The sequence below is a fragment of the Chryseobacterium sp. JAH genome (assembly GCF_001507335.1).
Lineage (GTDB): Bacteria > Bacteroidota > Bacteroidia > Flavobacteriales > Weeksellaceae > Chryseobacterium.
Map to the genome: position 1 here is coordinate 287,972 of NZ_LMAH01000003.1, position 115,343 is coordinate 403,314.

Below are 115,343 nucleotides of genomic sequence, written 5' to 3' on the forward strand. Positions count from 1 at the left end.
AATACCGTTAAGAATAATCATGACCGCCGCAAAAACCGTATCTCTAGCTAAAGTGAGTGCCTGGTCACCACCTGCAACCATTAATGAAACAATCAGTGCGACTTCTATAATCGTAATACAAAGCGCAAGAATAATGGTGCCATATGGTTCACCCACTTTATGAGCCACCACTTCTGCGTGATGTACAGCAGACAAGACACTTCCGGTCAGCAATATTCCTGCAATAACATCAAAAACAACTCCAGTTCCCATCAATCCGCTGAAATAATAAATCACAGCAAAGACAGGAAAAATATAGGTATAATGTAAAAATTCTTTTAGCTTCATAAGTGACTGTAAAATACAAAAAATCTATGGTTTTTTAATTACCGAAAGAAATTATTAATAATATTTTAATGGCACCACAGCACAAAATCCTGTAGATCGGTTAACATGTGAAAGAGCAGGCCGATGCCGATTATTCTTAAATTCCCCTTAAAAAACAATAGCAAAAAATACACCGCAATGGCATAATATGAATGTAACAAATGAAACCCAATACTCATTCTGCCCGGATCAAAAACAGGATTTGCCAAAAGATGATCAAGATCTACCAACATGGTTGCTAAAAGAATACAATAAACTTTTTTCCACTGATTACGATAGAAAACTAGAGCAATAACTGCAGGAAATGCCAGATGTAGGAAATAATGGGTGCACGTTTTTAATAAAGCGATCTCTGGTGGACACATGGTTGAGTCTATCTTAAAATTAAAGGATTTTTTTCTTTTTTGAATTTTATTTTCACATAATAATATTGAGACTGATTAACATAAAAAACGTATTCCAATTCAGAAAGAAATTTTCTTTGTAAAGAAGTTAAATTTTTAAGTCGGAAAAGCGAACTGTTTCTTAGAAAGATAAAGTTTTTATCCTCCTGTTTCGAACCCTTTAGTTTTTCTTTTGCCGAACTCACGGTAAATCCCGATTGATTTTTAACTATCACATTAGAATCAAGCGGAAGACCAACAAACATCTCTCGATCGTTAATCCATTTTTTACCTTTAAAAAAACTCCATGTTTTTTTTGGGTCGGCACTCTCTATTTTTGCATAATATACAGGCTGTAAAACATTCTGATAACTTCGTTTCTCGATTGCATTAAACTCGTCGTCATATTCGTAAGTGATGATTGTATCTTTAACTTCTTTTACATTTAAATCAATTTTTAAATGGTTAATAAATAAAGAATCATGATATTTTGTTTTGAACACCTGCAGACCATTCTTTATGTTTTGAGCATCTAATTCCGCACTTAAAAGTTGCTTGTTTTGACTGACTTCAGAAACCAATGTTTCAAAAACATTGATGCTTGAGGTGTTTTTAATGACAATATTATCATCATTGATGTCGATTTCAAAATTCTGTATTTTTTTTCCTGAAATAAAACTCAGACTTGCTAGACTTCCGTCGATGAAACGATTTGCTTTCTGAGGTTTTTCTGATGTTTCTTTTAAAAGAAAATTTGAGATGTATGTAAATTCACTATCAGAAGTTCCTACAATAGCATATTTTTTATTTACATACACTGCTAAATTGTCTTTAAGGTAACCTTTGCTTCCTTTATTTACAAATTGATTCTTCTTTAGAAAAACACAAAATTTCTGAAAATCTTCTACTTCTAAAACTGTGTAATAATTTGAAAATTTAGTATCCTTCAAATGAAAAACCTGTAGATAATCCGGAATTTTCAGTCCTAAATCTCTAAATTCTATCTTGTCTTGACCCGATTTTTTTTCCTTAAACCATTCATATGGATGCATAAAAAAACTTGAAATATACTGCCTGGTAAGGTTTTTTGTATCTACTACAATAACAACATCAGCACTCTCAGGAATAAATCTCAAGCTTTTATCTTTATGAAAAAACATAAAATAAACTCCAATAAAAAGCACAATTGTGGCAATGAAAGCAATGTATTTTTTCTTCATTATTTTTGTATAAATGATGACAAAGCCGAAAACATACAAGGAATTCTAAGTTAAGACTAAATCAATTGAGAAAGTGATTAAAGATGACTAACCTACTGTCATAAACGTTTTACATCTTACTAAACTATAGTAAGCTGCCATAATCAACTTACAGGGTCTGTGCTTTTTTATCAGCTTCTTTATTCTTGAAAATCTCATCAAACACATCAAAAAAGTACATCAGGCTGTTTTCTGAAGAGTTTTTTATCTGATATTCAATTTCGGTTTTAATGCTTTCGTTTTTCACTTCAGTTTTAAAATAAACTTCACCCACATTTTTTCTTAAGGTGTTTAATGTTTTTCTTTCAGAAACTGTTTTGAATTCCTGCTCCAAACCAACCAGCAATTTTTGAATATCTAATCTTCCAGACAAAGGATATTTTGCAGAATCTTTCATCCATTTTTCTGAAACTGAAGACTGGCTTTTTGAAGTCAGATTCTCTGTAGACGTCGTCACATATACAATTCTGTCTTTCACAGTGAAGAATAACTGATCTAGATATCCGTTGCTTTTTCCCTCTTTAAAAGAATACACATCCCCTTTTTTCGTGAATTTTTTAGCGAAATCTTTATTGGTGGTCAATACTTCAAAAATATGTTTCCAATATCCTTCATTCTCTGTTGCAAAAGCGAAAATGAAATCAGGAACCATCACATCTTTGGTCTCCTTCACCTCCTTTTCGTTGTAATCTTCATCGTAGTCATAATCTGTATACTCTACTTTTTTAGATTTTAATTCATTCAAAACAAAAATTCCGTTTCCTGGTGCTATTTTAGCAATTGCTTCTTCGTCAAGAACTATTTTCATGGTTTCAATGACTAACTTCACCTCTTTCTGATATTCTTTATCTCCAGCGTCCTGAAGCAGACTGTACATCATGTCAAAATACTTATATCCATTGACGTTCATCGCATAATAACCAATGCTCTTATCGTTGATCAATGCAGTCAGTTTTTTATTTTTCTTCCCCTGATAAACAGATGATATGTTTTTTTGTGTTTCTGTATCCTTATGCTGATAATTATTAACCAACCTCACTTTATCTTTATCGAAATACAGATTGTAAGCCGAGTTTGAATTGTACATTTTGCTCAGAACACTGCCAAAATTATATTTGCTGTACATTCTCTCATATAATCCTTTGCTAATCAGTTTTTCGTAATTAGCGTAAACAAAAACATCAGAATTACCGTCTCTGAAATTCAACATTTCTTTTGACGCTTCAACTTCAAGATTTGTACTAAAATATTTGTCAAAATTACCTTCTACGATTCCTTTGGTGATTTTAAATTTTTCCGCCTGCATAGAATCCATTTCCTTCTGATATTCAGAATCTTCGGGATATGCTTCCATTTCTATATAATCGTCTTGAGATGCAGGTGGAGGCGTTGCTTCAGCAGTATCCTCCGGATATATAGAATCTGTTGTCGTTTCCGTTTGCTTTTTTACTTCAGGATATTTGTGATGCTTTTCAAGATACTTAATGTCTTTCTGATATTTAGCAATTTCGGTATTGCTCGACTTGATGTTGTCTTTCAGATATTTGATTTCATCTTTTAAATATTGAATTTCCTCTTTATAGTCGAAAGGTTTTTCTTCTTCATATGCAGTGGCCGCACTGTCTATAGCTATCATTGCACTATCGGTAACAACCGTCACTGTACTGTCAACAGCATAGCTATCGTTGTCCCAAATATCTTTTGAACGCTTGTTGTAATTAACCATAGTAATTACGGCACGCTGATCGTTCCAGGCTACAAAAAGATCATCATCAAGATCAATATATGAGTAATTGTTTTTCTTCGAAGGTTCCAGTCCTTTTTTCTTGGTTGAGTTGATGAACTCAAGAAATTTCACTTTGTTATCCAATACAAAATGTGCTGTGTAAGACTTCACCGAATCTGAAATCTGCGCATAATGATATTGTGTTGCATCATATTTTATTCCCGTTTTTGAATAATCATTCCAAGAGGGTTTTCCTTTTTCTTTCTTGTCGATTTCCTGTAAAAAAGGATTAAACTTTTCCCAGTTTATTTTTTTATTGAGTTCTCTCCCGTTGATCTCCATATAAAATACGGCATCTGAAGGAACCTTCATACTGTTTTGTGCAAAAGCTAACGCAAAGCCAAAAAGTAAAAAAGTGATTTTTTGTGTTTTTAGTAAAAGTGATTTCATATTAATTGGGAATTATTGAAATAGGATCGTATTTTGAGTTTGTTTTTTCTGAAGTATAAAATCTAAAATATTTCCCTCAAGTTTCATCGCTTTTCTGTTGGGTGAAAGAAGATAAGCATTGTTGGATTGTGATTTGACGGTATTTTCAAACTGTAAAACCGAAGTGTATTTGGCATTGTTAAAAACCTCTTTGTCAGAAGAGCTTAGTTTGTCATAATCACTTTTGAAGGTGTTGATTTTATTTCTCACAAAAGTTTTCTTAGCAGGATTATGCATATAAATATTGGTAGGAATCATTTTCCCTAAAATATTTCTCGCTTTCAGCTGTTCTAAACCAGAGTTGACATTTTCAATTTTTTTGAAATTACAGCTCAGTTTAATGATGTAATTATCAAAATCCATCGAAGTTTTTACGTTTGAAATTCCCGGAACGGTTTTAAAAATCCTTGCAGCCTCGTTGATTTTGGCTTCGATTTCGGTTCTTTTTGGAACTTTTTTTCCATTAATGGTTTCCATTTTTGAGATAGACGCCAATCTTGTTTTGCTCTTGCTTGCATTGAGAATAAGCGAATACTCGCCGCTGCCGTCAGCTTTTACATTCACTTTATCTAAGATATCAAAACAGCTTGTGAGAAATAATATGGGAAGCAGCAACCAAAGGCGCTTTAAGAAAATGTTCATGATTTAGGTTTAGGAAACAAATTTACTCAAATTTAGTTTTAAATATCACATTAGCAAGACAAATACTGAACTAGATTCTTCCCTTGAGATAGTCTTGCCTCATCTCTTCATTCAGCCTTTCAATGGCGTAGCGAAGGCATGTTCTTGGCATTATTTTATAATGCCCGTTAAGATAAGAGATCAATTCCGCTTCGTTCTTTTTTCCCATTTCACGCAAGAGCCAGCCATTTGCTTTGTGCATTAAATCGTGTGGATGATCTAAATTTCGACTAACAAATTCTTTAGTCAGCTCAAAATGTCCTTTTTTGATATAATACATCGTTCCTACCACCGCTACTCTTTTATACCACATCTGATCAGAATCCGCAAGATCTCTTAATAAGATTTCCTTTTGATTTTCAAAAGCATACCGGCCTAAAATCTTATAACAGCTTGTGTCAACCAGATCCCAATTGTTGACATATTGGAGGTGATTTAGATAGAACTCAATAATCTCATTTTGTCCACTTAGATCTTTTGTTTTTTCAAATTTTGAAATCAGCATCAGAAGAGCTGTGAGTCGATGCTCGTGATAAGGTGAAGAAAGTAATTCGCTTAATTCTTTTAAACTTATTTTTGAATAAAATTCTTTGGCAACAGACCGTTGATCCGGAACCGTTACACCCAAAAACAAATCACCTTCACCATATTCTCCTTTTCCGGTTTTGAAAAATTTCGGAAGAAAAGCTGCTTTTTCCGGAATGGATAAATCGTTCAGTGCTTCAAAAATTTGCTTGCAAATAGTCATCATTAAAAATTTAAACACCCAATGCATTTAACAAATAAGCTGGTACTACCGTTAGAATATTCTGTCAGCATACAGCTATCATCTGTTTTTAAATCTTTTTGTTTAAAGGCCCTACCCATCATCATTACAGGTTTTGCAAAGCTGATCATGTCTCCCGCTGTAATTACACAGATCGGCGAACTTTCTGTTTTCCCTGTTCCGCTTTCGTCTATCGTTTTAATAATTCTGTTATTCTGTAATTTACAGATCTCCACCTTTGCTTTTTCTCCAATCGCATTATAAATATTTACCATAGAAGTCAATATTTCTAGATTAAGTGGGGCTTTATGATATGCATCTTCTGCTTTAATGCGTATTTTCTGAGCTTTACTTTTTGACAATCCTTTTCTGGAAGCAATTTTCCAAATTTCATCATAATCTCGGTTGAATAAAGACATACCGTATCCTGTATCAACGAATCGACTTCCATAATAAAGCTGGTTCATCTCATCCTGTGACAGATTTGAAGGATTTGTTTTAAATGTTTTTAAATAGTCATCGTAATATTTTTGAGGATTTTCGGTGACGTTTTTTTTGATTTCCTCAACATTAATTTGGCAAAAACTGAATCCAAAAATTATTAAGAGTAAAAAAGAAAGCGACTTTTTCATTTCTGATATTTTAAAAACCTAAATTACAATCTATTAATGACTCTCTTCTAAAGCAATACTTTCCAACTCTTTCTCTTCATCAGCAATCCTTTTTGGATTGGCAACTTTCGCAATGGTAAGTCCCTGAACAATAATAGAAAACACAACCACACAATAAGTAATACTTAAAATAGCATTGCTGTATTCATTTTTTGGAATTGACATCGCCAAAGCAATGGAAACACCACCTCGAATTCCACCCCAAAATAAAACCTTTATCGTCTGGGGACTAAACCTCGTTCTGAAAGACATAAATTTCGTAGGTCCCCAAATGGAAATAAATCTCGCTACCAAAACTACTACAATTGCCAATAATCCAGGAATTACATAATGGTTCAAATCTTTGATCATCAACAATTCAAACCCGATGAAAAGAAATAAAACAGCATTTAAAATTTCATCAATCAGTTCCCAGAATTTAATCAGATAATCCTGAGTGACTGATTTCATTTTAAATTTAACATTAAAATTACCCATGAATAAACCTGCTGCAACCATCGTCAAAGGACCGGAAACATGCATCTGTCTTGCAACTAGATAACCTCCCATCACCACAGCCAGTGTCACCAAAACTGAAATAATATAATCATCAACTTCACGCATTAATCTTGAAGTTATCCAACCCAAAAGAACACCTAAGAGCAAACCGCCACCAGCTTCTTTCATTAATAAAATCGTGATGTTTTCTACACCTAAATCTACTTCGCTCCCAATTGCAAGCTGTAAGACCACTGTAAAAACCACAACCGCCATACCATCATTAAATAATGATTCACCGGCAATTTTTGTTTCTAATGATTTTGAAATATTAGCCTGTTTTAAAACACTTAAAACTGCAACGGGATCTGTAGGAGAAATCAATGCTCCAAAGACCAAACAGTAAATAAAAGGAATCTTTAACCCAACCAAAGGCAGCAAATAGAACATCCCAAATCCTACGATAAAGGTTGAAATGATGACACCTGCCGTTGAAAATATGAGGACGGGACGAAACTGTTCCTTGAGATCATTGATATTAATGTGAATCCCTCCTGCAAAGAGCAGGAAATTCAGCATTGCTCCCATCAAAACTTCGGTAAAGTCGATACTGTTCATCAAATCATTCAGATGCCCAAATGTTTTTGGAAGAAAATTTTCACCAAATAAAACCAAAATGATAGATACCACGATGGCAATCACCATAATTCCTATGGTGCTCGGAAGTTTTAAAAAACGGTAGTTGATATATGCAAAAATAGATGCTAATACGATAAGCGCTGAAAATGAATAATATAATTCCAATAAATTGTTTTTTTTAAAAAAATTAGTCTAAATAAAGTACTTTGATATAAATTTTGTTGTCACCTTTTTCCCAAACGTCAATCACCCCATCCTTCAGAGGTCTCGAACCTCTTGTATAATCCTGTCCGATATTCATTACATTGAGAAAAATGTATTCGTCACCAACGTTATTTACCTTGAAAGCTGTTTTCTCAGATTTCCCGTCACCGGAATTTTTGATTGCATCAGTGAGAAGTCTCAATTGCGAAATATGATGCGAAAAATTGCTTACATCTTTGGTCTGATCATACGCACGAAGCAGAATAAGAATGACATCGAGATTTGTAGGATCTTTATTGTAAAGAATTTTCCCTAATCTTATACAGTCTGCAAAATTATTGTTTTTAAAAGCGTCAGCCAGACTTTTGAACTCATCGCTGGTCTGGGAGACTTTATCTTTTATGAAATTTCTTCCGTAGTACAAATGCTGTGCTTCTACACTATCAAGAGACTTTGGAAGACCTTTAAATTTAAAAATCAGTTTTTCATAATTGTAAGGCGAACTGGAATTCGTGAGGTTTTTCTCAATATTTTTCAGATCTACTTTAGTCTTTTGGCCAAAGGCAAAAAACGGAATAACAAGAAGAAAAACGAGTATTCTGTAATTCATTAATCTTCTTTTTCAGATGTTTCATCTTCGTCGTTATCGAAATACTCGAAAAGAAAATCATTGTATGGAAATCTCGAGATATGAATTTTCATAACCTCATCATAGATTAGTCTTTTCATTTCAGGGAAATTTTCTTTCGTCAAAGCAGAAATGAAAACTGCAGGATGTTTAGATTTATTCATCCAGGTTCTCTTCCATTCTTCAAGAGATACATTTTTACTTGAACCCGGCGTAAGGTCATCTTCGTCTTTCTTCTCGTAGCTGAAATCGTCAATTTTGTTGAAAACCATGATCATTGGTTTCTGATGTGCGTTGATTTCCATTAAAATCTGATTCACAGATTCGATGTGGTCTTCAAAACTTTCGTGAGAAATATCGACTACGTGAATCAGAAGATCTGCTTCTCTTACCTCATCCAGTGTAGATTTAAAAGATTCTACCAATTGGGTAGGAAGTTTTCTGATAAAACCAACGGTATCGGTTAAAAGGAAAGGTAAATTACCTATTACTACTTTTCGTACCGTAGTATCAAGTGTTGCAAACAATTTGTTTTCAGCAAAAACATCAGATTTAGAAATAGCGTTCATCAGCGTAGACTTTCCTACGTTGGTATAACCTACCAAGGCTGCACGAACAACTTTCCCTCTGTTGTTACGCTGGGTCGCCATTTGCTTGTCAATCACTTTCAGTTTATCTTTTAACAAAGATATTCTGTCACGGATGATCCTTCTATCGGTTTCAATTTCCGTTTCCCCGGGACCACGCATTCCAATTCCTCCTTTTTGCTTATCTAAGTGGGACCACATTTTGCTTAATCTAGGCAGCAAATATTGATATTGTGCCAATTCAACTTGCGTTCTGGCGTAAGAAGTCTGTGCCCTTTGCGCAAAAATATCCAGAATAAGATTGGTTCTGTCTAGGATTTTTACTTCTATTTCTTTTTCAAGATTTTTAAGCTGAGAAGGTGATAATTCATCATCAAAAATGATGGTTCCAATCTCGTTTTCTTTTACATATTCTTTTATTTCCTGAGCTTTTCCACTTCCTACAAAAGTTTTAGAATCAGGTTGAGTTAGATTCTGAGTAAAGCGTCTGTCGACCGTAGCGCCTGCAGTTAAAGCTAAAAACTCTAACTCGTCCATATATTCTTGTAACTTATCAGCATCTTGGTTTTGAGTGACAACACCCACCAAAACTGCTCTTTCGTAATTATGTGTTTTCTTTTCTAACATTAAATTCTGTATAATTTATAAGATTTACAAGATAACATTTTTAATTAATAAATGCAACTTAAGACTTAAAATACCGTTGTTTTCCCTTTTATAATCTAGTTCTTTTCCTCTGTTTTACCACCTCTACCTCCACTTACCTTTACATCGTAAAAATCTCAACAACAGACGATAACCTCAAAACTTATAAACCAGAAATCACTTTACTATGAAAAGAATTTTTATCTACGGCTTCTTTTTGATTTTTTGCTCGATCTCAGAAGTCAATGCGCAAAAAGCAGTGCTCACCACAGGATCAAATACAACGGGAAGCAACGGCTCTGTTTCTTACAGTGTAGGACAGATTGATTTCATCTCCAAAGGAGGCAATAATCAGGTAATGGAAGGCGTACAGCAAGCCTATGAAATCATCACACTTTCTACTACAGAAACTTCCGGCTCAGACAAGAAAGACATTTTATTGTACCCAAATCCATTTAAAGATTTTTTATTCCTGGATTTTACTACAAACGACCACCGCAATTCTGAATTTCAATTATTTGATTCTTCCGGAAAACTTTTGCGAGAAGACAAAATCACTCAGGCAAAAACAGAATTCAACTTTTCATCACTTCCTTCGGCGATGTACATCATAAGAATCAATCAAAAAGGAAAAAACATTAAAACTTACAAAATCATTAAAAAATAATCATCATGAAAAAAATTCTACTAACCGCAGGAATAATTCTTGGCTGTCATTTCGTATCAGCTCAAGTTCCCGAAAAAATGAGTTATCAGGCCGTAATGAGAAATACAACCGGCCAACTGCTTGCCAATCAGAACATCGGAGTGAAAGTAAGCATCCTCCAGGGCTCTCCGGCAGGAGCAGTAGTATATTCTGAAAGACTTACCGGTACAACCAATATCAACGGGCTCATCAGCCTAGAAATAGGAACCGGAACAGTGCTTTCCGGAACTTACGCAACCATCAACTGGCCTTCAGGAAATTATTATTTAAAAACAGAAACAGATCCCACTGGTGGAACTTCGTATACAATTGCGGGTACAAGTCAGCTACTGAGTGTGCCTTATGCAATGTATGCCAAATCTTCAGGCAGTTCGAGCGGAGGCTTTACTTTACCCTATACAGCAACAGTTAATAATCCCTCAAATCTTTTTACGATAACAAATGACGGAGACGGAACTTCTCTGGAAGGAATCAACACCACCACAACTTCAAGTGTTGCAGCGGTAAAAGGTACAGTCACTAACCTTTCACCGGGCGGATTTTCATCTGGTGTTCACGGAATCAACAACGGAACTGGAGGTTTAGGCATTGGAGTTTGGGGCTCTCAAGCCGGAAGTGGATGGGGAGTTTATGGTGTAACACCAACAGGATTGGGAGTATACGGAAATTCTTCAGGATCAGGATATGGTGTTTATGCCAACAGTAATACAGGAACGGGATTAAGTGCAACAAGTACCAATGGCTCCGCTGCCAACATTTCAATTTTAAATAATGCAAATACAAGTACGGTTCTTACCGCAAATACCGTTGGAAACGGAACCGTCATCAATGTCTCATCTTCTGGTTCAGGAGCAGGCGTTATGAGTAGCACAGGAACCGGCTTCGCTATTCATGGTATTACGAGTGCGCAAACTTCTGCCGGAGTTATCGCCGATAACAATGGTGCAGGTGAAGCTGTAGTCGGAAGAAACACGAGTGATATTGCAGGAGCTGTAGTCGGAAGAAATGACGGCGGAGGTTACGGAGTACATGGTTTTGTATCAACAAACACCACAGGAACAGGAATCGGAGTATACGGGCGAGTTGGTCTCAACAACAGCAAAGGCCGGGCAGGAAGATTTCAGAATTTCCTCGCAACAAACGACAGAAACACTTTCGAAGTAGAATCTAACAGCACCGGAAATATCCCAGACAATACTCAGGGTAATGTATCCTCTTTTCTTGCCAGTAACACAAACAGTGTAAGTGCAGCAGTAAGGGGTGAGGTAAAAACCATTTTCGGAAACTTTGGAGCAGCAGGTATTTTTGGCGTATCATCAGGAACAGGTGGATTCGGAGGACTTTTCCATGCTTCAAATATCAACGGAAACGGAGCCGCTATGATAGCAATAACTGACGGAAACGGAAATGCTATTACAGCAAATGCCGGAAAAAACGGAAATGCAATAGAAGCTAATGTAGATGGAACCGGAAATGCTCTTTATGCCTGGGTACCTACTTTTTCGGAAGGACGCGCCGGGAGATTTGAAATTTTTAATGACGAAAATGAAAGTGATGTTATCTCTGTAAAAACAGTTGGTAATGGTACCGCCGGTAACTTTAAAGTAGACAGAATAACCGGAACATCACCTGCTGTAAAAGGTGAAGTAACATCTCAATTCGCCAATTTTGGTACAGCTGGGGTTTATGGTCTATCTTCAGGAACAGGTGGTTTTGCAGGGCTATTTTATCAAAGCAACATCAACGGAAACGGCCCGGCCTTACTTGCTTTAACCGACGGTAACGGAAATGGAATCACAGCAAATGCCGGAAAAAATGGTGACGGCGTAGAAGCCACAGCGGATGGTACCGGTTCAGCGATTTATGGCTGGATTCCTAATTTTGGAACAGGTAAAGCCGGATATTTCAGAAATTTCAATAACGCTAATAGCCAGCCGGTAGTTCATGTAACAACTACAGGGACTGGCTCAACATTACTAATCAACCATCAAGGTCCGTCAGGAAATATTGCCACCTACCAAAACAATTCAACCAATGTAGCCCGTATTGATAAAACCGGAAAAGGATTTTTCAACGGCGGAACCCAAAACAGCGGTGCCGATTTAGCAGAAGCATTTGATGTAGAGGGAAATACTTCAGAATATGAGCCGGGAGATATTCTTATCATTTCTACAGATACCGACAGAACCGTAGAAAAATCTTCAAAAGCCTATTCAACTTTGGTCGCCGGTGTTTATGCTACAAAGCCAGGCGTTCTTCTAACAGAGGAAAATATTGATTCCGAATTGATCGGTAAAGTTCCGATGGGTGTTGTAGGGGTAATTCCTACTAAAGTTTGCCTTGAAGGAGGAAAAATAAAAAGAGGCGATCTTTTGGTAACCTCATCAAAATCTGGAGTTGCTATGAAAGCCAATCCTAAAAAGGTGCAAATAGGTCAAGTTATCGGAAAAGCTCTTCAGGATTATGACCAAAACTCAATCGGAAAAATAAAAGTATTAGTTAACATTAAATAAAAACCACCATGAAATCATTATATACCATTCCATTTTTACTATTAAGTGTAACATTTTACACACAGGAAAAAAAACATGCAGAAACTCAGGATCAGGAAAAAGTTTTGAAAGAAGCAAAAGCATTCGAACAAAAAATGCAGAAAGAAAGCGAAATCACTTCTGCTAAAAAAGACAAGCAGACAGCTTTAGCTTCTGAACAGGGACTTGAAGTAAAAATGCAGGAGGAAAAAATTCCTAGCCAAAGCAATATACAAGGTAAGCTATTGCCCCACACAGCAAGTTTTGAAGAGATTTTAGCATCAATCCCAAACAGACAAAATACACGTAAAGCTAAGGTCCCGATCAATCAATCTGTCAAAGTTCAGGGTTTACCAAATACTGCAACCTTGGAAGAAATAAAAAAAACGATTCCTAAAAACTAAGCTAATAACCATTTTCATTCTTAAGTAAGTCCGCAAAAATTGCGGACTTACTGTTTTTTAGCGAGACAAAAAATTAATCCCAATCGGCAGCAATGAATTTCATCTCATCCCCACTTCCGTCGGAAAGTGTAAGGCGATGTCCTTCTATAGAATAATTCGTCATGCTTCCGAATTTTTTCATAAAAGCATTCTCCAGTTCCATGTTTCTGCATGCCATTTCTGTGTTTCCTATTCCTGAGATACTGATTTTTCCGTTATTTTTTAACTCAGCTACAAAAAAGATACTGTTACATCCCATTTTAGCGGTACCTTTTACGGTATTGCCTGTTCTTTCACCAGTCAGATTAATCTGGGCTTTACTTTCAACCAATTGCTGCTTTGTAAATTGATCAAATGAAATCATCATCCATTCCCTCTGATAATGCTGGTTATTGACCTTTGCAGAAGAGCAATTTAAAACCAACGTTAAAATGAAAGCAGCAAAAAGACTTAAAATAATGTTTTTCATACCACTCTGCCACCCATTTTCATACCAATTACGGATGGATTATCGTAAAAATTAGTAAATTAGCCCCACAATAATTATTTAAAAAATGAAAAGAATATTTTTACTATTCACTTTCTTGTTAGGTTTTGCCCAAATGAGGGCAGATGAAGGGATGTGGCTATTGATGCTCATCAAAAGACTTAACGGTGTTGACATGCAAAAAGAAGGTCTGCACCTTACTCCTGAGGAGATTTATTCTGTAAACAATTCTAGCCTTAAAGATGCGATTGTAAGCTTCGGCGGGTTTTGTACAGGAGAAATCGTATCAGACAAAGGTTTGATTTTCACCAATCACCACTGTGGTTATGGCGCTGTTGCGGCGGCATCTACCCCATCAAAAGATTACCTGAAAAACGGGTTTTGGGCAACGAAAGAAAAAGATGAGTTTAATGCAAAAGATCTTTACGTAAGATTTTTAGTAAGAATGGATGATGCTACGCAGAGAATCAATTCTAAATTAAACAACAACATGACTGCAGCTGAAAGAAAAGCTGTGATTGATGCTGAGACTAAAGCAATTCAGACAGAAAATTCCGAAAACGGAAAATACACTGTTGTTGTAAGAGATTTCTTCAACGGAAATGAGTTCTATTTTTTCGTTTATCAGGATTATAAAGATATCAGATTGGTAGGCGCACCACCATCAGCTTTAGGTAAATATGGTGGAGATACAGACAACTGGGAATGGCCAAGACATACTGCAGACTTTACGGTTTTCAGAGTGTATGCTGACGCAGCAGGAAACCCTGCAGAGTTTGCTCCTACAAACGTTCCTTTGAAGCCTAAGCATTTCTTACCGGTTTCTCTTAAAGGAATTAAGCCTGGTGATTTCTCAATGATCTTAGGTTACCCAGGAAGAACCAACCGTTACCTTACTTCTTACGGTATCAACCAAATGGTTTCAAAAGATTATCCGGCTTGGGTAGAAACTTCTAAACTGGCAATGGATGTAATGAAGAAGTACATGGATAAAGATAAAACCACTCAGCTGGCTTATGCTTCTCAGTATGCTTCTGTAGCCAACTACTGGAAAAACAGACAGGGAACAATTGACGCTGTCATCAAAAACGGAACGATTTCTGACAAACAGAATATTGAAAAAACATACAGACAATGGTCTGCACAGCCTGGTAACGAAATGTACGACGGAGTGCTAGAGCAGATTGCCACTTATTACAAGCAGGTTTCTGACAGAAATGTTGAAAGAAATTACGCTTCTTTATTGACAAGAAATGCCAAATACATCGCTTTGGCTTACCAATTGGCTCCAGCTCTTGATGCTTACGCAAAACAGGATATGGCTGGAAGATTGGCGATGAAACCTAAAGTGGAAGCAGCTATCAAAGATGCTTATGACAACATCAACCCTGAATTGGAAGGCGAAATGCTGAATTCTTTGGTAAACCTTTACAAAACAAGAGTAAAAGCAGACGTTGCTTCACCAACGATCATGGCTTTGGATGCTAACAATTTGTCAACTGTTGCATTCTCTTCACTGTTTGCAAATAAAACATCTGTAACCAACTTTGTTTTAAACCCTGACCGTTTGAAACTGGATGCAGATCCGCTATTGAAAATCTCAAAAGGTATCGCAGATGATCAGAGAGCATCTGGCGAAAGATTCGTGAAAATTGACGATAATTTTTCTAAAAACAACCGTCTTTTCTTAGCTGGTTTAATGAAAGCAATGCCTGAGAAAAAATTCTATCCTGATGCAAACTCTACAATGAGATTAACGTACGGACAGATTGACACTCTGCCTGTAAGAACAGACAGAAACTATTTTGGCGTAACAGAAAACTATTACACTACAATGGAAGGTTTAGTAGGAAAATACAAAGCTGGTGACGAAGAATTTGATCTTCCACAAAGGGTAATTGCATTACAAAATGCTAAAGATTACGGGCAGTATGCTGATAAAGCTGGTTACCTTCCGGTGAACTTCCTTTCAAACAATGATATCACAGGAGGAAACTCTGGTTCTCCGGTAATAGACGGTGACGGAAACCTAATCGGTATCGCTTTTGACGGAAACAGTGAAGCGTTAAGCGGTGACATCGTTTTCGAAAATCAGTGGCAGAAAACCATCAGTGTAGATATCCGTTTCGTTCTTTGGACAATCGATAAATATGCTGGTGCAAGAAGATTAGTTGACGAATTGAAATTAGTAAGAGACGAAAATACTCCGGCTGATACAGGCGCATCTAAAATTAAAACTGCAGCTCCTGCAAAAAAGAAAAAGAAATAATTTTTCTAAATCATATTTAAAACCGTGGAATTTATTTCACGGTTTTTTTATGCTTAATTTTAATCTGGGTTCGGAAACATTAATTTCACAATTATGAAGAAGTATTTACTGCTGACGCCAAAAACAACACTTTTCAAATTAAATCTAATCACATTGTATTAAATCATAATACAACGATTGAAGAGTTTCAAAAATTATTCACGAAATTAAAAAAGGAAATCACCGTTCAAAAAAACGTCTTTCGATTCAGAATTTCTTTACAAAAAGATGGTGACGATGCCTTTCTCTTTTATTTTAAAAGCGGAAAATTTGATGAGTTCCTATTATGGTGCTGTTATGCTAATTTTAAACATTCCAGAATTCCCGATCCAGGCTTCTGTATTGTATGGCCTCAGAAATATGATGTGACAGAATGTTTTCAGATTCTTCCAGATCAGCAATTGTTCTGGCAACTTTTAGAATTCTGTCATAGGCTCTCGCAGAAAGATTCAATTTTTCCATGGCCATTTTGATGAGATTAAATGAAGCATCATCCAATTCACAAAACTTTTCCAGTTCACGGGAACCTATTTGAGCATTATAACTGATTGATAAATCTTTATACCGCTCATTCTGTATCTCACGGGCAATCAAAACACGCTTTCTGATTTCCTCACTTTTTTCACCTTTTCGTTTTTCAGCCAATTGCTCAAACTCTACCTTCTGCACCTCAACATGAATGTCAATTCGGTCTAAAAGCGGTCCGGAAAGCTTATTCATATACCGCTGCATTTCAAAAACAGAAGATGTATTATTGGGGTCATCGGGAAAATATCCGCTTGGGCTCGGATTCATCGAAGCCACCAACATAAAACTTGACGGATAATTGATCGTAAATTTTGCTCTGGAAATCGTCACCTCACGGTCTTCTAAAGGCTGACGCATGACTTCCAAAACAGTACGTTTAAATTCGGGCATTTCATCCAAAAACAAAACACCATTGTGAGCGAGTGAAATTTCTCCCGGCTGAGGATAACTTCCGCCGCCAACTAAGGCTACGTCTGAAATTGTATGATGAGGTGATCTGAAAGGTCGAACCGTCATCAAAGACGTTTCGGTTCCCATCTTTCCGGCTACAGAATGAATCTTTGTAGTTTCTAATGCTTCTTTTAAGGTAAGTGGCGGCAGAATACTTGGAACTCTTTTCGCCAGCATGGTCTTTCCACTTCCCGGAGGACCGATGAGAATAATATTATGACCGCCGGCGGCAGCAACTTCCATTGCTCTTTTCGCGGTTTCCTGACCTTTCACTTCAGAAAAATCAAACGGAAAATTGTTTATTTTATCCTGAAATTCTTTTCGGGTGTCTAAAATTACTTTCTCTAAAGGCTTTCCTTCATTAAAAAAGTCAATGACTTCTTTGATATTTTCAACTCCATAAACATCCAGATTATTGACAATAGCTGCTTCTCTGGTATTTTGTTTGGGCAGAATAATTCCTTTAAAACCTTCTTCACGAGCCTGGATGGCAATCGGTAAAACTCCTTTTATGGGTTGCAGACTTCCGTCGAGTGAAAGTTCACCCATAATGATGTAATCCTGTACATTTTCACCAAGAATCTGATCTGAGGCAATTAAAATCCCAACTGCAATACTCAGGTCGTAGGCAGCTCCCTCCTTGCGCAAATCTGCGGGAGCCATATTAATCGTAATTTTTTTTCCCGGAATTTTGTAGCCAACGTTTTTCAGAGCGGCAGAGATCCTATAACTGCTTTCTTTGATAGCATTATCGGGCAAACCAACGAGGTGATAGCCTACTCCACCTGTATCGATGTTTACTTCTATTGTGATTGTTTGTGCAGAGACTCCAAAAATGGAGCTTCCATAAATTTTGATCAGCATTATTTTGTGTTTTAAGTAAAATTAATAATTTTTTTTTCATCAAACAATAAAAAATCGGCACAAAATAATCTGTACCGATTCCACATAAAAAGCATGAAAAAACTAATTATGATGATCTAATCATCTATTTCTTAATCAATTTATTTTTATAAATTCTACCATCCGCAGTTTTAGAAACAATCATATATGTTGCCGGAACCAACACACTCACATCGATAGCTCTACCTGCCTGATGATCTCTTTTTTGAAGAACCAGTTTTCCAGACATGTCAATTATTGAAATCTCGCTGTACTTTTTATCAGACTCTTTTCCGATGTATAAAAGCTGCGTAGTCGGATTTGGATAAACACTCAAACTATTTTCTCTCGGTTTTGTTTCATCAGTTCCAAGGCTACAGAAGCTGTAATTTCCAAAATTTAATTTTATGAAAGCAAAAGACGCTAGCATTTCGCACTGATCTGGACAATACTCGGTACAAGCATAAAAGCCATATTCACCAGTCGTAGTTGCAATGTAAGTATCACCCGTTGCTCCGGGTATCGTACAAGGTTCATTGGGTGACGGTGGATTACTTCCAGGAAGACATCTGAACCAAGTATGATTGCCATATACACCTGGAAATCCATTATCTAGCTGTACAGATGCACCTGCACAGACATTGTACTCTCCCGGATTGGTTTCTTCATAAGTTCCCGGTGTAAAATTGGCCATCAAATACGGAAGACCATAAGCGTACCCGTCGGCAAGAATCGGCGTGCTCTCGGCGGTACAGCCATTCTGAGAAACCACAACTTTAAAGTAATGAAGCATATCTGCACTTCCATTGATTGTTAATGTCTGAGATGTCGCTCCGGGTATAGCCACCCAAGGATTGGTGTTGGGAGTCTGCCAATTCCACTCCTGTCTGTACCATTGGTAAGTCTGAAAGGTCTGGTTGACGGATAAAGTTTCCGTTTCGGAGTTACAGAATACGACACTGCCCTGAAACATTGCGTCTAATCTTGGGCTGGTAACGGTAGGGTTGCATTGTGCTTTTAGATTAAAAAAACTTAAAAGTAAAAATGCCAAAAAAGTGATTTTTGTTTTCATAAAAAATTGATTTATTTTGTGATTTGGTATTTAGTCTAGTGACCACCTTAATCCGAATTTCAGATTAAAATTCAGTGGCTTTTCTTTGTAAATAGTGTTTAAAGCACTGTTATCATTGAAGTGATAAGCCACTCCCGGCTCTGCATAAACGCCCAACCTATTAGTGATATTTAGCTGTACTCCGGCCGCCGCATTGACCGAAATTTGTGTGGGTTTGGAACTTAATTTTTCTTCGGTCTCATCCTTAAGGGTATTTTCTACCACATATTTTGTTCTTAAACCTCCCGAAACCGCCTTTTCTATTAAAGTTCCCCCGGTAAGATAGCCTGTAAAACCAGTTTTCTTAATAACATTGTAGTTCACCTGCACCGGAACTCCTACATAGTGGATGGTCTGATCACTTTGTATATAGTTCGAATCGCTACCGGAATGCAAATCCGCGGACAGTTTGGTGTACGTTATTCCCGTACCAATTCCCCATCTTTTCCCGAGGTTGTAGAAAACAGAAGCACCTACGGTCACAGGCATTTTGTGATTTATTTTGGCTTCAACTTCTTGATCTTGATTAGCTAAAAGCACCTGAGTAAGAGGATCAAGCTCTGTACTTGAACTGTGAAAAACGTCACTGATACTCATGTTGCTTCCATTGAAAGTTGCGTATCCAGGAACTTGGCCTGCAGAACCCGAAGAGGCATTTCCTGTAAGAACACTTACCATCCAGGATTTATTTGTTTTAATTTTGGGTAAATCTGGTTTCTGATCTAGCTCGTTGATTGCAAAAAGATCTTCATTTTCTCTAAATTCGTTATCGTGACTTTTTGTTTTGTTTTCTTGTTGAACAACTGTATTTTGAGAATTTAAATTTGAAATTTCAACTGACTCTTGAGGACTAAAGATTGATATTTTATCTCCTTTCAACAAGTCTTTGATGGTTTCAGAAGAGAAATTTCCAACCAATTTATCTGCGAAAATGCCTTCTAAATAATCATTTTTAAAAATATGATCCTGATTATAATTGCTGTTATAAATTTCCTCAGAAGAAGATTGAGCAATCACCTTTTCTGTTTTGGAACCTGACCTCACATTGTTCTCTACACTTTTCTTTTCATTCGAATTTTCATAAATATGATTGATTCCAAAAAACAAAAATGCAAGTACCGCAGCTACACTTACTGCTTTGTAAGCAATAGTACTAAGTTTGGGATAAGTATTACTTTTAATCTGACCTTTAACGTCAGTAGGAACTGCACCTAGACTACGCTCATCTTCATCGAACAGTTCAGATCGAATATCATCCCACAATCCTTCCGGAACATCTTCTGTATGATCTTCCATTTTTCCGCGCAGATTATTTAGCCAATCTTTACTCATAATGCGCCTTTTTTTATCATTTTATGTTCATTCACTTTCTGCATAAGCATCGCTTTCGCTCTATGAAATTGTGAAGCTGAAGAGTTTTCTGCTATTCCTAGAATTGAAGCAATTTCTTTATGGCTTTTTTCTTCAAACACATAAAGATTAAAAACGGTTCTGTAGCCATTTGGAAGCGTTCTGATCATTTCCATCAGGCTTTCTTTTGAAACACTTTCAAGATCTGGTTCATCATCATTAGAAAAATCTGGAATTGTATCGAGATCTGTATCCGTTTTCAGACTTAGATTCTGTTTTAAATGCCTTAAAGATTCGTTGATAACGATACGTGTTATCCATGCTCTAAGAGATCCATTTCCACGATACTGAAAAGAATCTATGGAACGAAACATCTTGATAAAGCTGTTTTGCAGTACATCATGCACATCATCTTTTTCAATAATGTAACGTGAGCAGACATAGGAAAGATTTCCGGAATAAGCTGCAAAAAGCTCTTTCCAGGCAGCTTCTTCTTTTGCAAGAAGGCGTTTTACCAAAATCTGTTCCTTAGTTTCTTCCATTAACTGCTTCAGTTACATTGATTTTTTAATAATTTAATCAAATTTGAATGCAAAAATAGATTGCCCTTTACAAAAGCGCAATCTATTTGATTCTATTTTTAGTACTTCAAACCATACGGAAAATCATATTTTACAATTTCGTACGGGTTTACATCTGTGCCATCAACGGTAATTTTTTCAGCAATAATACCAAATCTTAATGATTGGTCTTGACCTACAAAAAAACCTTTTTGCGGTGCGGCAATTTTCACAATCGCATTTTTTGTAACTCCGTCCACCGGAACCTGCAACACTAAAGCTTTTGGAGTAAAGCTCAATTCAATTACGTTATTGACAGTATTTAATGTTGAAGTATAATTAAGTTGATACTTTACCTTTCCAATTGCCGTCAGAGCGGCTTCAGCTTTCACTGGATCAGTCACGATCGTTTTTACAATTTCTTTTACAGGAAAGTCAGTGAAAACCACAGTATCTTTTTTTACAGTGAGATCAATTGTTTTTTCATCTTTAATATTTCCCTGTGTTATAAAAAGTCTGGTCTTATATTTCCCATTCGCATCTTCTAATTTTACAGGAATTGGCTCATAATCATCCATGCAAGACAGTAAAGAAAACGCTAAAAGTGCAAAAAAACCAACGGCAAGTGCCTTAAAGGCAATTAAATTCTTCATTTATTTAAAATTTATCGTTAAACATCTATTTTTGAGCACTCAATACTATAAACCTAACATTTCAAAAATCTTGCATCATTTTTTGCGGAATTTCCATAACTACCTGATTATTAAATAAAAAAAATAAAATTTAAACTAATCTGAGATTTGATACATTTGCAGTAAGCTTAATTCGCTCTACATTATCTAAATATTGAATTTTGAGATTAAAAATTTCTGCAATGAATGTAAAACCTGAAATATCCTGGGAAGACTTTGAAAAATTAGACATCCGCTGTGGAACCATTATTTCCGTCGATGATTTTGAGAAAGCCACAAATCCTTCTTATCAGCTTGAAATTGATTTTGGAGATTTAGGAATTAGAAAATCAGCCGCACAGATCACAAAGCTTTACAGAAAAGAAGACTTAGTGGGAAAACAGATTTTAGCCGTTGTGAATTTTCCTAAAAAACAAATCGCAAATTTCTTCAGTGAATGTTTGGTTTTAGGAGTTTATGGTGAAGACAAAAAAGAAGTGACGCTGGTTACAACGTCACTTTCTACCAAAAATGGTATGTCTTTAGGTTAATTATTGATGTAGAGTTTTAGTTCCCAGATTATTGATCTGCCCAAATACGACACTTACATTATTCGCATTCTCATCGATGTATCCAGTTGTGTTTTCAGCATCATAAGATACAGTATAGCTTCCTTGTGGAAGTCCTCTGAATATAAAGAATCCGTCTGGATTGGGAATTGCAGTTGCAACCGTGTCATTAACAGCGATTACATGAACGATTGGTTTGGATACTAATGGTAATACATATCCTTTGATTTGACCATCAGTAAGTTCAGAAAATGCACGAATAACAGGCTTAAGAATATATGCCCCATTTCCGGTTTTAACAATAGATTTTCCGGCATCAAAATCAATCCAGACATTATAAGCTCCATTGGGAGCAAGGGTCTGATTCCAGTTGAACTTCAAACCACTCTGCTGTGCAGAGGGAGTCTGCAGGGGATAACTTATCCCATCCACAATAATGCTGTTGTTAGTTCCTAAAATCATTCTCATTTGTGAAACATTACCTATCGGAAACACCACTTGTCCTAGTGCTACATCGGCACCATTCTTAAAATCAAGAAGATTGAAAATTCCGGGATTATGAAAAACGATTGGCACCCAGTTGCCATTGGCATTGATTTCGATTCGTTGAACATCAATTTTAACGGCATCATACATCGCTGGACCGTCTGTTAGTTTCACATTCACGATAGCTGTTTTGCCTTCTTCCATTGTATCATCACTGCAGGAAATAATGGCAAAAAATGAGGCAAACAAACCTAATAAAAATAACTTTTCATCATCTTATATTTTAAATTAGTTTTAAAATAATATGCATGGTTATTTGGTTAGTTTTCGTTAAATTTCATTAATGAAAATTTAGATATCAAAAAAATGATCCAAACATTGCCTCTTGAAAGAATTCTGTTTCTCGACATTGAAACAGTTCCCAACTCAGCTTCATGGGAACAGTTATCTGAAACTGAACAGAAATTATGGGATAAAAAAACAAGATTTCAGCGTAAAGATGAATTTTCAGCAGAAGAGTTTTACGAAAGAGCCGGAATCATGGCCGAATTTGGAAAGATCATCTGCATCTCCATCGGAATGCTTGAAAAAAATGAAACTTTAAGAATAAAAAGTTTCGCCAATGATGATGAAAAAAAACTGTTGCAGGAATTTGGTGAGCTGTTCAACAGTCCGAGGCTTCGGGATGTCATCTTGTGTGCCCATAACGGAAAAGAATTCGACTTTCCGTGGATTGCCAGGCGTTTTCTGATTAACGGAATGCAGCCGCCATCTCCCTTCCAAATGTTTGGGAAAAAACCATGGGAAATACCACATCTCGACACGATGGAATTATGGAAATTTGGTGATTATAAAAGCTTTATTTCGTTAGAGCTTTTAGCTCACGTTTTTGGAATTCCAACTCCGAAAGATGACATTGATGGCTCAATGGTTTCATCAATTTACTACATAGAAAAAGACTTGCAGCGAATAGTTGACTATTGTGAAAAAGATGTCTTAACTTTGGCAAACATTTTCCGACGTATGCGTCAGGAAGATTTATTGCAAAGAAATATCAATTTAGATTAAGAAATGAACTTTACAGACGATCAGATTGCCGACATCGGTGAAGAAATTATAAGAGTACTAAAAACAGTTTACGACCCAGAAATTCCGGTGGATATTTACGAATTGGGATTAATTTATGACGTTCAGATTTCGGAAGAAGCTGATGTGAAAATCATCATGACTTTAACGAGCCCTAACTGTCCCGTTGCAGAAAGTCTTCCGCAAGAGGTAAAAGATAAAGTGAAAGAAGTAGAAAATGTGAACGAAGTTGAGTTGGAACTTACTTTTGAACCAACCTGGAACAAAGATATGATGAGTGAAGAGGCAAAATTTGAGCTGGGAATGCTTTAATAATAGAAGATGGATGCGGGAAGCAGAAAGCTTTCTAAATTCTAAAGACAAAACCGTATTTCGAACATAAGAATAACGTAAAACCCGGAAAATTTCCGGGTTTTTGTATTTAGTTTAAGCTTCTTATTAAGAGACAAAGAACTTACAGATTATATGACTGCTCATAACTTCAATCTTCCACTCTCCCAGCTTCAAACTTTGATTCTGTAGCGATCTCTTTTCCTTCTCTTCTGCTCCATTCGCTCCATGAACCTACATATAAATTCGGAATCTCAAAACCTGCATAATAAAGAGCCAAAATCGTATGACAGGCAGTAACTGCGGATCCACAGTGAATGATTAATTTTTCAGTTTTATTATCCAGTAACTTTAAGTATTTGTCTCTTAAAATTTCTGGTTTCAGGAAAAATCCACTTTCATCTAAATTTTCTGAAAAAGGAATATTGCTTGCTCCGGGAATATGACCCGCAATTAAATCAATCGGCTCAGACTCTCCTTTATATCGATAAGAATCTCTTACATCAATTACTGTTGCAAAATTGTTTGTTAATTCGTTTTCTACATCTTCCAAGGTTGAAACTGGCAGAAGCCAATCTTTCCTGTTCGTGATTTCAGTTTTTTCAAAAATCTCTTCGCCTGATGAAAATTCCAAACCTTCTTTCTCTGCATCTTGAAATCCTCCATCTAAAACCTGCACATTTTTTAAACCAAAAGCTTTTAACATCCACCAAGCTCTGGCTGCGGCATTGGATCCATTTTTATCATCATAAAGTACAACATGAGAATCTTCAGAAATTCCTAAACGAGAAATTGTTTCTGCAAATTTTTCAATGGTTGGAAGCGGATGTCTTCCACCAAATGCGGCATCTTTGGAAATTTCAGCTAAATCTTTATCCAAATCGATGAACCTTGCTCCTTGAATGTGTCTATTGACATAGCTTTGATAAGCATCTTTGCCGACTCGTGCATCAAGAATAATTAAATTTTCAGAAAAGAGGTTTTTGAATTCGGAAGTTGAAATTATTGGTGACATTTTGGAGAATTTAGTTGATAACTTTAATACTTTGAAAATTTAGATAAATTATAAAAAAAAGAAAACCGCAGAAATCTCTGCGGCTATATTATTGGTAAATGAAAATCATGGTCTGTACTAGTTCCGGATGCAGGCTTCTGGCTACCGGACAGTTATGTGCAGTCTCTTCAATAAACGCCTTCTCTTTATCTGAAAAGGAATCCGGAAAAACAAAATTACAAACGATTTCGCCGATTCTTCTTGGCTCGGTTTTCATAATTTTCTGGAGTGTACAATACGCTCCGTCGATATTGATCTTTTTGTCTTTTCCTAAAATAGCAATGGTTGTCAAAGCACATTCTGCTAAAGAAGTTGCGCAAAGATCGGTTGGTGAAAACTTTTCTCCTTTTCCGTGGTTGTCGGTTGGCGCGTCACTTTCGATAACGGTTCCTGACTGTAAATGTTCTGCTGAACATCTTAGCCCGCCGATGTATGTTATTTTTGATGTCATAATATTTTGAATAAAATAAAAGAGACAATGTCTCAGAAATGAAAGATATCCTTCGCTCTGTTATAAGAACTTTCGAAATTCAGTAAATTCAATTTGTGTTCCGCTTTTTCTACGCTCATAAAATTGATGACCTGTTCCGTCGGCATATTTCCCACCAAATCATCTTTTGCCATCGGGCAGCCACCAATTCCTTTTATGGCAGAATCAAATCTTCTGCAGCCTTTATCATAAGCTACTTTCAGTTTTGAATAAGAATCTTCATAACGGTTATGAAAATGCGCTCCGAAATCAATATTTGGATATTTTGATGGAATCTTATCGAATAAAACAGAGATCGTTTCCGTCGTTGCAACTCCTGTAGTATCAGAGAGTAAGATGTTATTAATTCCAATTTCAGAAAAACGGTTAGCCCAGAAATCTACATCTTCCCATTTCCACATTTCTCCGTAAGGATTTCCAAATGCCATTGAGAAATATAAGTTCAGTTCTTTGCCTTCACTTTTTGTTAGCTCGAGCATTTTAACAACCTCATCAAAAGCTTCTTCCTGATTTTTATTGGTATTTCTGTGCTGAAAAGTTTCAGAAATAGAAAACGGAAAACCTAAAATATCCACCGACTGATGCGCTAATGCTTTTTCTGCACCTCGGTAATTTCCGATGATGGCAGAAACCTTAGTGTTGGATAAAGATTTATTTATATTTTCGGCAACCTCAGCAGAATCAGCCATTTGCGGAATTGCTTTTGGAGATACAAAACTCAGACAATCCAAAACATCAAAACCCACTTCCATCAGTGAGTTGATATAATCGATTTTTTTGGCAGTCGGGATAAATTCTCCCCAACCCTGCATGGCATCTCTAGGACATTCTGTAAGAAACATTTTCACTTTTGATTTTCTCAAATATAATAAAACTAAAACAATTAGTTCTTTGTACAAAACAAGGCTAAGATTCTTTTGATAACCAATAATTTATATCTGATTTATAATTTCAATACCTCATATTCAAATACAAAAAACATGTTCTCAGCATCAAATTTGCTAACTTTACCGAAATTTTAGACATCTAATGAGTACAATCGAATTCAACGAAATGTGGAGAGAAAAATTACTGAACCGTTTTCTCAGCTATGTAAAAATATATTCAACCAGCGACGCAGAAAGCGAAGCTACACCTTCTACAGAACGCCAGTGGGATATTGCCAACTACATCGTAGAAGAATTGAAAACCATCGGTTTGGAAGATGTCTCTATTGACGAGCACGGTTATATTATGGCATATGTTCCTTCCAATTTGGAAAATGACAATCAGCCAACCATCGGATTTATCTCTCATTACGATACTTCACCGGATTTCAGCGGTGAAAATGTAAAACCTCAGGTTTGGCAAAATTATCAGGGAGAAGATCTGATTTTAAATAAAGAAAGCAACTTTACGCTTTCTCCTACAAAGTTTGAAAGCTTAAAAAAACACATCGGCCAGACTTTAATTACCACTGACGGAAACACGCTTCTAGGAGCTGATGACAAAGCGGGTTGCGCAGAAATTGTAACAGCTGCAGAATATTTAATTGCTCATCCTGAAATCAAACACGGAAGAATGGCGCTTGGTTTTACTCCAGACGAAGAAATCGGAAGAGGTGCACACAAATTTGATGTGGCTAAATTCGGAGCAGAGTTTGCTTACACAATGGACGGAAGTGAAGTTGGCGAACTGGAATATGAAAATTTCAACGCAGCCGGAGCAGTGGTGAAAATCCATGGATTGAGCGTACATCCTGGTTATGCTTTCGGAAAAATGGTCAATGCGGCTCTTTTAGCGGCTGAATTCATTCAATTACTTCCGGCAAATGAAACTCCGGCAACAACGAAAGGCTTTGACGGATTTTATCATTTAATGGATATAACTGCTGATATTTCTGAAGCTAAACTTCAGTACATCATCCGTGATCATGATGAGGAAAAATATGAAGCGAGAAAGAAATTCATAGAAGAAAAAGTTGCAGAATTCAATCAAAAGTATGGTCAAGGTACAGCTGAGGTTGAAATCAAAGAACAGTACCGAAACATGAAGCAGCAGTTTGAAGGAAAAATGCACATCATTGATCTTGCTGCAAAAGCCATGAAAGAAGCAGGAATTGAACCTAAAATCAAAGCCATCAGAGGTGGAACAGACGGAGCGCAATTATCGTATATGGGATTGCCTTGCCCGAATATTTTTGCAGGCGGAATGAACTTCCACGGACCTTATGAGTATGTCGCGCTGGAAAGCATGGAGAAAGCGCTGGAGGTGATTGTAAACATTGTGAAAGCTTAATAATTTTTCATATAAAATTGAAAACCAGCTCATTTTTGAGCTGGTTTTCAATTTATTTGCTTATCAATTTTTTGTAGCAATTTTCTCCTTCATGATAGCCAAAACAGAGGCTCAGGTTTCCGTCAATTTCTTCAAAAAATGTACTAAAAGTCATATCAACATCTTTAACATCATCTGGAAAAGCAACTAAATTTTTATCTAGATTAAAATAGAAACTTTCAAATTTAATCGAATTAGCATCTAAACTATATGTAGATTCATAATCTAATAGTTTTCTTTTCATCTTATCGTAAACTACTCTTCTGTATTTCCCATCTTTTTTAATGATTATTGTATCAAAAGTATTATTATATGATACAGGATAATATTTTCCATAAACTTCATCTTCATCAATCCCTTTACACGAAATAAAAAGTAAGAAAGAGAATAAACTATTAATTTCATCCAACAAATTTTCATTTGCAAATTAATTATTTAAAACAAAAAACCACTACAAAAATGCAGTGGCTTCACAATATTTAAATTAAATTTTAATCATTTTGTTGATTTCCTAAAAAAGCATCCCAACCTTGCGCCGTTAAAGCTACCAATTGGTTAGAACCTCTTGCCACCATAAAGTTTCCTTCTTCCTTTTCGACGGCATGACCAATGATTGTGAAATCAGGGTGGTTTTTCATTTTATCAAAATCATTCGGCGAAATAGTGAAGAGTAATTCGTAATCTTCACCTCCGCTTAATGCCGTCATCACTGGATTTAAGTTCAAATCATCGGCCGTAGTAATCGTCAGATTATCCATCGGGATTTTCTCTTCATACAATCTGAAACCAACTTTCGACTGGTCTGAAAGATGCAGAATTTCCGAAGCCAAACCGTCTGAAATATCAATCATAGATGTTGGCTTGATATCCAATTGTTCTAAAATTCCTTTAACATCAGTTCTTGCTTCCGGCTTCAATTGTCTTTCCAAAATATAATCGAAACCTTCCATTTCAGGCTGCATATTTGGGTCGGCTAAGAAAACGGCGTGTTCTCTTTCCAAAATCTGAAGTCCCATATAAGCTCCACCCAAATCTCCTGAAACAACTAGCAAATCGTTTGGCTTTGCGCCGCTCCTTTTGACAATATTTTCTTCGTCTTCAATTCCAACTGCAGTAATGCTCATCACCAAACCAGCATTTGAACTTGTTGTATCTCCGCCAATCAAATCTACTTTATATCTTCCGCAAGCTGCCTGAATTCCAGCATATAATTCCTCTAAAGCTTCCACCGGAAAACGGTTGGAAACAGCCAGAGAAACCAAGATCTGAGTAGGCGTTGCATTCATCGCAGCAATATCGCTAAGATTTACTACAACGGCTTTGTACCCCAAATGCTTCAAGGGAACATATCCTAAATTGAAATGAACTCCTTCCGCCAAAACATCGGTCGTTAAAACAACTTTTTTGTTTCCGGGGTTTATCACAGCCGCATCATCTCCTACGCCAACCTCCGACGACTCATTGGACAGAGGAAAAAATTCCGTTAAGTGTTTTATAAGGCCAAATTCTCCTAATTTGGAGATGGGTGTTAATTCTTGTTCTTTATCTTCAAACATATCTTTTTTATAGTTGATTGTTGAGTATTGATAAATGACGACCAAAAGCAATCATCATTTATCTCTTAACATTTATTTATTAAAAATCGCCGGATCAATGTTTTCCGGGCGGAAAGGAAGTTTTTTGAAATCTTCCCTCGTCATCAAAATGGTTTCAGCAGTTTTGTATTTATTCATTGCTTCAACAACATCATCCGGTGGTGAAGTCATTTTTCTCAGCATAGTATCAATCCAAACACCTGTTGCTTCTGAAGTTGCACAATGTGAACCGTCCGGAAGATAAAACTTATGCACAAAACGGTAGATGGCTGCATCTTCTGCACATCCGTCGATTTCAAGACTTACAATGACTTTTTGGTCAGCAAAAATCTCTTTAAAGAAAGAAAATCTTTCGTGCATAATCACTGGACCAATTCCCCATCGGCTCATTTGGGTAACCCCCATTTTTTCTTTTTTCATAAAAGCCATTCTCGTCTGCGCGCAGTACTGCACATAAGAAGAGTTAGCAAGATGTTTGTTGGCGTCAAGGTCGCTCCAGCGAACTTCAAAAGTATGATAGAAAGTCATGTAATTTGTTTAAAAGTGAACTATTTAATATTGACCATCCAAAGAATCTCCTATGTTTGTCGTCCTGTAGGAATCTAAACAAGTCTACTTAAGTCAGCTGATATTCCTTCAGAATGACAACCGGAAGATAAGTGAGAAATACTTTAGTAGTTAATAATTTCGTTTAAAAATTCAAAAATTATAATCCTCAAAATTACTCAAATAAGATGGTTTATAAAAATTGTAGTTTTGCAAAAATAATCTTCAGCATAAGATTAAATAATTATGAAGCAAATTATCATTATCGGAGGCGGTGCAGCAGGATTTTTCTGCGCAGCAAATCTTGACGAAAAGAAATATAAAATTACCATTCTCGAACAAAATTCAGACGTTCTTCAGAAAGTAAAAATTTCCGGAGGCGGAAGATGCAATGTTACGCACGCATGTTTTGATCCAAAAGAATTGGTTCAGTTTTACCCTCGTGGAAATAAAGAATTATTAAGTGTTTTCACCAAATTTCAACCTGGCGACACGATGGATTGGTTCGAAAAACGAAAAGTTTCGTTGAAGATTGAAAATGATAATAGAGTTTTCCCTGAAAGCAATTCTTCGCAGACGATTATCAATACTTTTCAGAATGAAATTCAGCAGAAAAATGTTGAAGTGAAAACGAAATGTTCGGTAAAAGAAATTATAAAAAAAGACGATCAATACTTAGTTTCTACAAGTTTGGGCGATTTCCTTGCTGATTATGTCATCTACACTACAGGAAGTTCGCCGAAATCTTTAAAGATGATTGAAAATTTAGGACACAAAATCATTGATTTGGTTCCTTCGCTTTTTACATTTAATATAAAAGATGACTTGCTGAAAGATCTTTTGGGAACAAGTTTTGAAATGGCCGAAACATCCATTCCAAAACTAAAAACAGAAGAAAGCGGACCTTTATTGATTACCCATTGGGGACTTTCAGGACCTGCGATTTTGAAAATTTCGGCTTGGGAAGCAATTAATCTGGCAAAAGTAAAATACAATTTTGAAATTCAGGTAAATTTTATATCGAAGGATATGGAAGATGCTGAAGAATTATTTCAGAATTTTAAAGTTTCCAATCCGAAAAAATTAATTGGATCATCGAAAATTTTTGACGTAACGAATCGTTTTTGGCAAAGAATTTTAGCAGTTTCAAAGGTTGATTCAAATAAACAAATTGCGAATATTTCAGGAAAGGAAATGCAGACGATTTTGGAAAACCTTTGTAAAAAGAAATTTCAGGTAACAGGAAAGTCGACTTATAAAGATGAATTTGTAACCGCAGGAGGTGTAGATTTAAAGGAAATTAATTTTAAAAATATATCTTCGAAAATTTTACCTAACTTTTACGTGGCCGGAGAAGTTTTAAATATTGATGCGGTAACTGGTGGATTTAATTTTCAGGCTTGCTGGAGTGAGGCCTGGCTGATTGCACAGGATTTGAATAATTTAAAATAAAATAATGAAAAAAGCTATTCAACTATTCTTTATTTTTATCGGTTCACTTGCATTTTCGCAAGACCACGAAGAGATAAAATCTACAATAATCTCTAATGACAGTATTTACACCCAAGCAGATATTCCAGGAGAATACCCTGGAGGAATTAACGCTTTCAGAACTGCATTTACTAAAGTTTTCAATTTCAATCCTAATTCAAAAGGGAAAGTAAGCTCCGTTGTTTCTTTTGTGGTTTCTGATCAAGGACAAATAGAGGATATTGTAGCCACAGGCGAAAACAAGAAAATGAATAAAGAAATGGAAAAAGCCATCAAAAAACTTAGTAATGTTTTGTGGAAACCCGCTGAAATTAACGGAAAACCTGTCAAATTTAGATTTAGATTACCAATTTCAATGGAATTCCACAATTAGAAATAAAAATGCTTTCAATTAAAAGAAATATCCTGAACATTCTAAAAATTCTTCTCATCATAGGATTCGCATATTTCTTTTGGCTGATGCTGAAAATCACTTTAGAATATATTCCTTTAGATACCAATGTCAGTTTTTTAATGATTAAACAGACTGAAGTGGTGGAAAGACCGGAATATCTTTACTTTTTTTACACTCATGTGTACACGAGTATTTTTGTTTTATTGGCGGGATTTTTAGCCATTCTAAGAAAGGATTTTGGCATTAAACACTTTCATAAAAATGCAGGAAAGATCTATATTTTTCTAATTCTTTTTCTTGCGGCACCATCCGGAATTTACATGGGAATTTTCGCCAATGGCGGTTTTTTATCTAAAATTTCTTTCGTTATTTTAGGCTGCCTTTGGTGGTTTTCAACCTTTAAAGCTTATCAATTAGCGCGACAGAAAAAATTCACAGAACACAAACAGTGGATGTGGCGAAGTTTTGCATTCACAATTTCTGCCATCACTTTGAGAATGTGGAAGGTTTTTATTGTATATTTATTTCACCCAAATCCGATGGATGTTTATCAAATCATTGCATGGCTGGGTTGGGTTCAGAATATTATTTTAATAGAATATTTAATCACAAAAAAGCACATTTAATCAATATGAAAATTTTAAAATTTACATTAATCACATTGTTTGCAATCGGTTTGACAGGCTGCAAAAAAGAGGCAACGACCGAAGAAAAATCTAAAGACAACTTAACTGCAAAAATAGATTCTGTTGTGGTTCCTGAAGTTCATAAAGAATATTACGGAATTTACACCGGAGAATTTGCAGGCAAAGGCGAGGTTTACGACAATGAAACGAAAGAATATTACGAAGGAACAGATTATAAAAGATTATCCTTAAAAATAAACAGGATTACCCAGGATTCTGTGTACGGACAGAGCATTGTGAATGGAACTCAGCGACCTTTCAGAGGCGTTTTTAATGAAAGCTCCCAATCTTTTATTCTGGATGAACCTGGAACTGATAAAACCGACGGAAGATTTGAAGTGAAATTAAGCAACGACAGCATCACCGGAAAATGGACTGCCTTCAATAAGTCCGCAGTAAAAGCTCCAATGAAGAAGTTAAAGCTGATCAAAAAAGAGTTTGTCTACAATCCGAATTTTATGCTGGATGAAAATTCTGACCTGATTGATTGGGAAAATCCGAGAGATTTTAAAGAGAAATATACCGATGAAGAAACCGGTAAGACAGAAACGTTCACCTCATCAAAAAACAGAATTGCTTCTGATGCGGTTTTTAAAATCAATGCGTCTAAACAGAAACTGAGCGAAAAAGACCTGAAAAATCTAAGAAAATTGGATATGGAAATCATTAAAAATGCCGTTTTCGCCAGACATGGTTATTCATTCAAAAAGCAGACTTACAGAAACTTTTTTGAGCAGACAGATTGGTATATCCCGGTTTCGGGTAACGTTGACAGCGAACTTTCGCCGATGGAAAAGGAAAATGTGGCTTTACTGAATCGCTTTATTAAGTATGCCGAAGATAAATATGATTCTTTTGGAAGATAATTTTCATTTTGATTAAACGGATCAAGAGGATTTTTTTTGAGCTGATTTTATTTTAAATATAATATAAAGCATCAAACATCCCGCTCCGTAGCACAAAATATCAATCCATGAAAAAGAATTTCCGATTATAATATACATTAGGCTTCCTCGTTGGAAGCCTAATTTTTCGGCAATATTGAGACATTGCGCAAACTCTACCAGACAGGAAAAAGCAAAAATTCCGATGATAAGCTTTGTATCATCTACGATGAAAAAACTTTTCACAAGTGTGTACAACAGCATGACAACGATGACATCTCCAAGATATGCTCTTATAAAAAACTGATCTTTCAAAACAGTTGCAATTAAGACTTCAACAAGGAAAATAAGTATCGTTATCAGTAAATATTTCAGGGTAAATTTAAATTTCATCTTACTATTTTGTTTTTATTCTTTAAAAAAGAAGCGGACCAAAGTCCGCTCCGCTGAATGTCGAATACAGGAATTACCCCTACTTTTTCACTTTAATTGTACAGCCTATAGCCACTGTTTTTGTTGTTTTTATGTCATTTCCTTTAATCAGTGCATCAACTGCATCTTTTACATAATGTTCAGTTGCTTCACTTGCATTTTCGTAATTATTGTCGATCGCACCAATATATCTAACCACGTTTATGTCTCCTTCTCTCTTTAACACAAAAACATGAGGCGTTTTTGTGGCACCATACTGAGGATAAACTTTCTGTCCCTCATCTACCAAATAAGGAAAAGTAAAACTCTTTTCTTTTGCTCTGGCAATCATTTCCTTATACCCGTCCTGAGGTTGTACTTTAGGATCATTCGGGTTGATTGCAATCACAGGATAACCATACTGTTTGTATGTTTTATCTAATTCTGTAATCCTTTCTTCATAGCTTTTAGCATACGGGCAGTGATTGCAAGTAAACACAACAATAAATCCTTTGGCATCATTAAAATCTTTTAAAGAAACCATTTTGCCGTCAATGTTTTTAAGCTTAAAATCAGCAGCTCTATCGCCAACCTCATATCCCTTTTTTTCAGTGCTTTCTTTCGGAGCGTCCGAAGTGTTTTTTGCGGTTTGCCCAAAACTCAGTATTGTAAAGGCGACTGCAAAAACCGTCAGTATTGTTTTTAATTTTTTCATATTATTTATAAATTTTTATTAATTTCTTTTTCCAATTCCTCTTTGTTCATTTCCCCATCGTTGAAATACATTTTTTCTCCATTTTTATAGAATATTGTAACCGGAATATTTCCTTCCCAATTTTTATCAAATCTTGGAATCCAGGTATTCATTCTTTTAATATCATCCAGCAAAACAACTTCTGCCGAGAGATTTTTTTTACTGATAAACTGGATTACTTTTTCTTTGTCTTTTATACGGTCTAAAGAAACGAGGAGCATTTTAAATTTCGGATTATTTTTAAACTTTTCGTTTACTTTGATAAAATCTGGAAGCTCTTTCACACAGGGACCGCAGGTTGTTGACCAAAAATTCACAACCAGCATTTTGTCATTCTCTTTCTTTATGCGTTGCTCCACTTCCTCATAATTCATCACCTGTACATTTCTCTGTAACTGAGCATCATAAAGTGACAAGCCTATCATCAAAAGCAGAAAACACAAAAAATTCTTCATTCTCAAATTTAGCAAAAGCAATATCAAGTTGATGATACGCAATCTGTTAAAATTTGTTAATAATTTTTCACGTCCAATTCATGATAGTAATTTGCGGTATCTTATTTGCTGAATTTTGAAAATCAAACCGTGCATGTGAGATTCTTTCAAAATAAGAATTAATAAAACTAAATTTAATGAAGAAAGCGATTTTTTTGTTTGGATTACTCTTCGCAGCATGCTTTTATGCTCAAAATTCAGGAACAGCAGCTCCTGAAAAAAAAACCACATCTACCATTCCTGATTATGCTGTTTTACAAAAGAAAATGAGCTTAAAAGATGTCGTTACCACTGCTGACACTGTGCCTGAATTTCCGGGCGGTTTAAAAGTTTTTAAAAGAAAATATTTTGAAAGCATCGAGACTTTAGATGTGAAAATCAATGAAAAAGTTGACACACGCCTTTATTTCATCGTTGAAAAAAATGGTTATGTACGAAACGTTACCGCAGTCGGAACCAACAAAAAGCATGTAGAAGCAGCAGAATTGGGTTTAAGAAGAATTTTCGCCCGTTGGAAACCTGCTACCGTCAACGGTGCACCAGTACGTTACCTAATGTATTTTCCTTTGACGAGTAAAGAATTTTAAATCTTAAAGCTATCTTCGTGAAAATTTTAATGGTGAAAAAAATACTAATCATCTTTTACTTACTTTTCTTCTATTTTTCGTTTGGACAAGATTCAACAAATACCTACGGTCAACTTAATGAATTGGTATTAACTGAAAAAAATGGGAAAATTGAAATCGAAATGGAAAAAAAGCCTGAATTTTATACAGGCAACTCAAGCTTCCAAAATATGATTCAAAAAAAATTTAAGATGAGAAAAGTTTTAAATACCGGAAAAAAGGAGAGCTGTGAAGTTACATTTGTTGTTGAAAGAGATGGATCTGTATCTGGTGTAGAAGCTTTCGGTACAAACGAAGAGCTCAATAATGAAGCTGTAAGATCTGTCTTAAAAATTAAAGGAAACTGGATTCCCGGCGAAGTAAATGGGATGAAAGTTCGCGGGAGAATGAAATTTCCCATTTCCATTGATTTCACTCAAAACAACAATTAAGCTATTTCCCAATCATTTTTTTAATCGAATTTAGCTTCATTAAAGCTTCAATCGGCGTCAATGTATTAATATCAATTTTCGTCAGTTCCTCTCTGATATTTTCTAATACCGGATCATCTAGTTGAAAAAAAGAAAGCTGCATATTTTCTTCTGTGACTCTTTTTATCGAGTCTGAACTTCCGCTCTGCGAACGGCTGGCCTCCAATGTTTTCAGAATATCATTCGCTCTGTTGACAACCTTTGATGGCATTCCCGCTAATTTTGCCACATGAATACCGAAACTGTGCTCGCTTCCGCCCGGAATTAGTTTTCTTAAAAAAATGATATTTCCTTTATTCTCCTGAATCGAAACGTGGAAATTTTTTACTCGCTCAAAATTCACAGTCATTTCGTTTAGCTCATGATAGTGCGTGGCAAATAAAGTCTTTGCCTGCGTCGGATGCTGATGAAGATACTCGGCAATTGCCCAGGCAATAGAAACCCCATCATACGTTGAAGTTCCACGACCAATTTCGTCTAATAAAATCAAACTCCTGTCTGAAATATTATTTAAAATATAAGCCGCCTCATTCATTTCCACCATAAAAGTTGATTCGCCTGCAGAAATATTGTCTGAGGCTCCAACTCTTGTGAAAATTTTATCTAAAACTCCTATCTCTGCATATTTTGCAGGAACAAAACTTCCAATCTGTGCCATCAAACAGACAATAGCCGTCTGACGGAGAATCGCAGATTTACCGGCCATGTTGGGTCCCGTCACCATGATAATCTGCTGAGAATCTTTATCTAAAAATATATCATTCGGAATATATTTTTCGCCTAAAGGAAGAGCATTTTCAATAATCGGATGTCTAGCTTCTTTTAAATCGATAGAGAAACCATCATTCAGGACAGGTTTGGTATAACTTTCAGAAACCGCAAGTTCAGACAGTCCAACTGCAACGTCGAGCTGTGCGATGATATTTGAATTTTCCTGAATTCTATCCATATAAATCATCGTATCTGAACAGACTTTTCGGTACAGTTGATTTTCAAGCACACTGATTTTTTCTTCAGCGCCCAGAATCTGACTTTCATATTCTTTCAGTTCTTCGGTGATGTATCTTTCAGCATTCACCAATGTTTGCTTTCTGATCCAGTCGCTTGGAACTTTATCTTTATGGGTGTTTCGAACTTCAATAAAATATCCAAAAACATTATTAAAATCAATCTTCAGGCTGGTAATTCCTGTGCGTTCTACTTCTCGTTGGCACATTTCGTCAAGGAAACCACGGCCTTTATTTTGTAAACCTCTCAAATGATCGAGCTCTTCAGAAATATTCTGCTTGATAACATTTCCTTTCGCAAGATTAACGGGAAGCTCTTCATTCAAATGATTTTCAAGTAATTGAATTAAGTCATCTAATGAATTTAAAGGCTCCAACCATGCTAAAACATCAGCATGAGAATGAAGTAGTCCTTTAATTTTCTGAATATTAATCAAACTTTGACGGAGATAGCCAAATTCTTTAGGTGAAATTTTTTCCGCTGCGAGTTTCCCCATTAAGCGGTCTAAATCTGAAATCGCCCTTAGTAATTCAGAAATTTCATATTTCAGCTGATCATTTTCGTTTAAAAAATCGATTAATGAAAGTCGGCGACCAATTTCCTCAACAGACTTTAAAGGCAGAATAATTCTTCTCCTCAATAATCTTCCACCCATTGGAGTTGAAGTTTTATCGATGATATCTAAAAGAGATTTTCCTTTCGGATGACTTGGATACACGATTTCGAGATTTCTCAACGTAAAATGATCCATCATCAGATAATCTTCCTGCGGAATAATCTGAATTTTGGTAATGTGCGCCAGTAATTTGTGATGGGTATCTTCAACCAAATAAGCGAAAATGGCTCCTGCAGCGGTAATTGCCAAAGGTAACCCTTCAACGCCAAAACCTTTTAATGAATTGGTTTTAAACTGATTCGTCAGTTTTTCGTAGGCAAAATTATATTGATAGGCCCAGTCCTCTAATTTAAAAACATTTCTGTTTTTCAGCTGATCGGGAATTTGTACACTTCGTTGATAAATAATTTCACTAGGGTCAAACGTGTTGATGATGTGTAAAATTTTATCCAGATTTCCTTCGCTCACCAAAAATTCTCCGGTTGAAACATCGACTAAAGCGATTCCGTATTTTTCTTTTTCCTTGTGAAGCGAAAGCAGGAAATTGTTCTTTTTTGAAGTCAGAACCTGATCGTTGAATGTCACTCCGGGCGTCACCAATTCAGTCACACCTCGTTTTACAATTCCTTTGACGGTTTTCGGATCTTCCAATTGGTCGCAAATCGCAACACGGATTCCTGCTCTTACCAATTTAGGTAAATAAGAATCCACAGAATGGTGTGGAAACCCTGCCAGTTCAATGTGACCGTCCCCATTGGCTCTTTTCGTTAAAACAATCCCTAAAATCTGGGAAGTTCTCACGGCATCCTGACCAAAAGTTTCATAGAAATCTCCCACTCTGAAAAGCAAAAGCGCATCAGGATATTTCGCCTTGATGGTGTTGTACTGAGTCATTAACGGGGTCTCTTTCTTCGTCGCCTTTGCCATTGAAATCGTTCTTAAAATTGGGTTGGTAAAAGTATGAAATAAAAAAGAAGGAGTAAAGCAGTTCGTTATCTTTTGAGTCTATCTATCTGCGTTTTTTCGATGTTTTAAAATGCTTTTGTAAAAATTTCAATAATGTTCCGACGTATATCGGTCTGAATCCTCTCGTTGGTTTAAACATTTCTTGTGGAAGACCCCAGGCTTCAACTTCACTAATAGAGGTTTGAACATCAAAATCTTCTGCTGGATCGTATTTTATTTTCGATTTTTTAAAATTTTGTAATTTGAATCTTTGAATTATTTTCTCCAGCAAGTATAAAATATCTTTATCATAGTCATCGATACTATCTTTACCAAGATAGTAGTCTGGGCTACTTCTCCAGAAAATCATTAAAGCCGTTCCTTTATCGCAACCAGCAGAATCGACAATCCAATTTAAAACTTCTGTGCTATCATCCCAATTAAAGATCTCAACGAGATAATGCATTTCGGCAGAATCCAAATCTTTGAATTTATCAAAATCTGGTCTTTTTTCTTCAAAGAAGAGCTCAAAGAAATTCTTTTTAATGTATTCTTCTCTGCTTGGGAAAACGATCATGATATAATATTGTTTAATTATTCAATCTAAAGCATTCTTTCTTTGGTTTTACTTTGATATCTTTCAAGTGCTTCAGTCGCCTTCTCATACGCCCATTTCTGTTTATAATCAACCCATTCAGATTTAAATAATTTCCGTAAAATTTTGTCAGTGTAACGCATAATGAAAACATGATACAGCATATTCGCAAAAACTTTCGGCTTATTTGGTAAAGCTCTTAACGACATTGAAAAACCCGGTTCCAAATATCTGTTGAAATGCCAGAATGCTCCGGGAATAAAAAGCGCATCGCCGTGTTCCATAAAAATTTCAATGCCTTTTGCATATTTTAAAGCGGGAAATTTTTCGTAATCAGGATTTTCATAATCAATATCGTAAACCGTATGAACCGACAATGGAACTTTGTATAAAAACTTCGACTGTTTCTGGTCAAATAGTAAAATCCTCTTCTTCCCTTCAAAATGAAAGTGCATGAAATCTCCCAGATCAACATCATAATGCATCAAAACATGCGCTTCACTTCCTCCAAAAAATAAAGTCGGAAGCCGCTTGAAAAACTTAATTCCCAAATCGGGATACGTAAAGTTTTTCAGCAATTCCGGAAGTCGGTCGGTAATGATGTAAAAGAAAATACGAAGATCAGAAGGTTTAGATTTTATCGTGTCGATGTAATCCTTCATTTTCATCTTGGTCACGGGAGCATCAGAACTTTTTTTGGAATCTGCAGGTTTGTTATCGTAAAGCGGTACCTCCTGTTCTCCTGCTTTTTCTTTAATAAAATCAAAATTCCATTTATCAAAAGCATCCCACCGGCTTGCATAATTTTTGATCAGAAGAGGTTTTTTCTTCTTGAAATAATTTTCCTGAAAATCTTCCTTACTTATATCATTGACAACATCTACGTTTTCGAGAATCATGGGTTTGTAAATTTTACGCGAAATAAAAGTAGTGTTTTTTTGAAATCTATAAAAATTTTGAGAAAATTAGTTCCCACAGATTTCTATCTGATTTTATAATGTTTATTTAAGTATAAGCCGTAAAACATTTAACTAAAATTTAGATTTCCACAAAAAACAATAATTCGAATATTTTATCTTTGCAAAAAGCACATCAGCCATGAGAGTTTACAACACCAAAAATTTCCTGAAAATACTGGTCAGCTTACATAAAAGCGACACCATGAAAATCCTGTTTCCGACAATGGTTTTGATGGCTATTTACTCTTACGGAATTCAGTATTTGGAAGTTGAATATCTTCATCTGACAACAAAATCCAAAATCAGTAATGTAGGGCTGATTCACTCATTACTGGGATTTGTCTTGTCCTTGTTATTGGTCTTCAGAACAAATACGGCTTATGACAGATGGTGGGAAGGAAGAAAACTCTGGGGAAAACTAGTGAACGACACGAGAAATTTTGCCATAAAAATCAATATCATTCTCGCGGAAGACAGAAACTCAGCTGATCAAATTGCTCGATATTTAAAGTATTTCCCTCATTTTTTAGCTAAGCATCTCTCTCAGGAATCGACGAGGCTGGCTCTGGATGAAGATTATTCTGAAATTGAAAAATCTTTAAAACATCACGGGCCGACAGATTTGGTTGTTCTTTTGACACACAAATTATATCAATTAAAAAAAGAAGGAAAAATTTCTGATACAGAAATGCTTTATTTAGACACTCAGATCTCGGGTTTTCTAGATGTTTGCGGGGGTTGTGAGAGAATTAAAAACACACCAATTCCGTATTCATACTCTTCATTTATAAAGAAATTCATCATTCTTTATGTTGTAGCGCTTCCGATTGCTTACGTGATTAACTTAGGATTATTCATGATACCGCTGACTGTTTTTGTATATTACGTGTTGATGAGTCTGGAATTGATTGCTGAAGAAATTGAAGACCCTTTTAATAATGATGAAAATGATATTCCGATGGAAACCATTGCGCAGAATATCGAGAAAAATGTGCATCAGATTATGGGTGAGAAAAATTAGAAAAACAAAATATAAAGTTTAAAACGGAGTAATTATGGGAATGGACTATTATATTGAGCCCAAAAGTGAAACCGAATATGAGGAGTATTTAGATTTTCCAGATACACTTTCATATTTTTTTGAACAACTTGGAGGTTATGATGAAAAAAGTATCGTTTCACAGATAGAAAAAATCTTAGATATTGATTTAAGGATTTTTCAAATAACTTATAATCCTGAAATGGAGTTTGAGTTTGAAGAACCTGAGAAGGATTCAGTAGATGACAAAGATTCAGAGCACGATGATTTTTGGATAAATACAGATGATCTAATTAAAAAGCTTGACGAGTTTCTGGAAAAGATTAAAAGCAATAATAATTACTTTTCACAAATTATTTTTAATCCAGATAATGATGATTCAAAAACGTCAGGTATGGATATTGAAGATATAATTCGCTATCAAAAAGAAAATCCTCTAAGTTTATATCCTGTCAATAATGGAATTATCACTGATCAGGATTTAAATTCTTCGATTTCCGAATTGATGAAAATATTAGAAAACTTAAAAAGTCAGAAGATTGAGCAAATAAGGTTAATTTACATGTAAATTGAACTAAACAACTGATTAACAGCCAATCCAAACGACTTTAATATTCGTAAATTGTAATAAGAAATAAATATATTTTGGTAAATAAATTAAAACTGGAAGAACTCAATAGAATTGATGTAGAAACATTTAAGAAGGTGGAGAAAATTCCGTTGGTGGTTGTTTTAGACAACATCAGAAGCATGCACAATGTAGGGGCAACTTTCAGAACGGCAGATGCTTTTTTGATTCAGAAAATTATTTTATGTGGAATTACTCCGCAACCGCCTCACCGTGAAATTCATAAAGCGGCCTTGGGTGCAACAGAGAGTGTAGACTGGTCGCATGAAAAGGATATTAATGTAACGATCAATGATTTAAAAAGTCAAGGCTTTGAAGTAGTGGGAATCGAACAAACGACCAACAGCACGATGATCACTGATTTTAAAATTGACAATTCAAAAAAATATGCTGTTATTTTAGGGAATGAAGTGGAAGGAATCAGCGATGAAGCTCTGCACAATATTGATTCTTATATTGAAATTCCGCAACTCGGAACCAAGCATTCTTTAAATGTAAGCGTATGCGGTGGAATTGTAATGTGGGAGTTTGCAAAAGCCCTAAAATAAAAAAACTGCATATGCCTAAAAGACAGTGCAGTTTGAAATAAATCTAATAAAAAGTAAAAATGAAAGGCGACAAAGATACTTTTTAATATTTTACGAACAAAATTTTTTTTCGCATTTTTTACTTTTATGAAAAAAAGCTGCAATAAAGCAGGACAATTTCGTTTAAAATTTTATAAATTAGCACAATGTTTATCAAGGACTATATCTCAAAAGATTTTCCGTGTTTTCATCTGACTGACTCTATTGAATCAGCTAGAGAAACCCTAGAGGCATTTGGATATACGCATGTTTTCATCAAAAAATCACACCACTTTTACGGAGCCATCGCCAAAGACTTTCTTTATGAAGAAGAAGGAACTTTGAAAAACCTTGAACATCAGATCGAGCGCTTCGCCATTTTGGAAGACAATAATATTATGGACAGCATCAGGTTATTTTATACATTCAATGCCAACGTGATTCCTGTGATTAATAAAAATGAAAAATACCTGGGATACATCTGTTGTGATGACGTTTTTCAAACATTTTCAAAATACCCTCTGTTTTCGGAAACCGGTGCTACTCTAACCATAGAAACTCCGGCGAGAAAATATTCTATGACCGAAATTGCCAATATTGTTGAAAGCAACAATTCTAAATTCTACGGCGGATTTATCAGTTTCATGTCAGACGAGTTTATTCACATCACCATTAAAATCAGCAACGAAAATTTAGCTTCCATCGACGCTACTTTTGACCGTTATGATTACAGGATTGTTGAAAAATATTATTCTGATGAGAGAACAGACCTCTTCAAAGACCGTTTAGGTTTTTTACAAAAATTTATCGAAATATAATATGAAGGCAGCCATATATTCTCAGAAAAAAGATCTTGATACTTTTTTATATTTAAGCAAATTTATTTCTGAACTGGAAAGCAGAGATGTAAAATCTGTTTTATTTGACGAAATGGCTGAAGCGCTTCAATTTTCAAAAATATTTGAGACCTTTGGCAATAAACAGGATCTTATTGACAAAGAAGTTGATCTCTTCTTCACTTTCGGCGGAGACGGAACTATTGTTAATTCATTGACTTTCATTGAAGATCTCGAAATTCCTGTTGTGGGCGTCAACACCGGAAGACTTGGTTTTTTGGCAAGTTTCACCAAAGAAGAAGCATTTAAAGAGCTGGACTCTATTTTAAAAGGGGATGTAAAAACCAGTCGAAGATCTGTCATTGAAGTTGTTTCTCCAAAATCTGACGATTTTTTTCCGTATGCTTTAAATGATGTGACTATTTCTAGAAAAGAAACTACATCAATGGTGACTGTAGACTCTTATATCAACAATGAATTTCTCAATGTTTTCTGGGGCGACGGCGTGATTGTTTCTACACCAACCGGTTCTACAGCTTACTCGCTAAGCTGCGGCGGCCCTATTATTTCTCCTAATAACGAAAACTTTGTCATTACTCCTATTGCTCCGCATAATTTAAATGTAAGACCTTTGGTGGTCAACGATAAAGTGGAAATTAAATTCAAAGTGGAGAGTAGAGTTCCCCAATATTCTCTTTCATTGGATTCACGATTAATTCATATTGAAACAGATAAGGAAATTATCATTAAAAGGGCAAGTTTCCAGCTCTTATTGGTGCAGCCTAATAATTTAAGTTTCTACGAAACCATCCGTCAGAAGCTACTTTGGGGACGAGATAAAAGAAATTAGTAATTTCTCAAAATTGATTATCTTTACAAGAATTTTCAAAAAAAAATCCTAATATAATAATAAAGTAAACATGAGCAGAATTTTCCCGGCAGGAGTTGCCACAGGTCAGTTAGTTACAGATATTTTTCAGTATGCTAAAGAAAACAAATTTGCATTGCCTGCAGTGAACGTAATCGGTTCTAGCAACGTCAACGCAGTAATGGAAACTGCAGCAAAATTAAATTCACCTGTAATCATTCAGTTTTCTAACGGTGGAGCATCTTTCAACGCAGGAAAAGGACTAAGCAACGATGCTCAGAAATCAGCTATTTTAGGCGGTATCGCTGGAGCAAAACACATTCATACCCTTGCTGAAGCTTACGGAGCAACAGTAATTTTACATACCGATCACGCAGCAAAAAAATTATTGCCTTGGATCGACGGTTTGATGGAAGCTAACGAAGAATTTTTCAAGCAAACAGGAAAATCGCTTTACTCTTCTCACATGCTTGATCTTTCTGAAGAATCTTTGGAAGAAAACCTTGAAATTTCTGCCGAATATTTCGAAAGAATGGCAAAAATGCAGATGACTTTGGAAGTTGAAATCGGAGTAACAGGAGGTGAAGAAGATGGTGTTGACAATTCTGACATTGATAATTCTAAATTATATACTCAGCCTGAAGATGTGGCTTACACTTACGAAAAACTGAAAGCAATTTCTGACAATTTCACTATCGCAGCAGCTTTCGGAAATGTACACGGAGTTTACAAATCAGGAAATGTAGTTCTGACTCCAAAAATCTTAGATAATTCTCAGAAATTTGTTCAGGAAAAATTCGGAACAGCTGATAAGCCAATTAATTTCGTATTCCATGGTGGTTCAGGTTCTACTTTAGAAGAAATCAGAGAAGCGATTGATTACGGGGTTATTAAGATGAATATCGACACAGATCTTCAGTTCGCTTACACAGAAGGAATTAGAGATTACATGATAGATAATGTAGAATATCTGAAAACTCAAATCGGAAATCCTGAAGGAGAAGAAAAACCTAACAAAAAATTCTATGACCCAAGAGTTTGGGTAAGAAAAGGTGAAGAATCTTTCTCTAAGAGATTGGTTAGAGCATTTGAAGATTTAAATAACGTAAATACGCTTAAATAAATTATAAATTTTGAATTATAGATTAATTTTTAATCTATAATTCAAAATCTAAAATCTAAAATTTCATAAATGGCATTCGACTGGTTTAAAAGAAAAGCACAAAATATTACTACTTCTACAGATGACAAAAAGGATGTTCCGAAAGGACTTTGGCATCAGACTCCGTCAGGAAAAGTAGTAGAACACGATGAGTTGAAGAGAAATAATTATGTTTCTCCTGAAGATGGATTTCACGTAAGAATCGGAAGTGCCGAATTTTTCAGCATTCTTTTTGACGAAGGAAAATTTACTGAGCTGGACGCAAATGTTGAAAGTATTGACATCCTCAGCTTTAAAGATACAAAATCATACACTGACCGTCTGAAAGAAGTGAAAGCTAAAACAAAACTCACTGACTCTATCAGAAATGCAGTAGGAACCGTAAACGGAACTGAAATGGTGGTTTCTTGTATGGATTTTGCGTTCATCGGCGGATCTTTGGGTTCTGTGATGGGAGAAAAAATCAGAAGAGCTATTGATTACTGTATCGAAAAAAGACTTCCATACATGATTATTTGCCAGTCTGGAGGAGCGAGAATGCAGGAAGCAACATATTCTTTGATGCAGTTAGCAAAAGTTCAGGCAAAACTAGCTCAGCTTTCAGAAGCCGGACTTTTATACATCGCCTACCTTTGTGACCCTACATTTGGCGGAATTACCGCTTCTTTCGCAATGACTGCAGACATTATTATGGCTGAACCAAAAGCGTTGATCGGATTTGCCGGACCAAGAGTAATTCGTGAAACTATCGGTAGAGATTTACCAGAAGGTTTCCAAACCTCAGAATTCTTGCAGGAAAAAGGTTTTGTAGACTTTATCGTTAAAAGAACCGAAATCAAAGAAGTGGTTTCAAAAACAGTGAATTTATTAGCCGTAAAAGCTTAAAATTTAAACTTAAAATCATACAATCTCTCTCTATTCGGGAGAGATTTTTGTTTAAATAAAGAGCTTATTTATTTTTGCTTGATTTCAAAGCCAAAAGCAATAAGCCAATTGCCAACAGACAAATTATGAGGACGTTCAAAGTAATTTTCAATACAATCAGAAGCATGAGTTTTACGAAAATACTTAAGCTCTTATCTGCTGTTTTACCTCATCCTCTATTTTCGATTTTGAGTTTTTATGCAACCGTAAAAGCTTTTTCTATTGCACAGAATTTATATCCCAAAACGGCATCTAAAAATGGCGAAGGAAATGCTTTCAGACATTCGTTATGGTGCTGCTTTATTCTGATGTATTGCAGCAAAATTTCGTCGCCCGAAAAAGCATTGAATTTCTGCAAAAAAATAACTGATCTTCATGAAGAATTGTTCCCAAATGAACCGTTAGAAACAAAAATGGATCTCCACAACAATAAAACAGGTATGGATTATTTCATGGAACTTTTGCCGGGAATTCACCGTCAGTTTTTTGAGAAAAGTTTTTTTATCGAAGAATTGCAGAAGAAAACTGCCAATGCAAAGATTTTGAAAAATCTGAATGATGATTTTGCAGGGGAACTGGTTTATTTGGATGAAAAGTAACCTGTATTTAATGTCCGCAAAGTTTGTCAATCATCAGGAATTTCAACAATTCGGTTGGGATTGCTATTGAAGGATAAGACCTCTGATAATTTATGCAACTCATCAAATACTCTTTTTGCGACTTAAAGTTTTTTTAACTAAGTTTAAACAATTAATTTAATCAAATGGTTCTCAGCAGAATTTGGTCGGCCTTCATCATCATCGCCATTGCCATTGCCAGTATAAAATACATTTCGTCAAGCCACTACAAAACTATTTTCAACGATATGGTGGTAGGAAAAGGTGGCGACACTGTACAGGTGGCAACCCAAAATATCAGTACGCTTTCTCCAATCGTGAGAGACAGCCTGATGAAGAAAAACGATTTTGCAGACAGCAGAATTCATTACAGAACCGATTCTCTGAAACAAAATGTTCAGGTCTACCGTGTACAGGAAGCAGATGGTGTCATCGGAACTTCTGAAACAGCAGTCAAAATCTGTATCGGTTTGATTGGAATCATGACCCTTTTTATGGGATTTATGAGCATTGCTGAGAAAGCAGGCGGAATTAATTTGTTGAGTAGATTTATTCAGCCTTTTTTCTCAAGACTTTTCCCTGAAATCCCCAAAAACCATCCGGCGTTTGGACACATGCTGATGAATTTCAGCGCCAATCTTTTAGGCTTAGATAATGCTGCGACACCTTTCGGACTGAAAGCGATGGAAAGTTTACAGACTCTAAATCCGAATAAAGATACAGCGAGCAACTCACAGATTATGTTTCTCTGCCTTCATGCTGGAGGAATGACCTTAATACCCGTTTCGATTATTGCAATCAGGGCTTCGATGGGTTCAAAAACACCAACTGACATTTTCCTTCCCTGCATGATTGCAACTTTTGCAGCAACAATGGCGGCAATGATTATCGTATCATTATACCAAAAAATAAATCTTTTAAAACCCATCGTCCTTGCCTATGTTGGCGGAATTTCGGCGTTGATCGGTCTTTTGGTTGTTTATCTGGTTCAGCTGAGCAAAGATGAACTTGATGATTTCAGTAAAGTTTTGAGCAATGGATTAATACTTTTCATTTTTTTAGCTATTGTTCTTGGAGCTGTTTACAAAAAGATCAACGTTTTCGACGCCTTTATTGAGGGTGCTAAAGAAGGTTTTTACACTTGTGTAAAGATTATTCCTTATCTAGTCGGAATGTTGATAGCAATCTCTCTTTTGAGAACTTCAGGCGTTTTTGATGTTATTATCGACGGCATGAAATGGGTTGCTTACGCTTCAAATCTTGACCCACGCTTTGTTGACGGACTTCCGACAGCTTTAATCAAACCTCTATCGGGTTCAGGAGCCCGTGGAATGATGGTGGATACGATGGCAACTTTCGGAGCGGACAGTTTCCAAGGGAAATTGGCAGCGGTTCTACAAGGAAGCTCAGACACCACGTTTTACGTGATTGCAGTTTATTTTGGAGCTGTAGCCGTGAAGAATACGAGATACACGGTAATTGCGATGCTTTTGGCTGATTTAGTGGGTGTGATTACTGCGATTGGATTGGCGTATTTGTTTTTTGCTTAAAGAGAGATACATCTTATGATTTAAAATGATATGAAGATCAAATTTGGCTTAGTCTTATTTTTAATTCTTTCTCTTAATTCTATTTTATCTGCGCAGGGCGGATGGGATATCGGTTATTTGAAAATTCAAAATATTACAGCAGACCAAGTTGGAAAAACATTCAGAATAGATTTTAAATCCAATAAAGTGAAAGAAAAAGAACCTTCAATAAGATCCTATTTTCAGACAAAAGACTCCAATTTTATTTTAATTGATGGCACTAAAATAGAATTTGTTGAAGTAAGAAAAATCAATGTTGATGCAGGATATTATGAAGAACAGTTTCTACTTTGTAAAAGATGTAAATCACCTCTGAGGATTTCAGACATGCTCTTGTCAGAAATAAAAGAAGAAGCATTAATTTTTATTGCTGATTTTGAAATGGAAATTAATGATAAATCTGATAAAATAAACTTCAAAAAAGAAATTGAAGTTCACAGAAATGAATTGGAAGGATTAATCTTTTTAAATTCAAAATTTTAAATTCAAAGAAAAATTATGATCACAGATAAAGAATTCACCCTAAGACTCATCCGTCAGCTATCTCAAGCTTTGGAAAAACTGATTTTGGACAAACCCGAAGAAAGTTTAATGCAGAAAGAACTCGATTTCGATTCTTTAATGAAAGATATTTTTAAATTTGATTTTAAAGAACTCGCGGCAAAACCAAAAGAACAAGTAATTGAAATTGTAAAAGAGAGACAGGAGAGAGATCACAAAGATTACTATGAAATGCTCGGAAATCTTTTCTACTACAACGGGAAAGTTTTAAACAACAATGACTTTTTAGACAAAGCAAAAACCTTCTACGAGCTGTATCTTCAGACCAGCGGAATTTTTGCACTTCCCATTATTAACAGAATTAATGAAATCGCGAAAAGATAAGCATCTGTAATTCTAATAAAAATTACTGATGATTTTTACTACAAATAATAAAAAAAGCACCTGAATCAGGTGCTTTTGTATTTAGAAAGTAATGCTGTAGCTTCCGGTGGATGAAACACTGGCCTTTTCAGCCTTTACATATTTTTTAACCCAGGCTACTGATGTAGAAACCACACACGGATCTGAGATTCCGCCTGATCTTCTTGCCGAGGAGATATTCCCTGCTTTATCTACAACATAGGCTATTGTAATTGATCCACTTGCTGAGCAGCTGTGATTTGGTTGCGCTCCACCTCTCCCCATCGTCCCTGGAATATATCCCACCAATCGACGATCAATGCCAACTTTGCTATCACCATTTCCATCACCACCTAGAGGATCGCCATTATTACCAATTCCGTCGCCCGTACCCTGACTTCCTGCTTTCGTTCCACGACCTTTGATTAAATTTCCGATTGCGGCAGTACCTTTCCCGTCACCGCTTCCGGTTTTTGAATTGGCAGTTGTGGCAGAACTTTTAGCTTTCGTTTTTGTCGTAGAAGTAGCAGTGGATTTTTTATTTGTTTTTGAATCTTCTTTTTTCGGGGCAGTAACTTTAGAATTATTTCCAGTAATGATTTTATCTTTCACCTCTGTTTTTTTGGACTCAGGTTTTGAACTAATAACCGTTTTCGGTTCAGAAACTATGTTTTCTGCAGGTTCTGGTTCATTTTCTTCTGCTTTTGCAGCCAAGCTTCCTTCCTGATTGGCAGGCTCATCAATACCTGCTCCATTTCTGTTATCTCCAAAATTCACAAGCATCGTAGTGATGACTTCTGTTTCCTTAGGACGCTCCGTAGGTTTCATTTTATAGATGAACACGAATAATAAAATAGCAGACCAGATTAAGACAGAAAGCGCAGCGCTTTTTACCTTATCTTTATTTTCTTCGTCTCTATTTATTGTGTAACCTCTCATTTTGATCTTATTCTTTTACCGTTGCAATGGCTATGTTTAATTTATGCTTTTCTGCAATTTCCATCAAGAAAACCACATCTTTATGCATCGTGCTTTCGTCTGCTCTGATGGTAAATGATTTTGCTGATTTGCTGTTAAGGTCATTAACAATCGCCTGCTCCACCGACTCTCTTGCCACCGGTTTATCGTCCACAAAATATGACCCGTCCGGTTTTACACTTACTGTCATCGGATTCGGAATATTATCTTCCACACTTCCTGTCTGAGGAAGTTTCACATCAATCGCACTTTGATTAGCTGCCGAAGAGGTGATCATAAAAAAGATCAACATCAGCAAAATAACATCTGTCATTGCTGCTAAGCTAAATTCCGGATGTGCTTTATTTCTTCTCTGAATTTTCATCTGTTAGAAATTACAAAGGTTTATTAATTAGATCTAAAAATTCTCCCGAAACATTTTGCGTTCTCAAAACAAACTTATCAATTCTTGTCAACAAAATATTATAGAAAAAGTTCGCCGGAATTGCCACTGCCAAACCAACAGCTGTCTGTCCTAAAGCTGTATAAATACCTTCAGACAATGTTTTCGGAGAGAAAGCGCCTTCTGCGTGTGATAAATCAAAGAAAGCAATGATCATCCCAATTACTGTTCCCAAAAGTCCTAACATCGGAGCGATACTTGGTACGACCGCCAAAAGATTAAGGTTCTTTTCCATATTGGCAACTTCAATCTGAGCCTGAGATTCCATCGCACTTACGATATCTGAAACCGGTCTTCCCAACCTTGAAATTCCTTTTTCCAAAATTCTGGACTCCGGAGAGTTTTGCGTTTTACAGTAATCTGCAGCAGCATCAATTTTCCCGTCTCTGATGAAATCTTCAATATTATTCATGAAGTTTGAATCGGTCTTTGTGGTCATTCTTCTGATGTAGAAAAATCTTTCGAAGAAAAGATACACTGAGAAAACTCCTAGAGTCAAAACAGTAACCATTACTATCTTAGCAAAAGCACCTCCATGAAAAAGGATATCCCAAAATGAAAATTCAAGTTTTTCAGCGACCACAGTGGGTGCAGCAACTTGTGCAAATAAAATCTGAGTAAGTTCCGTTAACAGCATCAATTAGTTTATTTATAATGGATTTAAACGACAAAAATAAAGGAATATTATCAATTCATATCTTAAAATAAGCTTAAAATATTATTTCAAACTAAACATTCCGCCTAGAAACAGCAAATTTCTTTCCAAACATATATTTGAAAAGAAATTTATAGGTAGTATATAATGACAATTAGTCTTCGTCTACAATAATTTCGTCGGGTGTAAACTCGCATTTCAGTCTAAAAGGTAGCGGATTATCTGATCCTGTATAGAAATCATCGATATTCCCTTTCCATATTACCTGAAGCTCGTCATCTTCGTTTTTCTCAAAACAAAGTTCATTATCATACAGAAAAGCATCTTCGTCATCAAACAAATTGACTTCTGTATACACTTCATCATCAGAATCATTGATTTCAAATGTTTTTCCCTCAATCTCAGAAGATTCTATAGGAAACTCAATGATCTCCAGAGATAGCTGGGGAAAATTGTACTGTAATGAATCATCATCCACATGATCTAATCCGTCATCCGTAATGATTTCTACTTCTAGAAAATGTTTTTGATTACTATAAACAGCCTTGCAGTAAGTGCTTTTTATATTGTACTTCAATGTTTCGTCCGGATGGTAAATTTTTAAAATCCCTTTCATTATTTCTTAAAAAAGAACTGTAATAGTATGATAGTTAAATGCTTTAGGCAAAGATAAAAAATTGTATGAATGTTTAAAATATTTTCAAAATTATTTTTTAGCAAATAGTGATTCTTCAAAACCATTATGTTCTAATATTCTCTATTTTTGTGTTTTAAAGATTTTAAAATGAAAAACATCATATCAAAAGCCATATTGGGATTAGGGCTGTTATTAAGCATAGCTTCATGCAGAAAAACAGATTCTCCTTTAACGAAAGTGACCCCAACCAATCTGGATTCTATTGCTGCTAACTATTATGAGCAGTATTTGAAACTTTATCCTTTGGAAGCAACCTCACAGGGAGATCTGAGATACAATGACCAATTGCCCATTAATATTGACAAAGATTTTATTTCGGGCGAAATTGCATTTTATCATTCTATACAAACTCAGCTGGATAATGTTGATTATGAAAACCTTTCGGATGATGACAAAGTAGTTTATGATGTTTTGGATTACAGTTTAAAAGACAAGATAGAAGCGTACGCTTACCATCCTGAGTATATTCCCTTCACACAATTTGGTGGACTTCCGCTGAATTTCCCATTGTATGGAAGCGGAGAAGGAAGCCAGCCTTTCAATACCGTAAAAGATTATGAAGACTGGTTAAAAAGAATGGAAAAATTCGCCGAATGGATGAACGCTGCTACAGAAAACTTCCGCGAAGGAATCACGAATAAAATAGTTCTTCCAAGGAAATTGGTTTTAAAAATGATTCCACAAATGAAGGCGCAAGAGATCATTACGTCAGATTTTGAAGAAAATATTTTCTCAGGTCCTGTAAAAAAATTCCCAAAAAACTTCACAGCCGAACAAAAAGAAAAATACACTAAGCTCTACAAAGATGCAATCGCTAACAATATTATTCCGGCATACACGAAGATGGGCGAGTTTTTAGAGAAAGAATACTTACCTAAATCTAGAGAAACAGACGGTTACAACAGTCTTCCTAAAGGAGAAAATATCTACAAATATTATGTGAAAAGCTGGACAACCACCAACAAAACTCCGGAGGACATTAACAAAATCGGACAGCAGCAAGTAGCTATGCTTCGTGCAGAAATGGAAAAAGTGAAACAACAGGTTGGTTTTACAGGAACGCTCGAAGAATTTATAACTTCAGTGAAAACAGACCCAAAAGCGATGCCTTACAAAACTCCAAAAGAAGTTTTGAATGGTTTTAATGGAATTTTAGCGAAAATAACACCGAAGCTAAAAACGATGTTCAGCGTTACTCCGAAAACAAAATTTGAAATCAGACAGACCGAAAAATTCAGAGAAGCAAGTGCAAGTGCAGAATACATCCAGGGCACTCCGGACGGAAAAAGACCGGGAATTTTCTACATGCCACTTCCAGATCCTTCAAAATTCAACGTCACTTCAGGAATGGAATCTCTTTTCTTACACGAAGCAATTCCGGGACATCATTATCAGGTTTCTCTTCAGCAGGAAAACGAAAAGCTTCCCAAATTCATGAGATTCGGGTGGTTCGGAGCGTACGGTGAAGGTTGGGCGCATTATTGCGAAACTCTGGGACCAGAATTTGGTTTGTATACAGACCCTTATCAAAAAATGGGATATTTAAGTGATCAAATGTTGAGAGCCGTTCGTTTGGTTGTGGACACGGGTATACACACCGGACAAATGACGCGTGAAGAAGCAATCACTTATTTCCTGAGCAACATTGCTTATGACGAAGCCGGAGCAACTGCAGAAGTAGAAAGATACATGGCCATGCCGGGACAGGCTTTGGGCTACAAAATCGGCTCATTGAGAATCCGTGAATTGAGAGAGCAATATCAAACGCGGTTAGGAAATAAATTTAGTTTAGCAAAATTTCATGATGAAGTTTTGAATCAAGGCTGTCTGCCGCTGGATGTTTTAAACAGAAAGATGGAGCTTTGGGCGAAGAAGCAAAAGTAATTTTTTAAAATTAAAAATATAAGTCACGAAATAATTTTTCGTGACTTTTTTTCGGAAATGGGATTTTAGTTAAGGTATCTGGAGATTATTTTTTAATTAAAGATATTGATCCCAAAGCTTTACATGGCGAAATAAAATTTATGAAAACTAAACCAGTTCATCAAAAATTAATTTTAAATACATATAGTTTTCAGGAAAACGACACCATTTATGGTTTTATAAATTACAATACAAAAGTTGAAGGTTTTACAAAAGATTTCAGAGGATATTTTAAAGCAATTGTTAAATAAAAACATCGAAATTAAAATTTTCAAAAATTATTACAGAAAGTATAAAATCCCTATTCACAAGAGATTTAAATAAATTAAAAACAGAAATCGAATCTTACCAAATAGAAGAATCTCTATGGAAAATTGATAAAAATATTTCAAATTCCGGAGGAAATCTTTGCCTTCATTTGGTGGGAAATCTTAATCATTTTTTCGGAGCGATTTTGGGAAATTCAGGTTATGTAAGAAACAGAGAACTTGAATTTTCATTAAAAAATATCCCAAGAACTGAACTTGCTCAACAAATTGAAGCAACTTTAAACATTGTTATTTCAACCCTTGATCAGCTTTCTGAAGATGATTTGGCAAAAGAATATCCTATTGAGCCACTAGGTTACAAAATGACGACAGAATATTTCCTGATTCATTTGTTTGGACATTTGGGTTATCATCTGGGGCAGATTAATTTTCACAGAAGATTGTTGGATGTGGAGTAGTTTTTTTATCGATTGCTTCTTTAACCACCCCGTCTAAATTTTCTTTGAAAATTTATCCACCCTCCAAAGGAGGGTAATTGTGTGGCTGCTAAAATTTTTTATTTCTCAAACAGCATTTTCGTTAAGAAATCTTTCTCCCCTTTTCCTCTTGCGGGAGAATATTCTCTCCCATAGAAAATAATCTGAAGGTGAAGCTTATTCCATACCTCTTCTTTCCAGATGTTTTTGGCGTCCCTTTCCGTTTCTATGACGTTCTTCCCTGAAGTCAGCTTCCATTGTGCCATCAGTCTGTGAATGTGTGTATCAACAGGAAAAGCAGGAAATCCGAAGGCCTGGCTCATCACAACAGAAGCCGTTTTGTGACCCACTCCTGGTAAAGCTTCTAGTTCTTCATAGGTGTGTGGCACTACTCCATCGTGTCTTTCCAGTAAAAGCTCGGCCATTCTTTTCAGATTCTTAGCTTTTGTATTCGAAAGTCCAATTTCTTTAATGAGTTCTTTAATTTGATACTCCTCCAGCTTGGCCATTCTTTGCGGTGTTCCTGCAACTGCAAAAAGCTCCGGTGTCACCTGATTCACTTTTTTATCGGTAGTCTGGGCAGAAAGTGCCACCGCAACCATTAAAGTGTAAGGATCAGTATGATCTAAAGGAATCGGAACTTCAGGATATAACTTTTCTAATTCAGACTGAACGAGTGCTGCTCTTTGCTTTTTTGTCATGTAACCACTAAATTTGAACAAAAATAAATCATTATGCTGAAAGTAGGAGACAAATTACCACAATTCGAAGGAATCAATCAAGATGGAGAAACCGTAAATTCGGAAAAATTACTTGGACAGAAATTGGTTGTTTTCTTTTATCCGCAAGCCAACACGCCAACATGTACAGTAGAAGCATGTAACCTCAGCGATAATTATTCTCAGCTGGAAAAAGCTGGATTTCAACTTCTAGGAATCAGCGGAGATTCGGTAAAAAAGCAAAAGAACTTTCATAACAAATTTGCCTTTCCTTATGATCTTATTGCAGATGAAAACCGTGATATCATTGAGAAATTAGGGGTTTGGCAAGAGAAAAAGACGTTCGGAAAAACCTATATGGGAATTGTAAGAACCACTTTTATTTTTGACGAACAAGGAATATGCACAAGAGTGATTGAAAAAGTAACATCGAAGACTGCCGCTGAGCAGATTTTAGAAGGATAATTTTAAACACCAACTGCGCAAATGTTTTCACTAATGTCACAAATTCTTACTGTCTTTTCGTGAAAACATTTGTGATTCTTGCGTTTAGTTATTCCGTTTCATAATACATCAATTCTTCAGTTTCATTGGGAAGTGTAACGTACTTTTGAAATTTTAGGCCTAATCTTTCGATTAATTTTTGAGAAGAGAAATTGTCTTTTGTAGTAATCGCCGAGATTTTATTTAAACCAAAATCATCCATCCCAATTGACTTTACTTTTTGTGCAGCTTCAAACATATATCCCTTGCCTTCAAACCTTTCCAAAACAGAAAAACCTATATCTACGATATCTAGACCTTCTCTTTCAAAGATCCCTACTCCCCCGATTTTTACACTTCCCTCTTTTAAAGCGATGAGATAATTTCCGAATCCTACTTTTTCAAACTGCGGAAGAAATTTAGCCTTGATATAATTTTCAGCATCCTCAAGAGAATTGATGTTTCGGTTGCCAATGAACTTGATAAAATTAGGCATGTTGTAAAGTTCCAGAATAAGATCTGCATCCTCCAAAGACATTGGACGAATGATTAATCTTTCGGTTTCGTAGAATTTATCTTCGTTTTTTGGCAGGCTTTTTCTTAGGTTCATCTTTAGGCTCCTCTTTCTTTTCTATTTTCAGAAGTCTCGGGTTGTTGGCACACTTCTTTGTGTACAATTCGATATAAGTTCCGTTTTCCTTCACCTGAGAAATCTGCGCAGTTGCTTTATTCATCATAAGGGTAAAATGTCTTTTTTCGTAAGGACATTCTTTTGAAGTGACTTTCCCCAAATCAAGATAATAATAAGTACCATCTTCATAGTAATTTCCAGCAACGTCGGCGAACTGCTCATCGATGACATACCCCTCCAAAACCTGAGTAAGCGCAGCTTCTTCCACGTTATCTACTCTACCTATAAAATCTTTAAGACCGTTAATCTCTGTGATATAATTGATCTTTCCTCCTTTCGAGTAGACGATGTAATAAAAACTGTCTTCCGTAGGAGTTATATTAAAACCTGAAGACTGAGGCAGATAATCTTTTTTGGTGCCAGCAATTTTCAGTTCTTCGTTTTTGCCGTAATTATTCTGAACCAAAACCCAAAAATCAATTTTGTCATTCGGGATGATTCTCGTCAAGACATTCTGAGTGCTGAAATTCTTTTTCTTTTCCTGAGAAAATATAAAGATCCCCAACAACAAAAAAAACATACTGAGTCGCGCTTTATTTACCATAATTCAGAATGCGGCAGATATGGTGCCAATATTTTACATGAATTTATCGCCTTTTTTTAAACTTTTCAAATCTAAAACGTATTCTTTAATTAGCTGATCGTGTTCGCGTGGGCAAATTAAAAGAATTTTTTCAGTGTCTACCACAATGTAATCTTTCAAACCATCAATGACGATTGCTTTATTATTATTCTTCACATGAATAATATTTCCTTCAGCCTGATAGGTCAAAGAATATTTTGTATTGATTGAATTCTGGGATTCATCTTTGTCACTGTTTTCAAAAACGGAAGTCCATGTTCCAAGATCACTCCAGCCCAAATCTGCTGGGATAACATAGACGTTCTTTGCTTTTTCTAAAATTCCGTTATCAATAGAAATCTTCTGAACTTTAGGATATATAAGCTCTATACAGCTTTTTTCGCTGTCTGCATTGTATTCACAAGCAGTAAAGTGTTGCGTCATTTCAGGAAGATACATCTCAAATGCATTGCTAATTGATTTTACACTCCAGATAAAAATTCCTGCATTCCATAAGAAATCTCCGCTTTCAAGAAAGCTTTTTGCCAATTCAAGAATTGGTTTTTCTGTAAAAGTTTTTACTTTGTAATAATCTGAATCCTTTTTTTCTACAAACTGAATATATCCGTAGCCTGTATCAGGACGTGTGGGAGTAATTCCTAAAGTCACAAGATAATCATGCGTTGAAGCCTGCTCAAATGCTAATTCTAGTTTCTCTAAAAAGACATCTTCTTTCAGAATCAAATGATCCGCCGGCAAAACGACCATCGTTGCGTCAGGATTAATCTCTGCAATTTTATTGGCCATGTAGAGATTACATGCAGCCGTATTTTTCATTAAAGGTTCTCCCACAATGTTATCTTCCGGAATTTCCGGTAACTGCAGGTGAGAAAGGCTTACATATTCTTTGTTGGTAATTACAAATATATTTTCATCAGGAATCATTTTACTTATTCTGTCATAAGTCTGCTGAATCATTGTTCTGCCTGTCCCTAATATATCCTGAAACTGCTTCGGGAATTTCTGTGTGCTTAAAGGCCAGAATCTGCTACCGATTCCTCCCGCCATAATCACACAGTATTTATCTGATTTTGACATATTTAACTGCATTTTTTCACTCTCGCCAAAGGTTTGAAAGAGTACTTCCTTCCTGTGGCCAAATTCAGACAAAGATAGTTTTTTTTAATCAGACCTTCCAACAAATACTTTTCGGTTCTGTAGATGAAATAATCGCCCTTTACAAGTTGTTCAACAAAAATTTCATCATTGTCATGATTTTCAATGTGAAAATACTTGACTAAATCTGGGGTGGCCATAAAATTGGCTTTCGGAGACTTCGAGAATTTAATGATGATTGGTTTTAAATCATCTTCATAAACATCAATACTTTCCAGCAGCATAAGTCTGAATGTATGCTTCCATTCATTTCCGTGGGGAGAAATTCTCCGCCCGTACTTTTCGAAAGCAATTAGGTGAGCCAATTCGTGAGTCAGCACAAAGAAAAAAAGCTGTGGCTGTAATGTAGAATTAATTGTGATCTCATGTGAAAGATCACGAAGTTTCCGATAATCTCCAAGCTTAGAATTTCGATTTCTTGTAATTTTAATATGAATCGAATAATCTGAAAACCAATTCCTTAAATGAGAAAGCGTATTTTGTGGTAAATATTTTTCTAAAGACAGAATAGACATTTTACAAACTTAATGGAATTCCTGCATAGAAATTCAATAATTTAAGACTGAAAAGATAATTATATTTTGCCTGCTCTACTGAACCCTGAGCGTTGGCGTAGTTATTACGCGCAATATTCAGATCGTAAATTGTTCCTCTTCCTGCAACGTAGCTTTTATCTGCAAATTCCATTGCCAGTTTGGTGCTTTTCTCAGCCTCCACAGCAGCTAAATATACTTCGTAGTTGGCATCCACATCAAACTGAGCCTTCTGTACATTTTGTTTTACCGTTTGTTTTTGTTGGTCTAAAGAATTTTTGGCGATACTTTCATTGATCTTAGACTGCTCTACCTGAAGTTTTGTAATGCCTTTGTTGAAAATTGGGATATTCACCGAAACCCCTCCCTGTTGACCAAAATTGTCTTTATATTGATTGAAAAAACCTCCCTCTTTCACATAAAAAGTAGGACTTCCTACATTATCCGTATTCAGTAAATTATTATAAAAACTTCCGATTCCTACACTTGCGGTAACAGTTGGCCAGAAAGCCGTTCTGGTTACTTCTGTCTGCGCCAATGCAGATTTTATTCTGCTTTCCGCCGCCTTAATTTGTGGCTGACTTTCGTAAGCTGTATTTAAAACGTCTTCTACAGATATCAGCTGAGGACTCAATTGATCGCCAATTTCTACATTTTCAACATCAAAACTTCTGTAATCCTGCAATTGTAAAAGCTGAGCCAAAGCAAATAAACTTCTTCCTACATTGATTTCAGCCGTTTTAAGATTTTGTTTTTCTCTCGCCCATGCTGCTTCTGCTTCTGCTACAATAGTTTGAGCCGTTGTCCCTACTTGTGTGGTAATTTTAGCTCTGTCATATTGTTTTTTAGCGTTTTCAGTAGCACTTTGAGAAATTTTTACGATTTCTTTGTTTAATAAAGTCGTCAGATACTGTTGAGCAATTTGAAGCGAAATATCATTTTTAATCGTTTCAATATCGTACTGACTAGCCTCTACATCAAACTGCGTTTTTCTAATGGTTTTCTCCAATCTTCCGTTGTTGTAAACCAAAACATCTGCAGCAATATTGGCATTATTTCTGAAAACATCATTCCTGATACTTCCTGTTCCCAAAGAAGCCTGCCCAAAACTCACATTATTACCCACATTGGCAGAAACCGACGGAAGATAATTATTCTGAGCAATTTTAAGATTGACATCCTGAATTTGTTTTGAATATTGATTTTGAATGACCTGAAGATTATGCTCTACCGCATAGTCTACACATTCTCTCAAAGACCACTTCTTCTGAGCATTCAACCCAAGAACAGATAATCCTAAAACAATTGTCAAAACTTTTTTCATTGTAGCTTTTTCTCCATTAGACGTAAAGATTGTAAAAAAGTTACAATTTTAAAAAATTATTGTTTCATTTTAGTGAAAGTTTTGGGAATTTTGCATCATGACAAACCAAGAATATCAGGAAGCCGTTGAATGGCTTTTCGTTCAGGCTCCGAATTATCAGATTGATGGTGAGAAAGCTTACAAACCAGGTCTTGACAATATTACAAAACTCTGCAACTTTTTTGACAATCCGCAGGATAAGATAAAATGCATCCACATTGGTGGCACCAACGGAAAGGGTTCTACGAGCAATATGCTGGCGTCTGTTCTTCAGGAATCGGGTTACAACATTGGTTTGTACAACTCGCCCCATCTGATTGATTTCACCGAAAGAATTAAAATCAATGGTGAAAATTGTGATAAAGAATTTGTTTTTCAGTTTATTCAAAAATTAAAAACCTTACCCCAAGATATTTTACCTTCTTTTTTTGAATTTACAACCATCATGGCCTTTGAATATTTTTTTCAGAAAAAAGTAGATTTTGCCATTATAGAAGTTGGTTTGGGCGGAAGACTAGATTCTACGAATATCATTAAACCCTTAGTTTCTGCGATTACCAATGTACAGCTTGACCACCAAAATATTTTAGGTAACACCATCGAAGAAATAGCTTTCGAAAAAGCAGGTATTATTAAACCAAATATCCCTGTCGTTTCGGGAGATGAGAATGAAGTGGTTAAAAATATCATTAAGTCTAAAGCTGAACAAGAGAAAACTACTTTCATTGATGCAACGAAAATAAAATCAAACTTAAAATCAGATTTAAAAGGAAACTACCAAGAAAAGAACATTCGGGTCGTTTTGGCTTTAGTTGCGGAACTGAAAAAATTAGACTTAAAAATTTCTGCTGAAGATTTAGAAAAAGGATTATTAAAGGTTCATAAGAACACAGGCTTTATTGGCCGTTGGTTCGAATTTTCACAAAACCCTTTGACAATTTGTGATACAGCCCATAATCAGGATGGTTTGGAACATGTTTTTTCTCAGCTTAATTCTATTCCGAAACACAAACACATCATCCTAGGTTTTGTGCATGACAAAAAAATTGATGAAGTAATGGCCCTACTTCCTGAAAATTCTGAGTTTTATTTTGCGAAACCTGCCATCAATAGAGGTCGTCATCCTCAAGAATATGAAGATTTGTTGCTTGAAGCAAAAATAATTTATAAAATTTTTGATTCTATAGAAGACGCCTATCTTTCTGCTAAACAACAAGCTACAGCAAATGAAATGATTTTTATTGGCGGAAGCAACTTTGTAGTTGGAGAATTTTTAGAAAAAAACTTGACTGATAAAGAATAAGTATGTATATTTGCACCACTCAAAACGAGAAATCGTATAGGGCTCTTAGCTCAGTTGGTTCAGAGCATCTGGTTTACACCCAGAGGGTCGGGGGTTCGAATCCCTCAGGGCCCACAAAGGTTTACTGAAACCTTTCAAAAAAATTCAGGGCTCTTAGCTCAGTTGGTTCAGAGCATCTGGTTTACACCCAGAGGGTCGGGGGTTCGAATCCCTCAGGGCCCACAAAAACTCTCAGATTATTCTGAGAGTTTTTTATTTTATGCCTATTCATGGGAATTAACAGAGGTTCTGAAATTTTGTTTGAATTGTTGAAAAAGGTGCTTTTTAGTTCTTTTTGGGGATTTGGAGGTGTGCTTTTAGGTGACCTATTTTTCTTCAAGGTGTCCCTTTTAGTTTCTAACTTAAAAATCCACCTCCAAAATCATAATTTCAGTTCTTCAAATTTAACAATCTGCTTTACTTTTTAGTAAAGATTCAGGTGTCCCTTCAGGTGTACCAAAAAAACTCTGGTGTACCATTTCAAACCCTTATTAATACTACAAAATGAAAATCCTATTCTATATAAGAAAATCTAAAATGAATGCAAATAACCTCTGTCCTTTAACCTGTAGAATTACCAATGAATTAGAAAGAAAAGAGTTTTCAACTGGTATATTTATCAATCCAGATTATTGGAATGCTTCAAAACAGAAAGCACATCCTTCTAACAAAGGAAACAACCAAGTCAATACCCAACTAAGCCTGATTAAACAAGAAATTAATCAGGCTTTTTTGTTCCTGCAAGTTCAGGATAAAGAGTTTAGTGTAGATGATATCTATAGCCAATTTAAAGGTGAGAATGTAAAACTTGATAAATCCATTAAACAAATGTTTCAATTACATATTACAAAGCAAGAAAAACTTATAGGAATATCAACAACAAAGGTATCTGTTGCTAAATTCCACCAGACTCTAGCTCATACACTATCTTTTATAAAAAAGAAATATAACAGCTCAGATTACCTGCTTAAGGACATGACAATGGCATTTATTACTGAGTTTGAATTTTACCTAAAAACTGAAAAGAAGTTTATGCAGAATACAATCTATAAGACTTTACAAAGGTTTAGGCAGATTATAAAGCAATCTGTAGCATTAGATTTCTTACCCAAAGACCCTTTCCTACTGTACAAAGGTAAAAAGCCTAAAAAAGAGATAGTGTTTCTGTCTAAAGATGAACTGAAGAATCTGGAACAACATCAATTTGCATCTGAAAGACTACAACAAGTAGCTGACATGTTTATTTTCTGCTGTTATACAGGTTTAGCTTACACAGAAATGGCAACTCTAAAGGAAAGTAATATTCAGACTGGATTTGATGACAATAAATGGCTTTATATTAAAAGACAGAAAACTAAGAAGAGTTATGAAGTCCCTTTATTAACAAGGGCTTCTGACATCTTAGATAAGTACAAAAATGAAGACCATTTATTACCTGTGGTTTCAAATCAAAGATTCAACTCTTATCTGAAGGAGATAGCAGAGATTGTAGGAATAGATAAAATCCTAACACACCACATAGCAAGAAAAACCTTTGCATCAACTATTCTACTCTTTAATAATGTTCCAATGGAGATAGTATCTGAATTACTTGGTCATTCTGAGATTGGGATTACTCAACAGCATTATGCTAAAATTGTGAAGGAAAAGGTTAGTGAGGAGATGAGTAAACTAAATTTCCTTTTAAAATAAAAGAGAGGTGGTTAACCCCACCTCTCTAATTTTAATTTAGGAGAAACCCCAATGTTCTTTTTGAAAACTTTTGTGAGAATATCTTCTACAAAAGATGTATGTTCCTCTGTTGATGCAATAGAATCATGAATTGTAAATAATGGTATCTCAGGTTTCAATCTATTTATTATTTTACAAGTTTTTTCTAAAACTAATTCTGCTTCAAGTCTTTGCAACATAATTGCAAATGAAGGATGATTTCCTTTACCTTTTTTTATTAACTGAAAAATTTCATAAACACTTGGAAAAGTCTTTCTGAAAACCTGAATACCTTTACTGTAAGCTATTGAGGTATTTGGGCTAAAGATAGATTCAAAAGTAATTTCTTTTACTTTTTTTCTAATGCTTTGAATATCACCTTCCTCTAGTAACCCTTCCTTCTGAAGGATAGCACCAAATTTCTCATAGAAATCACCACTGACCACACATTCTATAAAAATTTCAACATCATCTTGAGTGCCTATATTTCTTATGGTATTCAATAATTGATTTGACATATCAGAATCTTGGTAATAAAGAGGACTAATAATCTTAGATGAAATATCATTTTTCTTAAATTTCATATAGTCAAAAAGAGGCAGAGTTAAGAATGGTTGTGAATTGACAATATCAATGGAAACAAGATTTTTCCCATCATAGCTAACATGTTTTCTTAATTCTTTTTTGAGTCTAGTCAGAGGTGTATGAAGCCTAAAGCCTGTAGTATCTACTCCAAAAGACTTATATTCAGAGATTAAATCTAATAATGGAACTAATCTAGAATTAAGCCTCTCTTGTATATTACAAAGACCTTCTATTTTTTCTGCTTCAGCAATTCTTTCTAATTCATCTTTACCTGCTTGCAAGTCAATTTTTAGCTTACCATCTTCAAACCATTTCTTAAGAAACAATAAATCTGCTGTTTTCTTTACATCTTTACTTTGGTTTAAGTCTAAAATACTTTTTATAAGGGTATTCTTTGTGATCTCAACAGGTACAAGGTTTGATTTATATTCATCTGTAAACTTTATACCTCCTGACTTTTTGTCAACTTTATAAAATCCATCTAATCTAATTACACCAACATCTGCCAAATAGTCAATATAATTTTTATAATTATGAATTCTTCTCTGTAATAATGCTCTATTAACAGGTGTAAATCCATTATTTTCATTCAGAATATTACTATTTTTTGAAGGTATATAGCTTAGTAAATGTAAAACATATACAAACTTATCCCTATGAAATCTAAATTCTGGTGGCTTTTCTACCAAAATTTTATCAATATCAACTTTCATTGGAACATACAAATTCAATGAACTTCTTCTCTTATAGCCTATGCTATTAAGCTCCTTATCCTGAGCTTGGCTACTGTTATTTGCATTGTTGGAATTATTAGATAAGTCTCCAACTGTATAGTGACTTCTCACTACAATTTATGCAATAAATGCAAATTTGAGTTATTCAAACTCAAGTGCTCAAATCAGAACAGATACAAACAAATAACTTTTTAAAAACCACAAAAATCATGCAATTAAAAAAGTCACAAAGAAAACAAGCCAAAATTAAAATGGCTTTACAAGGAAGTACTGGTTCAGGGAAAACATACTCTTCTCTATTATTATAGCTTTAAAACCTCCCTTTACACCACAACAATATGTTGATGCAATTAATATGTGTGAAAAAGCAGGTATTGAAGTAATTATTCTAGATTCTATTTCTCACTGTTGGGATTACCTACTAGATTACCACAGCTCATTAGCTGGAAATAGCTTTACTAATTGGGCAAAAATTAAACCATTGGAAAAGCTGTTTATGGATAAAATACTTCAATGTAATGCACATATCATTACTACAATGAGAACTAAGCAAGACTATGTTCTAAATCAAAAGGATGGGAAATTTATTCCAGAAAAAGTAGGACTAAAATCTGTTCAAAGAGATGGATTAGACTATGAATTTACCTTGGTATTTGATGTAGATATAAAACATCATGTTGTTTCTAGTAAAGACAGAACTGGCTTATTTATGGGAAAGCCTGAATTTATCATCTCAGAAAGCACTGGTAGCAAAATTTTAAGCTGGTGTAGTCAGGGTACTTCTACTCATCTCCAAAGTACCAGTCAAAATACAAAAATAATTCTATCTGAAAGAGAGGTATTTGAACACATTCAAATGTGTTCTTCTATTACTGAATTACTAGATCTTTATAAATCTTATCCCCATTATCACAACAGTTTAAGACCAGATTTTGAAGCTAGAAAAACAAATTTAATAAATATCAATAACCCAAATAATATTAACAAAAATGGACACACCAAATTTCAATAATTCTACTAACATAATAGAGAATTATATCTCTGATGATTGTAATGAAATGATTTTATATAATGTTAATGAATATAAATCCATCAATAATATCTTTATTGAAAATAAAGGTTTTGAAGATGAAGAGGTATTTTATTCTGTAAGGATGAATCAAGATATAAATTCAAGGTCTCAAACCACAAAGGAAGTTCAGTCTTTTATATCTGATAAAAATAATATATCAAAAAAAAAAACTGATAATGATAATAATGTTCTTTCTTTAGAGTCCAGTCCTTTTATATTAGCTAACACACAACATGTAAATTTTGATCATTTAGATAATGACTGTATTATCCCAGTATTCAGTAAAGATAATGAGAAGACAATAGCTCATCAGGAGTTTATTGAGGCAGTTATTAGTGCTATTAGCATAGCTTTCCCTCATCAAAACATGAGTAATCCTGAAATTAGAGTTTCTCATCAGATTAAAGGGAGGATTCCTTCTGCAATCCATAAAACTGTTAAAGAACTGGAAGACCATGAAAAAACCATCTACTATGAGAGGATGGCATTTATTATTAGAATCCCTTCAATCAAAGATGTAATAAATGGAAATGAAGTCTCACTTACTATTGGTGGGGTGAGAAGCTACAATCAAGAAAACCTATATTCTAAAAAGACATTAGAAAAGTTTAAATTCTTTATTGGATTTCAAAATAAAGTATGTTGTAATTTATGTGTATCAACAGATGGTTTTTTAGATAATCTTAGAGTTTCTAGTCCCCAAGAATTACAATCAAAGATATTAGATACTGTTCACAGATATGATGCAGAACTGCATTTAATGGAAATGAAGGAACTTACCAAAGACTATTTATCTGAACATCAGTTTGCACAACTAATAGGTAAATCTAGATTATATCAGTATTTACCTAAACAAGAAAAACAGAACATACCTTTTCTAAATTTTAATGACAATCACATCAGCACAATGGTTAAAGATTATTATGAAGATCAGAATTTCTGCAGAATGGAGGATGGCAAAATTAACCTGTGGGATGTTTACAATTTATTTACACAAGCCAACAAATCTTCTTATATAGATACTTTCCTAAACAGGAATTTGAATGCCTTTGAATTTTCTAAAGGACTTCAAAAAACTCTCAATGGTAAAGAAAATTATCATTGGTTTTTGAGTTAACATATGACCCTAGCTAAATGCTGGGGTCATATAATTTTAAAACATTCTTTTATCTAAAACTGAACTATTTTTTGCTAATTTTGAATAAATTGTATTTATGCATACCACCACAGTTCAAGATCTTTTATCCTATAAAGCCTTAAATTTTGAAGAAGCCTATAATTATTTTAAAGCCTATAAAAACTGGGGTTTTTTTGAGCATGTGATACAGGATTCTTTATTTCCTAGAAAAGAAGAAAAAATCAAAATAAATCCAGTTTTACCTTCAACAGAAAACCTACAGGGAGAATTTGCTTTTATTATTTTTCTTATAATTAAAAATAATAAAGCAATAAACAATTTCTTAGAACAAGAGTATAATTTTCAACAAAATTTATTACTTGAAAATTATCAAGAATGTCTAAATATTATTAAGTATGTTGAAAATAATATTTGTAAATCACTGTGGGGAATTGAGAGCAAATTTAATATCCTTCAAAAAATTGGAGGTATTGAAGAAAATTGGAAATACAATAATGAACTTTGCAAAAAGACAGAGAATGATCTTATTACATTACTTGCAAATTTTTATAGTAAAAAAGCTGAAGATGAAGTATCTGTTTTAAGTTATTTTAATGAAGTTAATTTACTGACAAGAAATCTACAAAAGAAGGAAAGAGAATATGTAAGTTTTATTTTAGGTGAAAAGTCTCATAATTATGAAGAATTTACTTTCATCATAAACAGCCATAGTAACTCTTCAATAATTGATTTATACTACTTTACACTCTCAATAATCAATCATTTAAGTTCTAACAAGCAAAATTATAAGTTTCTAAATAAAACTATTAACATCTTAAGTAGTGACATTAAAGATGAAAGAATTAAAAGGATAAAAGAAATTAATAGCTTTTCTACAGAAAAGATTGAAATTATTGTTGATTTAAACATTTTAATATTAAATGAATATTCTAAAGGCAATTATACTAAAGCATTGGAAATTTGTAAAAAACAACTAGGCAAAAGACCAGAAATTTTGTATCTATATGAAATATATGTCAAATGTCTGCTACAGTTAAAATTAGATTTTGTCAAAACTAACATTAACAGTACAATTGACAATATATTAGAAGATTTGTATGCAATTTTTAGTAAATCTAATAATTATTATCTATCTAAGGATAATCTACTGAAAATATCATTATCTAATTCAAGAGTAAATTTATATATTCAAATTTATTCATTTATTTCAGGTTACACAGGTAGTTCTTCTGCTAAAGCTTTATATAATGAATATTTTATTTATTGTGATATTAGTAATCCACAATCCATCCATTTAAACTATCACAATGAAAAAAAAACTTTCAAAGGTGATATAAAAAAGAATTTAAGCCTTTATATTAATTATCTTATTTTTAAAAACAATTATAAAGAAATAAGTAATCTGAACATACCAGAGAAAAAAAAGGAACTATATATTGCCAGAGTTGATTTTTCTAAGAATAGGTATACTGAAAATTCAGAGAAGCTATTAGAAAAACTCTATAAATTGGAATATGATAACTATTCTAAGGAAGAGATTCTTAATTATTTTATAGGATTTTTAGTTAATCAAAACAACTTATCAAGAATATTTGATATAGTTGTTGATTCTTATTTTGAAAATAAATTTTTGATAGAAAGATTTAATCTTGAAATACTTATTAAACTTTTAATAAACAACAATTACAATCTGAGTTATGTTAATATTAACTTACCTATATTTTTCTATCTAGGTAATGTAGACTCATATTATCAATATGTTAGTTTGGAAATGTTTTTGGGGAATGAGAGTATTGGCAAAGCCTCAGAACTAATTTCACAAAATTTTAATGAGCAAAAGTTACTAATTGTACTTGAAAAAATTGCAACAATAGAAACACTAAATAATTTTTATCTAGAGTTCAATAATGAGGATGAAATTGTGAATGAAAGAATTAAAATTCTTAACATTTTAAAATCAATCTCACCAACTAATTTAAGTTATGATGAGGAAATAAATTTGCTAAAGCAAAAAGCCTCTTTGAAAAAATTGCTGACAAACATAAATAATGGAAGAATTTATTTCAATTTCCAAAAAACAATAGAGAACAATAGAAGCAATTATCTTGTTTCATTTAATAGAGCAAAACACATCATGAGCTATTCAAAAACAAATGATTTAGATTTTTTGGATACAAATGAGCTGTTCAAAATTGACACAAATATTTTAATTCAAAAATACCTTTCTCAACTTTCTCAAGATTCTACTTTAATTAATAAAGCAGAATATATTTCTTTTAAAACTCTATATATTGAGATTCTTGAAAATTATTTATTTAGTAATGAGTATGGCTTAAATGGGATTTTAAGTACCAGATTTAGGCATGGAGAGATAGAGAATAAAATCAGAAATATCTTTTCATCAAACAATTTAATTTCTACTAAGGATGTTAATTCTGAGTACACTGAAATTCCTTACTGGAATATGTATGAATTCTTGGGTGCTGAAATAAAATTGCCAGAAATACAGGGAAAAATTAAATTGTTTTCTGAAAAAATTGATGATTTAATTGGTTATGTAGTATATAAAAAAGTGCAAATTAACTCTAACAGAAATTTTAATAATGATGCAGCTTTGTTTCAATTTATAAATACTGAAAGCTTTATATGGTTATTATTTAAGGATTTTGAAAACAATGATTTTACATTTGAGCAATTTATAGATTATTTAGGGAGCTCAATAAGACTACAAACTGAACAACTATTAAAAAATACTATAAACTTTTTTAATAATGATTTGAAAAATAGATTTTTAGAAATAATCAATACATTTCAAAATGAAGTTAATACAGTGATTAATACTAAAGATATTTTATTTGATTTTAATCAGAAAGTTAATTTCATTAAAACATCTGTTGAAAAAGAATTATTTGAGATATCTAAATGGTTTAAAATTAACAACACTATTGATTCAACAAGTTTAGATTTCAAAACAATTATTGATTTAGCAATGGATAGTTTTAATCTTGAAATTAGTTATAAAGTAAATGACTACTCTCAGTCTTTCTTTGATGGTGCATATTACTATTTGGACATCTTAAGAATATTGGTTGATAATGCTATTAAATACTCACAATTACCCTATCAGGAATTGAATATAATTTTTGAAATTACTAGAGAGGATGTAACTTATAAAACTTCTACAGACAATATTATCAGACAGAATATTACAATTACAATACAAAATAATTTTAGTGATAGATTAGATAATGAAAAGTTAAATGAATGCTTTGAAAGTATAACTTCTAATTGGAATAATGATCTAACCCATGTTGATGAAGAAGGAGGAACAGGATTTAAAAAAATTGGCAAAATGCTTAAATATGATATAAAATCTATCAACTCAACACTAAAATTTAATATTCAGAACAATACAATTTCAATTATATTAAACTATGAAATTTAACAACATTTTATTTATTGAAGACAACAAAACTAAATTTGAGAATATTTCAGAGTTCATACTAAAAGAGTTTGATTATGTAAATATTGTACAAAGAGATTCATTTTCCTCTGGATTAAGAGAAATCATATCAAATAAATATGACCTACTTCTTTTAGATATGAGTTTACCTGTAAGGGATGAAATACATTCTGCAAATAACTATATGCAACTGGGTGGACATAAAATATTAAATGAATTAAAAAGAAAAAAGATTCACATAACAACAATATTAATAACAATGTATTCAGAGTTCTCAACAGGCATTGATGTGGTTGGAATAGAGGAAATAGATATGATATTAAAACAACAATTTAAAGAAATTTACATTGACTATGTATATTATTCTTCTCATAGAGAAGATTGGAAAAACAAGTTAATAAACCTGTTGAAAGTAAGCATATGAAAGTTTTAATTGTAGATGACAGCTTTGATAAAATAAATGTTCTTTCAGATTATATTAATAAACACTCACCTGGTTCTTTTATTGATACAGCAGAGAGTATTTCTAATGCAATACAAGTAATAAGAGATAAACCTATTATTTACAATTTGATAATAATAGATCAATATTTACCTCTAAGAAATAATGAAAATCCTATTCCAGATGGAGGTAAAAAATTATTGGCAGATATTTATAGAAATTTAAAAACTAAGATTCCAAACTATATTATTGGATTTTCTCAATATGAAAATGAAGATTTTGAGTTCTCAAAGATTTGGAAGGTTATAAAATTTTCATCTTCATCTGATGATTGGAAACTTCCTATGTCAGAGCTATTAAATCATATCAAAAATAATAATTTTAACAATGATAAAGAAATTATTAATGCAACAGTCTTTGTAGAAGGTTTGACTGATAAATTTTACCTTGATCAAACAATTAATTACTATTTCCCACATTTAGTAGATAAGATCACCATCAAAACTCAATCCAGTGCTGGGTCAAATTGGGTTGTTCATCAAATTGCAGCATGGTCACATAGCATGTTTAAAGATCAATCAGGTAGATATATCAAATGTGTTGGCATACTGGATAATGATGAGTCTGGGAGAAAAGCAAAAAATGATTTAGACTCCAAGGTGTTTTCTGAAAATCAAAAACTTACATTTAAATGTCTATTATTAAATCAAAAATATAATCCAAATATTTTAGAATTTTATAAAAGAAAATGTAAGATTGAGATTGATATTGAATCTTTATTTAATTTAGAAATTATTAAAGATGCTGATGAAAAAAATTTTTTAGAACATAGAAAAAATATATTTATAGAAAATCCTAGTGATTGGGATCCATATGAAAATAGTATTAAAGATTATATTGCTGAAAAAAAATTTGATCAAGATAGTTTAAAATACTTAAAAAAAGTGAAATCATTTAATAAAACTGATTTTTTACAACTCATTTCAAAAGGAGAAATAAAAAACAATTTGGTAAATTTTAAATTACTCCTTGAGGACATTATAAGAGAATTAGATCTAGATTAATTTAAATCTGGTTCTTTTAATGCTTTAAGAAACTTGTTAATCTTATTATAATTATTCCTATCTAAACTAATTTGCAGTGCTTCATCAGCAATATTTGCTTTTTCTAACATAGGTATGATATATGATAAATAATGATTAAAATAAGAACTAATATCTTCCTCATTTACAGCTATTTTATACCCACTTTTCCCTGATTTTGAAATTATTAAAATTCCCTGATATCTTAAATCTCTTATAAGTAATCTAATTTTTTCCAAGCTCACTTCTTGACTTAATACTCTTTTGATCTCTTCTCTTAGTTCATATGTTTCAATCAGCTTACTGGGAAATATTCTTGATATATAAACCAGATGATTGACAATTGTATTTTTAACTTTGTCTCTGTTGTTTTCTTTAAATCTTTCAATAGTATCTAATACACTACTGTAAATATTATTAGAGACTGTAAAGTTCTCCTCATCTTCATCTTGATTAAGAACAGAATTATATGGGAAGACAATGGGTTTTAAAAGCTTTGGTTCTAAGATTTCATAAAGTTCTTTCCAATTTATATTTTTTTTTGACCCTGAATATATCTGTAGCATTGAATTAGCAATTAAATCTGCAAACTGAATCAACTCTTCCTCTTCATCACTTTTTAGATGATAACTGTTGTCTTGATTAAATAGATTTGCTTGAAATCTTGGTATGTATTTAAGTAAATAATGTTTTAGATCTAATTGGAAATTATCATCTCCTGTAGAATCCATAAACACCTGAAATGATGCTACTTTTCCTGACAAATCATTAAGAAGCAATTTCTGAAAGAATTTAATAAAAACTTGTTTTATATCAAGTCCTCTGCCTGCTAAAGCTTCCTTATCAATTATTAGTGAGTGTATCTTAAAATTTAGATTGTCACATAGATAATTTAATATTTGAATTCTCTTTTTAAAATTTCCTCTGATAGCTTTATTACCTGCCTTGATAATATTTCCCTGAAGAAAATTCTTGCTGATATGTGCTCTAACATTCCTAGCTTTAACCAGATCTGATTCTTTTATTAATATACAGGCATAAATGAAATGATTTATATTATCCTTTTTTGAAGGAGTTCCTGATTCATCACAAAATACATAGTACTTCTCCATATTAAATTATCTAAGTTTTTACAAATTGATATTAGTTAGCCAAATATACATCAACTATGTATATTTGCTACATGGAAGAGCATAATTCTGAAGAAAGAAAAATTACAATAGAGTACATACTGAAGGGCATTAATTTAACATTCAATGTCTCAGATACTTTACATCCTAAAACTCCAATATTTGATGATATGGCTGAATTTCTAGGTTTTGAACACTCTTTATTTGAAGATTTGGATGAATATTCTACTCTAGATAAGCTTGACACATTGGTAAAAAAAGCAAAATATTATTACCTTCAATATTATCAAACCAAAATTTAATTTTTTAAAAAATTTTCAAAGACCAATTATTTACAAATCCCCTAGGATAAAAGGTATGCCCTTTTTTTAATTTCTAAAGTCCCCCACCCATAAACTCTATCCACAGTTATTTCCCACCATAAAATAAAATTACTTTCAATTTAAAACATCTGTAGAGTCACCTCATCATCTACTTCTTAACCTTCCTTTACTCACCTAGCCTCTTTTTCATCTCTAACCAAATTTGAGTATTAACTCAAAAACATTATTCATTATGAAAAAGCATTTTAAAGGATTTGTAGCAAAGGTAGAAGTCCTACAATCAGAAAGAGCTACAGAAGATAAAAATGGCTTAAAGCCAGTTATCTTGATTGGTATAGCAGGTGAAATTCCTAGTAGAACTGTAATTAGTGGTACAGTTGCACAAAGAATGGGAATTTGTGAAGGAGCTGTATATCTCTTTCAGGCAGATGAACTTGAAGAGGATCCTATGTATGGTAGACAATTCACTTTCATGGCTATTTCAAAACAATTATCTGCTATTGAAACATTACAAGCAAGTGACTTTGTTGGAAAATTGAAATTAATTAATGTTGATGCATTAGAATCTTCAGATCTATTTATTCCAGATGTCACATTAGAGCTTGATAAAGCTTAAAAATCTCATCCCTATTATTTTTGTAGTAGGGATGATTTCTTTTATTATCTGCTGAGGCAGATTCTATCATTCATATAATAACATTACAAAATTTGACTCAAAATTAAATTTATGGCAAATACAATAAATGAAATTATTATTATTTATTCTAGAGAATTTATTAGTGATAGAAGTTTTGTTAAAAATTCAAGTGATGCTTACAGATATTTCTTCAAATCATGGAACAAAGAAACTATTGAATTATTTGAAGAATTTAAAATAATATTGCTAAACAATGCTTCTGAAATATTAGGAATATATACTGTTTCAAAAGGTGGTGTAAGTTCCACTGTGGTAGAGATTAAGCACATTATGTTTATAGCATTAAAAACAAATTCTTCATCAATAATTTTAGCACACAATCATCCATCAGGTAATTTAAAACCAAGTTCTGCAGATCTTAAATTAACAGAAAGAATAAATGATGCATGTAAAATTATGGATATAAATTTAACAGATCACATTATTCTTGGTAGAGAAAGTTATTGTAGTTTTAAAGATGATGGCTACTTATAAAGAATCAAGGATTGGAGGAAAATGGGTAAGATCCATGTAATCAAAAAATAAGATAATATTATAATTATAGCCCTTTTGACTAATTACATTCAATATTAAGAATTTCCTTTGCTGGCACATCCAAAGCTTCTGCTATTCTAAAAATAGTGTAAACTGTTGGATTGGTTCTCCCTGATTCAATTCTTGAAATATTAGTTGGATCTATTTCCCCTGACATTCTACCAACTAAATCCACCTGAGAGAGTCCTTTAGATTCTCTCATTTCTTTAATTCTTTTACCTACTGATTTAAGAATATCAGATTTTTCCAACTTGACTTATTTGACAAGTCAAAGAAACTAGATATATTTGTTTAACTAAATGCCATAAATGACAACATGAATAATCTTAAAACTACAGTCATAACAGTGATACTTTATTTTTTATGTAATATATTTGTTATCTTTCTTATAAGATATATTGATAATATTTACTACTATTTAATTCAAAACTCATTTTTAAACTACTTTGATTTTATTTTTGAAAACCTACAAGAAGTCATACATATCTTCAGTGGAAGTTTAATTATAAGTTTTTTAATTAGAGCACCTAGACTTTATGCAATTTACCATAATGTAATTGATTCTAAAATACTGAAATATAGTATTATATTTCTAATATTGTCATTAGCAACAACAACCATTATTAAATTAGATTTTTCAAATAATTTTGGATATTTTCTTAATAGCTTTTATAAAAACCTACCTATATTTTTAATGTATTTTTTTAGTTATTTGTCCTTTTATACAGATAGCTATAACTTTTATAGAAGATAAAATTTATACTAATAAATATGTTAAGAAAAGAACAGCCTTGAACATAGATATATTTGTACTATGTAGATCCTTGGTTCTTAGGATATCATGTTTATTTATAAAGATTTTATAATACTCTATTATGTTAGGAGTTATTATAAGAAGGCATCCTTTTAGGCATACCCAAAATTAAGAAAGCTTTGAAAATACTATGAATAAAGAGAAAATGAAGTTTGTGGAGAATCCCTCAGGGCCCACAAAAACTCTCAGATTATTCTGAGAGTTTTTTATTTTATGCCTATTCATGGGAATTAACAGAGGTTCTGAAATTTTGTTTGAATTGTTGAAAAGGATTCGTATTAGTTCTTTTGGTGATTTGGAGGCACACTTTTAGGTCGCCACACTCTTTTTCATCTGCCGAATAAGCAACCCGAGCTTATAAAAATCAAGATTTCGAAGGTTGGGACAATCTGAAAGAAGATTTTTTTTAATCCTTTTCTCACAAAAACCAAATAGATAAAGAAATAATGATTCAAAATGTGTTTTGTGTAAAAAATTATAGGCCTTCACTAATTTTATCTCAGAAATTTTCCATTTTAAAGAATCCATTTTAAGCATCTTAGAAATACTTTCTACAGACTCCGCCACTTTTCTCAGATACACCTCATTACTCTCCAAATCATTGTTGAAAATAGGATTATCTATATGATGAATTTTAATGTTCTCAAATTTCAAATCCATTGCAAAAAGCAAATCTTCATAGCCATAGTTTTCAAATTCTGAATTAAATTGGAATCTTTTCAAAATTTCTTTTTTGATCACAAAATTATTGGTCTGAAAAGAAAGATACGGCTTCGCAATACGACTAAACACGGGAAGATTTTCCCGCTCTACAGCAAATGTCCATCTCAGGATGGAATTTTTATCCGGAGGGTTGTTCAACACCGCTCTTCCCCCATAAAGGACATTAATATTGGTATTTTGCTGAAGCTTTTCAATGTAATTTTGAACAAATTTAGAATCGATAATTCTACCGTCACAATCTAAAAAAAACAGATAATCACCTTCTGTGTATTGCAAAAAAAGATTTCGAATTTTCGACCTCCCAATATTTTTTTCTAAGAAAATAAAGTTCTGTACTATGCTTTGAACTTCACTATTAATCCTTTTAAACTGACTATCGGAAGCATCATCGATTAAGATTATTTCTGCATCGATTTCCTTTTTATTTATTTCTTCGTTAAGGTCGTAAACAAGTTCCCGAACATCAAAGTTATAAACCGGAATACACACAGAAAGTTTCATTCCTTTTATATTTTATCAATGATTTTCTGAACGTTGATTTCCTCTAGACAAGCCCAGTCACCGCGATAACACTCTTTGTCACCAAAGACAGAGCAAGGCCTGCAGGTAAGATCTGTTATCTGAACAACATCATTTTCACTTTGCCCGAATCCTAAAAATCCTGCATATGGATGGGTAGCGCCCCAAATGGAGACACATCTTGTTCCTACAATACTTGCAAGATGCATATTAGCAGAATCCATGGAAATCATGACCTCAAGCTGAGCAATTTTATCTAGTTCTTGCGAAAGGTTGAGTTTTCCTGCTAAACTTTTTGTATTCGGAATCTGGCTTTCCCAACTTTCCAAAGTTTCAGTTTCGCTTTTACCTCCTCCGAAAAAGTATATGGTATATTTTTGTGCTAAAATTTTTACCAGTTCAAACGACTTTTCCAATGGGAGCATCTTTCCTTTATGCTGTGCAAATGGAGCAAAACCAATTCCAGATTTCTCCTTATAAATTGGTCTTAGTTGATGCGAAAGCTCAACTTTGAAACCCATCTCTCTAAAAACATCTGCGTAACGCTCTACCGTTTTTTTCAGTTGCCTTTTATCCAAATTCCAAACATCTGTAAGCTCCTCCTTTTCTTCTTTCCCCTTGTTGATTTTAAAAACCTTCAGACCTTTCCTTACATAAATTTTATCTAAAATCTTCGATCTTATAACATCATGTAAATCAGCCACATAATCCGGACAATATTCTTTCAACAGCTCTTTTCCCAAACGTCTTATTCCGAGAAAACCTTTATAGTCATCAAGGTTGATTCCGTGAAATATAACATTCGGAATATCAGCAAATAAGCTCTCAAAATTCTTCCTTGAAACCATCACGATTTCAACATTCGGATTTTGTTCTAAAAATTCTCGGAAAACAGGCATTGTCATAGCGACATCACCAAAAGCGGAAAAACGGTATGCTAAAATTCTGATCACGCTTATGATTTCAATTGATACGCAACTGCATAAAATTTGATCTGTTTGGTCATAGCCATCAATCCGTTTGCTCTGGAAGGTGATAAGAATTCTTGTAATCCTATTTCAGAAATAAATTCAAAATCAGAATCCAAAATTTCTTGGGTAGAATGACCGCTGTAGATGCTTACAAGTAAAGAAACGATTCCTTTGGGAAGAATTCCGTCAGAATCGGCGTTGAAAAACAGTTTCCCATCTTTAAATTCAGCATCAATCCACACTTTGCTTTGGCAACCTTTGATCAGATTATCATCCGTTTTCTTGTCATCCGGAAGACCCTTGAGTTCTTTACCCAAATCGATGATGTACTCATATTTCTGCTCCCAGTCTTCAAGAAATGCAAATTCGTCGATTATTTCCTGCTGATTTTCTTTAATGGTCATTTCTATACTTTCTTTATGCAAAGATAACCAATTTTAAAAAGATAATTTAAAACAGATTGAATATGAAAATCTATTTTTAAAATGATTGAATTTTTATTTGTAAACGCAAGGTTAGACAAAGATTTTCTGAATGGTTTTAAATATTTAAGATAAACAATGCCGCTTTGCATATTTCGAAATACAATCTAATTTTAAAGTAACGCTCTTTTTAATTCTTATCCTCTAATTTCCTGAAATGGTTTAAATCAGTTCGATGCTCTTTCAAAAACTTCAAGCAATTTCAATTCTTCATTTTCCCAGCAAAGAATTTCGGCAGCTTTCTCCAATTCAGATTTATAGTTTTTCCTTCCTTTATTTAAAATTAAATTTAAAGCCTTAGCAATGTTTTCAGGTTGATGATTTTCAATGATTTCACCAACATCAAATTGATTCTTAATATTAATCATTTCAGGAAGTGAAGATAAAATCAAAGGAACTCTTGCCTGAATGCAGTCTAAGACTTTATTGGGAAGAGAAAATTCATAACTTTCTCCGCCGTTTTCTTCAATACTCATTCCTACATCAGCCGTTAAAGTGATTTTTCTTAAATCGTCTGGAAGTAATTTGCCTAAAAACTGAACTCTATCCTGAAGATTTTCTCTTGTCACTAAATCTTCATACTCCCTTTTTCTCGGACCATCTCCGGCTATTTTAAAAACAACATTTTCGAGGTGACGCATTGCCAAAATGGCTTTATCAATTCCTCGGAAAGGATTGAGCGCGCCTTGATACAGAAAAATTTTCGGATTATTAGTAGGAATTTCAATTGAAAAATCAATTTTTCGGGGCGCATTTTGAACGATAATTGGTTTTATTCCGTATTTATTCTCAAACCACTTTCCATAACTTCCACTTGCGGTAATCATGAATTTAAGATTCGGAACAATTTTATTCTGCAGATAACGCCAAAGTTTTTGAGACATTTTGCCCTGAACGGCGGGCATTTCCGAGAAAATTTCGTGACTGTCAAATACCAAAGGAATATTTAATTTTTTTGATAAGAGATAATTTGGCAGCAAAGCATCAAGATCATTGGCATGAAGAATGGTATTTTCGTCAGCTTTTTCCTTCAGCTTGTGATACAGTTTCCAATTAAATTCAAAATAAGCAGTTTTTAAAGTCTTCGAAATAATATGTATCCTCGAAAAAGGATACGGTCGAGACATGTCGTATTCGCCACCCCAATTATTTCCAATCAATTCAACATCATAACCGTTTTCATGTAAAGTTCGACAGACTTTTTCAATTCGTTGGTCAGTATGAAGATTGCTGAACGCAGAAGTCAACACTTTTTTTCGAGTCATTATTTTTTCTTTGCGGTCAGTAAATGGTAAACCTGTACAAAGCAGATAATTCCATTGGGAATAATTACCGGCCAAAGCATTCCGCTAAAAACTCCGTAAATGACAAAGCAGATACAGCCTACCAAATTGACAATTCTGATTTTGGTTAAATCTTTAAGAATAAAACTTAAAATGATGAAAACGGAAGCGGCATAGCCGATGTAATTTGTAATTTCGGAACTCATGAGAGAAATTTGAGGATAACAAACTTAGTCATTTTCAGTAAGATAAAAAACTTTTATCTGCCATAAAGTCATTAATTGTTTTTTGGTAAAATATTTGTAATTTAGATATAGAATAAACGATAAATGTTATCGCTATTCCAATTTGAGATACAAAATTATGGATTATAAGTTTTCACAAGGTTTGAGCCAAGTGTTCAAACAAAGCAAAAATGAAGCTAAGCGTCTGAAAAGTGAATTTCTTAATACAGAACATCTACTTCTAGGTATTATAAAAACAGAAAACTCTGCAAAAGAAATCCTTCAAGGGCTTAATGCCGATTTAACACAAATCAGAAGAAAAATTGAAACTTTAAATACAGCAAGTCTAAATCCTATTTCTGAGGAGGTTACCAATATTTCTTTCACTAAAATGGCAGACCATTCCATTAAACGTGCGGAATTAGAATGCAGACAATATAAGAGCAATGAGATTAATACCGTTCACTTGCTTTTAGGCATTTTATACAAATATGAGGATCCTACTTCAAGCATTTTGGGAGCTTACGACATTGACTATGAAGGAGTTTCAAGAGAATACCAAACTATGCTTAAAAATTCTGGTCAGACCCCTCAAAACTCGGCTTATGACGATGATGATGACAGAGAAGAATTTGAGCAGATGAGAAAGCCTACAGGAAATTTAGGTTCTGCAAAAAGTAAAACTCCAACTTTGGATAACTTTGGTAGAGACTTGACTTCTCTGGCCAGAGACGGAAAATTAGACCCTGTAATAGGTCGTGAGAAAGAAATTGAGAGAGTTTCGCAAATTTTATCAAGAAGAAAGAAAAACAATCCGTTGTTGATTGGTGAGCCTGGTGTGGGTAAATCTGCAATCGCTGAAGGTTTGGCTTTAAGAATTCAACAGAAGAAAGTTTCTAGAGTTCTTTTTGGTAAAAGAGTAATCACTTTGGATTTGGCGAGTTTGGTTGCCGGCACAAAATACCGTGGTCAGTTTGAAGAAAGAATGAAAGCCATCATGACGGAGCTAGAGAAAAACCGTGATGTCATTTTATTCATCGATGAGTTGCACACGATTGTTGGCGCAGGAAGTTCTACTGGTAGTCTAGATGCTTCCAATATGTTCAAACCGGCTTTAGCAAGAGGAGAAATTCAATGTATTGGTGCTACAACTCTTGATGAGTACCGTCAGTACATCGAGAAAGATGGTGCTTTAGAACGAAGATTCCAGAAAGTAATGGTAGAGCCTACCAATATTGAGGAAACGATTCAGATTCTGAATCAGATTAAAGACAAATATGAAGAGCATCACAATGTAGTGTATACTGAGGAAGCAATTCTTGCCTGTGTCAATTTGACATCAAGATATATTACAGACCGATTTTTACCGGACAAAGCAATTGATGCGATGGACGAAGCAGGATCTCGTGTTTATATCAAAAACATGAAAGTTCCCACTGAAATCATCGATTTTGAAAAGAAAATCGAAGACATCAAAGAACTGAAGCAGAAAGCTGTAAAAGCTCAGGATTATTTGGAAGCAAGAAAGCTGAAAGATGAGGAAGAGCGTTTGCAGATGGAATTGAATTCTGCTCAGGATCAATGGGATAAAGACGTTAAGGAGAAAAAAGAAACGGTTTCCGAAGAAAGTGTTGCTGAAGTAGTATCAATGATGAGCGGAGTACCTGTAACGAAAGTCGGTAAAAATGAGTTGGATAAACTGGCCGGAATGGATAATAACCTGAACGGAAAAGTGATCGGTCAGGAAGACGCTGTGAAAAAGGTAGTAAAAGCTATCCAAAGAAACAGAGCCGGATTGAAAGATCCGAACAGACCAATCGGAACATTTATTTTCTTAGGAACAACAGGTGTTGGTAAAACTGAATTGGCTAAAGTAATGGCAAGAGAACTCTTTGATTCTGACGAAGCTTTGATCAGAATTGATATGAGTGAATACATGGAGAAATTTGCTGTTTCTAGATTGGTTGGTGCGCCTCCTGGATACGTTGGATACGAAGAAGGTGGGCAATTAACAGAAGCTGTTAGAAGAAAGCCTTATGCAGTCGTACTTTTAGATGAGATTGAAAAAGCGCATCCAGATGTATTTAATATCTTATTGCAAATCTTAGATGAAGGCCACGTAACAGACAGTTTAGGAAGAAAAATTGATTTTAGAAATACCATTATCATTCTTACTTCAAACATCGGAACCAGAGATATCAAAGACTTCGGTGATGGTGTAGGATTCGGTACCAATGCTAAGAAAACCAATTCAGATTCCAGAACCAGAAGCACTATTGAAAATGCACTTAAAAAAGCGTTTGCTCCGGAATTCCTAAATAGAATTGATGATATTGTAATCTTCAACTCACTTGAAAGAAACGATATTTCAAGGATTATCGATATCGAATTAGGTAAACTGTATTCTAGACTTGAAAAATTAGGTTACAAAGTAGATTTAACTACTGAAGCTAAGGATTTCATTTCTGAAAAAGGATGGGATAAAGATTTCGGTGCAAGACCATTGAAGAGAGCCATCCAGAAGTATATTGAAGATTTATTGGCAGAAATGTTGGTAAACAAGCAATTAACTGAAGGAGAGACCGTAACTTTAGATGTAAATGAAGCTAAAGACGGATTAGAAGGAAAAACTCAGAAAACGAAAAAATCGGCAACTGAAAAGTCCTAATAATCAACTTTTAAATAAATAATGAAAGCATCAGGGGAATCCTGATGCTTTTTTGTTTTTATCTCGCCGACAGATTTTCACAAACCATATTTGAATATAATGAGTATTCATCTGGGAAAATTGATGCAAAATAGTGGGAAACTTTTAAAGTCCAACCACAAAACCCAAGCTCGGAATCAATCCTCCCGAAAACATACTGCTATTTTCTTTATACAAAACATTATACATCAACCCAATCTGCATAAAAGAATTGTTTCCGATCTGCTGCATATAGCCGCCTCCTAAATACAATGCGGTTTCCTGTTGGTTTCCTTTAAAATCATAAAATTTGTCTTCATAATTGGCAAAATAATGCTGTAGATTTCCGCTTACAAAGAAAGTTCTTGCAAAATAGTAATTCATAAATGGTCCGAAACCAAACATTGTAGATTTATAAAAATCTGAAGTCTGCCAGGAAACACTTCCCATCAAACCAGCTTCCAAATCATTGGTTAAACGGTATCCTACTCTAGGCGCAACCTGAAGATTAAAATAAGAATTGCTTCCGAAACCAACTCCCAAACCACCACCGAAAGTCCATCTATTAGTTTCAGAATTTGGAATCCCTGCTGCAATTTGAGAAAATGATAATCCTGAAATAAGGATAAGTAAAGAAATAAATAGTTTTTTCATATTAAATATTTTTGTTTGGTAAAAAATCAAATTACAATTTTGCGATACAATCGTTTTTATCAATGCATAAAATTATCATTTTTTTTGTGAAAAGGATTATCGTAATTTTGCGGCTCAACTAAGAACTCCCGTTAAGAGTTTCGTAAAATTGAATAAATGAAAGTAGTAGTAGGCCTCTCAGGAGGTGTAGATTCAAGTGTGACAGCGTATTTGCTGCAACAACAAGGTCACGAAGTTGTGGCTTTATTTATGAGAAACTGGAACGATGCATCTGTCACTTTGGAAGACGAATGCCCATGGATTGAAGACAGCAATGATGCCTTAATGGTAGCCCAGAAATTGGGAATTCCTTTTCAGGTAATCGATATGAGCGATCTCTACAAGGAAAGAATCGTTGATTATATGTTTGATGAATATCAGAAAGGAAGAACACCGAATCCTGATGTTTTGTGCAACAGAGAAGTAAAATTTGACGTTTTTATGAAGACCGCAATGTCTTTAGGTGCAGACAAAGTGGCAACCGGACATTACGCAAGAGTAGATTCTACTTTTGATGAAAACGGAAAGGAAATCTTTCACCTTTTGGCAGGAAAAGACAACAATAAAGACCAGTCTTACTTTTTATGTCAGCTGAATCAGGATCAATTGTCTAAAGCTTTATTTCCGATTGGTGAACTGACGAAGCCTGAAGTAAGAGAAATTGCCAAAGAAATTGGCTTAGTTACTGCTGATAAAAAAGATTCTCAGGGATTATGTTTTATCGGAAAAGTAAGTTTGCCTCAGTTTTTACAACAGCAATTGATTGCGAAAGAAGGTGAAATTGTAGAGATTTTTAAAGATTCTCCTTTGTTTTCTGAAGAAATTCCAACATTTTCGTCTAAAGAAGAAGAGCTTGAATTTTTAAGCAAAAAAATCAATTATAAAAAAGATGACGGAAAAGTCATTGGCAAACATCAGGGCGCTCAATTTTTCACAATCGGACAAAGTAAAGGACTAGGAATCGGCGGACACAAAGAAAGCTGTTTTATCGTGTCGAGAGATATGGAGAACAACATTATTTTTGTGGGTGAAGGTCACAGTTTCCCTGGTTTACATAAAAAAGCTTTGAAAATTGACAATTCAGAACTTCATTGGGTTCGAGAAGATTTAAGATTAAAAAACGGAGAATCAATGGAGGTTCTCGGAAGATTCCGTTACAGACAGGAACTTCAGAAAGCGACAATTCATCAGTTTGAAAATGCATTCTATATGGAATTTGAAAATCCTCAATCAGCTATTGCAGAAGGACAATTTGCATCCTGGTATTTGGAAGATGAATTGATTGGAAGTGGAGTAATTTCGTAAACATATAAAAGACCTTTTCTAAAGGTCTTTTTTCTTTTTGAATCTCTTGAGATTATTCTGCGGTTACTGTTTCCTGTGATTCAGCATTTCTTTGCGTTTCAGAAGCGTTTCCAATAATTTCTCTCCTGTGTGCAATTCCCCATTCTGTAAGATGATTGATAATTGTTTTCAGCGATTTACCATGTGATGTCAGTTCATACTGAACAGTTATCGGCTGAGTATCTAAAACAGTTCTCTTTATTAATTTATTGATTTCCAAGTCTTTTAATTCTTTACTCAACATCTTGTTTGAAATACCCACCACATCGTTCAAGATATCCGAGAATCTTCTTTTGTTATAAAAACACACTGACGAAATAATGGCTATTTTCCATTTTCCGCTCAATACATCCATTGAGTCCTGAACGGCCATCATTTCTTTCTTATGTTCTTCTTTTATAAGCGGTTTACAATTCATACCAGTTACTTTTATGTTACTGCGTTACTCCGTGGTTACGGTTACTTTTCGTTACAAAGTTACCAAAATAAATCTCAATGTGATAATTTTGCTCAAGTTTTTAAAACAAATAAAATAATGAGTAAATTAAAAAATAAAGTAGCTGTCATTACAGGAGCTTCAAAAGGAATAGGAGCTTCCATTGCAAAACATTTTGCAGCAGAAGGCGCAAAAGTTGTCGTTAACTATGCATCAAGTAAAGACGATGCTGATAAGGTTGTTGATGAGATTATCAAAAATGGCGGAAAAGCAATAGCTGTACAAGGAGATGTTTCTAATGAAGCAGATGTCATCAGGATTTTTGAAGAAACAAAAAAAGCTTTCAGCACCTTGGATATTTTGGTAAACAACGCCGGAATTTACAACTACGAACCTATCGAACAGGTGTCGCCAGAAACTTTCCACCAGCAATTTAACATCAATGTTTTGGGGTCTATTTTTACGATTCAGTCGGCTCTGAAATTATTTGGTGAAAAAGGAGGAAACATTATCAATATCAGTTCAGGAGTGAGCAGATCACCTTTGGCAACAGGTTCTGTATATTCTGCAACAAAAACGGCATTGGACGCTTTCACCATCGCTCTATCTAAAGAGTTTTCGGGCAGAAATATTCGCATCAATTCTATTTTACCGGGTGTTGTAGAAACAGAGGGTTCTCGCAACGCAGGTTTTATCGGCAGTGAATTTGAAACAAAATTGATTTCTACTACTCCACTGGGACGAAGCGGACAACCTGAAGATATTGCAAAAGTCGCTGTGTTTCTTGCCTCCGACGATGCTGGATGGATTACAGGTGAGCAAATTGCGGTTTCGGGTGGAATTTATGGATTATAAAATTTAATTAAAATGAACAGATTAAACAACAAAGTAGCGGTAATTACTGGTGGAAACAGCGGAATAGGTTTTGGAATCGCTGAAGCTTTTAAAAATGAAGGTGCAGTCGGTACCATCACAGGGAGAAATGAGAAAACATTAAGTCATTCTGTAGATGCTTTGGGTGCACAATTTATCGGCATTTCAGGAGATGTTACCAATTTTGATAGTTTAGAAAATACTTTTAAGCAGACGGCTGAGAAATTTGGAAAAATTGATATTCTGGTAGTAAACGCAGGTGGTGTGGTTGACGGTGTTGCGATGGGTACTATTGACGAAGTTACTGAAGAAAGCTACGACGGATACATGGAATTAAATTTAAAAAGTTCTTATTTTACCGTGCAAAAAGCACTTCCTTACCTCAACGACGGAGCTTCAGTGATCCTAATCGGATCGAGTGCAGCCCATCGTGCAGCTCCGGGAATGGCAATCTATTCTGCAGCAAAAGCAGCGATTATTTCGTTGGCCAAAGGCTTGTCTCTCGATTTATTACCCCGAAAAATTAGAGTCAATACACTTTCGCCAGGCTCTATTGACACGCCCGTCTTTGGAAAAATGGTGCCTCAAGAACATTTGGATCAGGTAAAACAGTTGTGGATTGATATCACACCCGTCGGGCGACAAGGACTTCCTTCTGACATTGGAAATGCCGCTGTATTTCTGGCTTCGGATGAATCTTCTTTTATCGTTGGCACAGAAATACTTTCAGACGGCGGTTTAACTAATATCAGTTTGATGAAATAATTTGTGCCAGATATTTAATTACGAACATTAAGTCTGGAAATAATCTTTCCGGACTTTTTTGTGTAACATCTTTGAACTTGTTATACTTACTATGTAAATAACAATCAAATATATTATTATGAAAACTTTTTTAAAAAACCAGTATTCGTACACAAACAACCTATTGATCTTAATTGTTTCCGCAGTGTTCGGATACAACCTTTATCAAGCGATAGTACATCCGGAAAAATCTCATTTAACATTAAGTCTTATTCTGGTCATTATAACATATTATACGGTAAGAAAATATGGCGCTAAGTCATCCTAATAATCATTAGATCTGTAAAAAAATAATCCGAAGCATCTTTTGTTTCGGATTTTTTGTTTGAAAAATTTTAAATTAAATTATTTGAATTTTTGATTGAAGTAAGTGAACCTATAAAACAGAATAACAACACTTTCAATGATTAAAATAATTAGTAAATATCCAATCGGTTTTCCTAAATACAATCCTCTCATTAATTTTACAATTCCTAAAATGAAAATAGTCATCAAAAAATAAAAAGTGGTTTTTGAAAGGGCTTTATTTAAAAATTTCAGGGCATAAACCGAGAGATAAAATCCTGTCAAAAGAAGCATATAAAACTTTAAAAAATCAGGACCTTTTAACGCAATCACATTGCAAGTATTATTGTAACTGATGAGCCAAATCATACTCACAGCTACCGGAACTAAATGAAATATTATGCTTTTCATTCCGATCATCTTTTAACTTCCACATCCGCCACAACCTCCGCCACCGCAGCCGCTTCCGCAACTCGAGCCACCACTGCAGCTTGAACTTCCTCCACGACAACTACTTCCACTTTCACCATTGTTATTGCTTACATTATTTTCTTTGTTTTTAGATATTCCTTCCTCAAAAACTCTTCCAATAATGTAAATCAGGAGAAAGGAGGTAAAGATTACCACAAAGATGGTGATCAAAACATTTGAAACATGATCAGAACACGAACCTAACACAAGTAAAATTGAAGCGACAGGAAACAATCTTAAACTCCGAAACCAGAAATTTTTAGATTTTCGATTTTGATTTTTCCAGATTTCTTCAGGCGCTTTGTAAGAAAATACTTCACGGTAGTTTTCTAAAGTTTCTGTAAACCAGCTTTTGTGTTTGCTCACCTCTGCTGTTCCGCCGTTTGATGGATGATGATGAAGATTTCTTTTAAGTATGTTCGGACAAAAATCTTCCCAGTAGTTTTGAGTGTAAATAAGATGCAGATGCCAAACTTTGTCCACAATTTCACTTGGTGATGCGCCATTTGGTGAGATGCAGCAGAGATATACAAATTTTTTGTACTCTTCAATTGCTTTCTCAGTAAATTCAGGTGTCCAGTTTTCTTGTTTTGCAAGTTTTTTTGAGAATGGGAATGCCACATTCTCTGCGTCAATTGAAAACCCTTGAATTCTTTGCCAAAGATTTTCATTTCTTAATACATTTGTTGTTTTCATTTTGTTTTTGTCTTTTCTTTTTCTACTCAAATTTCATTCGATTAGAAAATATAAAAGTCCCATAAAAATCTTTTTTAGAATTAAAAAAATCTTAAATTAGTCTTACAAAATAGTAAGCAATGAAAAAAGAAGACATTTTACATCTAGAAAAACTGATGAATTATCTAAGCCTTCATTTTTTAAAGAAAAACCGCTGGGAGGATGTTTCAAAAACAGAATGGTCCTACATCGTTGACGAACTCAATGAGCTGATCGTGAATGATACTGAAGAAAAAAAAATTAAGAAAAAAGCAGATAGCTTGGGATCAAATTATCTTTATGAACATTTGATTATCAACAAATTAAAGAAATTTAATCAAAACGAAAATTCTGTTCTCAGCAAACCAAATCTTGCCAAACTCAGTCTTATTGTGAAAGTTCTGGGTTACTCAAATTATATTGATTTTATTAATTCGAACACAGAAGCTTTTAATTTTAATGATTTGAGAATTGACATGAATAATACCAAACAAAACACATTGCTCCTGGATCGTTTAGTGGGCTGCTGGTATTCTTATAACCGAAATCTACCCGATAATCAGCTTCAGGCAAAAGATGACCGAATCTGGCGTTCTGCCATGGAAATTTATAAGTCTGAAACATCCGGAGAATATTTTATCGAAAGAAGCGGTGGAGATCAGCATAAATATTTTGGTAAAGTGACAGCCTATTCTGATTACGTATTTATCATTATGAACAGCAATACGTTTATTCGCCAGAGACATTTTATCTCAAGGATAAAAGATATCAAAGAGAAAATTAAAAATCCAGAATATAAGCTCTATGAACTGCATTTTATAAGCACGTGTATTAGTTTTAATCAAGAGCCAATTGCTCTTTTTGAGATATTTCAAAAGGTCAGCGACAGAAGAACCTTTATTCCTGATTCTATCAGTTTCCCAATCGACAGTGACGAAATTCCAGCTTCAATCATCAAACAGCTTGAAGATACTGAAGCTAACAGAATTGCTTACAAATAAATGAAAAACAAGCTGGTCTTAGAAGCAGTTTAGTGATTGTATTTATAAAAGAGAAGAACCCAAGCTTTAGTTTCCAACCAACCAATCTTTAAAATCTTTTACACGATCGCGACTGACTGTAATTTCTTCGGCTGGCTGAAAATTGAGTTCTACCTTATAATTGGGGGAAGTGTGGATGTTTTTTATGTTATCCGAATTGATAATAAACTGTCGGTTTACCCTGAAAAACTTTTTTTCGTCCAGAACCTCTTCCAGCTCATCTAAAGTGAAATCTGTAGGGAAACTGCGCTCTGATGTCTGAAGGTATACAATTTTGTTTTCACTGTAAAAACAACTCACCTCATGGGTCTGTACAATCTTCAAATTATATCCAATTTTCACCAAGATTCTCGACAGTGTCGTTTTATCTTTTTTGATCAACTGCTTAATTTCCTGCACATTCCCAGAGCTTTCATCGGGCAGAAAAGATTTAAATTTCTCAATAGCACCCGAAAGATCTTCTTCTAAAATTGGTTTTAAAAGATAATCTATGCTGTTCAGCTTAAATGCTTTTAAAGTATATTGATCAAAAGCCGTCGTATAAATAATAAATGACTTGCTGGGAATTGTCTCAAAAATGTCAAATGACAGGCCGTCCCCCAAAACAATATCCGAAAAAATAAGCTGTGGGTGGTCATTATTTGCAAACCAATTAACCCCTTCTTCCACAGAATCTATATTAGCAACAAGCTCAATTTCAGGAAATAAGCTCAACATCCGTTCTAATCTTCTTGCTGCGGGTTTTTCGTCTTCGATGATAACAGTTCTGATCATGAAATTTTGGTTTTTGAATCCTGAATAATTTAAAAAATAAAAATAGAGAAAAAGTAAGAGGTTTTTCTAAAAATCAATCGGTTTTTTAGTTTTTTTCAACTCCTCCTCATAGATTCGGGTTTCCCATTTGTCGTCTATTACAAATAGTTTTACAGCTTTTACTATTAAAATAATTCCCCAAATTGTCAGAATAATCGATCCACTAAAAATAGATCTTTCCAAATCTTCTGTTCGGTAAAAATTCCTGATCGATATAATGACAGAGACAATTCCGAACCATAGAAGGTTTTTGTAGAATTTTTTTAACTGCTGTACTCTTTTGTATGCCTGATGGTATCTCATGATTAATAGTTTTAAATGAAAATTTTAAATTATAATGATTTTGTTTTTCTTCTTTCTTCCTCCATCAACTGCTGTATTTTCTTTTCTTCCCAATCTTTACCAATTCCGAAAACATTAGCGGCATGAGCGGCAAGCCCGATTCCCCAGCCTAACATCGGCCAATAAAACCACAATTCGCTTGGCGATGTCAAAAGATTGATGATCAATAAAAAAGGAATTACAAGACAATATGAAGTAAGATTTCCATAAAACCCTTTTAATTCTTTTACTCTTTTAGCGGCTCTGTCGTACGCTAGATTTTCTTTGTTGAATGATAAATTTTCCATGATCTTTAATTTTAAATTAGATTTTGTTTGTTTTCTTGAGTCAAATTTAGCTCAGAATACACACTCTATTCAACTTAATATGACTGAACCGTAATTTTTGACAACTGAACAGCAAAAATCCCGACTCAACAGAATCAGGACTTTATTTTTTTAAAAAAAATTAGAAACGAACTATTTATTTTTATCCATTAATTCTTTAATTTTCTTTTCCTCCCAGTCTTTCCCGAGAATAAAAGTCGGCAGAAAAACACTCAATCCGTGCGCTGCCAATCCAATTCCCCAAAATAAAGGCAGTGTGAATATATCCCAGTCCCAAAAATTTTCTCCATTCTCTCTGTCGATTGCTTTTGAGGCTACGATGAAGAGGTTCACAAAAACATATACAATTGCATGAATGTAAAAACCTTTAATTTTTTTCATTCTTTTTTCCGCCTCACGGTAACGGATATCTTGTTCTTTATTATTTTCCATAGCGTTTATTTTCTTTTTCTAAAATTTCTCTGATTTTCTTTTCTTCCCAGCCTTTTCCTATTGTGAAAACACTCATTCCGTGTGCGGCGACCCCCATTCCCCAACCCAGCATTGGCCAGTAAAACCAAAAACTTTTCGGGTTAGTAATTAAATTTAAAATCACCAAAAATGGAATGACAATACAGTAGGATATCAAATTTCCATAAAAACCTTTGATCTCCTTTACTCGTTTCTGTGCTCTTTCATAAGCTTTGTCTTCAGTATCAATAACTGGAATCACAATATTCGGTTTTTCTGAAAGAACGGGTAATTTTACTTTAAAATAATCTTCAGATTTTTCAATAAAAACATTCTTTTTCGTCAGTAAAGAATACCGCTGAACGATATTCGCCAGACCAATTCCTGCGCTTTCTTTCATCTGCTCTCTCACCTGCAGATTATTTTCGATGCACAGCGTATCGTTCTCAGAGAAAACCTTGATCAATAATGGTTTTGAGGAAGTTGCAAAATTGTGTTTGATACAGTTTTCCAAAAGCAGCTGTAAAGACAGTGGAACCACAAATCGCCTCAAATCTTCTTCTTTCACATTGAATTCAAAATCTACACTGTCTTCAAAACGAGTTTTCAACAATTGGCAGTAGGTTTTCGCAAATTCAATCTCATCTTCTACGGTTACCAATTCTTTATCTTTCTGCTCCAGAACATATCTGTAAATCTTCGACATTGAGGCTGTAAACTTCTGAGCCTGATGTGGGTTTTCGTCAATCAAAGAGCTCAAAACATTTAAAGAATTAAAAAGAAAATGCGGATCAAGTTGGTTTTTAAGACTTTCAAACTGCGCATTGGCAGATTTTGCAATCAATTTCTGCTCCACCACTTCTTTTCTGGAAGTCTTTTTGAGCTCTTCCATAAAACCTTTTGCATGGAGAAACGTGGAAATCAGTAATGCAATATTGATCGTAAACCAATTGATGAAATTATATCTTCCCGAAAAATATTCTTCCGTAGAAACCCCTTTCTGAAAAACGACAAAATTCATGTAGTTGCAGAAATACACTAAGATGATATTGGCAATCAATATCGAAATAATGCTGATTACCGCACGTTTAGTTGTTGCTTCAGACCAGGGAAATCTTTTATTGAGAAAATTATTTATCAGTCCGTTTCCTACACCTAAAACGAATGAATACATAAACGAAATCAGCAAGTTGAGCATAAAGTTCTCCACCGTTTTTTCATCGGTAAAGGCGAAAAAAAAGAAGAGCGATGTTCCCATCGAGATCCAGAATAGTGCGATTATTTCTTTACGTTTCATGAGTAGATAATATTTATTAAAGATCTCTTACAATCGATGATTCTTCATGTTTTTGTATGTACAAATTTATACTTACAATCTAACGGTTCAAAAGTAGATGAAATTATTTTGAGCGAAAAATAGATGTTGCTGAGCGGTCGGTACTGAAATCTGAGTTGCAAAAAATTAAGCTTCCTGAAGAAGGCTTTTTTGCTTGCAATTATTTAACCGTTTGGTTCACAAAATATTCCGCTTCAGATTTCCCCCAGTTCGGATCTAGATCGGTTTTCGGTTTATAGGAGTCGAATTTTTCTAAAGCTCTTTTGAAAAGTTCAATCCCTTTAGACTGACTTCCTCCATACTGTTCCGGCGTGAAATACACATCTTCAGCTTTGATCAGGGCGATTCTCGGGTTATTCGGATCTAGTTTCTCTGCAGAAGCCAATTGTTCGGTTGCTTTCATTCCAAAAGTCATGTATCTTTCCATAGGATTGACCATCATTTTTAGAGAATAAATCATTTTCTGAAGCAACTGAATTTCCGCATTATTTTCAAAACCTTTGGCTTCATCCAAATATATCTGCGCCTGATCTGCAACCTCATCCAAACCTTGTACTTTATTTTCTCTCATCAGGATTCTCCCTTTCTGAATGTATGAGTAAGCGGTATAATAAGACGGCAGCCACTTTCCTTTTTCTTTGTCAGCAATGCGTTGAAAATCGTTGGCCAGAATCTGAAATTCTTCGGCTTTTTTTCCTGCTTCTATTTTATCTATTTTTTCTTTCATAACTTTTTCATAACTAGTCTGAGAGAAAGACATAAAACTGATCAGAACTAAAGCAAAACTTAAAAACTGTTTTTTCATAATTTTAATATTAAAGGTTTATATTTTTTAAATAAATTTAAAGATTATTATTGATCGCGTCCTGGGTCCTATCAACACCAAAACTGATAAACATTCCTACAAAAACAAAAGTATTGACCGGCGGAACAACAGCTGAACGATTTCCATTCTGTGAAAAATTATATCCATAGATATTTTTGGTTCCAAAAACATTTGAAACGCTCAAAACAAAGATAGTGAAGGCCTTTGCATCTTTTTTACCTAAATTCGGGAGATAATTGATGCTGAAATTCAATGCATTATAATCTTTAAGCTGTCCTTCACTCCTGATACTATTCTTATCGTTTTGCGTGATAATATCATAATAAGGCCGTCCTTTAGCGTAAGTGTAAGAAAGATTAATTCCCGTTTTCCATTTTGGAATAAATCTTTTTGCGACCGCAGAAATCGTATGCTCCGAAGCAAAATTTGGTTTTAAACTGAAAGGATAATTCAGGAAATCTCTTTTGGAATCAAGAAACGAATAGCTGATCCAGTAATCAATATTCTCAAATGTCTTTTTATCTCTCCAGAACAGTTCTAATCCTTTTGCGAAACCATTTCCGTTACTGTTGATCGCAGTCTGTATCTGTTGATTCTGACCTCCGGTTGACATAATGTTCTGCGTTTTTATCAGTTCATTATATTTTTTATAAAATGTTTCAAACCTCAAACTTCTGCCTTCCGTCGATCTTTGAACCTGAAAAATAAAGTGTTGCGATTGCTGAAAATCTAACTGAGCAGAAGAGTTAATATATTTACTTTCAGGATTTTGAAAAAACAAACCGTATGCGAAAGAGGTTGTCCAGTCTTTTGCAAAACGATATGCCAATGCAAAACGCGGAGCGATGTTGGTTTTATTTAAATACGAAGAGTTTTCTGCTCTTACCCCAATTTTTGCTGATAAATGGTTGCTAAAACCCAAATCGGTTTCCATGAAAGCGGAAGATATAAGATCTCTATAATTTTTATTGATTTCACCAAAGTTAAGTTTTTCGTTGGCATAATTTAATTCAAAACCACCACGCAAAGCACTTATTTTATTAATCTTTCTGTCGATAACTGCTTTAATGTTGATGTAATTTCCATCATTTACTACTTGTGATTCACTGGATTCAGTATCATTCGTTTCTGTAGAAAATTTCAGATCTGACTGATTATAAGAATAAGAAGTTCCAGCATTCAGAAGATACTTCCCAAATTTTTGCTTAAAAGAAAGGTTGTGATATGTATTCTTTCCTTTTAGTTTGACCAAAGAGAAATCATAATTTGACTCTAAGCTTTCTGTTTTTACGCCCATTATATTGGTGTCAAACATTCCGTAATATTTTATAAAACCACCAGATTTTGTTTTCAACCTAAAATTAGCGTCTCCATTCAAACCTTGTGGAGCATCGATAAAATCAGTATTAAAACTAAAAATTTCCTTCATCAGATTCAGGTTAGAATATCCTGCTGAAGCTCCAAAAGAATAGTTTTTGTTATCGCTTAACTTCTGGAAACCTCCATTTAAAAATATAGGAGAAATTCCGAAATCGTATGAACTCTGATCAGGAAGATCTACACTTTCGAGCATTAAAGCTCCTGACAAAGCCTGTCCGTACAATGCTGAATAGCCGCCGCTTGAAAAAATATTTCCTTTAAATAGTGAGGTATTGAAGCGGTCTCGTCCTGCAATTCCCGGAACTGAACTTGAGAAATAGTTATTGATTAAACTTCCATCCATGAAAATTTTAGCCTCGGTTCCTGTTCCACCACGTACAAACAACCCCTCCGTTTCGCCGACTTTCTGAACTCCTGGAAGGTAATTTAATGCAGAAGAAATTTGCCCGTCGGCTCCTGCGGTTGTATAAATGTCTATCGGTGTCAACAAAGCGGTAGCTCTTTTTTTGTCACTTGCTTCGATTGATCCTGCAGAAACTACAACCGCATCTATTTCGTTGATCTGCTCTTTTAATTCAACATTGATTGTTTGATTTTGGTCATCAATTGTGATTGGTTTTTCAATTTCGTAATATTTTACATGGGTAAATGTTAGCTTATGTGCCCCTTTATCGGAAGTTTCAAAAGAGAAATTCCCTTCCGCATCTGTTGTTGCGCCATCGTAGGTATCCTTTAAAGTCACATTTACTTCAGCTATTCCTTTGTTTTTAAAAGTGACTTTTCCTGAAATTTTCACCTGAGCAAAATTCATAATACATGAATAAAACAACAAGATGAGAATGATTTTATGAAAATTAGATTTCATGTCTGTAAGTTTTTAGCAAAAGTATACAGGATCATTGAAATCTCTTCATTTTTCACACTGAATGGTCATATTTTTGTACTGAATGGAGTTATCATCACTAAAATAAATATCATATGAAATTACAGACATTAACATTATTGGCCGGTTGCGCCTTACTTTCTGCATCTTGCAGTACAAGTAAAACCTACAACATTTTAGCGAAAAGCGGCACAGAAACAGCAGGAACAGCAAAATTTACACAAGAAGGAAATGATGTTGTGATGAATCTTGAGGTCACCAATCTGACTCCCGGAATTCACGCTGTTCACATTCATGAAAAAGGCGACTGCTCTGCTCCTGACGCAACTTCAACAGGTGGACACTGGAACCCCGGAAAACATGACCATGGAAAATGGGGAACCGGAAGTTTTCACATGGGAGATATCGGAAATCTTGAAGCCGATAAAGATGGAAAGGCTAAACTGACATTTAAAACTGACAAATGGTGTTTAGACTGCGTAGAAGAGTCGAAAAACATTATAGGCAAGGGAATCATCATTCATGCAGCTAAAGATGATTTTATGACTCAGCCGACTGGAAATGCAGGAGGTAGAGTGGGTTGTGTAGAAATTAAATAATCTTCTTTTCATATAACCGAAAGCGGCGCTAATCTTCGATTAGCGCCGCTTTTTTTTAATATTAAAGTTTATCCTTTTGCTTTCATTTCTGCGATAATATTCATCGCTTCCTGAAGGTAAGTGTCTTTCTTTAAATTCTTGATCCACATTTCAGATTTTTTCTTGAATGCTTCATCTTTTTTCTCTCTCTCGATTTCTGCAGGATACATTGAGAATTTCAATCCGTTTTCAAATTTTGTTAAAGCTTTGAATTTCTCAATTTGAGCTTTTCTCTGCTTCATCAAATCATTGAATTTATTGATATTCAAAGTGATGGTTTCTTCTTTATCCAATTGCTCTCTCCATTTTGCAGACTCCAACAATAACTGATAGTTGGTGTTTTTAGCCATTCTGTCGTTGCTAGATTTTTCTAAAGCTTTTACATCAAAATAGCTCAATTTCTGATAAGTTGAACTAGGAATTTTATCCCAAGCCAAAGCAAAATCATCATATCTTTCTCCTACTTCAGCGTATGTAAAGAAGTCTTCCATTCTGATATCTGAAACGATACCTTTTCTCTGGTTAGACTCTCCGCTGATTCTGTAAAATTTCTGAATCGTAAGTTTTAACGATCCAAAATCATCTTCTGTATTTAAGAATCTGTTTAGATCAACAAAAGTCTGCACCGTACCTTTTCCGAAAGACTGTGGCGAACCAACAATAATTCCTCTTCCGTAATCCTGCATTGCACCGGCTAAAATCTCAGATGCCGAAGCCGAAAGTTCGTTTTGCATAATCACTAAAGGTCCTGTCCAAACCGGAGTTTCCTGCTTATTTTTCAAAGTCTGGATTTTTCCGTTTCCGTCTTTTACCTGAACGTAAGGCCCTGCATTCATAAACAATCCCATGATGTCACCCACTTCTGTCAATGAACCACCTCCGTTATTTCTAAGATCTAGTACAATTCCTTCAATTCCCTGAGCTTTCAGTTTTACGATTTCATTTTTAATGTCATCAGAAGCATTTCTTCCTTTTTCATCTTCAAAATCTGCATTAAAGCTTGGTAAGTTGATGAATCCGTATTTTTTTCCGTTTGGAGAGTTGACGATAATACTTCTTGCAAAAGTATCTTCAATCGCTACTTCCTCACGAATCATCGTCACTTCGATAATCGTTTTATCTTTTTTCTGAACAGTCAAAGTAACTGGAGTTCCTTTTTCACCTCTGATCAATCTTACCGCTTCATCAGAAAGCATTCCAACAACATTTACTGCATCCTCCTTCGGCTTAGATCTTACTTTTAAAATTTTATCACCTTCAGAAAGTTTTTTCGATTTCCAGGCAGGTGCACCAATCGTCAAAGCACCAAGGAAAAGATTTCCTTTTTTCTCTTGGATAATTGCCCCGATTCCTATTACTTTTCCTTTGAACTGGGTGTCAAAATCTTCTTTATCTTTTGGAGAATAATAGTTGGTATGCGGATCAAACACTTCTGTATATGCATTCATATACACCGTAAACCAATCCATTTTTTTTCTCTTTTTAAATCTGGTAAAGGTTTCTTTCACCAAATCTTTTACCTCATCAGTTGCTTTCGTCATTTTTTGCTGAGGAGAAAGCATTTCAAGCTTTATGGTGTCTTTCAGTTTAAATTTCTGTACAGAATCTTTCTTTTCTTTCTGAGCTTCTTCTTTGCTGTTCATCGACTCAATTTCCTGAAGGATATTGTATTTAATAAATTTTTTCCATTCGTTATACTGCTCCTGTTTATCCTTAGGAACATTTTTAAGCTTTGATTCTAAAGTTAAAGTTTCATCTTCTTCCAAATTAATGGGTTTGCTGAAAATCTCCTGCGTAATCTTATCAATCTCATCAACTCTCTGGTACAATCTGTCAACCGTAAGTTTGTAGAAAGATAAATCTCCCATATTCAGATAGTCATCAAGTTTGGTTTCATGCTTCGAAAATTCTGTCATGTCCGACTGCAGAAAATATCTTTTCCCAGGATCGATCATTTCAAAATAATGTTTGTACACATCTTTTGAATACGCGTCATTAATAGGTTTTGGGCTGTAGTGTAGGTATGAGAGTGTGTTTTTAACGCTCACCATTATCGTCTGCATTTTCTCATCGTCATTCTTCGGCGAGTTGAAACAAAACATAAGACTTGTCAATGGAATAAGAAGTAGAAATTTATTTAGTTTAAAATTTTTCCACATAAATCTGTAATATATTTTTATTAAATTCTTTTAAAATCAAGTAATAAGTAGCGTTTATTAAATGACTGTTACAAACTATCAAATTTAATACCTTATTTATAATTATCAATTAGTTTTAAGTAATTTTGTTAAAATTAAATTTTTATGGAAAAACCACTTATTCTGGTAACCAATGATGATGGAATTACGGCTCCCGGTATCAGAAATCTTGTAGAATTTATGAACGAAATAGGAGAAGTAATCGTGGTAGCTCCGAATTCGCCTCAAAGCGGTAAAGGTCACGCCATTACCATAAACTCCACTTTAAGCTATGAAGAAGTACACTTGGAAGGGCCACAAAAAGATTATTCGTGCAGTGGGACTCCCGTTGATTGTGTGAAAATGGCCTTGGATAAAATCCTTCCGAGAAGACCCGAAATTGTGGTTTCAGGGATTAATCATGGTGCCAATTCTTCCATTAACGTAATTTATTCAGGAACAATGTCTGCGGCTGTAGAAGGCGGCGTAGAAGGACTTCCTTCAATTGGTTTTTCACTTTTAGATTTCAGTTGGGAAGCAGATTTTACTCAGGCAAAAGAATATATTCAGGGAATCGTAAGAAAAACATTGGAAAACCCTATGCCTAAAGGCGTTGTATTAAACGTAAATATTCCGAAGCTTTCAAAAGAAGAAATTAAAGGAGTAAAAATCTGTAAACAAGCCAATGCCAAATGGGAAGAGAGCTTTGATGAAAGAATCAATCCACACGGTAAAAAATATTACTGGTTAACCGGCTATTTCAATAACATGGATGAGTCTGAAGACGCTGATGAAACGGCGTTGGCAAACGGATATATTTCAATTGTTCCTGTTAAATTTGATATGACAGCTTATGAATATATGAACACGCTGAATGAAGTGATGAAGTTTGATTAAATATATTTCCCACAGATTTTCACGGATGATTGAGCATAAAAATCTATGTAATTTGTGGGAAATTTCTTTTATTCAAAAGTTCTATTTCTAAATTCATCTGCATAAATTTCCAATTCGTTTTCTCTTTTGATAAAATCGTAAAAATAATACTTGTCATTAACTGTAAAACAATAATTCCTATGTCCAATTGTAACTTTCACAAAATCAGGTTTATTTGATTTAAATTTGAAATATTTGATATTATGATCCATATTCAATTTATTATCAATATAATATTTTACAATTTGGTTTTCGTATTTAACCTGAACCGTATCTTTTATTCCTGAACGAAAAACAAATGAAAATTCATTGTAGATAACATCGCTTTTCGTTTTATTATAAAGAATTTTAATTGAATCCTCTCCACAAATATTTGGAATATTTGTTAAATTAAGATTTTCGAAACGTGATTTACATGAAATCAACAAAATGAAAATTATAACAGAATAATAAAAACATTTCATGAGATCAATTTTTAAAACAAAACCTTATCCTCTTTTCTCAATTCCTCCAAATACTTAATTTTATCATCTCTATAAAACAGATTCATCGTCTCGAAAGGAATCATTTTCAGATCTTTATTCACAATATGAACGCATGATTTTTTTACCGCTCGAACATCAAAATCGTGAGCATCCATAAAATTCATGATGATAATTCTAAAAAGATTATCATAATCTAGATTCGGAGCCGAAACTTCAGGGAGACAACATAATAATTGATTCACTTTAGGCTGTACTTGATCTACCGAAATTCCTGTACTGAAAATGTCTAAAAGCTGCATTTGCAAACCTTCATCCTGTTCGTAGACTATCGTATTTTTTGTTTCATTATTCAGCAAATCAGCAGGATTGATATACCGTGTTAAAGGAATTGTTTCACCTTCCAATTTCAGAATATAACCCATCGCCAAAGAATCCGGGTTACATGGAACCGGAATAATATCGTCACCATTCAAAAGCGGAAACTGGTTTAAAATTTCTTGCCTAACTTCGGTTAACGTGATTTTTTCGTGCGCAGAATCTTCTCTGTTTCTTCCGGCAACTTCAACAGGCTGAAAGGTAATTCCGCGGATGCATTTTTGTTTTAACGCAAACTCGATTAACTTTCCAATCTCATCAATATTTTTTCCTTTCTGAAGAACAATAACTAAAGTTGTAGAAAGATTTAATTCATTTAATTTTTCCAAAGCTTTCATACGGACATTCGTGAGATCTTTTCCTCTGAAATCTTTTAAAACTTCAGGTTTAAAAGAATCAAACTGAAGATAAATCTCAAATTCCGGAGCGTAAGTGGCCAGTTTTTCTGCAAAACCGGGATCATTCGCAATTCTGATTCCGTTTGTGTTAAGCATCAAATGCTTAATCGGTTTCGTCTTGGCGATATCCATTATTTTAAAAAACTCAGGATGAATTGTCGGTTCGCCGCCACTGATCTGTACAACATCTGGATGACCTTCGTTTTTCACAATCGTATCAAACATCGCTTCAATCTGCTCCAAACTTCTATGACTACCATAATGTGGGGAAGACATCGCATAACACGTTGGGCACGTTAAATTACATCGGTCGGTAACCTCAACAATCGAGAGGCAACTATGCTGCTCATGGTCTACACATAAACCACAATCGTAGGGACAGCCATATTCGACATCGGTTCCGAAATGAACAGGCATTTCTGAGGCTTTATTGTAATTTCTGATGTTTTTATAATACTGAACATCCGAAGCAATCATCGTTTTAAAAAAACCGTGATCCGGACATCTTTTGGTCATAAAAACCGCTTCATCTTCAATGATGATTTTCGCACCCACTCTTTTCAGACATTCCGGGCAAAGACTGATCGTATAATCGTAATAAGTATAATTTCTTACTGGCATAATTTCTATTTGTTACATTCCTCCACATACGGCTCCGCTTATCAATCCGCAAATTAACATTGAAATCAGCATGGTCGTCCAAAACTGGCTCTTAGAAAATTTTCGTCCGTCTTTACTTTCATAAATTAACTTTACAAAAACCGTGACTACCAAAGAAACTACGGCTGCTACACCGAGAATAATCAGAATAATCATGGCAACCAAACCTTCTAATCCACCTACTTCCAAAAGTGTCAGCATTTTCATATTTATATTTTTTGGTGTTATATTAAAACTGTACTGGTTTTAATCTTATAAATGTAATAAATTATCACCGAAAGACAAACCAACTGAATGGTGCCCAAATTTCCGATGATGTCTATTTTAGGTTTCATAAAATCTAAAAGAAATCTGAACGAAAAGTAACTTAGCATAAACAGCTGAAAAAGAAATCCGGAGACATATTTATTTTTCTTGGCAATCATTTTCAACTCAAACCACATGAAGAGTAAAAATGCAATTTCGTAAAGTGCGACAGGATGCCTGAGGTATTCATCGCCGAGGTGCATTCCGAAAACTGAAGTAGTTGGTAACCCGTAGGTTTCCTCATAAACACCGGTGAGGAAACAGCCTATTCTCCCGATAATGATGGCTAAAATTAAAGGAAAAACAATTAGATCCCCGGTGCTTTCTTTGTGACCGACCATCTTTTTTGCCAATTCAACTCCAATTAATCCAAAGGCTAAACCTCCGACGATGGTGTTGTTGGTCCAGAATCTTTTAAAGCTAAAATTTTCGAAGAAAACTTGTGGATTTTCGAGATTTCCAATCAACTTTGAACCAATCAAGGCACCCGCAGTTGCTCCGATGAGAACTGCTGCCGAAGTAATAAAAGAAAGCTTTTCTGATGATTTTCTTTTTAGATAAAAATAATAGCGCATCGCAAGAAATATCCCTATTGTTTCAAAAACAGGATGTGCAAGAATTGTTTTGCCGAATAATTGAAATGTAAGAGGAAAATCCATGATTTCAAAAGTAGTATATTTAAGGTAAATTATTAATTTTAATTTGTAAATACTTAAATCAACTTACCAAATGCGAATAGAAAATGATATAAAATTGGGGTTTAAAGATGTAATGTTCAGACCTAAACGTTCAACCTTAAAATCCCGCTCAGAAGTTGACCTCGAAAGAGAGTTTACTTTTCTTCACACGAAGAAAAAATGGAAAGGCACGCCAATTATCGCTGCGAATATGGATACTGTGGGAACTTTTGAAATGGCTATTGAGCTGGCAAAAGATAAAATCATCACAGCTATACACAAGCATTATACCGTAGAAGAGTGGAAAGAATTTCTTGATAATCAGGATGAAAGTATTCATCAGTACATTGCTCTAAGCACCGGAACCGGAAAAGGAGATGAAGAAAAAATTAAGAAAATTCTCGATCTACATCCCAACATAGAGTTTCTGTGCATTGATGTGGCAAATGGCTATTCTGAACACTTTGTACAGTTTGTAAAAAAAGCAAGAGAGGACTTCCCCGATAAAATCATTATTGCAGGAAATGTAGTGACAGGCGAAATGGTAGAAGAACTGCTGTTAGTAGGTGCAGACATTATCAAGGTGGGGATTGGTCCCGGCTCAGTGTGTACAACGAGGGTGAAAACCGGAGTCGGCTACCCACAGCTATCCGCAATTATTGAGTGTTCGGATGCTGCACACGGATTAAAAGGTCACATCATTGCTGATGGAGGCTGTAAAGTTCCAGGAGATGTTGCGAAAGCTTTCGGCGGCGGAGCAGATTTTGTAATGCTCGGCGGCATGTTTGCAGGTCATGACGAAAGTGGAGGCGAAATGATAGAAGAAAACGGTAAGAAATTTAAACTTTTCTACGGAATGAGTTCTAAAACCGCTATGGATAAACATTCGGGAGGTGTCGCAGAATACAGAGCTTCAGAAGGTAAAACGGTGAAAATAAAATACAAGGGGTCGGTCTCCGAAACCGTGAAAGATATTTTGGGAGGAGTAAGATCAACGTGTACTTATGTAGGTGCCTCAACACTAAAAGAGCTGTCTAAAAGGACTACTTTTATACGTGTTCAGGAGCAGGAAAATCAGATTTTTAATGACTGATTGATATAAAAAATCCCTTTCATTGCTTTTATGAAAGGGATTTTTTTATTACGTTTTTATCTTAAGTAAGCATTCCTCCGTCTACATTCAGAACCTGACCGGAAATGTACGAAGACATTTCACTGCCAAAGAAAACGCATGCGTTGGCAACGTCTTCCGGCTGTCCTCCTCTTTTTAAAGGAATTCCATCTCTCCAGTTCTGAACTGTTTTCTCGTCTAAGGCAGCAGTCATTTCAGTCTCTATAAATCCTGGTGCAATTGCATTACAACGGATGTTTCTAGAACCTAATTCAAGTGCAACAGATTTTGTAAAACCAATAACTCCCGCTTTTGAAGCTGCATAATTTGCTTGACCCGCATTACCCTTAACTCCAACTACTGATGTCATATTAATAATTGAGCCCGATTTTGCCTTCATCATCGGCTTAATTACTGCCTTGGTAAGGTTGAATACAGAATCTAAATTTACTTTGATAATCGTGTCCCAATCGTCTTTTGACATTCTCATCAATAGATTGTCTTTTGTAATTCCTGCGTTGTTGACCAAAATATCGATTTTGCCAAACTCAGCCATTACTTCCTCTACCAATTTTTGGGCAGCGTCATAATCTGATGCATCAGACTGATAACCTTTAATTTGAGTTACAGAACTCAAAGCAGTTTCTAATTCTTTAGCTTTTTCTACAGAACCTGCATAAGTAAATGCCACTTTCGCTCCCTGTTGAGCAAAAATTTCAGCAATCCCTTTCCCGATTCCTCTTGTAGCTCCGGTAATTAGCGCTACTTTTCCTTCTAATAGTTTCATATATATTGACAATATTTTTTTTAACAAATTAGCAAACCAATTGTTTACTCCCTTTTTTTAATCTTAATTAACCGTTCGCAAAGATATTATAATTTGTTTTTTCACTGCTTTTTTAATGACCAAATTATACCTTATTTTAGCACTTCGCTATTCTAATAAATTTTTCTTTCAGGATAAGTAAAATCCAAATATTCTGCCTCTTTCTCCTTTGTAAGTTTTAATCCCTTTCGGTCTGAAGAATATTTGTCATAGATAATTTCTTTTAATGGCTCATTTTTATAATTAATAACACCATATTTTCCTTCCTTCTTTACAACGATCTCATTCGCAGAAAAATACACATTGATAGCATCATACATAAAGGGAACTATTTCATTACCTTCTTCATCTAAAATCCCATATAGATTATTTTCATTCTGACAGATCAGCCCTCTTGAAAACTGCCAATTTTCGACTGCAAAAACATTTTTAAGAACTTTATAATTTTTAGTATCCGGCGAAAATTGATAAAATGTATGATCTTTTTTTAGAATTAACATATTACCGTTTCTTCTTTCTATGGTATAATTATCGTTTAATGCACTTTTTAGGTTTTCGTCAAGAAGGTTCTTCTCTCTTCCTTTCTGTAAATAAATATAATTCTTACCTGCGATTTTCATTCTTTCCACAACGTCATACTCTTTTGGAAGAAGAATTTCCCCCTTTATATTAACGATGGCAGATTTTGGATTTCTGAAATCTTGTGAAGTCTTAAATATTCCTTCAAATAAATGATTTACATAAGAAAAATCCGTTGGGTAAACATTTCTATCTTTTTTAGAGAAAATCGAAACTTTTCCCTTTTTTATAAGGTAAATATACTCTGTACCTACAAATGCCTGCTCGTAAGTTTCCTCGGCAAGAATATTTTCGTTTTGATCTACAATCCCATATTTATTTTTTACCATGTTCTTGGTGATAAGAAAGGGAAATGCATTAATATCATCAATATTGTGGTTTGAAATACTACTAATCGTATTTCCGTTAAAGTCTAATATTTCTCCTTGTAGAACTCCGGTGCTTATATAAACTCTACCTTTATAAAAATGAAAATTTTGATCAAACTCCCGGTCGTTAATTAACTGACCGTCAAAATCATAAATGTACCATCCTTTGTTTTTAACAAAGAATCTGGATTCACTAGCAAATTCAATCTTATCTGAGAAAGGAATAATTTGTTTTCCGTCAAAATCATACACAGACTCTATTCCACCTTTGCTGTAAATGAGTCTGTCTTTATTTTCCCATGTTCGATACTTAAAATTATCAAAAGGGATTAACAGGTTTCCTTTTCCATCAATTAAAGCTGTTTTTCCTGCATTTTTACCCTCCTTAATTTTCAAAATAAATCTATCGTTCTTTGCAATACGAATGATCTCATTCTTAAAAGGAGAGGTAAAAGCCAAATTTCCCAAAGAATCTACGATAGATGACGATCCGATTTTAGAATCAGAAACGATTCCGTATCCTTTTGAATAAAAACTGACATCGTTACCCAATTTTTTTGATAAAAGAACTTCTTTGTATTGATTGGATTGTGCAATACAAATACCTGAAAATAATATGAAAACAAGATTTTTCAAGATTTTATTTTAAAGAATTATTAACAATCAGTACAATCTCGCCTTTTAAAGTTTTGCTTTTAGAGAATTCAATTAATTCATTGATAGTGCCTCTTTTAGTTTCTTCGAATTTTTTTGAAATTTCGCGGCTCAAGCTTGCCCTTGTATCTTCCCCAAAGAATTCCTTAATCTGCTCGAGCGTTGTATTGATCTTGTGTGGACTTTCATACAAAACAATCGTTTTCTTTTCTTCAGCAAGCTGTTTCAGCTTCGTTTGTCTTCCTTTTTTTGGAGGTAAGAAACCAGCAAACAAAAACTCATTATTTGGTAATCCAGAAACCACCAAAGCCGGAATTAAAGCTGTCGCTCCCGGCAAACAGATCATCTCAATATTGTTATCCGAACCCGCTTTTGCCAATAAATAACCGGGATCAGAGATTCCTGGAGTTCCGGCATCGGTAATGATTGCGATGTTCTGACCGCTTTGAAGGTCACTAATAACCTTCTCAGTCGCAGTATGCTCGTTATGTAAATGATAAGATTTTAAAGGTTTTGAAATTTCATAATGCTTCAAAAGCACTCCTGAAGTTCTTGTGTCTTCACACAAAATATAATCGACTTCTTTCAGCACTTTAATCGCTCTGAAAGTCATGTCTTCTAAGTTCCCAACGGGTGTGGGAACGAAATATAAGATTCCTGACATTTTATTTTAAGTATTTGAAATCTAATAATCCCTTTTTGAAAACAATATTTATTGTATCACGATTACTGATCTCATTTAAAGGTTTTAAACCATTTTTATTTCTTATTTCATCAATTTTTTCTAGATTTTTCTCATCATAAACAGTGATGGAAATTTCATTTCCTAAAAGATGTATATATTTTTCGCTTTTAATATTGTTACTTAGTATCAAAAACACTTCTCGTTCCTTCTCTTGGATTGTCAGTTGATTAATATACAAAGATATATTTGTAATAATTCCAGTAAATGACATAAACGTAAAAATAACTAAAAACAAAAAAACAAGAATTGATTCAGCTCTAGATTGAATTGTTTTAGCTTTAAATATCCAAACGAACAAAAATATACAGCCCCAAATTATTAAATTTATTTTCCAAGAAACATTACTATTAAATTTTTCAATGTCTTCATGTAGATATTCCTTTTTTATTAAAGGTTTTATATAAAAGTTAATAAATGCAAGTAGGATAAGAATCAGAAGATAAAAGATAATTTTTTTACTGTCAATTCTACTTTTAAAAATTTGGATTCCACTCAAAATTATAAAAATTTGTTTTCTACCAATATCCAAAGTCTCTGTGCGTATTCGTCTACTTTATTCCACTTTCTGTCGTAGTACAGTTCGCTCAGATATTCTTTTGCCTCTTCCAGATTTTTGCACCTGTTCAGTTCGGCAACGGCTTGGTTAAGGTCGGTTTGACTTCCTCCGAAAAGCAGTTTGGTAAAAGCCATTCGATCGTTCAGATCTAATCTGAACTCAGGTTTTTGCTTTTCTGCTTCCATATAATCGGTCGGAATATTTGTTTTTAAAAGGCTTCCTGACTCTTCCTTTACAACCGGAGCAGGTTTTTCCTGAGGAATTTCTCTTTCCAAAGGATCATCATCAAACAAAGTCTGAATATTTTTTAATCCTCTAATATTAGCCAGTTTTATTTTTTTCTCCTGACGATAAGCTTCGAGATTTTCAAAACTTTCATCAGAGGCTGGTTTTTCAGATTCAGTAACGGGTTTGTCTATTTCAACTATTTTTCTTCTGTCTGTATCTTCATTTACCAAAACTTCGTCGTTTGTTTCAGTCTCTTTTTTGATCTCTGCGAGAATACTTTCGACATTTGAGTTTTCGGTGATAATTTCATCTTCATCATATTTAAAATCATCTGAAACAGATTCATTATCAGAGTCTTCAATTAAAATCTCATCATTAATCTGTTCAGATTCAAACATATTAGGATTCTTATCCGAAGAATGCTCATCCGGTTTTGTAGACTCGTAAATATTCAGAATTTGCTCTTCTTCTTCAAAAGAGTTTGAAATACTCTCATCAGAAATTTCATTCTCAAATTCGTCAATTTCGTTTAACTGGTTATTAAAAATTGCTTCTTCCTCAGTTACTTTTTGGTCAAATATTTCTTCATCAATATCATCTTCCTCTTCCGAAACAGAATTTTCTAAGATTCTTTCTTCATCCACGAAACTCAAGACTTTTGACGGCTCTTCTGAATTTTCTTCATCAATTTCTTCTAATTGCTGACTCAGCGAAGATTCTTTTTCAACAGTTTCAAAGGTTAGACCTTCATCTTCTCCGGTTTCCTCCTCTCCATCTTCAGAACTTTTGGTAATTTTTTCTTCTTCTGCAAGATTCACCATATTTTCATGGTATTCGTTTTCAACGATTTCATTCAGCTGATTATTAAAAATCGCTTCTTCTTCCATCACTTCGTTGGGCAGACTGTTTTCATTTCCATCAATTTCGTTCAGTTCATTGTTGAAAATAGCTTCTTCTTCAGTTACCTCATGAGAAAAATTCTGAGATTCTTCGATCGTTTCAGCAGAATAAACACTTGAATCTGCAGCTGAAAACTGAAAATCATCATTTTGGTAATATTCTAATTTAGATCTCAACAGTTTTAAAAATGAAATTCTTTCTGCAAGATCATCAATAAGATTTTGCTTAGATAGTAGCTCGTCAACGTCGTTTATTTTGTCCAGAATACCGATGATATTCTTAGATTCAAAAAAAATCTTTTCCTGTAAATCTTGGATGTTCTGCATAGAAGAATCTTATTAAAATTGCTTACTTTTGGTCTTAAAATATTACGGCTAAAATAACAAATGTTTTTAGAAAATACAATTAATCATTCCAAACAAAGCGGTTGGATGGAAGTTATTTGTGGCTCAATGTTTTCCGGAAAAACCGAAGAGTTGATCCGAAGACTGAGAAGGGCTGAAATGGCGGGGCAAAATGTAGAAATTTTTAAGCCCAAAACGGATACAAGATATTCTGAAGAAGATGTTGTTTCGCATAATAAAAATAAAATCCGAAGTACTGCAGTAGAAAATCCCAATGAAATTATTCTTTTGGGGTCAAATTGTGATGTGGTAGGAATTGATGAAGCACAGTTCTTTGACGAAAGCATTGTGGAAGTAGCTAATCAATTGGCAAACAACGGAATTCGAGTGGTCATTGCCGGTTTGGATATGGATTTTCTGGGACGACCTTTCGGACCGATTCCTAATTTAATGGCAACTGCAGAATACGTGACTAAGGTTCATGCTATCTGCAAGCGTACAGGAAATCTCGCCAACTATTCTATGAGAACTTCTCAGGGAAATAATTTGGTGGAATTGGGAGAAACAGAAAGTTATGAAGCAGTAAGCCGCCGCGTTTTTATTGAAGAAGTGCTTTCGAAGAGAAATAATGATTAATTTAGACTGAGATTAAGGTTTAAATTTATTTGGTTAATCACAAAGATCTAATCAATTTAAAATTCGTTTTATGGTGCAGGCATTTAACAGTGATAAAATTTAAAATATTTTGTCATACTTGATAGGTCTATGTTTTCTTGTGCTTTAAAAAACTTTATGCCTTTACAGCTAACTAAGTAAAACATTACGAATCAAACACACCATATACAAAATATAAGCAGATAGGGCACCAATGAATTACACAGTACAACAAATTGCAGAAATCACCAATGCAAAAGTCATTGGAGATAAAAACCTATTAATCAAAAACATAGCTTTTGACAGCAGGATCATTTATTCAACCAAGAATGCCGCTTTTATTGCAATTAACACTAAAAAAAATTCAGGGGAAAAATTTATAGAATCTGCTGTCGACCGGGGGATTAATGTCATTATTTCTGAACATCAATATCCACAGTTTAACAATGTAACATGGATTATTGTGGAAAACGCTATTGAATTTCTTCAGAAGTTAGCCAAATATCATTTCGAAAATTCAAATCTAAAATCAATTGGAATTACCGGAAGCAACGGTAAAACAATTCTAAAAGAATGGCTGTACCAATGTTTATGGAATGAATTTCCCACCGTAAAAAGCCCGAAAAGTTTTAATTCCCAGATTGGTCTTCCGCTTTCTTTGCTTCAAATCAATTCAAGTCACCAATTAGGGATATTTGAAGTAGGAATTTCGATGCCAAGTGAAATGCAAATTTTGGAGAATATTTTTCACCCGCAAATTGGTTTGCTTACCCATATTGGTACCGCTCACGCAGCAAATTTTAAGTCTGAAGAAGATTTAATTAATGAAAAAATAAAGCTCTTCAAGGATTCTGAAGTTATTATTTTCAACGGTGATAACCTACTGGTTAACAATAAAATAAAAGAAATTTATTCAAGTAAAAAATTAATATCCTACGGATTCAGTCAGGATAATGATGTCACTTTAAAAAACAACATTTCAAAAAATGAAGATGTTGTCGTTACATATTTTAATGAGGAAATTACCTTCCCCGTTCATCAGCGTGATGAAGCCACTCTGACGAATGCTTTAGCGCTCATCACCGTTTTAAAAGAACTGGAGATCAGCAATGATAAAATAGTCGATAAAATCAATGCTTTGAAAGCCGTAGAGATGCGATTGGAAGCCATTGAAGGAATTAAAAATAATATCGTAATCAATGATTCTTTTAATCTGGATTTGGATTCTTTAAAAACCGCTCTTCAGTTTCTCAACGAATATAAAAAGTCTAAAAAGTCGTTGGTTTTAACGGATATTATTGGTGTCAATTCAAATTCTAAAGAATTATATGAAGAAGTTTCAGAATTGGTCAACGAACAGAATTTTGACAATCTGTTTTTGATCGGTGAAGAAATCACGCAGTTCAAAGATTTGTTTAAATCTAAAACCTATACTTTTATTGACACTCAGGAACTAATTGACAACAAAAATCTTACAGAAATTGAAAATCAAATTATTTTACTAAAAGGTGCAAGAAAATTTGAGATCGAAAAACTGAAAGATCTACTCGAACTTAGAAAACATGACACGGTATTAGAGGTTAATTTAAACGCTATTCTTCACAATATCAATTATCATAAGTCTCTGCTGAAACCTTCTACTAGAATGATGGCGATGGTAAAAGCAAACGCTTATGGATTAGGAAGTTACGAGATTTCAGAATTTTTACAACATCATCATATTGACTACTTAGGCGTTGCTTTTGCTGATGAAGGAGTTGAACTCCGAAAAAAAGGAATCACCACTCCTATTGTTGTGATGAATCCCGAGCAGCACAGTTATGATTCAATAATTCAATATAATCTCGAGCCTGAAATTTACAGTTTCAGGGTGTTGGAGTTGTTTTATGAAGCAGTGCAGAAATCCGGGTATGATAAAAAATATCCAATCCACATTAAGCTGGAAACCGGAATGCACCGTCTTGGTTTTAAAGAATACGAATTAGATCAATTAAATCAAAGTTTAGAATATAAGAATCTGAAAGTTCAAAGTGTTTTCAGTCATTTGTCATCCGCAGATGTACCGACTGAGAAAGAATTTACTTTAAAGCAGTTAAACATATTTGAAAAAAATTCAAGCTATTTGATTGAAAAGTTAGGTTATCAACCGCTCAGACATATCTTAAACTCTTCAGGAATTACTAATTACAGCGGCCATCATTACGATATGGTAAGAATCGGAATCGGAATGCTGGGAGAATCTGCAAATTCTGAGATTCAGAAACAGTTGCAGTTGACTGTAAGCTTCAAAACCGTAATTTCTCAGATTTCTTTGGTAGAAAACGGCGAATCTGTAGGTTACAGCAGAAAATATAAAACAGATCATTTAACAAAGATCGCAACAATTCCTGTAGGTTACGCTGACGGAATTCCGAGATTAATCGGTAACCAAATCGGAAATGTAGGCATCAATAAAACACTTGCTCCGATTGTCGGAAACATTTGTATGGATATGATGATGATCAAAGTAGATGATATTCCTAATGTAAAAGAAGGTGATACTGTTACGGTTTTCAATGCTAAACCAAGCCTCAAAGAATTTGCAGAATACTGCAAAACCATTACTTACGAAGTTTTAACCTCAATTTCTCCTCGGGTGAAACGGATTTATATAAAAGATTAATTATGAAGAAACTCCTCGTTCTTTTATTCGCATTACAATTGCTCTTCGTCCACTCGCAGGTAAAAGAAGGCTTGGTGATTCCTAAAAATCCAAAAATTGGACTTTCACTCGCAGGAGGTGGAGCAAAAGGCTTTGCGCATGTTGGAGTTTTAAAAGTTTTAGATTCCTTAGGCGTTAAAGTAGATTATATCTCCGGAACGAGCATGGGTGCTATTATTGGTGGGTTATATTCTGCCGGATACACTGGAAAAGACATTGAAAAAATTGTTATGGATACTGATTTTTATTCTTTAATCAGAGATCCGAAATCGCGCACAGAGAGTACATTTTTCAACAAATCTGTCGACAAATATCTTTTATCTATTCCGTTAAAAAATGGGAAAATAAATCTCCCCTCTTCTATCAGCTCTGGGCAGAAAAACGTTTATCTGCTGAAGGAATTATTTAAAAACGTTTCAACAATCGATGATTTTTCAAAATTGCCAATACCTTTCATGTGTGTTGCCACAAATTTAGAAAGCGGAAATATGCAGATTTTCGAGAAAGGCGATCTAGTACAGTCTATTATGGCAAGTTCCGCATTTCCATCATTGATGGATCCTGTAAAAATTGGTGACAGCATTTACATAGACGGTGCAATGACGGTTAATTATCCTTCGAAACCCCTCAAAGATAAAGGTATTGACATCGTCATAGGAGTAGATTTAAATCAGGATTTATCTAAAAGAGAAGATTTAAACAATATTATTTCAATTTTAAATCAGGTTATCGACTTCGGAATACAGAAAGATACAAAGCGTCAGTACAAGTTTACAGACATTAACATCAAACCCAATCTGAAAGGAATGACAGCCACAAGCTATGACGACAAGAAAAAAATTCTCGACAGTGGTTTTGTGGAAGGTTTAAAGTATACGGATATACTCGATGAACTTCCAAAACGCGATTTTGACCGCCTCAGACAACCCGTAAATCCTATTTATTCTAATGTATATAAGATTGACAGCATCGAGTTGATAGGAAGCAAAATATACGGCAAAAATTATGTTCTCGGTAAAATGGGACTAAGGCTTCCATCAATGCAGACCTATGGAAGTATAAATAAGGGTGTTGACAAATTAGTAGCTACCAATAATTACCGCTTTATCAATTACGATATCGTTACAGAAAATAATATCACTTTTCTGAAATTATATGTTACCGAAGATGATGACAGACATTTTTTAAAATTCGGATTGCATTATGATGAAATTTTCAAGACAGGGTTGCTTCTCAATTACTCAGCTAAAAGGCTATTATTTAAAAATTCAAATCTTTCATTAGACTTTGTGGTAGGTGATAAGCCGAGATTTTATCTCAATTATTTTGTTGACAATGGTTACATCCCAGGCTTCGGACTCTATTCTTCCGGAATGAGCTTCGATCTAAAAGGGAATAACAACATTAATATCGATAAATGGGAGTGGCTAAGAAATGAAGTCTATATTCAATCAATTTGGAAAGACAAATACGCAGTAGGTGCAGGATTAAGCCATGATTATTTTGAAGCGGAAATGAATGGTACCAACAAAAGATATAATCGATTTTTGAATCCTTATGTTTTTCTTAAAAGCGATACACAGGATGATAAAGATTTCCCGCGCCGCGGATTTTATTTAAATGCTGAAGGAAAGGTACTTGATTTGCTTAAATCTGAAGTGGAAAAAAGAGTCGTTCAGGTTAAAGCTGATATCAGAATCAATATTCCTATTTCAAAACAGTTCAGCTACCACCTGAATTTATACGGTGGGATTACTATTGGTGACAATCTTCCATCATACTACCAGTACAGACTAGGTGGGATCTTCGAGCAGAATGTGATCAATTTTAAAACATTCAACGGCTTCTATTTTGCACAGCTAAACAGCAATAATGTAGCCTTGATTTCAAATGATATTCAATTTAAATTTAATAAAAACTTCTTTTTGAGTGGTAATTTCTCTTTTGCCAATCTTTCGGATGACATCAGTTTCGAAGATGCAGTAAAAGTAAATTACAGTTCCTTAGGAATTATGGCGGGCTACAAATCTCCTTTCGGGCAGATCAAATTAAATTTCAGCCATTCACTTAAAGATAATCAAAAAGGCATATTCAGTGTTATTTTAGGACACTGGTTTTAAAACAATGATACAGTTCTTTTACGAAAAATTACCGGAATCTGTAAATACAGATTACACAAAATGGCTGGAAGAAATCATTCTTTCAGAAGAAAAAAAATTAGGTGATATCAACTACATTTTCTGCGACGATGAGTATTTGCTCAAAATCAATCAGGATTATCTGCAACATGATTATTACACAGACATCATCACTTTCGATTCTGTAAAAGGCAAAACGATAAGCGGAGAGATTTTTGTATCTTTGCAGCGCATTTCAGACAATGCTTCTACCCTATCCAAAAACTACGAAGAAGAATTAAGGAGAGTCTTGGCTCACGGTATTCTTCATTTATGTGGTTATAAAGATAAATCAGAAGTAGAAGAACAGGAAATGCGAAGCAAAGAAGACTTTTATATTGCGAAATATAATTAGGAGCTATTTCCCGCTGTCCGCACTCGCTTTTTTATTTTTCAAAAAAAAGAGCTCAGACAAATGCTACCATCGGGGCTAGAAACCTCGGAATACAGGCACTTTTAAACCCTATTCCGATACAATGTTTCACGTGAAACATTTATACAGAATTTAAAATTTAAGGCTTAAATAAGCAATTAAAAATGATTTCAGAAATATATGATGTAATTGTAGTGGGTGCAGGTCACGCTGGTTGTGAAGCTGCTGCTGCTGCTGCCAATTTAGGTTCAAAAACTTTATTGGTTACTATGAATATGCAGACCATCGGTCAGATGAGTTGCAACCCGGCAATGGGAGGTATTGCCAAAGGACAAATTGTTAGAGAGATTGATGCAATGGGAGGCTACTCCGGAATTATCGCTGATAAATCCGCAATACAGTTTAAAATGCTAAATCTTTCAAAAGGTCCAGCCATGTGGTCTCCGAGAACACAAAATGATCGAATGCTTTTCGCAGAAGAATGGAGATATGCATTAGAAAATACTCCAAATCTTGATTTCTTTCAGGATATGGTGAAGAGCTTGATTATAGAAAATAATAAAGCGGTAGGTGTTGTAACCTCATTAGGAATTGAGATCAGATCAAAATCTGTAGTTCTTACAAATGGTACATTCTTAAACGGATTAATCCATGTTGGCGACAAACAATTGGGTGGTGGTAGAATGGGTGAACCAAGAGCCTTTGGAATTACTGAACAGTTGGTTTCTCTAGGTTTTGAAGCCGGGAGAATGAAGACAGGAACTCCACCTAGAGTCGACGGAAGAAGTCTTGATTATTCTAAAATGGAAGAACAGAAAGGTGATGAAAACCCACAAAAATTCAGCTATTTAGACACCCCTAAATTAACCAAACAATTAAGCTGCCACATCGTTTATACCAACGAAGCAGTACACGATATTTTACGTGAAGGTTTTGACAGAAGCCCAATGTTTAACGGAACTATTCAAAGTTTAGGCCCAAGATACTGCCCAAGTATTGAAGATAAAATCAATCGTTTTGCAGAACGTACCAGACATCAGCTTTTCGTAGAAC

General features: G+C 34.4%; 121 protein-coding genes and 2 tRNA genes (2 of these 123 running past the window's edge). 55 read left to right on the forward strand and 68 right to left on the reverse strand.

Going from position 1 to position 115,343, the window contains the following annotated elements:
* The 10 genes from AR685_RS08445 to hflX all read right to left on the reverse strand — a co-directional run.
* A protein-coding gene (locus tag AR685_RS08445; RefSeq protein ID WP_047443251.1) for a calcium:proton antiporter crosses the window boundary here: on the reverse strand, positions 1-327 show its 5' portion. It extends 744 nt beyond the left edge of the window; only the first 327 of its 1,071 coding nucleotides appear in the window; it begins with the start codon at positions 325-327; the stop codon falls past the left edge of the window.
* A 65-nt stretch (positions 328-392) separates the two neighbouring features.
* Entirely contained in the window at positions 393-731 is a 339-nt protein-coding gene (locus AR685_RS18260) for a DUF6122 family protein (protein ID WP_047443252.1), read from the reverse strand.
* An 8-nt stretch (positions 732-739) separates the two neighbouring features.
* The gene (locus tag AR685_RS08455) at positions 740-1,969 is read right to left on the reverse strand and encodes a hypothetical protein (RefSeq protein ID WP_047443253.1); all 1,230 of its coding nucleotides are present in this window, start codon (positions 1,967-1,969) and stop codon (positions 740-742) included.
* Between the two features lie 148 nt (positions 1,970-2,117).
* The gene (locus AR685_RS08460; RefSeq protein ID WP_059124279.1) at positions 2,118-4,184 is read right to left on the reverse strand and encodes a hypothetical protein; all 2,067 of its coding nucleotides are present in this window, start codon (positions 4,182-4,184) and stop codon (positions 2,118-2,120) included.
* Positions 4,185-4,196: 12 nt separating this feature from the next.
* Positions 4,197-4,865 carry a hypothetical protein gene (locus AR685_RS08465; protein ID WP_059124280.1) on the reverse strand — a complete coding sequence of 223 codons (669 nt, stop codon included), beginning with the start codon at positions 4,863-4,865 and terminating at the stop codon, positions 4,197-4,199.
* A 70-nt stretch (positions 4,866-4,935) separates the two neighbouring features.
* Entirely contained in the window at positions 4,936-5,652 is a 717-nt protein-coding gene (locus AR685_RS08470) for a DNA alkylation repair protein (protein WP_185113242.1), read from the reverse strand.
* A 2-nt stretch (positions 5,653-5,654) separates the two neighbouring features.
* Positions 5,655-6,302, reverse strand: a complete 648-nt coding sequence (locus AR685_RS08475) for a DUF4919 domain-containing protein (RefSeq protein ID WP_059124281.1) — start codon at positions 6,300-6,302, stop codon at positions 5,655-5,657.
* Positions 6,303-6,335: 33 nt separating this feature from the next.
* Complete coding sequence (locus AR685_RS08480) at positions 6,336-7,622, reverse strand: cation:proton antiporter (protein WP_047443257.1); 1,287 nt, start codon at positions 7,620-7,622, stop codon at positions 6,336-6,338.
* Positions 7,623-7,644: 22 nt separating this feature from the next.
* Positions 7,645-8,271 carry a DUF4919 domain-containing protein gene (locus AR685_RS08485; protein ID WP_047443258.1) on the reverse strand — a complete coding sequence of 209 codons (627 nt, stop codon included), beginning with the start codon at positions 8,269-8,271 and terminating at the stop codon, positions 7,645-7,647.
* Positions 8,271-9,503 carry a GTPase HflX gene (gene hflX / locus AR685_RS08490; RefSeq protein ID WP_047443259.1) on the reverse strand — a complete coding sequence of 411 codons (1,233 nt, stop codon included), beginning with the start codon at positions 9,501-9,503 and terminating at the stop codon, positions 8,271-8,273. The genes AR685_RS08485 and hflX overlap by 1 nt, the downstream gene beginning before the upstream one ends.
* A 205-nt stretch (positions 9,504-9,708) precedes the next feature.
* Here hflX and AR685_RS08495 point away from each other — a divergent pair, with 205 nt between their 5' ends.
* From AR685_RS08495 to AR685_RS08505, 3 genes are read left to right on the forward strand one after another with little or no spacing between them, the layout of a single operon-like run.
* The gene (locus tag AR685_RS08495; protein ID WP_059124282.1) at positions 9,709-10,188 is read left to right on the forward strand and encodes a T9SS type A sorting domain-containing protein; all 480 of its coding nucleotides are present in this window, start codon (positions 9,709-9,711) and stop codon (positions 10,186-10,188) included.
* A 5-nt stretch (positions 10,189-10,193) separates the two neighbouring features.
* A complete protein-coding gene (locus tag AR685_RS08500) occupies positions 10,194-12,740 on the forward strand; it encodes a beta strand repeat-containing protein (protein ID WP_059124283.1) in 2,547 nt (848 codons plus the stop codon).
* A gap of 8 nt (positions 12,741-12,748) precedes the next feature.
* Positions 12,749-13,162, forward strand: a complete 414-nt coding sequence (locus AR685_RS08505) for a hypothetical protein (RefSeq protein ID WP_059124284.1) — start codon at positions 12,749-12,751, stop codon at positions 13,160-13,162.
* A gap of 73 nt (positions 13,163-13,235) precedes the next feature.
* Here AR685_RS08505 and AR685_RS08510 read toward each other — a convergent pair whose 3' ends face one another.
* Complete coding sequence (locus tag AR685_RS08510; RefSeq protein WP_059124285.1) at positions 13,236-13,670, reverse strand: META domain-containing protein; 435 nt, start codon at positions 13,668-13,670, stop codon at positions 13,236-13,238.
* A gap of 85 nt (positions 13,671-13,755) precedes the next feature.
* On the opposite strand from AR685_RS08510, the gene AR685_RS08515 reads away from it, so the two are divergent.
* On the forward strand, positions 13,756-15,957 hold the full coding sequence (locus AR685_RS08515; protein ID WP_047443264.1) for a S46 family peptidase: 2,202 nt from the start codon (positions 13,756-13,758) through the stop codon (positions 15,955-15,957).
* A 345-nt stretch (positions 15,958-16,302) separates the two neighbouring features.
* Here AR685_RS08515 and AR685_RS08520 read toward each other — a convergent pair whose 3' ends face one another.
* The 5 genes from AR685_RS08520 to AR685_RS08540 all read right to left on the reverse strand — a co-directional run bounded on the left by AR685_RS08520 (position 16,303) and on the right by AR685_RS08540 (position 21,530).
* Positions 16,303-17,838 carry a YifB family Mg chelatase-like AAA ATPase gene (locus AR685_RS08520; protein WP_047443265.1) on the reverse strand — a complete coding sequence of 512 codons (1,536 nt, stop codon included), beginning with the start codon at positions 17,836-17,838 and terminating at the stop codon, positions 16,303-16,305.
* Positions 17,839-17,962: 124 nt separating this feature from the next.
* Positions 17,963-18,928, reverse strand: coding sequence for a T9SS type A sorting domain-containing protein (locus AR685_RS08525; RefSeq protein ID WP_059124286.1), 966 nt, complete (start codon positions 18,926-18,928; stop codon positions 17,963-17,965).
* A 30-nt stretch (positions 18,929-18,958) separates the two neighbouring features.
* The gene (locus AR685_RS08530; RefSeq protein WP_059124287.1) at positions 18,959-20,299 is read right to left on the reverse strand and encodes an outer membrane beta-barrel protein; all 1,341 of its coding nucleotides are present in this window, start codon (positions 20,297-20,299) and stop codon (positions 18,959-18,961) included.
* Complete coding sequence (locus AR685_RS08535; RefSeq protein ID WP_185113239.1) at positions 20,296-20,859, reverse strand: RNA polymerase sigma factor; 564 nt, start codon at positions 20,857-20,859, stop codon at positions 20,296-20,298. The genes AR685_RS08530 and AR685_RS08535 overlap by 4 nt, the downstream gene beginning before the upstream one ends.
* Positions 20,860-20,957: 98 nt before the next feature.
* The gene (locus AR685_RS08540) at positions 20,958-21,530 is read right to left on the reverse strand and encodes a DUF4840 domain-containing protein (protein WP_052187768.1); all 573 of its coding nucleotides are present in this window, start codon (positions 21,528-21,530) and stop codon (positions 20,958-20,960) included.
* 221 nt (positions 21,531-21,751) lie between these two features.
* Here AR685_RS08540 and AR685_RS08545 point away from each other — a divergent pair, with 221 nt between their 5' ends.
* Positions 21,752-22,099 carry a tRNA-binding protein gene (locus AR685_RS08545; protein WP_059124289.1) on the forward strand — a complete coding sequence of 116 codons (348 nt, stop codon included), beginning with the start codon at positions 21,752-21,754 and terminating at the stop codon, positions 22,097-22,099.
* Here the strand turns inward: AR685_RS08545 and AR685_RS08550 are convergent, their stop codons facing one another.
* Positions 22,100-22,807, reverse strand: coding sequence for a DUF4382 domain-containing protein (locus AR685_RS08550; protein ID WP_059124290.1), 708 nt, complete (start codon positions 22,805-22,807; stop codon positions 22,100-22,102). It lies immediately after the preceding gene.
* A 162-nt stretch (positions 22,808-22,969) separates the two neighbouring features.
* Here AR685_RS08550 and AR685_RS08555 point away from each other — a divergent pair, with 162 nt between their 5' ends.
* Positions 22,970-23,671, forward strand: coding sequence for a 3'-5' exonuclease (locus AR685_RS08555; protein ID WP_047443269.1), 702 nt, complete (start codon positions 22,970-22,972; stop codon positions 23,669-23,671).
* Positions 23,672-23,674: 3 nt separating this feature from the next.
* Positions 23,675-24,001 (forward strand): SUF system Fe-S cluster assembly protein, encoded by a 327-nt coding sequence (locus tag AR685_RS08560; RefSeq protein ID WP_047443270.1) that lies wholly within the window; start codon positions 23,675-23,677, stop codon positions 23,999-24,001.
* Positions 24,002-24,170: 169 nt separating this feature from the next.
* On the opposite strand, the gene AR685_RS08565 is transcribed toward AR685_RS08560, so the two are convergent.
* From AR685_RS08565 to AR685_RS08575, 3 genes are all read right to left on the reverse strand, one after another.
* Positions 24,171-25,034 carry a sulfurtransferase gene (locus tag AR685_RS08565; protein ID WP_059124291.1) on the reverse strand — a complete coding sequence of 288 codons (864 nt, stop codon included), beginning with the start codon at positions 25,032-25,034 and terminating at the stop codon, positions 24,171-24,173.
* Positions 25,035-25,122: 88 nt separating this feature from the next.
* Positions 25,123-25,524: an OsmC family protein gene (locus AR685_RS08570; protein ID WP_059124292.1), complete on the reverse strand. Its 402-nt coding sequence runs from the start codon at positions 25,522-25,524 to the stop codon at positions 25,123-25,125.
* Between the two features lie 32 nt (positions 25,525-25,556).
* Complete coding sequence (locus AR685_RS08575; RefSeq protein ID WP_059124549.1) at positions 25,557-26,405, reverse strand: hydroxymethylglutaryl-CoA lyase; 849 nt, start codon at positions 26,403-26,405, stop codon at positions 25,557-25,559.
* 187 nt (positions 26,406-26,592) lie between these two features.
* On the opposite strand from AR685_RS08575, the gene pepT reads away from it, so the two are divergent.
* On the forward strand, positions 26,593-27,840 hold the full coding sequence (gene pepT, locus AR685_RS08580) for a peptidase T (RefSeq protein WP_059124293.1): 1,248 nt from the start codon (positions 26,593-26,595) through the stop codon (positions 27,838-27,840).
* A 52-nt stretch (positions 27,841-27,892) separates the two neighbouring features.
* Here pepT and AR685_RS08585 read toward each other — a convergent pair whose 3' ends face one another.
* The 3 genes from AR685_RS08585 to AR685_RS08595 all read right to left on the reverse strand — a co-directional run bounded on the left by AR685_RS08585 (position 27,893) and on the right by AR685_RS08595 (position 30,002).
* On the reverse strand, positions 27,893-28,288 hold the full coding sequence (locus AR685_RS08585) for a hypothetical protein (protein WP_059124294.1): 396 nt from the start codon (positions 28,286-28,288) through the stop codon (positions 27,893-27,895).
* 82 nt (positions 28,289-28,370) lie between these two features.
* Positions 28,371-29,435, reverse strand: a complete 1,065-nt coding sequence (thiL, locus tag AR685_RS08590) for a thiamine-phosphate kinase (protein WP_059124295.1) — start codon at positions 29,433-29,435, stop codon at positions 28,371-28,373.
* A 72-nt stretch (positions 29,436-29,507) separates the two neighbouring features.
* A complete protein-coding gene (locus AR685_RS08595; protein ID WP_059124296.1) occupies positions 29,508-30,002 on the reverse strand; it encodes an acyl-CoA thioesterase in 495 nt (164 codons plus the stop codon).
* A gap of 264 nt (positions 30,003-30,266) precedes the next feature.
* Between AR685_RS08595 and AR685_RS08600 the strand changes: the two genes are divergently transcribed.
* Genes AR685_RS08600 through AR685_RS08615 form a run of 4 tightly spaced genes read left to right on the forward strand, consistent with a single transcriptional unit; the run spans position 30,267 to position 33,457 of the window.
* The gene (locus tag AR685_RS08600; RefSeq protein ID WP_059124297.1) at positions 30,267-31,472 is read left to right on the forward strand and encodes an NAD(P)/FAD-dependent oxidoreductase; all 1,206 of its coding nucleotides are present in this window, start codon (positions 30,267-30,269) and stop codon (positions 31,470-31,472) included.
* Positions 31,473-31,476: 4 nt separating this feature from the next.
* Entirely contained in the window at positions 31,477-31,884 is a 408-nt protein-coding gene (locus tag AR685_RS08605; protein ID WP_059124298.1) for a hypothetical protein, read from the forward strand.
* 8 nt (positions 31,885-31,892) lie between these two features.
* Positions 31,893-32,531 carry a DUF2306 domain-containing protein gene (locus tag AR685_RS08610; RefSeq protein WP_059124299.1) on the forward strand — a complete coding sequence of 213 codons (639 nt, stop codon included), beginning with the start codon at positions 31,893-31,895 and terminating at the stop codon, positions 32,529-32,531.
* 5 nt (positions 32,532-32,536) lie between these two features.
* A complete protein-coding gene (locus tag AR685_RS08615; RefSeq protein ID WP_059124300.1) occupies positions 32,537-33,457 on the forward strand; it encodes a YARHG domain-containing protein in 921 nt (306 codons plus the stop codon).
* A 21-nt stretch (positions 33,458-33,478) separates the two neighbouring features.
* Here AR685_RS08615 and AR685_RS08620 read toward each other — a convergent pair whose 3' ends face one another.
* The 3 genes from AR685_RS08620 to AR685_RS08630 form a co-directional block, all read right to left on the reverse strand.
* A complete protein-coding gene (locus AR685_RS08620) occupies positions 33,479-33,868 on the reverse strand; it encodes a DUF2809 domain-containing protein (protein WP_059124301.1) in 390 nt (129 codons plus the stop codon).
* 79 nt (positions 33,869-33,947) lie between these two features.
* Positions 33,948-34,601: a thioredoxin family protein gene (locus AR685_RS08625; protein ID WP_059124302.1), complete on the reverse strand. Its 654-nt coding sequence runs from the start codon at positions 34,599-34,601 to the stop codon at positions 33,948-33,950.
* 5 nt (positions 34,602-34,606) lie between these two features.
* Positions 34,607-35,095 (reverse strand): TlpA family protein disulfide reductase, encoded by a 489-nt coding sequence (locus tag AR685_RS08630; RefSeq protein WP_059124303.1) that lies wholly within the window; start codon positions 35,093-35,095, stop codon positions 34,607-34,609.
* 176 nt (positions 35,096-35,271) lie between these two features.
* On the opposite strand from AR685_RS08630, the gene AR685_RS08635 reads away from it, so the two are divergent.
* Entirely contained in the window at positions 35,272-35,721 is a 450-nt protein-coding gene (locus AR685_RS08635; protein WP_059124304.1) for an energy transducer TonB, read from the forward strand.
* 230 nt (positions 35,722-35,951) lie between these two features.
* Positions 35,952-36,191: an energy transducer TonB gene (locus AR685_RS18015; protein ID WP_131777606.1), complete on the forward strand. Its 240-nt coding sequence runs from the start codon at positions 35,952-35,954 to the stop codon at positions 36,189-36,191.
* Position 36,192: 1 nt separating this feature from the next.
* Here the strand turns inward: AR685_RS18015 and mutS are convergent, their stop codons facing one another.
* The 3 genes from mutS to AR685_RS08655 form a co-directional block, all read right to left on the reverse strand.
* Positions 36,193-38,781 carry a DNA mismatch repair protein MutS gene (gene mutS / locus AR685_RS08645; RefSeq protein WP_047443285.1) on the reverse strand — a complete coding sequence of 863 codons (2,589 nt, stop codon included), beginning with the start codon at positions 38,779-38,781 and terminating at the stop codon, positions 36,193-36,195.
* Positions 38,782-38,863: 82 nt separating this feature from the next.
* A complete protein-coding gene (locus tag AR685_RS08650) occupies positions 38,864-39,376 on the reverse strand; it encodes a DUF4274 domain-containing protein (protein WP_059124306.1) in 513 nt (170 codons plus the stop codon).
* 26 nt (positions 39,377-39,402) lie between these two features.
* A complete protein-coding gene (locus AR685_RS08655) occupies positions 39,403-40,293 on the reverse strand; it encodes a cupin-like domain-containing protein (protein ID WP_059124307.1) in 891 nt (296 codons plus the stop codon).
* A gap of 199 nt (positions 40,294-40,492) precedes the next feature.
* On the opposite strand from AR685_RS08655, the gene AR685_RS08660 reads away from it, so the two are divergent.
* The 11 genes from AR685_RS08660 to AR685_RS08710 all read left to right on the forward strand — a co-directional run bounded on the left by AR685_RS08660 (position 40,493) and on the right by AR685_RS08710 (position 49,467).
* Entirely contained in the window at positions 40,493-41,374 is an 882-nt protein-coding gene (locus AR685_RS08660) for a bestrophin family protein (RefSeq protein WP_047443288.1), read from the forward strand.
* A 34-nt stretch (positions 41,375-41,408) separates the two neighbouring features.
* A complete protein-coding gene (locus tag AR685_RS08665) occupies positions 41,409-41,960 on the forward strand; it encodes a hypothetical protein (protein WP_047443289.1) in 552 nt (183 codons plus the stop codon).
* A 77-nt stretch (positions 41,961-42,037) separates the two neighbouring features.
* Positions 42,038-42,568, forward strand: a complete 531-nt coding sequence (locus AR685_RS08670; protein WP_059124308.1) for an RNA methyltransferase — start codon at positions 42,038-42,040, stop codon at positions 42,566-42,568.
* A gap of 185 nt (positions 42,569-42,753) precedes the next feature.
* Entirely contained in the window at positions 42,754-43,404 is a 651-nt protein-coding gene (locus AR685_RS08675) for a CBS domain-containing protein (protein WP_047443291.1), read from the forward strand.
* 1 nt (position 43,405) lies between these two features.
* On the forward strand, positions 43,406-44,272 hold the full coding sequence (locus AR685_RS08680) for an NAD kinase (RefSeq protein WP_047443292.1): 867 nt from the start codon (positions 43,406-43,408) through the stop codon (positions 44,270-44,272).
* A 70-nt stretch (positions 44,273-44,342) separates the two neighbouring features.
* Positions 44,343-45,413 (forward strand): class II fructose-bisphosphate aldolase, encoded by a 1,071-nt coding sequence (gene fbaA, locus AR685_RS08685; RefSeq protein ID WP_047443293.1) that lies wholly within the window; start codon positions 44,343-44,345, stop codon positions 45,411-45,413.
* 69 nt (positions 45,414-45,482) lie between these two features.
* Complete coding sequence (accD, locus tag AR685_RS08690) at positions 45,483-46,337, forward strand: acetyl-CoA carboxylase, carboxyltransferase subunit beta (RefSeq protein WP_047443294.1); 855 nt, start codon at positions 45,483-45,485, stop codon at positions 46,335-46,337.
* 125 nt (positions 46,338-46,462) lie between these two features.
* Complete coding sequence (locus AR685_RS08695) at positions 46,463-46,975, forward strand: DUF6973 domain-containing protein (protein WP_059124550.1); 513 nt, start codon at positions 46,463-46,465, stop codon at positions 46,973-46,975.
* 164 nt (positions 46,976-47,139) lie between these two features.
* Positions 47,140-48,543, forward strand: a complete 1,404-nt coding sequence (locus tag AR685_RS08700; protein WP_059124309.1) for a nucleoside recognition domain-containing protein — start codon at positions 47,140-47,142, stop codon at positions 48,541-48,543.
* A 30-nt stretch (positions 48,544-48,573) separates the two neighbouring features.
* On the forward strand, positions 48,574-49,065 hold the full coding sequence (locus AR685_RS08705; protein ID WP_059124310.1) for a hypothetical protein: 492 nt from the start codon (positions 48,574-48,576) through the stop codon (positions 49,063-49,065).
* A gap of 15 nt (positions 49,066-49,080) precedes the next feature.
* Complete coding sequence (locus AR685_RS08710; RefSeq protein ID WP_047443297.1) at positions 49,081-49,467, forward strand: hypothetical protein; 387 nt, start codon at positions 49,081-49,083, stop codon at positions 49,465-49,467.
* Between the two features lie 81 nt (positions 49,468-49,548).
* Here the strand turns inward: AR685_RS08710 and AR685_RS08715 are convergent, their stop codons facing one another.
* The 4 genes from AR685_RS08715 to AR685_RS08730 form a co-directional block, all read right to left on the reverse strand.
* The gene (locus tag AR685_RS08715; protein ID WP_059124311.1) at positions 49,549-50,424 is read right to left on the reverse strand and encodes a hypothetical protein; all 876 of its coding nucleotides are present in this window, start codon (positions 50,422-50,424) and stop codon (positions 49,549-49,551) included.
* Between the two features lie 7 nt (positions 50,425-50,431).
* Positions 50,432-50,827 (reverse strand): ExbD/TolR family protein, encoded by a 396-nt coding sequence (locus tag AR685_RS08720; RefSeq protein WP_047443299.1) that lies wholly within the window; start codon positions 50,825-50,827, stop codon positions 50,432-50,434.
* A 10-nt stretch (positions 50,828-50,837) separates the two neighbouring features.
* Positions 50,838-51,542 (reverse strand): MotA/TolQ/ExbB proton channel family protein, encoded by a 705-nt coding sequence (locus tag AR685_RS08725; RefSeq protein ID WP_059124312.1) that lies wholly within the window; start codon positions 51,540-51,542, stop codon positions 50,838-50,840.
* Positions 51,543-51,714: 172 nt separating this feature from the next.
* A complete protein-coding gene (locus AR685_RS08730) occupies positions 51,715-52,176 on the reverse strand; it encodes a hypothetical protein (RefSeq protein WP_047443301.1) in 462 nt (153 codons plus the stop codon).
* A 168-nt stretch (positions 52,177-52,344) separates the two neighbouring features.
* On the opposite strand from AR685_RS08730, the gene AR685_RS08735 reads away from it, so the two are divergent.
* From AR685_RS08735 to AR685_RS08740, 3 genes are all read left to right on the forward strand, one after another.
* Positions 52,345-54,141, forward strand: coding sequence for a DUF885 domain-containing protein (locus AR685_RS08735; RefSeq protein ID WP_059124313.1), 1,797 nt, complete (start codon positions 52,345-52,347; stop codon positions 54,139-54,141).
* Between the two features lie 140 nt (positions 54,142-54,281).
* On the forward strand, positions 54,282-54,431 hold the full coding sequence (locus tag AR685_RS18100; RefSeq protein ID WP_165592804.1) for a hypothetical protein: 150 nt from the start codon (positions 54,282-54,284) through the stop codon (positions 54,429-54,431).
* 26 nt (positions 54,432-54,457) lie between these two features.
* Complete coding sequence (locus tag AR685_RS08740; RefSeq protein WP_185113243.1) at positions 54,458-54,907, forward strand: DinB family protein; 450 nt, start codon at positions 54,458-54,460, stop codon at positions 54,905-54,907.
* Positions 54,908-55,005: 98 nt separating this feature from the next.
* On the opposite strand, the gene AR685_RS08745 is transcribed toward AR685_RS08740, so the two are convergent.
* Complete coding sequence (locus tag AR685_RS08745) at positions 55,006-55,626, reverse strand: endonuclease III domain-containing protein (RefSeq protein WP_047443305.1); 621 nt, start codon at positions 55,624-55,626, stop codon at positions 55,006-55,008.
* A gap of 33 nt (positions 55,627-55,659) precedes the next feature.
* Between AR685_RS08745 and bcp the strand changes: the two genes are divergently transcribed.
* Positions 55,660-56,109, forward strand: a complete 450-nt coding sequence (gene bcp / locus AR685_RS08750; RefSeq protein ID WP_059124315.1) for a thioredoxin-dependent thiol peroxidase — start codon at positions 55,660-55,662, stop codon at positions 56,107-56,109.
* 88 nt (positions 56,110-56,197) lie between these two features.
* On the opposite strand, the gene AR685_RS08755 is transcribed toward bcp, so the two are convergent.
* From AR685_RS08755 to AR685_RS08775, 5 genes are read right to left on the reverse strand one after another with little or no spacing between them, the layout of a single operon-like run.
* Entirely contained in the window at positions 56,198-56,737 is a 540-nt protein-coding gene (locus tag AR685_RS08755) for a GNAT family N-acetyltransferase (RefSeq protein WP_052187775.1), read from the reverse strand.
* Positions 56,700-57,338 carry a hypothetical protein gene (locus tag AR685_RS08760; RefSeq protein WP_228376413.1) on the reverse strand — a complete coding sequence of 213 codons (639 nt, stop codon included), beginning with the start codon at positions 57,336-57,338 and terminating at the stop codon, positions 56,700-56,702. The genes AR685_RS08755 and AR685_RS08760 overlap by 38 nt, the downstream gene beginning before the upstream one ends.
* Positions 57,339-57,395: 57 nt before the next feature.
* Entirely contained in the window at positions 57,396-58,478 is a 1,083-nt protein-coding gene (locus AR685_RS08765; RefSeq protein WP_047443308.1) for a mannose-1-phosphate guanylyltransferase, read from the reverse strand.
* Positions 58,479-58,480: 2 nt separating this feature from the next.
* Positions 58,481-59,071 carry a SprT-like domain-containing protein gene (locus AR685_RS08770; RefSeq protein ID WP_059124317.1) on the reverse strand — a complete coding sequence of 197 codons (591 nt, stop codon included), beginning with the start codon at positions 59,069-59,071 and terminating at the stop codon, positions 58,481-58,483.
* A gap of 1 nt (position 59,072) precedes the next feature.
* Positions 59,073-60,413 carry a TolC family protein gene (locus tag AR685_RS08775; protein ID WP_059124318.1) on the reverse strand — a complete coding sequence of 447 codons (1,341 nt, stop codon included), beginning with the start codon at positions 60,411-60,413 and terminating at the stop codon, positions 59,073-59,075.
* A 97-nt stretch (positions 60,414-60,510) separates the two neighbouring features.
* Here AR685_RS08775 and AR685_RS08780 point away from each other — a divergent pair, with 97 nt between their 5' ends.
* From AR685_RS08780 to AR685_RS08800, 4 genes are all read left to right on the forward strand, one after another.
* Positions 60,511-61,755 carry a bifunctional folylpolyglutamate synthase/dihydrofolate synthase gene (locus tag AR685_RS08780; protein WP_059124319.1) on the forward strand — a complete coding sequence of 415 codons (1,245 nt, stop codon included), beginning with the start codon at positions 60,511-60,513 and terminating at the stop codon, positions 61,753-61,755.
* 39 nt (positions 61,756-61,794) lie between these two features.
* Positions 61,795-61,869 (forward strand) — tRNA-Val (locus AR685_RS08785).
* Between the two features lie 33 nt (positions 61,870-61,902).
* Positions 61,903-61,977 (forward strand) — tRNA-Val (locus tag AR685_RS08790).
* A gap of 321 nt (positions 61,978-62,298) precedes the next feature.
* Complete coding sequence (locus AR685_RS08800; RefSeq protein WP_059124321.1) at positions 62,299-63,486, forward strand: site-specific integrase; 1,188 nt, start codon at positions 62,299-62,301, stop codon at positions 63,484-63,486.
* An 11-nt stretch (positions 63,487-63,497) separates the two neighbouring features.
* Here the strand turns inward: AR685_RS08800 and AR685_RS08805 are convergent, their stop codons facing one another.
* A complete protein-coding gene (locus tag AR685_RS08805) occupies positions 63,498-64,934 on the reverse strand; it encodes a hypothetical protein (protein ID WP_059124322.1) in 1,437 nt (478 codons plus the stop codon).
* A gap of 244 nt (positions 64,935-65,178) precedes the next feature.
* On the opposite strand from AR685_RS08805, the gene AR685_RS08810 reads away from it, so the two are divergent.
* From AR685_RS08810 to AR685_RS08830, 5 genes are all read left to right on the forward strand, one after another.
* A complete protein-coding gene (locus AR685_RS08810; RefSeq protein WP_228376414.1) occupies positions 65,179-65,835 on the forward strand; it encodes an AAA family ATPase in 657 nt (218 codons plus the stop codon).
* Positions 65,813-67,012, forward strand: a complete 1,200-nt coding sequence (locus tag AR685_RS08815; RefSeq protein WP_082671908.1) for a DUF3871 family protein — start codon at positions 65,813-65,815, stop codon at positions 67,010-67,012. Before AR685_RS08810 ends, AR685_RS08815 begins: the two co-directional genes overlap by 23 nt.
* 97 nt (positions 67,013-67,109) lie before the next feature.
* A complete protein-coding gene (locus AR685_RS08820) occupies positions 67,110-70,478 on the forward strand; it encodes a hypothetical protein (RefSeq protein ID WP_059124323.1) in 3,369 nt (1,122 codons plus the stop codon).
* Complete coding sequence (locus tag AR685_RS08825) at positions 70,468-70,920, forward strand: response regulator (protein ID WP_059124324.1); 453 nt, start codon at positions 70,468-70,470, stop codon at positions 70,918-70,920. Before AR685_RS08820 ends, AR685_RS08825 begins: the two co-directional genes overlap by 11 nt.
* Entirely contained in the window at positions 70,878-72,002 is a 1,125-nt protein-coding gene (locus tag AR685_RS08830) for a response regulator (protein ID WP_059124325.1), read from the forward strand. The genes AR685_RS08825 and AR685_RS08830 overlap by 43 nt, the downstream gene beginning before the upstream one ends.
* On the opposite strand, the gene AR685_RS08835 is transcribed toward AR685_RS08830, so the two are convergent.
* Positions 71,999-73,132 carry a DUF3800 domain-containing protein gene (locus AR685_RS08835; RefSeq protein WP_059124326.1) on the reverse strand — a complete coding sequence of 378 codons (1,134 nt, stop codon included), beginning with the start codon at positions 73,130-73,132 and terminating at the stop codon, positions 71,999-72,001. The two genes, AR685_RS08830 and AR685_RS08835, sit on opposite strands and share 4 nt — an antisense overlap.
* A gap of 71 nt (positions 73,133-73,203) precedes the next feature.
* On the opposite strand from AR685_RS08835, the gene AR685_RS08840 reads away from it, so the two are divergent.
* The 3 genes from AR685_RS08840 to AR685_RS08850 all read left to right on the forward strand — a co-directional run bounded on the left by AR685_RS08840 (position 73,204) and on the right by AR685_RS08850 (position 74,644).
* Entirely contained in the window at positions 73,204-73,452 is a 249-nt protein-coding gene (locus AR685_RS08840; RefSeq protein ID WP_059124327.1) for a hypothetical protein, read from the forward strand.
* A 253-nt stretch (positions 73,453-73,705) separates the two neighbouring features.
* Entirely contained in the window at positions 73,706-74,089 is a 384-nt protein-coding gene (locus tag AR685_RS08845; protein ID WP_059124328.1) for a hypothetical protein, read from the forward strand.
* A 111-nt stretch (positions 74,090-74,200) separates the two neighbouring features.
* Positions 74,201-74,644, forward strand: a complete 444-nt coding sequence (locus tag AR685_RS08850; protein ID WP_059124329.1) for a RadC family protein — start codon at positions 74,201-74,203, stop codon at positions 74,642-74,644.
* 79 nt (positions 74,645-74,723) lie between these two features.
* On the opposite strand, the gene AR685_RS08855 is transcribed toward AR685_RS08850, so the two are convergent.
* The 6 genes from AR685_RS08855 to AR685_RS08880 all read right to left on the reverse strand — a co-directional run bounded on the left by AR685_RS08855 (position 74,724) and on the right by AR685_RS08880 (position 79,702).
* Positions 74,724-74,954 carry a helix-turn-helix domain-containing protein gene (locus tag AR685_RS08855; RefSeq protein ID WP_059124330.1) on the reverse strand — a complete coding sequence of 77 codons (231 nt, stop codon included), beginning with the start codon at positions 74,952-74,954 and terminating at the stop codon, positions 74,724-74,726.
* 873 nt (positions 74,955-75,827) lie between these two features.
* The gene (locus tag AR685_RS08860) at positions 75,828-76,742 is read right to left on the reverse strand and encodes a glycosyltransferase family 2 protein (protein WP_059124331.1); all 915 of its coding nucleotides are present in this window, start codon (positions 76,740-76,742) and stop codon (positions 75,828-75,830) included.
* Between the two features lie 5 nt (positions 76,743-76,747).
* Entirely contained in the window at positions 76,748-77,710 is a 963-nt protein-coding gene (locus AR685_RS08865) for a glycosyltransferase family 9 protein (protein WP_047443718.1), read from the reverse strand.
* Positions 77,711-77,715: 5 nt separating this feature from the next.
* Positions 77,716-78,135, reverse strand: a complete 420-nt coding sequence (locus AR685_RS08870; RefSeq protein WP_047443313.1) for a SufE family protein — start codon at positions 78,133-78,135, stop codon at positions 77,716-77,718.
* Positions 78,136-78,380: 245 nt separating this feature from the next.
* A complete protein-coding gene (locus AR685_RS08875) occupies positions 78,381-79,478 on the reverse strand; it encodes a glycosyltransferase family 4 protein (RefSeq protein WP_059124332.1) in 1,098 nt (365 codons plus the stop codon).
* Positions 79,478-79,702 (reverse strand): hypothetical protein, encoded by a 225-nt coding sequence (locus AR685_RS08880; protein WP_047443315.1) that lies wholly within the window; start codon positions 79,700-79,702, stop codon positions 79,478-79,480. Before AR685_RS08880 ends, AR685_RS08875 begins: the two co-directional genes overlap by 1 nt.
* 157 nt (positions 79,703-79,859) lie before the next feature.
* Between AR685_RS08880 and AR685_RS08885 the strand changes: the two genes are divergently transcribed.
* Positions 79,860-82,388, forward strand: coding sequence for an ATP-dependent Clp protease ATP-binding subunit (locus AR685_RS08885; protein ID WP_047443316.1), 2,529 nt, complete (start codon positions 79,860-79,862; stop codon positions 82,386-82,388).
* A 144-nt stretch (positions 82,389-82,532) separates the two neighbouring features.
* On the opposite strand, the gene AR685_RS08890 is transcribed toward AR685_RS08885, so the two are convergent.
* Positions 82,533-83,060 carry a hypothetical protein gene (locus AR685_RS08890; protein WP_047443317.1) on the reverse strand — a complete coding sequence of 176 codons (528 nt, stop codon included), beginning with the start codon at positions 83,058-83,060 and terminating at the stop codon, positions 82,533-82,535.
* Between the two features lie 156 nt (positions 83,061-83,216).
* On the opposite strand from AR685_RS08890, the gene mnmA reads away from it, so the two are divergent.
* Positions 83,217-84,404, forward strand: coding sequence for a tRNA 2-thiouridine(34) synthase MnmA (gene mnmA / locus AR685_RS08895; RefSeq protein WP_059124333.1), 1,188 nt, complete (start codon positions 83,217-83,219; stop codon positions 84,402-84,404).
* 52 nt (positions 84,405-84,456) lie between these two features.
* On the opposite strand, the gene AR685_RS08900 is transcribed toward mnmA, so the two are convergent.
* Complete coding sequence (locus tag AR685_RS08900; protein ID WP_052187777.1) at positions 84,457-84,861, reverse strand: winged helix-turn-helix transcriptional regulator; 405 nt, start codon at positions 84,859-84,861, stop codon at positions 84,457-84,459.
* A gap of 117 nt (positions 84,862-84,978) precedes the next feature.
* On the opposite strand from AR685_RS08900, the gene AR685_RS08905 reads away from it, so the two are divergent.
* From AR685_RS08905 to AR685_RS17855, 3 genes are all read left to right on the forward strand, one after another.
* A complete protein-coding gene (locus tag AR685_RS08905) occupies positions 84,979-85,734 on the forward strand; it encodes an SDR family NAD(P)-dependent oxidoreductase (protein ID WP_059124334.1) in 756 nt (251 codons plus the stop codon).
* A 12-nt stretch (positions 85,735-85,746) separates the two neighbouring features.
* Positions 85,747-86,517, forward strand: coding sequence for an SDR family NAD(P)-dependent oxidoreductase (locus tag AR685_RS08910; RefSeq protein WP_047443320.1), 771 nt, complete (start codon positions 85,747-85,749; stop codon positions 86,515-86,517).
* A gap of 118 nt (positions 86,518-86,635) precedes the next feature.
* A complete protein-coding gene (locus tag AR685_RS17855) occupies positions 86,636-86,824 on the forward strand; it encodes a hypothetical protein (protein ID WP_082002091.1) in 189 nt (62 codons plus the stop codon).
* A 77-nt stretch (positions 86,825-86,901) separates the two neighbouring features.
* Here AR685_RS17855 and AR685_RS08915 read toward each other — a convergent pair whose 3' ends face one another.
* Together AR685_RS08915 and AR685_RS08920 are read right to left on the reverse strand one after the other, a co-directional pair.
* Positions 86,902-87,252: a hypothetical protein gene (locus AR685_RS08915; protein WP_047443724.1), complete on the reverse strand. Its 351-nt coding sequence runs from the start codon at positions 87,250-87,252 to the stop codon at positions 86,902-86,904.
* Between the two features lie 12 nt (positions 87,253-87,264).
* A complete protein-coding gene (locus tag AR685_RS08920; protein WP_059124552.1) occupies positions 87,265-88,008 on the reverse strand; it encodes a glycine-rich domain-containing protein in 744 nt (247 codons plus the stop codon).
* Positions 88,009-88,127: 119 nt separating this feature from the next.
* On the opposite strand from AR685_RS08920, the gene AR685_RS08925 reads away from it, so the two are divergent.
* Positions 88,128-89,027: a hypothetical protein gene (locus tag AR685_RS08925; RefSeq protein WP_047443321.1), complete on the forward strand. Its 900-nt coding sequence runs from the start codon at positions 88,128-88,130 to the stop codon at positions 89,025-89,027.
* A gap of 66 nt (positions 89,028-89,093) precedes the next feature.
* Here the strand turns inward: AR685_RS08925 and AR685_RS08930 are convergent, their stop codons facing one another.
* From AR685_RS08930 to AR685_RS08960, 7 genes are all read right to left on the reverse strand, one after another.
* Complete coding sequence (locus AR685_RS08930) at positions 89,094-89,840, reverse strand: LytR/AlgR family response regulator transcription factor (protein WP_047443322.1); 747 nt, start codon at positions 89,838-89,840, stop codon at positions 89,094-89,096.
* A 66-nt stretch (positions 89,841-89,906) separates the two neighbouring features.
* Positions 89,907-90,182 (reverse strand): 2TM domain-containing protein, encoded by a 276-nt coding sequence (locus tag AR685_RS08935; RefSeq protein WP_047443323.1) that lies wholly within the window; start codon positions 90,180-90,182, stop codon positions 89,907-89,909.
* Between the two features lie 29 nt (positions 90,183-90,211).
* Complete coding sequence (locus AR685_RS08940) at positions 90,212-90,508, reverse strand: 2TM domain-containing protein (RefSeq protein WP_047443324.1); 297 nt, start codon at positions 90,506-90,508, stop codon at positions 90,212-90,214.
* A gap of 171 nt (positions 90,509-90,679) precedes the next feature.
* Positions 90,680-90,979 carry a 2TM domain-containing protein gene (locus AR685_RS08945; RefSeq protein ID WP_047443325.1) on the reverse strand — a complete coding sequence of 100 codons (300 nt, stop codon included), beginning with the start codon at positions 90,977-90,979 and terminating at the stop codon, positions 90,680-90,682.
* Entirely contained in the window at positions 90,969-92,294 is a 1,326-nt protein-coding gene (locus AR685_RS08950) for a 2TM domain-containing protein (RefSeq protein ID WP_059124336.1), read from the reverse strand. The genes AR685_RS08945 and AR685_RS08950 overlap by 11 nt, the downstream gene beginning before the upstream one ends.
* A 199-nt stretch (positions 92,295-92,493) precedes the next feature.
* On the reverse strand, positions 92,494-93,138 hold the full coding sequence (locus AR685_RS08955) for a hypothetical protein (RefSeq protein WP_059124337.1): 645 nt from the start codon (positions 93,136-93,138) through the stop codon (positions 92,494-92,496).
* A 37-nt stretch (positions 93,139-93,175) separates the two neighbouring features.
* Positions 93,176-95,404 (reverse strand): TonB-dependent receptor, encoded by a 2,229-nt coding sequence (locus tag AR685_RS08960; RefSeq protein ID WP_082671909.1) that lies wholly within the window; start codon positions 95,402-95,404, stop codon positions 93,176-93,178.
* A gap of 113 nt (positions 95,405-95,517) precedes the next feature.
* Between AR685_RS08960 and AR685_RS08965 the strand changes: the two genes are divergently transcribed.
* Positions 95,518-96,021, forward strand: a complete 504-nt coding sequence (locus AR685_RS08965) for a superoxide dismutase family protein (protein ID WP_047443328.1) — start codon at positions 95,518-95,520, stop codon at positions 96,019-96,021.
* Between the two features lie 68 nt (positions 96,022-96,089).
* Here AR685_RS08965 and AR685_RS08970 read toward each other — a convergent pair whose 3' ends face one another.
* The gene (locus AR685_RS08970; protein ID WP_047443329.1) at positions 96,090-98,219 is read right to left on the reverse strand and encodes a carboxy terminal-processing peptidase; all 2,130 of its coding nucleotides are present in this window, start codon (positions 98,217-98,219) and stop codon (positions 96,090-96,092) included.
* A gap of 144 nt (positions 98,220-98,363) precedes the next feature.
* On the opposite strand from AR685_RS08970, the gene surE reads away from it, so the two are divergent.
* On the forward strand, positions 98,364-99,134 hold the full coding sequence (gene surE / locus AR685_RS08975) for a 5'/3'-nucleotidase SurE (protein WP_059124338.1): 771 nt from the start codon (positions 98,364-98,366) through the stop codon (positions 99,132-99,134).
* 68 nt (positions 99,135-99,202) lie between these two features.
* Here the strand turns inward: surE and AR685_RS08980 are convergent, their stop codons facing one another.
* From AR685_RS08980 to AR685_RS08995, 4 genes are read right to left on the reverse strand one after another with little or no spacing between them, the layout of a single operon-like run.
* Complete coding sequence (locus tag AR685_RS08980) at positions 99,203-99,637, reverse strand: hypothetical protein (protein WP_059124339.1); 435 nt, start codon at positions 99,635-99,637, stop codon at positions 99,203-99,205.
* Between the two features lie 11 nt (positions 99,638-99,648).
* Positions 99,649-101,052, reverse strand: coding sequence for a radical SAM protein (locus AR685_RS08985; RefSeq protein ID WP_059124340.1), 1,404 nt, complete (start codon positions 101,050-101,052; stop codon positions 99,649-99,651).
* Positions 101,053-101,064: 12 nt separating this feature from the next.
* Positions 101,065-101,298, reverse strand: coding sequence for a hypothetical protein (locus tag AR685_RS08990; RefSeq protein WP_059124341.1), 234 nt, complete (start codon positions 101,296-101,298; stop codon positions 101,065-101,067).
* Positions 101,299-101,315: 17 nt separating this feature from the next.
* A complete protein-coding gene (locus tag AR685_RS08995; protein ID WP_185113240.1) occupies positions 101,316-102,056 on the reverse strand; it encodes a prolipoprotein diacylglyceryl transferase in 741 nt (246 codons plus the stop codon).
* A 70-nt stretch (positions 102,057-102,126) separates the two neighbouring features.
* Between AR685_RS08995 and AR685_RS09000 the strand changes: the two genes are divergently transcribed.
* Complete coding sequence (locus tag AR685_RS09000) at positions 102,127-103,167, forward strand: GMP reductase (RefSeq protein ID WP_059124343.1); 1,041 nt, start codon at positions 102,127-102,129, stop codon at positions 103,165-103,167.
* A gap of 61 nt (positions 103,168-103,228) precedes the next feature.
* On the opposite strand, the gene fabG is transcribed toward AR685_RS09000, so the two are convergent.
* The 5 genes from fabG to AR685_RS09025 all read right to left on the reverse strand — a co-directional run bounded on the left by fabG (position 103,229) and on the right by AR685_RS09025 (position 108,367).
* Positions 103,229-103,972, reverse strand: a complete 744-nt coding sequence (gene fabG / locus AR685_RS09005; RefSeq protein ID WP_059124344.1) for a 3-oxoacyl-[acyl-carrier-protein] reductase — start codon at positions 103,970-103,972, stop codon at positions 103,229-103,231.
* Positions 103,973-104,124: 152 nt separating this feature from the next.
* On the reverse strand, positions 104,125-105,594 hold the full coding sequence (locus tag AR685_RS09010; protein WP_059124345.1) for a WG repeat-containing protein: 1,470 nt from the start codon (positions 105,592-105,594) through the stop codon (positions 104,125-104,127).
* Positions 105,595-105,598: 4 nt separating this feature from the next.
* Positions 105,599-106,276, reverse strand: coding sequence for a 16S rRNA (cytidine(1402)-2'-O)-methyltransferase (rsmI, locus tag AR685_RS09015; protein WP_047443337.1), 678 nt, complete (start codon positions 106,274-106,276; stop codon positions 105,599-105,601).
* A 1-nt stretch (position 106,277) separates the two neighbouring features.
* Positions 106,278-106,853 carry a hypothetical protein gene (locus AR685_RS09020; protein ID WP_047443338.1) on the reverse strand — a complete coding sequence of 192 codons (576 nt, stop codon included), beginning with the start codon at positions 106,851-106,853 and terminating at the stop codon, positions 106,278-106,280.
* Between the two features lie 2 nt (positions 106,854-106,855).
* Entirely contained in the window at positions 106,856-108,367 is a 1,512-nt protein-coding gene (locus AR685_RS09025; RefSeq protein WP_047443339.1) for a hypothetical protein, read from the reverse strand.
* Positions 108,368-108,427: 60 nt separating this feature from the next.
* Between AR685_RS09025 and AR685_RS09030 the strand changes: the two genes are divergently transcribed.
* The 5 genes from AR685_RS09030 to mnmG form a co-directional block, all read left to right on the forward strand.
* The gene (locus AR685_RS09030) at positions 108,428-109,021 is read left to right on the forward strand and encodes a thymidine kinase (protein WP_047443340.1); all 594 of its coding nucleotides are present in this window, start codon (positions 108,428-108,430) and stop codon (positions 109,019-109,021) included.
* A gap of 232 nt (positions 109,022-109,253) precedes the next feature.
* Entirely contained in the window at positions 109,254-111,701 is a 2,448-nt protein-coding gene (locus tag AR685_RS09035) for a bifunctional UDP-N-acetylmuramoyl-tripeptide:D-alanyl-D-alanine ligase/alanine racemase (protein ID WP_059124346.1), read from the forward strand.
* A gap of 2 nt (positions 111,702-111,703) precedes the next feature.
* Complete coding sequence (locus AR685_RS09040; RefSeq protein ID WP_059124347.1) at positions 111,704-113,860, forward strand: patatin-like phospholipase family protein; 2,157 nt, start codon at positions 111,704-111,706, stop codon at positions 113,858-113,860.
* Positions 113,861-113,864: 4 nt separating this feature from the next.
* Entirely contained in the window at positions 113,865-114,272 is a 408-nt protein-coding gene (ybeY, locus tag AR685_RS09045; RefSeq protein ID WP_047443343.1) for an rRNA maturation RNase YbeY, read from the forward strand.
* 182 nt (positions 114,273-114,454) lie between these two features.
* On the forward strand, positions 114,455-115,343 hold the beginning of the coding sequence (gene mnmG / locus AR685_RS09050) for a tRNA uridine-5-carboxymethylaminomethyl(34) synthesis enzyme MnmG (protein WP_059124348.1). It continues 974 nt past the right edge of the window; 889 of the gene's 1,863 nt are visible here — the first part of the coding sequence; its start codon is at positions 114,455-114,457; its stop codon lies off the right edge, out of view.

Coding starts and splice junctions, on each gene's coding strand:
- AR685_RS08535 (WP_185113239.1), bottom strand. CDS start 20,859: ATGGAAGAAACTAAGGAACAGATTTTGGTAAAACGCCTTCTTGCAAAA.
- AR685_RS08485 (WP_047443258.1), bottom strand. CDS start 8,271: ATGAATTACAGAATACTCGTTTTTCTTCTTGTTATTCCGTTTTTTGCC.
- accD (WP_047443294.1), top strand. CDS start 45,483: ATGGCATTCGACTGGTTTAAAAGAAAAGCACAAAATATTACTACTTCT.
- AR685_RS08650 (WP_059124306.1), bottom strand. CDS start 39,376: ATGATCGTTTTCCCAAGCAGAGAAGAATACATTAAAAAGAATTTCTTT.
- AR685_RS08730 (WP_047443301.1), bottom strand. CDS start 52,176: ATGAAAGGGATTTTAAAAATTTACCATCCGGACGAAACATTGAAGTAC.
- AR685_RS08460 (WP_059124279.1), bottom strand. CDS start 4,184: ATGAAATCACTTTTACTAAAAACACAAAAAATCACTTTTTTACTTTTT.
- AR685_RS08955 (WP_059124337.1), bottom strand. CDS start 93,138: ATGAAAAAACAGTTTTTAAGTTTTGCTTTAGTTCTGATCAGTTTTATG.
- AR685_RS08775 (WP_059124318.1), bottom strand. CDS start 60,413: ATGAAAAAAGTTTTGACAATTGTTTTAGGATTATCTGTTCTTGGGTTG.
- AR685_RS08745 (WP_047443305.1), bottom strand. CDS start 55,626: ATGACAAAAAAGCAAAGAGCAGCACTCGTTCAGTCTGAATTAGAAAAG.
- fabG (WP_059124344.1), bottom strand. CDS start 103,972: ATGAAACTATTAGAAGGAAAAGTAGCGCTAATTACCGGAGCTACAAGA.
- AR685_RS09030 (WP_047443340.1), top strand. CDS start 108,428: ATGTTTTTAGAAAATACAATTAATCATTCCAAACAAAGCGGTTGGATG.
- AR685_RS08475 (WP_059124281.1), bottom strand. CDS start 6,302: ATGAAAAAGTCGCTTTCTTTTTTACTCTTAATAATTTTTGGATTCAGT.
- AR685_RS08550 (WP_059124290.1), bottom strand. CDS start 22,807: ATGGAAGAAGGCAAAACAGCTATCGTGAATGTGAAACTAACAGACGGT.
- AR685_RS08615 (WP_059124300.1), top strand. CDS start 32,537: ATGAAAATTTTAAAATTTACATTAATCACATTGTTTGCAATCGGTTTG.
- AR685_RS08505 (WP_059124284.1), top strand. CDS start 12,749: ATGAAATCATTATATACCATTCCATTTTTACTATTAAGTGTAACATTT.
- AR685_RS08810 (WP_228376414.1), top strand. CDS start 65,179: ATGTGTGAAAAAGCAGGTATTGAAGTAATTATTCTAGATTCTATTTCT.
- AR685_RS08885 (WP_047443316.1), top strand. CDS start 79,860: ATGGATTATAAGTTTTCACAAGGTTTGAGCCAAGTGTTCAAACAAAGC.
- AR685_RS08870 (WP_047443313.1), bottom strand. CDS start 78,135: ATGACCATTAAAGAAAATCAGCAGGAAATAATCGACGAATTTGCATTT.
- AR685_RS09025 (WP_047443339.1), bottom strand. CDS start 108,367: ATGCAGAACATCCAAGATTTACAGGAAAAGATTTTTTTTGAATCTAAG.
- AR685_RS08910 (WP_047443320.1), top strand. CDS start 85,747: ATGAACAGATTAAACAACAAAGTAGCGGTAATTACTGGTGGAAACAGC.
- AR685_RS08515 (WP_047443264.1), top strand. CDS start 13,756: ATGAAAAGAATATTTTTACTATTCACTTTCTTGTTAGGTTTTGCCCAA.
- AR685_RS08470 (WP_185113242.1), bottom strand. CDS start 5,652: ATGACTATTTGCAAGCAAATTTTTGAAGCACTGAACGATTTATCCATT.
- AR685_RS09000 (WP_059124343.1), top strand. CDS start 102,127: ATGCGAATAGAAAATGATATAAAATTGGGGTTTAAAGATGTAATGTTC.
- AR685_RS08710 (WP_047443297.1), top strand. CDS start 49,081: ATGATCACAGATAAAGAATTCACCCTAAGACTCATCCGTCAGCTATCT.
- AR685_RS08595 (WP_059124296.1), bottom strand. CDS start 30,002: ATGACTTTCTATCATACTTTTGAAGTTCGCTGGAGCGACCTTGACGCC.
- AR685_RS08720 (WP_047443299.1), bottom strand. CDS start 50,827: ATGAAAATTCAGAGAAGAAATAAAGCACATCCGGAATTTAGCTTAGCA.
- AR685_RS17855 (WP_082002091.1), top strand. CDS start 86,636: ATGAAAACTTTTTTAAAAAACCAGTATTCGTACACAAACAACCTATTG.
- AR685_RS08980 (WP_059124339.1), bottom strand. CDS start 99,637: ATGAAATGTTTTTATTATTCTGTTATAATTTTCATTTTGTTGATTTCA.
- AR685_RS08920 (WP_059124552.1), bottom strand. CDS start 88,008: ATGAAAACAACAAATGTATTAAGAAATGAAAATCTTTGGCAAAGAATT.
- AR685_RS18260 (WP_047443252.1), bottom strand. CDS start 731: ATGTGTCCACCAGAGATCGCTTTATTAAAAACGTGCACCCATTATTTC.
- AR685_RS08525 (WP_059124286.1), bottom strand. CDS start 18,928: ATGAAAACAAAAATCACTTTTTTGGCATTTTTACTTTTAAGTTTTTTT.
- AR685_RS08495 (WP_059124282.1), top strand. CDS start 9,709: ATGAAAAGAATTTTTATCTACGGCTTCTTTTTGATTTTTTGCTCGATC.
- AR685_RS08695 (WP_059124550.1), top strand. CDS start 46,463: ATGAGGACGTTCAAAGTAATTTTCAATACAATCAGAAGCATGAGTTTT.
- AR685_RS08965 (WP_047443328.1), top strand. CDS start 95,518: ATGAAATTACAGACATTAACATTATTGGCCGGTTGCGCCTTACTTTCT.
- AR685_RS08620 (WP_059124301.1), bottom strand. CDS start 33,868: ATGAAATTTAAATTTACCCTGAAATATTTACTGATAACGATACTTATT.
- AR685_RS08735 (WP_059124313.1), top strand. CDS start 52,345: ATGAAAAACATCATATCAAAAGCCATATTGGGATTAGGGCTGTTATTA.
- AR685_RS08555 (WP_047443269.1), top strand. CDS start 22,970: ATGATCCAAACATTGCCTCTTGAAAGAATTCTGTTTCTCGACATTGAA.
- AR685_RS08660 (WP_047443288.1), top strand. CDS start 40,493: ATGAGAGTTTACAACACCAAAAATTTCCTGAAAATACTGGTCAGCTTA.
- AR685_RS08985 (WP_059124340.1), bottom strand. CDS start 101,052: ATGCCAGTAAGAAATTATACTTATTACGATTATACGATCAGTCTTTGC.
- AR685_RS08925 (WP_047443321.1), top strand. CDS start 88,128: ATGAAAAAAGAAGACATTTTACATCTAGAAAAACTGATGAATTATCTA.
- AR685_RS08780 (WP_059124319.1), top strand. CDS start 60,511: ATGACAAACCAAGAATATCAGGAAGCCGTTGAATGGCTTTTCGTTCAG.
- AR685_RS09035 (WP_059124346.1), top strand. CDS start 109,254: ATGAATTACACAGTACAACAAATTGCAGAAATCACCAATGCAAAAGTC.
- AR685_RS08875 (WP_059124332.1), bottom strand. CDS start 79,478: ATGACTCGAAAAAAAGTGTTGACTTCTGCGTTCAGCAATCTTCATACT.
- AR685_RS08465 (WP_059124280.1), bottom strand. CDS start 4,865: ATGAACATTTTCTTAAAGCGCCTTTGGTTGCTGCTTCCCATATTATTT.
- pepT (WP_059124293.1), top strand. CDS start 26,593: ATGAGTACAATCGAATTCAACGAAATGTGGAGAGAAAAATTACTGAAC.
- AR685_RS08890 (WP_047443317.1), bottom strand. CDS start 83,060: ATGAAAAAACTATTTATTTCTTTACTTATCCTTATTTCAGGATTATCA.
- AR685_RS08610 (WP_059124299.1), top strand. CDS start 31,893: ATGCTTTCAATTAAAAGAAATATCCTGAACATTCTAAAAATTCTTCTC.
- AR685_RS08905 (WP_059124334.1), top strand. CDS start 84,979: ATGAGTAAATTAAAAAATAAAGTAGCTGTCATTACAGGAGCTTCAAAA.
- AR685_RS08630 (WP_059124303.1), bottom strand. CDS start 35,095: ATGAAGAATTTTTTGTGTTTTCTGCTTTTGATGATAGGCTTGTCACTT.
- AR685_RS08850 (WP_059124329.1), top strand. CDS start 74,201: ATGGCAAATACAATAAATGAAATTATTATTATTTATTCTAGAGAATTT.
- AR685_RS08935 (WP_047443323.1), bottom strand. CDS start 90,182: ATGAGATACCATCAGGCATACAAAAGAGTACAGCAGTTAAAAAAATTC.
- AR685_RS08945 (WP_047443325.1), bottom strand. CDS start 90,979: ATGGAAAATAATAAAGAACAAGATATCCGTTACCGTGAGGCGGAAAAA.
- AR685_RS08625 (WP_059124302.1), bottom strand. CDS start 34,601: ATGAAAAAATTAAAAACAATACTGACGGTTTTTGCAGTCGCCTTTACA.
- AR685_RS18100 (WP_165592804.1), top strand. CDS start 54,282: ATGAAAACTAAACCAGTTCATCAAAAATTAATTTTAAATACATATAGT.
- AR685_RS18015 (WP_131777606.1), top strand. CDS start 35,952: ATGAGAAAAGTTTTAAATACCGGAAAAAAGGAGAGCTGTGAAGTTACA.
- AR685_RS08705 (WP_059124310.1), top strand. CDS start 48,574: ATGAAGATCAAATTTGGCTTAGTCTTATTTTTAATTCTTTCTCTTAAT.
- AR685_RS08900 (WP_052187777.1), bottom strand. CDS start 84,861: ATGAATTGTAAACCGCTTATAAAAGAAGAACATAAGAAAGAAATGATG.
- surE (WP_059124338.1), top strand. CDS start 98,364: ATGGAAAAACCACTTATTCTGGTAACCAATGATGATGGAATTACGGCT.
- AR685_RS08665 (WP_047443289.1), top strand. CDS start 41,409: ATGGGAATGGACTATTATATTGAGCCCAAAAGTGAAACCGAATATGAG.
- AR685_RS08995 (WP_185113240.1), bottom strand. CDS start 102,056: ATGGATTTTCCTCTTACATTTCAATTATTCGGCAAAACAATTCTTGCA.
- AR685_RS08510 (WP_059124285.1), bottom strand. CDS start 13,670: ATGAAAAACATTATTTTAAGTCTTTTTGCTGCTTTCATTTTAACGTTG.
- AR685_RS09040 (WP_059124347.1), top strand. CDS start 111,704: ATGAAGAAACTCCTCGTTCTTTTATTCGCATTACAATTGCTCTTCGTC.
- fbaA (WP_047443293.1), top strand. CDS start 44,343: ATGAGCAGAATTTTCCCGGCAGGAGTTGCCACAGGTCAGTTAGTTACA.
- AR685_RS08680 (WP_047443292.1), top strand. CDS start 43,406: ATGAAGGCAGCCATATATTCTCAGAAAAAAGATCTTGATACTTTTTTA.
- AR685_RS08940 (WP_047443324.1), bottom strand. CDS start 90,508: ATGGAAAATTTATCATTCAACAAAGAAAATCTAGCGTACGACAGAGCC.
- AR685_RS08915 (WP_047443724.1), bottom strand. CDS start 87,252: ATGAAAAGCATAATATTTCATTTAGTTCCGGTAGCTGTGAGTATGATT.
- AR685_RS08530 (WP_059124287.1), bottom strand. CDS start 20,299: ATGAGTAAAGATTGGCTAAATAATCTGCGCGGAAAAATGGAAGATCAT.
- ybeY (WP_047443343.1), top strand. CDS start 113,865: ATGATACAGTTCTTTTACGAAAAATTACCGGAATCTGTAAATACAGAT.
- AR685_RS08560 (WP_047443270.1), top strand. CDS start 23,675: ATGAACTTTACAGACGATCAGATTGCCGACATCGGTGAAGAAATTATA.
- AR685_RS08540 (WP_052187768.1), bottom strand. CDS start 21,530: ATGAAGAATTTAATTGCCTTTAAGGCACTTGCCGTTGGTTTTTTTGCA.
- AR685_RS08815 (WP_082671908.1), top strand. CDS start 65,813: ATGGACACACCAAATTTCAATAATTCTACTAACATAATAGAGAATTAT.
- AR685_RS08930 (WP_047443322.1), bottom strand. CDS start 89,840: ATGATCAGAACTGTTATCATCGAAGACGAAAAACCCGCAGCAAGAAGA.
- AR685_RS08655 (WP_059124307.1), bottom strand. CDS start 40,293: ATGATTCTCGAAAACGTAGATGTTGTCAATGATATAAGTAAGGAAGAT.
- AR685_RS08860 (WP_059124331.1), bottom strand. CDS start 76,742: ATGAAACTTTCTGTGTGTATTCCGGTTTATAACTTTGATGTTCGGGAA.
- mutS (WP_047443285.1), bottom strand. CDS start 38,781: ATGGCAAAGGCGACGAAGAAAGAGACCCCGTTAATGACTCAGTACAAC.
- AR685_RS08760 (WP_228376413.1), bottom strand. CDS start 57,338: ATGTTTTTTTTGTTGTTGGGGATCTTTATATTTTCTCAGGAAAAGAAA.
- AR685_RS08770 (WP_059124317.1), bottom strand. CDS start 59,071: ATGTCTATTCTGTCTTTAGAAAAATATTTACCACAAAATACGCTTTCT.
- AR685_RS08700 (WP_059124309.1), top strand. CDS start 47,140: ATGGTTCTCAGCAGAATTTGGTCGGCCTTCATCATCATCGCCATTGCC.
- AR685_RS08520 (WP_047443265.1), bottom strand. CDS start 17,838: ATGCTGATCAAAATTTATGGAAGCTCCATTTTTGGAGTCTCTGCACAA.
- AR685_RS08800 (WP_059124321.1), top strand. CDS start 62,299: ATGAAAATCCTATTCTATATAAGAAAATCTAAAATGAATGCAAATAAC.
- hflX (WP_047443259.1), bottom strand. CDS start 9,503: ATGTTAGAAAAGAAAACACATAATTACGAAAGAGCAGTTTTGGTGGGT.
- rsmI (WP_047443337.1), bottom strand. CDS start 106,276: ATGTCAGGAATCTTATATTTCGTTCCCACACCCGTTGGGAACTTAGAA.
- AR685_RS08600 (WP_059124297.1), top strand. CDS start 30,267: ATGAAGCAAATTATCATTATCGGAGGCGGTGCAGCAGGATTTTTCTGC.
- AR685_RS08880 (WP_047443315.1), bottom strand. CDS start 79,702: ATGAGTTCCGAAATTACAAATTACATCGGCTATGCCGCTTCCGTTTTC.
- AR685_RS08970 (WP_047443329.1), bottom strand. CDS start 98,219: ATGTGGAAAAATTTTAAACTAAATAAATTTCTACTTCTTATTCCATTG.
- AR685_RS08715 (WP_059124311.1), bottom strand. CDS start 50,424: ATGAGAGGTTACACAATAAATAGAGACGAAGAAAATAAAGATAAGGTA.
- AR685_RS08950 (WP_059124336.1), bottom strand. CDS start 92,294: ATGAAACGTAAAGAAATAATCGCACTATTCTGGATCTCGATGGGAACA.
- bcp (WP_059124315.1), top strand. CDS start 55,660: ATGCTGAAAGTAGGAGACAAATTACCACAATTCGAAGGAATCAATCAA.
- AR685_RS08455 (WP_047443253.1), bottom strand. CDS start 1,969: ATGAAGAAAAAATACATTGCTTTCATTGCCACAATTGTGCTTTTTATT.
- AR685_RS08575 (WP_059124549.1), bottom strand. CDS start 26,405: ATGTTTCTTACAGAATGTCCTAGAGATGCCATGCAGGGTTGGGGAGAA.
- thiL (WP_059124295.1), bottom strand. CDS start 29,435: ATGTTTGAAGATAAAGAACAAGAATTAACACCCATCTCCAAATTAGGA.
- AR685_RS08570 (WP_059124292.1), bottom strand. CDS start 25,524: ATGACATCAAAAATAACATACATCGGCGGGCTAAGATGTTCAGCAGAA.
- AR685_RS08755 (WP_052187775.1), bottom strand. CDS start 56,737: ATGAACCTAAGAAAAAGCCTGCCAAAAAACGAAGATAAATTCTACGAA.
- AR685_RS08605 (WP_059124298.1), top strand. CDS start 31,477: ATGAAAAAAGCTATTCAACTATTCTTTATTTTTATCGGTTCACTTGCA.
- AR685_RS08500 (WP_059124283.1), top strand. CDS start 10,194: ATGAAAAAAATTCTACTAACCGCAGGAATAATTCTTGGCTGTCATTTC.
- AR685_RS08565 (WP_059124291.1), bottom strand. CDS start 25,034: ATGTCACCAATAATTTCAACTTCCGAATTCAAAAACCTCTTTTCTGAA.
- mnmA (WP_059124333.1), top strand. CDS start 83,217: ATGAAAGTAGTAGTAGGCCTCTCAGGAGGTGTAGATTCAAGTGTGACA.
- AR685_RS08960 (WP_082671909.1), bottom strand. CDS start 95,404: ATGAAATCTAATTTTCATAAAATCATTCTCATCTTGTTGTTTTATTCA.
- AR685_RS08725 (WP_059124312.1), bottom strand. CDS start 51,542: ATGCTGTTAACGGAACTTACTCAGATTTTATTTGCACAAGTTGCTGCA.
- AR685_RS08545 (WP_059124289.1), top strand. CDS start 21,752: ATGAATGTAAAACCTGAAATATCCTGGGAAGACTTTGAAAAATTAGAC.
- AR685_RS08635 (WP_059124304.1), top strand. CDS start 35,272: ATGAAGAAAGCGATTTTTTTGTTTGGATTACTCTTCGCAGCATGCTTT.
- AR685_RS08845 (WP_059124328.1), top strand. CDS start 73,706: ATGAAAAAGCATTTTAAAGGATTTGTAGCAAAGGTAGAAGTCCTACAA.
- AR685_RS08820 (WP_059124323.1), top strand. CDS start 67,110: ATGCATACCACCACAGTTCAAGATCTTTTATCCTATAAAGCCTTAAAT.
- AR685_RS08675 (WP_047443291.1), top strand. CDS start 42,754: ATGTTTATCAAGGACTATATCTCAAAAGATTTTCCGTGTTTTCATCTG.
- AR685_RS08765 (WP_047443308.1), bottom strand. CDS start 58,478: ATGTCAAAATCAGATAAATACTGTGTGATTATGGCGGGAGGAATCGGT.
- AR685_RS08840 (WP_059124327.1), top strand. CDS start 73,204: ATGGAAGAGCATAATTCTGAAGAAAGAAAAATTACAATAGAGTACATA.
- AR685_RS08990 (WP_059124341.1), bottom strand. CDS start 101,298: ATGAAAATGCTGACACTTTTGGAAGTAGGTGGATTAGAAGGTTTGGTT.
- AR685_RS08835 (WP_059124326.1), bottom strand. CDS start 73,132: ATGGAGAAGTACTATGTATTTTGTGATGAATCAGGAACTCCTTCAAAA.
- AR685_RS08825 (WP_059124324.1), top strand. CDS start 70,468: ATGAAATTTAACAACATTTTATTTATTGAAGACAACAAAACTAAATTT.